The organism is Croceicoccus pelagius (assembly GCF_001661915.1).
GTDB classification, from domain to species: Bacteria; Pseudomonadota; Alphaproteobacteria; order Sphingomonadales; family Sphingomonadaceae; genus Croceicoccus; species Croceicoccus pelagius.
Window position 1 is genome coordinate 111128 of sequence record NZ_LYWY01000037.1, and the last position, 109966, is coordinate 221093.

General features: G+C 63.7%; 117 protein-coding genes and 1 tRNA gene (2 of these 118 cut by a window edge). 53 read left to right on the forward strand and 65 right to left on the reverse strand.

The features are described 5' to 3' along the window. Nucleotides 1-2391: the 3' portion of an ATP-dependent Clp protease ATP-binding subunit ClpA gene (clpA, locus tag A9D15_RS09930; RefSeq protein WP_066764487.1), read on the forward strand. It extends 21 nt beyond the left edge of the window; 2391 of the gene's 2412 nt are visible here — the last part of the coding sequence; the start codon falls outside the window, past its left edge; the stop codon is at nucleotides 2389-2391. Nucleotides 2392-2486: 95 nt separating this feature from the next. Here clpA and coaE read toward each other — a convergent pair whose 3' ends face one another. Genes coaE through A9D15_RS09950 form a run of 4 tightly spaced genes read right to left on the reverse strand, consistent with a single transcriptional unit; the run spans nucleotide 2487 to nucleotide 5390 of the window. Then, nucleotides 2487-3116: a dephospho-CoA kinase gene (gene coaE / locus A9D15_RS09935; RefSeq protein ID WP_066764489.1), complete on the reverse strand. Its 630-nt coding sequence runs from the start codon at nucleotides 3114-3116 to the stop codon at nucleotides 2487-2489. Beyond that, complete coding sequence (aroE, locus tag A9D15_RS09940) at nucleotides 3113-3967, reverse strand: shikimate dehydrogenase (protein WP_066764490.1); 855 nt, start codon at nucleotides 3965-3967, stop codon at nucleotides 3113-3115. The genes coaE and aroE overlap by 4 nt, the downstream gene beginning before the upstream one ends. Further along, the gene (locus A9D15_RS09945; RefSeq protein WP_066764491.1) at nucleotides 3964-4548 is read right to left on the reverse strand and encodes a Maf family protein; all 585 of its coding nucleotides are present in this window, start codon (nucleotides 4546-4548) and stop codon (nucleotides 3964-3966) included. The genes aroE and A9D15_RS09945 overlap by 4 nt, the downstream gene beginning before the upstream one ends. Next, on the reverse strand, nucleotides 4545-5390 hold the full coding sequence (locus A9D15_RS09950) for a pyruvate, water dikinase regulatory protein (protein ID WP_066764493.1): 846 nt from the start codon (nucleotides 5388-5390) through the stop codon (nucleotides 4545-4547). The genes A9D15_RS09945 and A9D15_RS09950 overlap by 4 nt, the downstream gene beginning before the upstream one ends. 316 nt (nucleotides 5391-5706) lie before the next feature. Here A9D15_RS09950 and hemE point away from each other — a divergent pair, with 316 nt between their 5' ends. From hemE to rho, 3 genes are all read left to right on the forward strand, one after another. Then, nucleotides 5707-6732, forward strand: a complete 1026-nt coding sequence (gene hemE / locus A9D15_RS09955) for a uroporphyrinogen decarboxylase (protein ID WP_066764495.1) — start codon at nucleotides 5707-5709, stop codon at nucleotides 6730-6732. Between the two features lie 66 nt (nucleotides 6733-6798). Beyond that, nucleotides 6799-7251 carry a CopD family protein gene (locus A9D15_RS09960; protein ID WP_066764496.1) on the forward strand — a complete coding sequence of 151 codons (453 nt, stop codon included), beginning with the start codon at nucleotides 6799-6801 and terminating at the stop codon, nucleotides 7249-7251. A 217-nt stretch (nucleotides 7252-7468) separates the two neighbouring features. Then, complete coding sequence (rho, locus tag A9D15_RS09965; protein ID WP_066764499.1) at nucleotides 7469-8722, forward strand: transcription termination factor Rho; 1254 nt, start codon at nucleotides 7469-7471, stop codon at nucleotides 8720-8722. A gap of 83 nt (nucleotides 8723-8805) precedes the next feature. Here the strand turns inward: rho and A9D15_RS09970 are convergent, their stop codons facing one another. Further along, complete coding sequence (locus A9D15_RS09970) at nucleotides 8806-9504, reverse strand: dienelactone hydrolase family protein (RefSeq protein WP_066764501.1); 699 nt, start codon at nucleotides 9502-9504, stop codon at nucleotides 8806-8808. A 120-nt stretch (nucleotides 9505-9624) separates the two neighbouring features. Between A9D15_RS09970 and A9D15_RS09975 the strand changes: the two genes are divergently transcribed. From A9D15_RS09975 to A9D15_RS10000, 6 genes are all read left to right on the forward strand, one after another. Further along, nucleotides 9625-9879, forward strand: coding sequence for a DUF6489 family protein (locus A9D15_RS09975; RefSeq protein ID WP_172807511.1), 255 nt, complete (start codon nucleotides 9625-9627; stop codon nucleotides 9877-9879). 30 nt (nucleotides 9880-9909) lie between these two features. Next, entirely contained in the window at nucleotides 9910-11193 is a 1284-nt protein-coding gene (gene mnmE / locus A9D15_RS09980) for a tRNA uridine-5-carboxymethylaminomethyl(34) synthesis GTPase MnmE (protein WP_066764502.1), read from the forward strand. A gap of 61 nt (nucleotides 11194-11254) precedes the next feature. After that, on the forward strand, nucleotides 11255-13105 hold the full coding sequence (mnmG, locus tag A9D15_RS09985) for a tRNA uridine-5-carboxymethylaminomethyl(34) synthesis enzyme MnmG (RefSeq protein ID WP_066764504.1): 1851 nt from the start codon (nucleotides 11255-11257) through the stop codon (nucleotides 13103-13105). Next, complete coding sequence (locus A9D15_RS09990; RefSeq protein ID WP_066764505.1) at nucleotides 13105-13737, forward strand: 16S rRNA (guanine(527)-N(7))-methyltransferase RsmG; 633 nt, start codon at nucleotides 13105-13107, stop codon at nucleotides 13735-13737. The genes mnmG and A9D15_RS09990 overlap by 1 nt, the downstream gene beginning before the upstream one ends. Before the next feature lie 13 nt (nucleotides 13738-13750). Continuing rightward, nucleotides 13751-14524: a ParA family protein gene (locus A9D15_RS09995; protein WP_066764507.1), complete on the forward strand. Its 774-nt coding sequence runs from the start codon at nucleotides 13751-13753 to the stop codon at nucleotides 14522-14524. After that, entirely contained in the window at nucleotides 14521-15471 is a 951-nt protein-coding gene (locus A9D15_RS10000; protein WP_066764509.1) for a ParB/RepB/Spo0J family partition protein, read from the forward strand. Before A9D15_RS09995 ends, A9D15_RS10000 begins: the two co-directional genes overlap by 4 nt. 11 nt (nucleotides 15472-15482) lie before the next feature. On the opposite strand, the gene A9D15_RS10005 is transcribed toward A9D15_RS10000, so the two are convergent. Further along, a complete protein-coding gene (locus A9D15_RS10005; protein WP_066765035.1) occupies nucleotides 15483-15965 on the reverse strand; it encodes a GAF domain-containing protein in 483 nt (160 codons plus the stop codon). A 72-nt stretch (nucleotides 15966-16037) separates the two neighbouring features. Between A9D15_RS10005 and A9D15_RS10010 the strand changes: the two genes are divergently transcribed. Continuing rightward, nucleotides 16038-17375 carry a PQQ-dependent sugar dehydrogenase gene (locus A9D15_RS10010; protein ID WP_066764511.1) on the forward strand — a complete coding sequence of 446 codons (1338 nt, stop codon included), beginning with the start codon at nucleotides 16038-16040 and terminating at the stop codon, nucleotides 17373-17375. Here A9D15_RS10010 and A9D15_RS10015 read toward each other — a convergent pair whose 3' ends face one another. Continuing rightward, entirely contained in the window at nucleotides 17376-18203 is an 828-nt protein-coding gene (locus A9D15_RS10015) for an ATP-binding protein (protein WP_066764513.1), read from the reverse strand. A 54-nt stretch (nucleotides 18204-18257) separates the two neighbouring features. On the opposite strand from A9D15_RS10015, the gene A9D15_RS10020 reads away from it, so the two are divergent. Continuing rightward, nucleotides 18258-19205 carry an L-threonylcarbamoyladenylate synthase gene (locus A9D15_RS10020; RefSeq protein ID WP_066764515.1) on the forward strand — a complete coding sequence of 316 codons (948 nt, stop codon included), beginning with the start codon at nucleotides 18258-18260 and terminating at the stop codon, nucleotides 19203-19205. On the opposite strand, the gene A9D15_RS10025 is transcribed toward A9D15_RS10020, so the two are convergent. From A9D15_RS10025 to A9D15_RS10050, 6 genes are all read right to left on the reverse strand, one after another. Beyond that, nucleotides 19202-19531: a hypothetical protein gene (locus tag A9D15_RS10025; protein ID WP_066764517.1), complete on the reverse strand. Its 330-nt coding sequence runs from the start codon at nucleotides 19529-19531 to the stop codon at nucleotides 19202-19204. The genes A9D15_RS10020 and A9D15_RS10025 overlap by 4 nt on opposite strands. 88 nt (nucleotides 19532-19619) lie before the next feature. Then, a complete protein-coding gene (locus tag A9D15_RS10030) occupies nucleotides 19620-20369 on the reverse strand; it encodes a head GIN domain-containing protein (RefSeq protein WP_082924399.1) in 750 nt (249 codons plus the stop codon). 184 nt (nucleotides 20370-20553) lie between these two features. Next, nucleotides 20554-21081, reverse strand: a complete 528-nt coding sequence (locus A9D15_RS10035) for a CarD family transcriptional regulator (protein ID WP_066764519.1) — start codon at nucleotides 21079-21081, stop codon at nucleotides 20554-20556. A 311-nt stretch (nucleotides 21082-21392) separates the two neighbouring features. Beyond that, nucleotides 21393-21731, reverse strand: a complete 339-nt coding sequence (fdxA, locus tag A9D15_RS10040) for a ferredoxin FdxA (RefSeq protein ID WP_066764521.1) — start codon at nucleotides 21729-21731, stop codon at nucleotides 21393-21395. A 93-nt stretch (nucleotides 21732-21824) separates the two neighbouring features. Then, on the reverse strand, nucleotides 21825-22148 hold the full coding sequence (locus A9D15_RS10045; RefSeq protein WP_066764523.1) for a S4 domain-containing protein: 324 nt from the start codon (nucleotides 22146-22148) through the stop codon (nucleotides 21825-21827). Continuing rightward, nucleotides 22148-24811 carry a helicase-related protein gene (locus A9D15_RS10050; RefSeq protein WP_066764524.1) on the reverse strand — a complete coding sequence of 888 codons (2664 nt, stop codon included), beginning with the start codon at nucleotides 24809-24811 and terminating at the stop codon, nucleotides 22148-22150. Before A9D15_RS10050 ends, A9D15_RS10045 begins: the two co-directional genes overlap by 1 nt. Before the next feature lie 249 nt (nucleotides 24812-25060). Here A9D15_RS10050 and A9D15_RS10055 point away from each other — a divergent pair, with 249 nt between their 5' ends. The 6 genes from A9D15_RS10055 to A9D15_RS10080 all read left to right on the forward strand — a co-directional run bounded on the left by A9D15_RS10055 (nucleotide 25061) and on the right by A9D15_RS10080 (nucleotide 29647). Continuing rightward, complete coding sequence (locus tag A9D15_RS10055; protein WP_066764527.1) at nucleotides 25061-26590, forward strand: M23 family metallopeptidase; 1530 nt, start codon at nucleotides 25061-25063, stop codon at nucleotides 26588-26590. A gap of 51 nt (nucleotides 26591-26641) precedes the next feature. Then, on the forward strand, nucleotides 26642-27634 hold the full coding sequence (gene hemB, locus A9D15_RS10060; protein ID WP_066764529.1) for a porphobilinogen synthase: 993 nt from the start codon (nucleotides 26642-26644) through the stop codon (nucleotides 27632-27634). Continuing rightward, nucleotides 27627-28181, forward strand: a complete 555-nt coding sequence (locus A9D15_RS10065; RefSeq protein ID WP_066764531.1) for a GNAT family N-acetyltransferase — start codon at nucleotides 27627-27629, stop codon at nucleotides 28179-28181. The genes hemB and A9D15_RS10065 overlap by 8 nt, the downstream gene beginning before the upstream one ends. Next, nucleotides 28181-28717, forward strand: a complete 537-nt coding sequence (locus A9D15_RS10070) for a GNAT family N-acetyltransferase (RefSeq protein WP_066764534.1) — start codon at nucleotides 28181-28183, stop codon at nucleotides 28715-28717. The genes A9D15_RS10065 and A9D15_RS10070 overlap by 1 nt, the downstream gene beginning before the upstream one ends. Before the next feature lie 91 nt (nucleotides 28718-28808). After that, the gene (locus A9D15_RS10075) at nucleotides 28809-29366 is read left to right on the forward strand and encodes a gamma carbonic anhydrase family protein (protein WP_066764536.1); all 558 of its coding nucleotides are present in this window, start codon (nucleotides 28809-28811) and stop codon (nucleotides 29364-29366) included. Between the two features lie 2 nt (nucleotides 29367-29368). Then, nucleotides 29369-29647, forward strand: coding sequence for a DUF167 domain-containing protein (locus tag A9D15_RS10080; protein ID WP_066764538.1), 279 nt, complete (start codon nucleotides 29369-29371; stop codon nucleotides 29645-29647). Between the two features lie 4 nt (nucleotides 29648-29651). Here A9D15_RS10080 and A9D15_RS10085 read toward each other — a convergent pair whose 3' ends face one another. Beyond that, a complete protein-coding gene (locus tag A9D15_RS10085) occupies nucleotides 29652-30047 on the reverse strand; it encodes a group II truncated hemoglobin (RefSeq protein WP_066764540.1) in 396 nt (131 codons plus the stop codon). Nucleotides 30048-30215: 168 nt separating this feature from the next. Here A9D15_RS10085 and wecB point away from each other — a divergent pair, with 168 nt between their 5' ends. Continuing rightward, entirely contained in the window at nucleotides 30216-31310 is a 1095-nt protein-coding gene (gene wecB / locus A9D15_RS10090; RefSeq protein WP_066764543.1) for a non-hydrolyzing UDP-N-acetylglucosamine 2-epimerase, read from the forward strand. On the opposite strand, the gene A9D15_RS10095 is transcribed toward wecB, so the two are convergent. Both A9D15_RS10095 and A9D15_RS10100 read right to left on the reverse strand, forming a co-directional pair. Then, complete coding sequence (locus tag A9D15_RS10095; RefSeq protein ID WP_066764544.1) at nucleotides 31307-32917, reverse strand: cisplatin damage response ATP-dependent DNA ligase; 1611 nt, start codon at nucleotides 32915-32917, stop codon at nucleotides 31307-31309. The genes wecB and A9D15_RS10095 overlap by 4 nt on opposite strands. Further along, entirely contained in the window at nucleotides 32917-33933 is a 1017-nt protein-coding gene (locus tag A9D15_RS10100) for a ligase-associated DNA damage response exonuclease (RefSeq protein WP_066764545.1), read from the reverse strand. The genes A9D15_RS10095 and A9D15_RS10100 overlap by 1 nt, the downstream gene beginning before the upstream one ends. Before the next feature lie 77 nt (nucleotides 33934-34010). On the opposite strand from A9D15_RS10100, the gene dnaQ reads away from it, so the two are divergent. From dnaQ to A9D15_RS10130, 6 genes are all read left to right on the forward strand, one after another. Next, entirely contained in the window at nucleotides 34011-34724 is a 714-nt protein-coding gene (gene dnaQ / locus A9D15_RS10105; protein WP_268237074.1) for a DNA polymerase III subunit epsilon, read from the forward strand. Nucleotides 34725-34791: 67 nt separating this feature from the next. Continuing rightward, nucleotides 34792-35370, forward strand: a complete 579-nt coding sequence (gene hpf, locus A9D15_RS10110) for a ribosome hibernation-promoting factor, HPF/YfiA family (protein ID WP_066764549.1) — start codon at nucleotides 34792-34794, stop codon at nucleotides 35368-35370. Between the two features lie 212 nt (nucleotides 35371-35582). Then, a complete protein-coding gene (locus A9D15_RS10115) occupies nucleotides 35583-36044 on the forward strand; it encodes a PTS sugar transporter subunit IIA (RefSeq protein ID WP_066764550.1) in 462 nt (153 codons plus the stop codon). Nucleotides 36045-36085: 41 nt separating this feature from the next. Further along, complete coding sequence (locus tag A9D15_RS10120) at nucleotides 36086-36571, forward strand: PaaI family thioesterase (protein ID WP_066764552.1); 486 nt, start codon at nucleotides 36086-36088, stop codon at nucleotides 36569-36571. A 9-nt stretch (nucleotides 36572-36580) separates the two neighbouring features. After that, nucleotides 36581-36913 carry a DUF1491 family protein gene (locus A9D15_RS10125; RefSeq protein WP_066764553.1) on the forward strand — a complete coding sequence of 111 codons (333 nt, stop codon included), beginning with the start codon at nucleotides 36581-36583 and terminating at the stop codon, nucleotides 36911-36913. A 224-nt stretch (nucleotides 36914-37137) separates the two neighbouring features. After that, the gene (locus A9D15_RS10130) at nucleotides 37138-37824 is read left to right on the forward strand and encodes a cell wall hydrolase (protein ID WP_066764557.1); all 687 of its coding nucleotides are present in this window, start codon (nucleotides 37138-37140) and stop codon (nucleotides 37822-37824) included. Nucleotides 37825-37939: 115 nt separating this feature from the next. Here A9D15_RS10130 and xth read toward each other — a convergent pair whose 3' ends face one another. From xth to A9D15_RS10145, 3 genes are read right to left on the reverse strand one after another with little or no spacing between them, the layout of a single operon-like run. Further along, complete coding sequence (gene xth / locus A9D15_RS10135; RefSeq protein WP_066764558.1) at nucleotides 37940-38716, reverse strand: exodeoxyribonuclease III; 777 nt, start codon at nucleotides 38714-38716, stop codon at nucleotides 37940-37942. A gap of 22 nt (nucleotides 38717-38738) precedes the next feature. After that, a complete protein-coding gene (gene erpA / locus A9D15_RS10140; protein ID WP_066764560.1) occupies nucleotides 38739-39068 on the reverse strand; it encodes an iron-sulfur cluster insertion protein ErpA in 330 nt (109 codons plus the stop codon). A gap of 55 nt (nucleotides 39069-39123) precedes the next feature. Next, the gene (locus tag A9D15_RS10145) at nucleotides 39124-39555 is read right to left on the reverse strand and encodes a CBS domain-containing protein (protein ID WP_066764562.1); all 432 of its coding nucleotides are present in this window, start codon (nucleotides 39553-39555) and stop codon (nucleotides 39124-39126) included. Between the two features lie 114 nt (nucleotides 39556-39669). Between A9D15_RS10145 and A9D15_RS10150 the strand changes: the two genes are divergently transcribed. Further along, nucleotides 39670-39981 (forward strand): hypothetical protein, encoded by a 312-nt coding sequence (locus tag A9D15_RS10150; RefSeq protein WP_066764564.1) that lies wholly within the window; start codon nucleotides 39670-39672, stop codon nucleotides 39979-39981. Nucleotides 39982-39986: 5 nt separating this feature from the next. Here A9D15_RS10150 and A9D15_RS10155 read toward each other — a convergent pair whose 3' ends face one another. The 4 genes from A9D15_RS10155 to A9D15_RS10170 are packed head-to-tail and all read right to left on the reverse strand — an operon-like array spanning nucleotide 39987 to nucleotide 43295. Beyond that, nucleotides 39987-40373 carry a (2Fe-2S) ferredoxin domain-containing protein gene (locus A9D15_RS10155; RefSeq protein WP_373283473.1) on the reverse strand — a complete coding sequence of 129 codons (387 nt, stop codon included), beginning with the start codon at nucleotides 40371-40373 and terminating at the stop codon, nucleotides 39987-39989. A 4-nt stretch (nucleotides 40374-40377) separates the two neighbouring features. Beyond that, nucleotides 40378-41154: a DUF2497 domain-containing protein gene (locus A9D15_RS10160; RefSeq protein ID WP_066764565.1), complete on the reverse strand. Its 777-nt coding sequence runs from the start codon at nucleotides 41152-41154 to the stop codon at nucleotides 40378-40380. Between the two features lie 39 nt (nucleotides 41155-41193). Further along, nucleotides 41194-42633 carry a TolC family outer membrane protein gene (locus A9D15_RS10165; RefSeq protein ID WP_066764566.1) on the reverse strand — a complete coding sequence of 480 codons (1440 nt, stop codon included), beginning with the start codon at nucleotides 42631-42633 and terminating at the stop codon, nucleotides 41194-41196. After that, nucleotides 42633-43295, reverse strand: coding sequence for a protein-L-isoaspartate O-methyltransferase family protein (locus A9D15_RS10170; RefSeq protein ID WP_066764568.1), 663 nt, complete (start codon nucleotides 43293-43295; stop codon nucleotides 42633-42635). Before A9D15_RS10170 ends, A9D15_RS10165 begins: the two co-directional genes overlap by 1 nt. 273 nt (nucleotides 43296-43568) lie before the next feature. Here A9D15_RS10170 and A9D15_RS10175 point away from each other — a divergent pair, with 273 nt between their 5' ends. From A9D15_RS10175 to A9D15_RS10185, 3 genes are all read left to right on the forward strand, one after another. Next, nucleotides 43569-45095 carry a fumarate hydratase gene (locus A9D15_RS10175; protein ID WP_066764570.1) on the forward strand — a complete coding sequence of 509 codons (1527 nt, stop codon included), beginning with the start codon at nucleotides 43569-43571 and terminating at the stop codon, nucleotides 45093-45095. A 114-nt stretch (nucleotides 45096-45209) separates the two neighbouring features. Then, a complete protein-coding gene (locus A9D15_RS10180; RefSeq protein WP_229660283.1) occupies nucleotides 45210-46517 on the forward strand; it encodes a sensor histidine kinase in 1308 nt (435 codons plus the stop codon). Nucleotides 46518-46522: 5 nt separating this feature from the next. Then, a complete protein-coding gene (locus A9D15_RS10185; RefSeq protein WP_066764572.1) occupies nucleotides 46523-47320 on the forward strand; it encodes a LytR/AlgR family response regulator transcription factor in 798 nt (265 codons plus the stop codon). 166 nt (nucleotides 47321-47486) lie between these two features. Here the strand turns inward: A9D15_RS10185 and A9D15_RS16765 are convergent, their stop codons facing one another. Further along, on the reverse strand, nucleotides 47487-47789 hold the full coding sequence (locus A9D15_RS16765; protein WP_066764574.1) for a UrcA family protein: 303 nt from the start codon (nucleotides 47787-47789) through the stop codon (nucleotides 47487-47489). Nucleotides 47790-48045: 256 nt separating this feature from the next. On the opposite strand from A9D15_RS16765, the gene A9D15_RS10195 reads away from it, so the two are divergent. Genes A9D15_RS10195 through A9D15_RS10205 form a run of 3 tightly spaced genes read left to right on the forward strand, consistent with a single transcriptional unit; the run spans nucleotide 48046 to nucleotide 50048 of the window. Next, the gene (locus tag A9D15_RS10195; RefSeq protein WP_066764579.1) at nucleotides 48046-48309 is read left to right on the forward strand and encodes a hypothetical protein; all 264 of its coding nucleotides are present in this window, start codon (nucleotides 48046-48048) and stop codon (nucleotides 48307-48309) included. Between the two features lie 37 nt (nucleotides 48310-48346). After that, nucleotides 48347-49195: a diacylglycerol/lipid kinase family protein gene (locus A9D15_RS10200; RefSeq protein ID WP_066764581.1), complete on the forward strand. Its 849-nt coding sequence runs from the start codon at nucleotides 48347-48349 to the stop codon at nucleotides 49193-49195. Next, a complete protein-coding gene (locus A9D15_RS10205; protein ID WP_066764583.1) occupies nucleotides 49188-50048 on the forward strand; it encodes a metallophosphoesterase family protein in 861 nt (286 codons plus the stop codon). The genes A9D15_RS10200 and A9D15_RS10205 overlap by 8 nt, the downstream gene beginning before the upstream one ends. A gap of 78 nt (nucleotides 50049-50126) precedes the next feature. On the opposite strand, the gene A9D15_RS10210 is transcribed toward A9D15_RS10205, so the two are convergent. After that, a complete protein-coding gene (locus tag A9D15_RS10210) occupies nucleotides 50127-50789 on the reverse strand; it encodes a c-type cytochrome (protein WP_066764584.1) in 663 nt (220 codons plus the stop codon). A 192-nt stretch (nucleotides 50790-50981) separates the two neighbouring features. On the opposite strand from A9D15_RS10210, the gene A9D15_RS10215 reads away from it, so the two are divergent. After that, complete coding sequence (locus tag A9D15_RS10215) at nucleotides 50982-51872, forward strand: prephenate dehydratase (protein WP_066764586.1); 891 nt, start codon at nucleotides 50982-50984, stop codon at nucleotides 51870-51872. A 196-nt stretch (nucleotides 51873-52068) separates the two neighbouring features. On the opposite strand, the gene A9D15_RS10220 is transcribed toward A9D15_RS10215, so the two are convergent. Continuing rightward, nucleotides 52069-53022 (reverse strand): isoaspartyl peptidase/L-asparaginase family protein, encoded by a 954-nt coding sequence (locus tag A9D15_RS10220; protein WP_066765040.1) that lies wholly within the window; start codon nucleotides 53020-53022, stop codon nucleotides 52069-52071. Nucleotides 53023-53199: 177 nt separating this feature from the next. Between A9D15_RS10220 and A9D15_RS10225 the strand changes: the two genes are divergently transcribed. Beyond that, the gene (locus tag A9D15_RS10225; protein ID WP_066764588.1) at nucleotides 53200-53739 is read left to right on the forward strand and encodes a GNAT family N-acetyltransferase; all 540 of its coding nucleotides are present in this window, start codon (nucleotides 53200-53202) and stop codon (nucleotides 53737-53739) included. Here the strand turns inward: A9D15_RS10225 and A9D15_RS10230 are convergent. Further along, a complete protein-coding gene (locus tag A9D15_RS10230; RefSeq protein ID WP_172807512.1) occupies nucleotides 53726-54076 on the reverse strand; it encodes a hypothetical protein in 351 nt (116 codons plus the stop codon). The two genes, A9D15_RS10225 and A9D15_RS10230, sit on opposite strands and share 14 nt — an antisense overlap. Nucleotides 54077-54217: 141 nt before the next feature. Next, nucleotides 54218-55258, reverse strand: a complete 1041-nt coding sequence (locus A9D15_RS10235; RefSeq protein WP_373283474.1) for a zinc transporter ZntB — start codon at nucleotides 55256-55258, stop codon at nucleotides 54218-54220. A gap of 153 nt (nucleotides 55259-55411) precedes the next feature. Here A9D15_RS10235 and ispG point away from each other — a divergent pair, with 153 nt between their 5' ends. From ispG to A9D15_RS10255, 4 genes are all read left to right on the forward strand, one after another. Beyond that, entirely contained in the window at nucleotides 55412-56557 is a 1146-nt protein-coding gene (ispG, locus tag A9D15_RS10240) for a flavodoxin-dependent (E)-4-hydroxy-3-methylbut-2-enyl-diphosphate synthase (RefSeq protein ID WP_066764594.1), read from the forward strand. 111 nt (nucleotides 56558-56668) lie between these two features. Continuing rightward, a complete protein-coding gene (locus tag A9D15_RS10245) occupies nucleotides 56669-57145 on the forward strand; it encodes a retropepsin-like aspartic protease family protein (RefSeq protein ID WP_172807513.1) in 477 nt (158 codons plus the stop codon). A 64-nt stretch (nucleotides 57146-57209) separates the two neighbouring features. Then, complete coding sequence (locus A9D15_RS10250) at nucleotides 57210-57833, forward strand: murein L,D-transpeptidase catalytic domain-containing protein (protein WP_066764598.1); 624 nt, start codon at nucleotides 57210-57212, stop codon at nucleotides 57831-57833. A gap of 326 nt (nucleotides 57834-58159) precedes the next feature. Further along, nucleotides 58160-59266, forward strand: a complete 1107-nt coding sequence (locus A9D15_RS10255) for an HWE histidine kinase domain-containing protein (RefSeq protein ID WP_082924403.1) — start codon at nucleotides 58160-58162, stop codon at nucleotides 59264-59266. Here the strand turns inward: A9D15_RS10255 and A9D15_RS10260 are convergent. Next, nucleotides 59259-59786: a GNAT family N-acetyltransferase gene (locus A9D15_RS10260; RefSeq protein WP_216634389.1), complete on the reverse strand. Its 528-nt coding sequence runs from the start codon at nucleotides 59784-59786 to the stop codon at nucleotides 59259-59261. The genes A9D15_RS10255 and A9D15_RS10260 overlap by 8 nt on opposite strands. Beyond that, nucleotides 59783-61201 (reverse strand): L,D-transpeptidase family protein, encoded by a 1419-nt coding sequence (locus A9D15_RS10265; protein ID WP_066764600.1) that lies wholly within the window; start codon nucleotides 61199-61201, stop codon nucleotides 59783-59785. Before A9D15_RS10265 ends, A9D15_RS10260 begins: the two co-directional genes overlap by 4 nt. 175 nt (nucleotides 61202-61376) lie before the next feature. On the opposite strand from A9D15_RS10265, the gene A9D15_RS10270 reads away from it, so the two are divergent. Next, nucleotides 61377-61859 carry a flavin reductase family protein gene (locus tag A9D15_RS10270; RefSeq protein WP_066764605.1) on the forward strand — a complete coding sequence of 161 codons (483 nt, stop codon included), beginning with the start codon at nucleotides 61377-61379 and terminating at the stop codon, nucleotides 61857-61859. A gap of 5 nt (nucleotides 61860-61864) precedes the next feature. On the opposite strand, the gene A9D15_RS10275 is transcribed toward A9D15_RS10270, so the two are convergent. The 3 genes from A9D15_RS10275 to A9D15_RS10285 are packed head-to-tail and all read right to left on the reverse strand — an operon-like array spanning nucleotide 61865 to nucleotide 64959. Next, nucleotides 61865-63466, reverse strand: coding sequence for a DHA2 family efflux MFS transporter permease subunit (locus tag A9D15_RS10275; RefSeq protein WP_066764607.1), 1602 nt, complete (start codon nucleotides 63464-63466; stop codon nucleotides 61865-61867). Continuing rightward, complete coding sequence (locus A9D15_RS10280) at nucleotides 63459-64520, reverse strand: HlyD family secretion protein (RefSeq protein ID WP_066764608.1); 1062 nt, start codon at nucleotides 64518-64520, stop codon at nucleotides 63459-63461. Before A9D15_RS10280 ends, A9D15_RS10275 begins: the two co-directional genes overlap by 8 nt. Continuing rightward, nucleotides 64513-64959, reverse strand: coding sequence for a MarR family winged helix-turn-helix transcriptional regulator (locus A9D15_RS10285; protein ID WP_066764612.1), 447 nt, complete (start codon nucleotides 64957-64959; stop codon nucleotides 64513-64515). Before A9D15_RS10285 ends, A9D15_RS10280 begins: the two co-directional genes overlap by 8 nt. 282 nt (nucleotides 64960-65241) lie before the next feature. Here A9D15_RS10285 and acnA point away from each other — a divergent pair, with 282 nt between their 5' ends. Continuing rightward, entirely contained in the window at nucleotides 65242-67923 is a 2682-nt protein-coding gene (acnA, locus tag A9D15_RS10290; RefSeq protein WP_066764614.1) for an aconitate hydratase AcnA, read from the forward strand. A 76-nt stretch (nucleotides 67924-67999) separates the two neighbouring features. Here acnA and A9D15_RS10295 read toward each other — a convergent pair whose 3' ends face one another. After that, nucleotides 68000-68446, reverse strand: a complete 447-nt coding sequence (locus A9D15_RS10295) for a globin domain-containing protein (RefSeq protein WP_066764616.1) — start codon at nucleotides 68444-68446, stop codon at nucleotides 68000-68002. 77 nt (nucleotides 68447-68523) lie between these two features. Here A9D15_RS10295 and A9D15_RS10300 point away from each other — a divergent pair, with 77 nt between their 5' ends. Continuing rightward, nucleotides 68524-68928 (forward strand): RrF2 family transcriptional regulator, encoded by a 405-nt coding sequence (locus A9D15_RS10300; RefSeq protein ID WP_066764617.1) that lies wholly within the window; start codon nucleotides 68524-68526, stop codon nucleotides 68926-68928. Here the strand turns inward: A9D15_RS10300 and A9D15_RS10305 are convergent. From A9D15_RS10305 to A9D15_RS10375, 15 genes are all read right to left on the reverse strand, one after another. Next, nucleotides 68925-70358 (reverse strand): helicase HerA domain-containing protein, encoded by a 1434-nt coding sequence (locus tag A9D15_RS10305; RefSeq protein ID WP_066764620.1) that lies wholly within the window; start codon nucleotides 70356-70358, stop codon nucleotides 68925-68927. The genes A9D15_RS10300 and A9D15_RS10305 overlap by 4 nt on opposite strands. Nucleotides 70359-70409: 51 nt before the next feature. Beyond that, nucleotides 70410-70721, reverse strand: coding sequence for a UrcA family protein (locus A9D15_RS10310; RefSeq protein WP_172807514.1), 312 nt, complete (start codon nucleotides 70719-70721; stop codon nucleotides 70410-70412). 162 nt (nucleotides 70722-70883) lie between these two features. Then, on the reverse strand, nucleotides 70884-71915 hold the full coding sequence (ruvB, locus tag A9D15_RS10315) for a Holliday junction branch migration DNA helicase RuvB (RefSeq protein ID WP_066764622.1): 1032 nt from the start codon (nucleotides 71913-71915) through the stop codon (nucleotides 70884-70886). A 46-nt stretch (nucleotides 71916-71961) separates the two neighbouring features. After that, the gene (locus A9D15_RS10320) at nucleotides 71962-72825 is read right to left on the reverse strand and encodes a phosphatase PAP2 family protein (protein WP_156521740.1); all 864 of its coding nucleotides are present in this window, start codon (nucleotides 72823-72825) and stop codon (nucleotides 71962-71964) included. A 306-nt stretch (nucleotides 72826-73131) separates the two neighbouring features. After that, the gene (locus A9D15_RS10325) at nucleotides 73132-73677 is read right to left on the reverse strand and encodes a DsrE family protein (RefSeq protein WP_066764626.1); all 546 of its coding nucleotides are present in this window, start codon (nucleotides 73675-73677) and stop codon (nucleotides 73132-73134) included. Nucleotides 73678-73699: 22 nt separating this feature from the next. Beyond that, the gene (gene ruvA, locus A9D15_RS10330) at nucleotides 73700-74302 is read right to left on the reverse strand and encodes a Holliday junction branch migration protein RuvA (protein WP_066764628.1); all 603 of its coding nucleotides are present in this window, start codon (nucleotides 74300-74302) and stop codon (nucleotides 73700-73702) included. A 77-nt stretch (nucleotides 74303-74379) separates the two neighbouring features. Next, nucleotides 74380-74892, reverse strand: a complete 513-nt coding sequence (locus A9D15_RS10335) for a nucleoside deaminase (RefSeq protein ID WP_066764629.1) — start codon at nucleotides 74890-74892, stop codon at nucleotides 74380-74382. Then, a complete protein-coding gene (locus tag A9D15_RS10340; RefSeq protein WP_066764630.1) occupies nucleotides 74892-75230 on the reverse strand; it encodes a hypothetical protein in 339 nt (112 codons plus the stop codon). Before A9D15_RS10340 ends, A9D15_RS10335 begins: the two co-directional genes overlap by 1 nt. Before the next feature lie 82 nt (nucleotides 75231-75312). Beyond that, complete coding sequence (gene ruvC, locus A9D15_RS10345; protein WP_066764631.1) at nucleotides 75313-75783, reverse strand: crossover junction endodeoxyribonuclease RuvC; 471 nt, start codon at nucleotides 75781-75783, stop codon at nucleotides 75313-75315. Nucleotides 75784-75790: 7 nt separating this feature from the next. Next, entirely contained in the window at nucleotides 75791-76141 is a 351-nt protein-coding gene (locus tag A9D15_RS10350) for a DUF3147 family protein (protein WP_066764632.1), read from the reverse strand. Beyond that, on the reverse strand, nucleotides 76141-76884 hold the full coding sequence (locus A9D15_RS10355; protein WP_066764633.1) for a YebC/PmpR family DNA-binding transcriptional regulator: 744 nt from the start codon (nucleotides 76882-76884) through the stop codon (nucleotides 76141-76143). Before A9D15_RS10355 ends, A9D15_RS10350 begins: the two co-directional genes overlap by 1 nt. A gap of 75 nt (nucleotides 76885-76959) precedes the next feature. Continuing rightward, on the reverse strand, nucleotides 76960-79563 hold the full coding sequence (metH, locus tag A9D15_RS10360) for a methionine synthase (RefSeq protein WP_066764635.1): 2604 nt from the start codon (nucleotides 79561-79563) through the stop codon (nucleotides 76960-76962). Then, nucleotides 79563-80624: a homocysteine S-methyltransferase family protein gene (locus tag A9D15_RS10365; RefSeq protein WP_066764637.1), complete on the reverse strand. Its 1062-nt coding sequence runs from the start codon at nucleotides 80622-80624 to the stop codon at nucleotides 79563-79565. The genes metH and A9D15_RS10365 overlap by 1 nt, the downstream gene beginning before the upstream one ends. Further along, nucleotides 80621-81556: a methylenetetrahydrofolate reductase [NAD(P)H] gene (gene metF, locus A9D15_RS10370; RefSeq protein ID WP_066764639.1), complete on the reverse strand. Its 936-nt coding sequence runs from the start codon at nucleotides 81554-81556 to the stop codon at nucleotides 80621-80623. The genes A9D15_RS10365 and metF overlap by 4 nt, the downstream gene beginning before the upstream one ends. Next, nucleotides 81553-82569 (reverse strand): ArsR/SmtB family transcription factor, encoded by a 1017-nt coding sequence (locus tag A9D15_RS10375; RefSeq protein ID WP_066764641.1) that lies wholly within the window; start codon nucleotides 82567-82569, stop codon nucleotides 81553-81555. The genes metF and A9D15_RS10375 overlap by 4 nt, the downstream gene beginning before the upstream one ends. A 141-nt stretch (nucleotides 82570-82710) precedes the next feature. Here A9D15_RS10375 and A9D15_RS10380 point away from each other — a divergent pair, with 141 nt between their 5' ends. Both A9D15_RS10380 and A9D15_RS16560 read left to right on the forward strand, forming a co-directional pair. Further along, entirely contained in the window at nucleotides 82711-82992 is a 282-nt protein-coding gene (locus A9D15_RS10380) for a hypothetical protein (protein WP_066764643.1), read from the forward strand. A gap of 5 nt (nucleotides 82993-82997) precedes the next feature. After that, nucleotides 82998-83171, forward strand: coding sequence for a hypothetical protein (locus tag A9D15_RS16560; RefSeq protein WP_156521741.1), 174 nt, complete (start codon nucleotides 82998-83000; stop codon nucleotides 83169-83171). Nucleotides 83172-83195: 24 nt separating this feature from the next. Here the strand turns inward: A9D15_RS16560 and arfB are convergent, their stop codons facing one another. From arfB to pabB, 4 genes are read right to left on the reverse strand one after another with little or no spacing between them, the layout of a single operon-like run. Further along, the gene (gene arfB, locus A9D15_RS10385; RefSeq protein ID WP_066764644.1) at nucleotides 83196-83618 is read right to left on the reverse strand and encodes an alternative ribosome rescue aminoacyl-tRNA hydrolase ArfB; all 423 of its coding nucleotides are present in this window, start codon (nucleotides 83616-83618) and stop codon (nucleotides 83196-83198) included. Further along, entirely contained in the window at nucleotides 83611-84279 is a 669-nt protein-coding gene (locus tag A9D15_RS10390; RefSeq protein WP_066764646.1) for an RluA family pseudouridine synthase, read from the reverse strand. The genes arfB and A9D15_RS10390 overlap by 8 nt, the downstream gene beginning before the upstream one ends. Beyond that, entirely contained in the window at nucleotides 84276-85490 is a 1215-nt protein-coding gene (locus A9D15_RS10395) for a pyridoxal phosphate-dependent aminotransferase (protein ID WP_066764647.1), read from the reverse strand. The genes A9D15_RS10390 and A9D15_RS10395 overlap by 4 nt, the downstream gene beginning before the upstream one ends. A 13-nt stretch (nucleotides 85491-85503) precedes the next feature. Then, entirely contained in the window at nucleotides 85504-87288 is a 1785-nt protein-coding gene (pabB, locus tag A9D15_RS10400) for an aminodeoxychorismate synthase component I (protein WP_066764649.1), read from the reverse strand. Between the two features lie 115 nt (nucleotides 87289-87403). On the opposite strand from pabB, the gene A9D15_RS10405 reads away from it, so the two are divergent. After that, nucleotides 87404-88948, forward strand: a complete 1545-nt coding sequence (locus tag A9D15_RS10405) for a helicase HerA-like domain-containing protein (protein ID WP_066764650.1) — start codon at nucleotides 87404-87406, stop codon at nucleotides 88946-88948. A 318-nt stretch (nucleotides 88949-89266) separates the two neighbouring features. On the opposite strand, the gene A9D15_RS10410 is transcribed toward A9D15_RS10405, so the two are convergent. From A9D15_RS10410 to A9D15_RS10425, 4 genes are all read right to left on the reverse strand, one after another. Beyond that, entirely contained in the window at nucleotides 89267-90652 is a 1386-nt protein-coding gene (locus A9D15_RS10410) for a sensor histidine kinase (protein ID WP_066764652.1), read from the reverse strand. After that, nucleotides 90649-91386 (reverse strand): response regulator, encoded by a 738-nt coding sequence (locus A9D15_RS10415; protein WP_066764654.1) that lies wholly within the window; start codon nucleotides 91384-91386, stop codon nucleotides 90649-90651. The genes A9D15_RS10410 and A9D15_RS10415 overlap by 4 nt, the downstream gene beginning before the upstream one ends. A 90-nt stretch (nucleotides 91387-91476) precedes the next feature. Next, nucleotides 91477-92007: an EF-hand domain-containing protein gene (locus A9D15_RS10420; protein ID WP_229660284.1), complete on the reverse strand. Its 531-nt coding sequence runs from the start codon at nucleotides 92005-92007 to the stop codon at nucleotides 91477-91479. A gap of 230 nt (nucleotides 92008-92237) precedes the next feature. Next, on the reverse strand, nucleotides 92238-94034 hold the full coding sequence (locus A9D15_RS10425) for an aminopeptidase P family protein (protein ID WP_066765047.1): 1797 nt from the start codon (nucleotides 94032-94034) through the stop codon (nucleotides 92238-92240). Nucleotides 94035-94238: 204 nt separating this feature from the next. Between A9D15_RS10425 and A9D15_RS10430 the strand changes: the two genes are divergently transcribed. Genes A9D15_RS10430 through A9D15_RS10440 form a run of 3 tightly spaced genes read left to right on the forward strand, consistent with a single transcriptional unit; the run spans nucleotide 94239 to nucleotide 97244 of the window. Further along, the gene (locus tag A9D15_RS10430) at nucleotides 94239-96329 is read left to right on the forward strand and encodes a S9 family peptidase (RefSeq protein ID WP_066765050.1); all 2091 of its coding nucleotides are present in this window, start codon (nucleotides 94239-94241) and stop codon (nucleotides 96327-96329) included. Continuing rightward, complete coding sequence (locus tag A9D15_RS10435) at nucleotides 96326-96823, forward strand: DUF2939 domain-containing protein (RefSeq protein ID WP_066764656.1); 498 nt, start codon at nucleotides 96326-96328, stop codon at nucleotides 96821-96823. The genes A9D15_RS10430 and A9D15_RS10435 overlap by 4 nt, the downstream gene beginning before the upstream one ends. 19 nt (nucleotides 96824-96842) lie before the next feature. Next, nucleotides 96843-97244: an acyl-CoA thioesterase gene (locus A9D15_RS10440; RefSeq protein WP_229660285.1), complete on the forward strand. Its 402-nt coding sequence runs from the start codon at nucleotides 96843-96845 to the stop codon at nucleotides 97242-97244. On the opposite strand, the gene A9D15_RS10445 is transcribed toward A9D15_RS10440, so the two are convergent. From A9D15_RS10445 to A9D15_RS10460, 4 genes are all read right to left on the reverse strand, one after another. After that, nucleotides 97241-98953, reverse strand: a complete 1713-nt coding sequence (locus A9D15_RS10445) for a GGDEF domain-containing protein (RefSeq protein ID WP_066764660.1) — start codon at nucleotides 98951-98953, stop codon at nucleotides 97241-97243. The genes A9D15_RS10440 and A9D15_RS10445 overlap by 4 nt on opposite strands. Nucleotides 98954-99047: 94 nt before the next feature. After that, entirely contained in the window at nucleotides 99048-100172 is a 1125-nt protein-coding gene (gene ald / locus A9D15_RS10450; protein WP_066764661.1) for an alanine dehydrogenase, read from the reverse strand. A 184-nt stretch (nucleotides 100173-100356) separates the two neighbouring features. Then, nucleotides 100357-102711 (reverse strand): FtsK/SpoIIIE family DNA translocase, encoded by a 2355-nt coding sequence (locus A9D15_RS10455; RefSeq protein WP_066764662.1) that lies wholly within the window; start codon nucleotides 102709-102711, stop codon nucleotides 100357-100359. 116 nt (nucleotides 102712-102827) lie between these two features. Beyond that, nucleotides 102828-103394: a thiamine phosphate synthase gene (locus tag A9D15_RS10460; protein ID WP_066764663.1), complete on the reverse strand. Its 567-nt coding sequence runs from the start codon at nucleotides 103392-103394 to the stop codon at nucleotides 102828-102830. Between A9D15_RS10460 and A9D15_RS10465 the strand changes: the two genes are divergently transcribed. The 3 genes from A9D15_RS10465 (at nucleotide 103393) to A9D15_RS10475 (ending at nucleotide 105331) form a co-directional block, all read left to right on the forward strand. Beyond that, the gene (locus tag A9D15_RS10465) at nucleotides 103393-104049 is read left to right on the forward strand and encodes a YggS family pyridoxal phosphate-dependent enzyme (RefSeq protein ID WP_066764664.1); all 657 of its coding nucleotides are present in this window, start codon (nucleotides 103393-103395) and stop codon (nucleotides 104047-104049) included. The genes A9D15_RS10460 and A9D15_RS10465 overlap by 2 nt on opposite strands. A gap of 55 nt (nucleotides 104050-104104) precedes the next feature. After that, complete coding sequence (locus tag A9D15_RS10470) at nucleotides 104105-104401, forward strand: GNAT family N-acetyltransferase (protein WP_066764666.1); 297 nt, start codon at nucleotides 104105-104107, stop codon at nucleotides 104399-104401. Nucleotides 104402-104533: 132 nt separating this feature from the next. Next, on the forward strand, nucleotides 104534-105331 hold the full coding sequence (locus A9D15_RS10475) for a hypothetical protein (RefSeq protein WP_066764667.1): 798 nt from the start codon (nucleotides 104534-104536) through the stop codon (nucleotides 105329-105331). Nucleotides 105332-105473: 142 nt separating this feature from the next. On the opposite strand, the gene A9D15_RS17120 is transcribed toward A9D15_RS10475, so the two are convergent. Together A9D15_RS17120 and A9D15_RS10485 are read right to left on the reverse strand one after the other, a co-directional pair. Beyond that, on the reverse strand, nucleotides 105474-105857 hold the full coding sequence (locus tag A9D15_RS17120; RefSeq protein WP_066764668.1) for a Flp family type IVb pilin: 384 nt from the start codon (nucleotides 105855-105857) through the stop codon (nucleotides 105474-105476). Between the two features lie 243 nt (nucleotides 105858-106100). Then, a tRNA-Thr gene (locus A9D15_RS10485) sits at nucleotides 106101-106175 on the reverse strand. 158 nt (nucleotides 106176-106333) lie between these two features. Between A9D15_RS10485 and A9D15_RS16775 the strand changes: the two genes are divergently transcribed. Together A9D15_RS16775 and A9D15_RS10490 are read left to right on the forward strand one after the other, a co-directional pair. Beyond that, complete coding sequence (locus A9D15_RS16775) at nucleotides 106334-106486, forward strand: hypothetical protein (protein WP_172807515.1); 153 nt, start codon at nucleotides 106334-106336, stop codon at nucleotides 106484-106486. Between the two features lie 106 nt (nucleotides 106487-106592). Then, nucleotides 106593-107630 carry a serine hydrolase gene (locus A9D15_RS10490; protein WP_066764671.1) on the forward strand — a complete coding sequence of 346 codons (1038 nt, stop codon included), beginning with the start codon at nucleotides 106593-106595 and terminating at the stop codon, nucleotides 107628-107630. Nucleotides 107631-107656: 26 nt separating this feature from the next. On the opposite strand, the gene A9D15_RS10495 is transcribed toward A9D15_RS10490, so the two are convergent. Both A9D15_RS10495 and A9D15_RS10500 read right to left on the reverse strand, forming a co-directional pair. Next, nucleotides 107657-109132, reverse strand: a complete 1476-nt coding sequence (locus A9D15_RS10495) for an AMP-binding protein (protein ID WP_066764672.1) — start codon at nucleotides 109130-109132, stop codon at nucleotides 107657-107659. 173 nt (nucleotides 109133-109305) lie between these two features. Then, a complete protein-coding gene (locus A9D15_RS10500; protein WP_066764673.1) occupies nucleotides 109306-109557 on the reverse strand; it encodes a hypothetical protein in 252 nt (83 codons plus the stop codon). Between the two features lie 294 nt (nucleotides 109558-109851). Between A9D15_RS10500 and polA the strand changes: the two genes are divergently transcribed. Further along, nucleotides 109852-109966, forward strand: partial view of a DNA polymerase I gene (gene polA / locus A9D15_RS10505; RefSeq protein ID WP_066764674.1) — the start only. The gene runs 2789 nt beyond the window's last position; only the first 115 of its 2904 coding nucleotides appear in the window; its start codon is at nucleotides 109852-109854; its stop codon lies off the right edge, out of view.

The window sequence follows — 109966 nt, forward strand, 5'->3', positions numbered from 1 at the left end:
CTTGAAAAGACTCTCCACACGGCGCTCGCCAACGCGGCGGAACGCAGCCACGAATACGCGACGCTGGAACACCTCCTGCTCGCTCTCGTGGATGATCCGGATGCGGCGCAAGTCATGGAAGCGTGCGGGGTCGATCTCCCCGAACTGACCAACGTGGTCAAACAGTACCTCGACCAGGAATACCAGTCGCTGAAGACCGCGGAAAAGGCGGACCCTTCGCCTACGGCAGGGTTCCAGCGCGTGATCCAGCGGGCAATCCTCCACGTCCAGTCTTCGGGCAAGGACACGGTGACAGGTGCGAACGTGCTGGTTGCCCTGTTCTCCGAACGCGACAGCTATGCGGTCTACTTCCTGCAGCAGCAGGACATGAGCCGCCTCGACGCCGTCAGCTACATCAGCCACGGCATCGGCAAGTCGGGCCGTTCGGTCGAACAGCGTCCGGCGAAGGGCACGAGCGAGGAAGAAGCCAAGCAGGAAGAGAAGACGGAGAACGCGAAGGGCAAAAAGGACTCCGCGCTCGACCAGTTCACCGTCAATCTCAACGAAAAGGCGCTGGCCGGCAAGGTTGACCCGCTGATCGGCCGCGGCCCCGAAGTGGACCGGACGATCCAGATTCTGTGCCGCCGTTCGAAGAACAACCCGCTTTATGTCGGTGATCCCGGCGTCGGCAAGACGGCGATCGCCGAAGGTCTTGCCCGCAAGATCGTAGAAGGCGACGTGCCCGAAGTCCTGATGGACGCGGTGATCTACTCGCTCGACATGGGCGCGCTGCTGGCGGGCACCCGTTATCGCGGCGATTTCGAGGAACGCCTGAAGCAGGTCGTCAACGAGCTTGAAAAGATGCCCGAGGCGATCCTGTTCATCGACGAGATCCACACCGTCATCGGTGCCGGCGCCACCAGCGGCGGTGCGATGGATGCATCGAACCTGTTGAAGCCCGCGCTTTCCAGCGGCGCGATCCGCTGCGTCGGGTCGACGACTTACAAGGAATTCCGCAACCACTTCGAAAAGGACCGCGCGCTACTGCGCCGGTTCCAGAAGATCGACGTGAACGAACCCACGGTCGAGGATACGATCAAGATCCTAAAGGGCCTGCGCACCGCGTTCGAGGAACACCACCAGGTCAAGTACACGCCCGACGCGATCAAGACGGCGGTGGAGCTTTCGGCCCGTTACATCAACGACCGCAAGCTGCCCGATAAGGCCATCGACGTCATCGACGAAGTCGGCGCGATGCAGATGCTGGTTCCGCCCAGCAAGCGTCGCAAGACCATCACCGCGCGCGAGATCGAGAAGGTCATCTCCACGATGGCCCGCATCCCGCCCAAATCGGTGTCGAAGGACGACAAGAAGGCGCTCGAACACCTCGAACGTGACCTCAAGCAGGTCGTCTTCGGGCAGGACAAGGCCATCGAGGTGCTCTCCACCGCGATGAAGCTGTCCCGTGCGGGTCTGCGCGATGCGGACAAGCCGATCGGCTCGTTCCTATTCTCCGGTCCCACCGGCGTCGGCAAGACCGAGGTTGCGCGCCAGCTGGCCGACATCATGGGCATCCCGCTGCAGCGTTTCGACATGTCGGAATACATGGAACGCCACTCTGTCAGCCGCCTGATCGGTGCCCCTCCGGGCTATGTCGGGTTCGACCAGGGCGGTCTGCTTACCGATGCCATCGACCAGCAGCCGCACTGCGTCCTGCTGCTCGACGAAATCGAGAAGGCACACCCCGACCTGTTCAACATCCTGCTGCAGGTGATGGATAACGGCCGACTGACCGACCACCACGGCAAGACCGTCGATTTCCGCAATGTCGTCCTCATTATGACGACGAACGCGGGCGCGGCGGACATGCAGCGCAGCGGTATCGGGTTCGGCGACGTGTCGAAGGCGGACGCGGGCGACGAGGCAGTGAAAAAGCTCTTCACCCCCGAATTCCGCAACCGTCTCGATGCGATCGTCCCCTTCGCCTACCTCGGCAAGCCGGTCGTGGCGCGCGTGGTCGACAAGTTCATCCTGCAGCTCGAACTGCAGCTAGCCGATCAGAACGTCCACATCCAGTTCGACAGCGATGCCCGCAGCTGGCTGGCCGAACGCGGCTATGACAAGCTCTATGGCGCGCGCCCGATGGGTCGCCTCATCCAGGACAAGGTCAAGCAGCCGCTGGCGGAAGAACTGCTGTTCGGCAAGCTGGCGCAAGGCGGCGAAGTCCACGTTTCCACCAAGGACGACGAGGATGGCAAGCCGATCCTGGCTTTCGAACTGACCCCGGCCGCCCCGAAAGTCGTCAAGCGCCGCAAGCGCAAGGCCAAGAAGGTCGAAGCACCCAAGACGCCCGACAGCAAGGCGGATTCATCGGACGAAGCACCGCAGGGCGGCGATGACGCTGCTGAATGATTTGGGCCGAGTGATTTGGCCAGATAACGACTTTTACAGTCGATGAGCGGGAAGGGCGGTCCATCGGGCCGCCCTTTCTCTATGCGGTCCTTGCTCTAGGTGTCGTGTCGCAGGCGCAGGGCCTCGACCATTTCGCGCACCTGTTCGCGCGTTTCATCCATCGTCTTGCCGGTATCGATCACGAAATCGGCGCGGAGGCGCTTTTCCGCATCGGGCATCTGGCGAGCGAGAATGTCCACGAACTTCGCCTCGGTCATGCCCGGTCGCGCAAGAACGCGGCGGCGCTGGTCTTCTGCCGGGGCGGAGACGACCGCCACCGCGTCGAGACCGGCAGTACCGGTCTTTTCGTAAAGCAAAGGAATGTCGAAACAGACGACGGGCGCATGCCAGTGCTCGTCCATGAAGTCGAACCGCTCGGCAGCGACGGCGGGATGAACGATAGCCTCAAGGCGGGCGAGGGCTTCGCTGTCGCCAAAGACGATCGCGCCCAGTTCCGCGCGTTTGACCCCTTCCGGACCGGTCGATCCGGGAAATTCCGCCTCGATCGCAGGCAAAAGCGCGCCGTCCTGGCCCTGCATCCGGTGTACTTCGGCATCGGCATCGAAAACCGGCACGCCCAGATCGCGCAGCATTCCCGCAACGGTGGATTTGCCCATGCCGATTGAGCCGGTGAGGCCGAGGATGAACGGCCTTGGCCCATCGCGTTCGGGATAGACGCGGCTCATGCCGTCAGCCTGGCGCGCAAAGCCGCGTCGTCATCTCGTGGGGCAGGGGCGGCGAAGAATTTCTCAAACGCTGCGGCGGCCTGCCCGATCAGCATCGAGAGCCCGTCGACCGTGCGGAACCCGCGCGCCCTGGCCTCTTTCAGGAACGGTGTTTCCAGAGGCGCCGTGACAATGTCGTAACAGACGCTGCCCGGCGGGACGTGGCTGAAATCGAAGGCCAGCGGCGGCTGTCCCACCATGCCAAGCGCGCTGGCGTTCACAACGACGTCGAAGCAGCCCTTGCGATCATCGAAAGCAAAGTCGGTCTCGGATCCGAAATGGGCGAGGAGGGCGACGTGATGCTCGCCTTCAGGGTCGAGTTCGTCGAGAAGCGCGCGGGCCTTGTCGACATTGCGGCCCGCGACGACGAGGACATGCCCTGTATCTGCCAGCGCCGCGATTATCGCTCGTGCCGCACCGCCGGTTCCGATGATCCGCGCCATGCGGAAAAGGTGCTGACCCGCCAGATCGTCCTGCAACGGTTCAAGGAAACCGGCGGCATCGGTATTGTAGCCGACAAGCGCGCCATCTTCGGGAACGACAGTGTTCACTGCCCCGATCCGCGCGGCCAGCGGATCGATCCGGTCTAGCAGCGGGATGATCGCCTGCTTGTGCGGCATCGTCACATTGCATCCGCGCCAGTCGGGATCTGCCCGGCGCTGGGCAATGTATTCGGCAAGTCCCTCCGCCGTGACGTGGCAATGCCGGTAGTCAGCGTCGATTCCGGACTTTTCGAGCCAGAACCGGTGGATCGTCGGCGATTTGGACTGCGCTATCGGGTCGCCGATCACTTCGGCATAGGGCTGGTTCATGTCGGCAGCTCGCCCTCTGCGCGCAGTGCGCCCAGCACTTCGAGCAGCGGCATCCCGAGAACCGTGAACTGGTCGCCGTCAATGCTTTCGAAAAGCTGTGGACCCAATGCCTCGATACGGAAAACGCCGACGCAATAGCCGACTTCGGGCCATTCCGCATCGAGGTAGCTCTCGATAAACGCCTCGCTGAGATCTCGGACCTTGAGGCGGGCGAGGCTGACCGTGCGGAACACGATCTCTCCGCCACGCGCAAGAACTGCCGCGCTATAGAGGTACATGACCCGGCCCGAAAAGAAGCGCAGGTGCTGCGCGGCGTTCTCGCGGCTCGCCGGCTTGTCGAACCGCTCGCCATCCACAACGACGAGCGAGTCGCTGCCCAGCACGAGTTCGCGCGGGCGCAAGGCCGATACGCCCAACGCCTTTGCCGCCGCCAGCTTTTCGGCAACATCAGGGGGAAGCGCGTCTTCCAGTTCCGTCTCGAGCGCGCGTTCGTCGAGATCGGCTGGCACCGCCTCGAAAGCGACGCCGGCAGACGTCAGCATCGCCTGGCGCGAAGCACTTTTCGACGCGAGTACGATCATACTGGGTTCGTCCCGGCATTGCGCGGCGACATCTGGGTGCGGCGCTCGTTATAGAGATTGATGACTGCGGCGGCCGTTTCCTCGATGGAGCGGCGCGTCACGTCGATTACCGGCCAATTGTTGTCAGCGGCCATGCGGCGGGCATAGCGGACTTCGTCTTCGACCTGCTCCTTGTCCACATAGGCCGTCTCGGGCGCCTGGTTGAGCGACAGAAGCCGGTTCCGGCGAACCTGGATCAAGCGATCGGGCGAAGTCGTCAGCCCCACGACCATCGGCCGCTTCAACCGGAACAGGTTCGGAGGGGGCGGGGATTCCTTTACGATCGGGATATTGGCAACGCGATACCCGCGATTGGCAAGATAGATCGACGTCGGCGTTTTCGACGTGCGCGATACGCCGGCAAGGACGATGTCGGCCTCTTCCCACTCTTCCCACATCAGCCCGTCGTCGTGAGCGATGGTGAACTGGATCGCTTCGACACGCTTGAAATAGGCTTCGTCCATCTGATGTTGGCGGCCCGGGCGGTGGAGCTGTTCCTGTCCCAGCGCGAGCGACAGGCTCTCCGTCACGGCATCGAGCGCCGAAACGGTCGGCATATTCGCCTCAGCACATGACTCTTCAAGACTCCGGCGAATGTCGGGATTTACCAGCGTGAACACGACAAGGCCCGGAAAATGCGTGATTTCCTGCATGATCCGGTCAAGATGCTGCTGCGAGCGCACCATCGGCCAGAAATGCCGCTCGACCTCGACTGCGTCGAACTGCGACAATGCCGCCTTGGCTATCATTTCAAGTGTCTCTCCGGTCGAATCGGACAGGAGATGGAGGTGAAGCTTGGTCATGCGGCCCCGGATGCCTGTGGACAGGTGGCCGGATAAACCACGGGAGGGAACTGCGGACAAGCGAAAGGGTCGAAACTGCACCCGCTGTCCCTGATTCCATTCAGGGTATTTCTGGACAGGGACAACAATCCCCCACAGGCTGTGGGTAAGGCGAACAAGTTTCGTTTGACCACGGACCGGGCGGGATTCGGGTGGCCGAAATGGGCATGGCCTTTGCCGGATAATTCGGGCAGGGCCGCGCAATCCCCGATATCCACAGGACCAACAGAGTCCATCAACCCTTTTAAAATTTAATTATTTGGAGTTTCTAAGGGGCATGCCCGGTCTTTTGCTCGACACATTGAAGGGAACGAACGGTTCCCGCCGCCCGCTTTGGCTCATGCGCCAGGCAGGTCGCTATCTGCCTGAATATCGCGCGCTTCGTGCGGAAAAAGGCGGTTTCCTTGCACTCGTCTATGACTGCGAGGCCGCGGCCGAAGTCACGCTGCAACCGATCGACAGGTTCGGTTTCGACGGCGCGATCCTGTTCTCCGATATCCTGATCGTCCCTTACGCGATGGGTCAGGATCTGCAGTTCCTTGCCGGCGAAGGTCCGCACCTTTCGCCGCGCCTGGCAGATGCCGCGCTCGCCTCGCTGGAAATGGTGCCCGAGCGGTTGACGCCGATCTACCGGACGGTCCAGCTTTGCGTAGAACGGCTCGACGACACGAAGACGATGCTGGGTTTCGCAGGCTCTCCGTGGACGGTCGCGACCTACATGGTGAACGGCGAGGGGAGCCGCGATCAGCACGCTGCGCGCGAAATGGCCTATGGCGATCCGGCAGCGTTCAAGGCGATCATCGATGGAATCGCCGACGTTACGGTCGAATATCTCGTCGGGCAGGCAAGGGCAGGGGCAGAGGCGGTACAGCTGTTCGATTCGTGGTCGGGCAGCCTTGCACCGGACGAATTCGAACGCTGGGTTATCGCGCCCAATGCCGCGATCACAGCGCGGTTCAAGCAGCAGTGTCCTGGCGTTCCAGTGATCGGATTTCCGAAGGGCGCTGGCGAGAAGCTGGCCGCCTATGCGCGTGAAACCGGCGTCGACGCAGTTGGCGTGGACGAGACTGTCGATCCGGTCTGGGCCGCGCGCGAACTGCCCGCGAACATGCCAGTGCAGGGCAATCTCGATCCGCTGCTCCTGCTTTCGGGCGGTAAACGCATGACCGACCGGGCGAAGTTCGTTCTCGATTGCTTTGCCGACAGGCCGCACGTCTTCAATCTTGGCCACGGGATCGGCAAGGAGACGCCGATCGCCCATGTCGAAGACCTGCTTGCGACCGTAAGAAAGTGGTCCCGCTAACGATTTTCCCGTTCCGGCCGGGCAGGGGGGTTTGCGCCGCGCCTTGCCCGCCCTATCTCATGCCCCATGCAGGAGTATCTTTCCTTGCTCTATCCCTGGCTCAAGGTCGGCCACCTGGTCTTCGTGATCTTCTGGATGGCGGGATTGTTCATGATGCCGCGGTTCTTCGTGTACCATCAGGAAGCACCCGAAGGTTCGGAAGAGGCCGCCCGCTGGGTCGAGCGTGAGGCAAGGCTTCGCAAGATCATCCTCAATCCCTCGATGATCCTCGTCTGGGTATTCGGGCTGGCGCTGGCCTTTACGATCGATGCGTGGAGCCAGGGCTGGTTCCACCTGAAGCTGTTTTTCGTTCTGGGGCTGTCGGGCTATCACGGCTGGATGATGGCCTATGCAAAGAAGCTGGCTCGCGGAGAACGCCCGCTTTCGGGCAAGAAACTGCGTCTTCTCAACGAAGTGCCCGGTATCGCTGCTATCCTGATCGTGACGACGGTGATCGTGGGCAGGCTCTACCTCTCGTAAGGCGCAGCCGGTCGCAGGTCGCCATCGGGGCAGATTGACGATTCGCTGCACAAAACCTATCTAGGAAGCCAGCGGCGTCCTGCCGCCGTTCGAACCCGCAAAGGTGCGAACAAGGTCCGCTTTCACCAAGCCCAAAGACCACGGCCCTGCCAGCCTGCCGAATGATCGGTCCAAGGCCCGACAGGATCCACCAGACTCCACGATGGAATTTCAAGCAATGCATCTCAAGGAACTCAAACAGAAAACTCCCGCCGAACTGGTCGAGATGGCCGAAGAGCTGGGCGTTGAAGGCGCGTCGACGATGCGCCGCCAGGACCTTATGTTCGGCATCCTCAAGGAAGTCGCGGAAGACGAGGAAATCCTCGGCATCGGCACGATCGAGGTTCTGCCTGACGGTTTCGGTTTCCTGCGCAGCCCAGAGGCGAACTACCTTGCCGGGCCCGACGATATCTATGTCTCGCCCAACCAGGTCCGCAAGTTCCAGCTGCGCACCGGCGACACGGTAGAAGGCGAGATCCGCGCCCCGCGTGACGGAGAGCGTTATTTTGCCCTCACGAAGCTGCTGAAGGTCAATTTCGATGATCCCGACGTGGTGCGCCACCGCGTCAATTTCGACAACCTGACGCCGCTCTATCCCGATGAGAAGCTGGTCCTCGACACCGTCGACCCGACGGTGAAGGACAAGTCTGCCCGCGTGATCGACATCATCAGCCCGCAAGGCAAAGGCCAGCGCGCCCTGATCGTCGCACCGCCGCGCACGGGTAAGACCGTGTTGCTGCAGAACATCGCCAAAGCGATCACCGATAACCACCCGGAGGTGTTCCTGCTGGTCCTGCTCGTCGACGAGCGTCCCGAGGAAGTGACCGACATGCAGCGCAGCGTGAAGGGCGAGGTTATCTCCTCGACTTTCGACGAACCCGCGCAGCGCCACGTACAAGTTGCTGAAATGGTTATCGAAAAGGCTAAGCGCCTGGTCGAGCACAAGAAGGATGTGGTCATCCTGCTCGACTCGATCACCCGCCTCGGCCGCGCCTACAACACCGTCGTCCCGTCCTCGGGCAAGGTGTTGACCGGCGGTGTTGACGCCAACGCGCTGCAGCGGCCCAAGCGCTTTTTCGGCGCTGCCCGCAACATCGAGGAGGGCGGCTCGCTCTCCATCATCGCGACCGCGCTGATCGATACCGGCAGCCGCATGGACGAGGTAATCTTCGAAGAATTCAAGGGCACCGGTAACTCGGAAATCGTGCTGGATCGCAAGGTTGCAGACAAGCGTATCTTCCCGGCACTCGACGTCGGCAAGTCCGGTACCCGCAAGGAGGAGTTGTTGGTCGGCAAGGACAACCTGTCGAAGATGTGGGTCCTGCGCCGCATCCTCATGCAGATGGGTACGGTCGATGCGATGGAATTCCTGCTCGACAAAATGAAGGATTCCAAGACCAACGAGGATTTCTTCGCGACTATGAACCAGTAACCGGGTTCACGGGTAATCTTATGCAAAAGGACGGCAGCCCCATCGGATGCCGTCCTTTTTTGTTTTCTTTACAGTGAGGTGAGTTAGGCGAGGTTCGCGGCAAAGAATTCCGCCGTGCGCTTGTCGGCAAGATTTGCGCCTTCCTCGTTACGGCGCTTGCCCATTTCGGTTGCGAAACCGTGATCCAGCCCTTCGTAGTCGTGGAGCGTGACCTTGGGGTGATCGTCCAGCCCCTCGTGCATCTTGGCCTGCGCTTCGGGCGAAACGAAGCCATCTTCCGTCGGGATATGAAGCATCAGCGGATGGGCGATGGCGTGAGATTCGTTGAGCATCTGGTCGATCATCACACCGTAATAACCCACGCTGGCATCGATATCGGTGCGTGTCGCGGTCATGTAGGCAAGCTTGCCACCAAGGCAGTATCCGACGCATCCGACTTTCGCGACGCCTTCCTTCTGGCGAATGAAGTGGATCGTCGCCTCGATGTCGCGCACGTTCTTGTCAGGGTTGTTCTTGCCCATGTAGTCGAGCGCTGTCTGGAATTCTTTTTCGACATCGGGGTCGAGCTCGATGCCGGGTTCGATCCGCCAGAACAGGTCGGGGGCGACGGCGAGATAACCTGCAGCGGCCAGCTTGTCGCATTTTTTCCGGATGCCTTCGTTTACGCCGAAGATTTCCTGGATGACGATGATCGCGGCGCGCGGTGTCCCCTCGGGGCGGGCGACGTAGGCGCCGAAGCTGTCTTCGCCGCTCAGCGTCTGGATTTGTGCATTGAAGGCCATCGGTCGTCTCCTGACATTTTTGCGTTTCCCTGTGGGGATATGGCGCGGTAATGGACTTTGCCAAGGTCGTATGACAGCTTGGCGCTGCAACGGGTGCTGACGGACGAAGGGAAACAGGCGATGAAAGTGAATGTCGAGATCGATTGCACGCCTGAAGAGGCGCGTCGCTTCATGGGTCTGCCCGACGTTTCGCGCGCCAACGATGTCTATGTCGACAGTCTGGTGACCGCGATGAAGGGTGCAGGCAGCCTCGATCAGGTGCAGGATCTTATCAAGGGCTTCGCGCCGATGGGCGAAATGGGCCTGCGCATGTTTCAGCAGATCATGGAAAGCGGCACAAAGGCGGCTTTCGGCGCGCCCACCAAGAAAAGCTGATCTTTTCGCGATTGAAGGACCGGGCCGCAGATGGGCGGCGATACGATCTTTGCCCTTTCCAGCGGTAGTCCGCCCGCAGCAATCGCGGTTGTGCGCCTTAGCGGGCCGGACTGCCGGCTTGCGCTAGAAACTTTGGCAGGTTCGGTGCCGGCGCCGCGCAAGGCGGTCCTGCGATCCTTGCGTGATCCGCTGGACGGGGCTTTGCTCGATCGGGCGCTTGTCCTTTTCATGCCGGGGCCAGCCAGCGCCACGGGTGAGGATTGCGCGGAGCTTCACCTCCACGGCGGGCGTGCGATCGTCTCGGCCATCGAGAAGGCGCTGGATGCTATCGACGGGCTCCGCCATGCCGAGCCGGGCGAATTTACGCGGAGGGCCTTCGCGAACGGACGGATGGACCTTTCAGAGGCCGAGGGGCTGGCAGACCTGCTTTCCGCCGATACCGAGTTACAGCGTCGCAATGCACAGGCGTTGGCGGGTGGGGCGTTGTCCCGGCAAGTGGGGGAGTGGCGTGATGCCGTTCTCTCGCTTGCGGCCGAGGTCGAAAGCAATCTCGATTTTTCCGACGAGGACGACGTGGCGGATCTTTCGCCTGCCTTCTCCCGATCATGCGAAACGTTGGCGTACAGTCTTTCGGCTTGGCTGGATGCACCGAGGGCCGAAGTTTTGAAGGAAGGCTACCGTATCGTGATCGGTGGTCCGCCCAATAGCGGTAAAAGCAGTCTTTTCAATGCTTTGCTGGAAGAGGAGGCCGCAATTGCGACACCGATTGCGGGGACGACCCGTGATGTGCTGAGCCGTTCTGTGGGTCTGGGCGGGGTGCCATTCACTTTCACCGACACCGCCGGGATTCGGAGCACGACCGACGACGAGATCGAGCGGATCGGCATTCAGCGGGCCCGCGATGAGATTGAGCGGGCTGATCTCGTCCTCTGGCTCGGGCCTGAGGGGGAGGGGCCGCGAGGTGCATGGGAGATCGAGACTATGATCGATCAGGCCGACCACATCGCCAAGGCGGCACCGCGCCATCGCATTTCTTCGATTACGCTTGAAGGCGTTGGCGATCTCGTCAAGGATCTTGTCGCTCATGCACGTGATGCGATGCCTAAGCCCGGACAAGTTGCGCTCGCCCGGCACCAGAGAGCACTTTTGGCAGAAGCTCGAGAAGCGATTGAGGGGGCCAGTGGCGAGTCTGACATGCTTATCGTTGCCGAACATCTGCGCCGCGCGCGAATGGCGTTCGACCGCCTGACGGGCCGCGCTGCAACCGAGGATATGCTTGATACGCTGTTCGGACGCTTCTGCATCGGCAAGTGATGTTCCACGTGAAACACCATCTTGCTTTGACCTGATGGCGGGCCGGTTCTAGAGGGCGGCTATGCAAGAATTCGATGTCGTCGTTGTAGGTGGAGGACACGCAGGTTGCGAAGCTGCAGCCGCTGCGGCGCGTGCCGGTGCCCGCACGGCGCTCGTGACGTTCGACTGCTCCAAGACCGGTGCCATGTCGTGCAACCCGGCTATTGGCGGGTTGGGGAAGGGGCACCTCGTGCGCGAGGTTGATGCCTTCGACGGACTAATCGGGCGCGCTGCCGATGCAGCGGCGATTCATTATCGGATGCTCAATCGGTCGAAGGGGAGCGCTGTGCACGGACCCCGTGTTCAAGCCGATCGCAACCTGTTCCGTCGCGCTATCCAGACGATGATCCGGGAGCAGGATGGTCTTGAAGAAATAGAGGGTGAGGTTACGGCGCTACGTCTCTCCGGGGGCCGAGCGAATGGTGTCGTGCTGGGTGATGGGACCGAGATTGCGGCCGGTGCGGTCGTCCTCTGCACAGGGACGTTTCTTGGCGGTCGGCTTTTCCGCGGCGAGGAAGTATTTGAAGGCGGACGGCTCGGAGAGGCTGGGGCCCTACGATTGGCGGCACAGCTGCGCGAAGCCGCGCTTCCGATGCAGCGTCTCAAGACTGGCACGCCTCCGCGTCTGGATGGGCGAACGATTGACTGGGCGAGATTGGAGGAACAGCCGTCCGATCCGGATCAGTGGACGATGTCGCCCATGACGAAGGAACGGGCAAATCCTCAGGTCTTCTGCTCAATCACGCGAACCACCACCGAAACCCACGAGATCATCCGCGGGGGTCTTGATCGGTCGCCCTTGTTCAGCGGGGCGATCGATGCACGTGGGCCACGCTATTGTCCTTCGATCGAAGACAAGATCCACCGTTTCGCCGATCGTGAAAGCCACCAGATCTTCCTGGAGCCGGAGGGTCTCGACACGCACCTGATCTATCCGAACGGGATCAGTACGTCGTTGCCAACCGACATCCAGTTGGCTTTCCTCCGGACTATTAAGGGACTTGAAAGAGTCACGATGGCGGTGCCGGGTTATGCGGTTGAGTATGACCACGTGGATCCGCGATGTCTGCATCGCACGCTTGAGCTACAGGCGATCCCGGGACTCTACTGTGCAGGACAGATCAACGGTACGACGGGGTATGAGGAGGCAGCCGCCCAAGGGTTGATTGCCGGGCTCGAAGCGGCATGTGCTGTGCTTGGCAAACAGGGGCCGGCGATCGATCGCGCCAATAGCTACATGGCAGTTATGATCGACGACCTCACCCTTCATGGTGTGAGCGAGCCTTATCGCATGTTGACGGCAAGGGCAGAGTACCGTCTCCGCCTCCGTGCAAGCAATGCGTCTTCACGGCTGACCCCGGCGGCGCTTGAGGTTGGATGTGTTCGGGCAGAGCGCCGAGAATGGTTTCAGCGTCGGGGTGTTTCACGTGAAACACTAGACGGGCAGTTCGCAAAGACCTGGACCGGATCCCAACTTGTCGCGCTGGGAATCGATGTGCGTCAAGACCTGCCGTCGACCAGTTTGACCGATTGGCTTCGCTTCGATAGCGTTGCTGCTGCTATCTGTGGCCTGATTGAACCTGACTTCGACGATCACGATCTTCTTGAGGAGATGGTCGAGGACGCGCGTTATGCGCCCTATCTTGCGCGTCAAGAGGCCGAACTACGTGATCTCCGGGCCGGCGAAGCACTCCGTCTTGCACCCGACTTTCCATACGGCGACATACCCGGCCTTTCACGTGAAATGGTCGAACGGCTTACCAACGCAAGACCCGACAGCCTCGCCGCAGCAGCTCGCATTGCCGGGATCACGCCTGCCGCCCTCTCGGCGCTTCTGGTTCATGCCCGTCGACGTGCGAACGAGGTTGCCTGATGTTCGACAATCAGGACGAGAGCTGGTCGCGCGAGTGGTTACGATCCGAGTTGAATGTAGAGAATGATGGTTTCCAGCGGCTTGAGACGCTACTGGCGATGCTTGTCACTGAGGCCGGAACTCAGAACCTGATTGCGAAAGGGACGGTGCCTTTCGCATGGTCTCGACACATCGTCGACAGCGCGCAGTTGCTCACTCATGTTTCACGTGAAACAGCTACTTGGCTTGATCTGGGCACTGGTGCTGGGTTCCCTGGCCTTGTCTGTGCAGCACTCTTACCGGGCTGCAATTTCACTTTGGCGGAGCAGAGACCGCTCCGCACCGATTGGCTGGAAAGGGCCGCAGAAGGGATGCGACTCGAGAATGTGTATATCGTGACAGCCAACGTCTCGCAGCTTCCCGAGATGAAATACGATGCGATCAGCGCCCGCGCCTTCGCGCCTTTGCCCCGTTTGCTCAGGCTATCCGCCGCCTTTTCCACAAAGGCTACCGAATGGCTCTTGCCCAAGGGGCGCTCGGCAAAGCAGGAATTGGAAGACTTGAAGGGGTGGCGGCATGCGTTCCACGTGGAACAGTCGGTAACCGATCCGCAATCGGGCATTATTATCGGGAATTTGCTCGGTCCAAAATAAAGCGAGGGTTCGCATGATCACGATAGCGGTTGCCAATCAAAAGGGCGGGGTTGGCAAGACCACCAGCGCCGTGAATCTCGCAACCGCGTTTGCCGCGATCGGTTGGCGGACGCTTCTTGTCGATCTCGATCCGCAGGGCAACGCGTCAACCGGCCTTGGCATCGAACGCGAAGATCGCGTGAAGTCTAGCTATGACCTGTTGGTCGATGGCATTCCGATTGATGACTGCATCGTGAGAACGCAGATTCCCGACCTCGATCTGCTCCCCGCGACGGTTGACCTGTCAGGTGCTGAAATCGAACTCGTCGAGATGCATGATCGCACTGGCCGACTGCGCGCAGGACTTGCCGAAGCCCATCACGACATCTGCTTCGTCGATTGCCCACCTTCGCTGGGACTGCTCACGCTCAATGCGCTGACGGCAGCAGATCGTCTTCTCGTTCCGCTGCAGTGCGAGTTCTATGCGCTTGAGGGACTCAGCCAGCTGCTCATTACGGTCGAGCAGGTACAGCAGCGCTTCAATCCCGAACTCGCAATTGTCGGCATCGCACTCACCATGTACGATCGCCGTAATCGCCTGACCGATCAGGTTTCGGACGATGTACGCAATGTTCTTGGCAAGCTGGTCTTCGAAGCCGTGGTGCCGCGAAACGTCCGTTTGTCCGAGGCGCCGAGCCACGGACTTCCCGCCATCGTTTATGACCACAACTGCACCGGATCGCGCGCCTATATGGATCTTGCGCGCGAACTGATCGGTCGCTTGCCCGAAAAGAGGAAAGCCGCATGAGCCAGGACACCAGGACCAAGCCGTCGCCGAAGGGTCGCGCAGCACTCGGTCGCGGACTTGGCGCGCTGCTGGGTGATACGCGCCGCGAGGAGCCAGTCGCTCCCGCTGGCGCTAAGCCCGCTGCGAAGAACGCTCCTGCCCCCATCGGGGAAGGGCTGGCCATGCTTTCGGTATCGAGCATTGCGCCGCATCCCGAAAACCCGCGCGTGCACTTCGAGGAAGGCGCGCTTGAAGATCTCGCCAAGTCGATTTCGGCACGCGGTGTGATCCAGCCGGTGATCGTTCGTCCTGCCAAGGACGGCACGTACCAGCTTGTCGCCGGTGAACGCCGCTGGAGAGCTGCACAGAAGGCACAAGTGCATGAAATTCCAGCAATTGTTCGCGATCTTAATGACCGGGATGTCACTGCGCTTGCCCTGATCGAGAATATCCAGCGCGAAGATCTCAATCCGGTCGAGGAAGCGCGCGCCTATCATCGCCTGTCGGATCGGGACGGTATGTCGCAGGGCGATATCGCCGAGTTGGTCGACAAGTCACGTAGCCATGTCGCCAACCTGATGCGCCTGCTCAGCCTGCCCGAAGGCGTGCTGACGATGGTGGAAAAGGGCGAACTTTCAATGGGCCATGCCCGCGCGCTGATCAATTGCGACGCTGCCGAACAGATCGCCAAGGAAGCAGCGGGCGGGGCGCTATCCGTACGCGAGGTCGAAAAGCGCGTCCGCAAGGCGTCCGCCGGTACCGAAGCTCCGCGCCGCCGCGCCGCGCGTCCGCCGCGCGAGGACAATGCCGATATCGTTGCGGTCGAAAAGCACCTCGAGGATTTCCTCGGCCTTCCGGTTCAGATCAAGGCTGACGAGGATCCGACGAGCGGTGTCGTGATCGTGCGTTACAAGTCGCTCGACCAGCTCGATCTCGTTTGTCAGCGCCTCTCGGGCGGCGAAATATAGAAGCTTCCGGCTTAGAACCGTTCTGCAAGGATCGCGGCCACTGCCTCGATCCCGGCTTGGTCCTCTGCGTCGAAGCGCGCGGGCGAAGGACTGTCGAGATCGATGATCGCCACGACTTCACCGTCCTTCATGATCGGGACGACCAGTTCGGACCGGCTTGCCGAGTCACAGGCGATGTGGCCGGGGAAGGCGTGGACGTCGTCGACCAGCATGGTCCGCTTTTCGGAAACCGATGTGCCGCACACGCCCTTGCCGAAAGGAATGCGGATGCAGGCGGGGCGTCCCACGAAGGGCCCGAGCACCAGTTCGCCATCAACGACACGGTAAAAGCCCGACCAGTTCAGGTCACCGACAAAAGCGTCGATGAGCGCTGCGCAATTCGCCATGTTGGCGATTCGATCGCTCTCGCCCGTGGTGATGGCGGATACCGCTTCGGCCAGTTCGGCGTAAGTCGCGGCCTTGTCGGACGGATTTGTGGGGAGGAAGTCGAACATGGCCCCGCCCATAGCCGCCTCTGCACGCCAATGCCATTGCCCGCGTAACGGCCTCGCCCTATCTAAGCCCGCATGACTTCAGCAAAACGCAATGTCGTCGTCTTCTTCGGACTGATCCTCGCCATCGTCATCGGGTTCCTGATCTATCTCTGGATCGGCAATCCTGCCGACATGACGGTCGATGAAGTTTCGGGCACCGATCCGGTCATCGCTCCGGCCGAGATGGAGCGCTTTCCGACCGTGAAGCTGCTGGAACCCAGCGGTTGGGCCGATGGTGCTGCACCTGTCGCCGCCGAAGGTCTCAGGGTCACGCGCTTTGCCGAGGGTCTGTCTCATCCGCGCTCGATGCTGACGCTGCCGAATGGCGACGTACTGGTGGCCGAAACCAATTCGCAGCAGCGATCGGCCAAGGGCGTCGAAGACATGGTCATGAACTTCTTCATGAAGAGGGTCGGGGCAGGGGTGAAGTCGCCAGACCGGATCAAGCTGCTTCGCGATGCCGACAAGGACGGCGTGGCCGAACAGGCAAGCGTACTGGTCGAAGAGCTGACTTCGCCGTTCGGTATGGTCTGGCACGAAGGCACACTCTACGTCGCGAATACCGATGCGCTCGTCTCCTTCCCCTATCAACCGGGGCAGGCGAAGATCGAGGCAGCGCCGACCAAGCTGATGGACTTGCCGGGCGGCGGGAATCACTGGGCGCGCAACCTGGCGCTCTCGCCCGATGGCAAGCAGATCTACGTCAGCGTCGGATCGGCGAGCAATATCGGCGAAGATGGCATGGACCAGGAAAAGGGTCGTGCCGCGATCTACGAATTCGACATCGCGAGCGGCAAGGCGCGCATCTTCGGTGAAGGTATTCGCAACCCTACCGGCCTCGCCTTCAATCCGCAGTCGGGCGAGCTCTGGACCACGGTGAACGAGCGCGACATGCTGGGCAGTGACGGTCCGCCCGATTACCTCACCAACGTCCCCATCGGCGTGAATTACGGCTGGCCGTGGATCTACTGGCGTTTCGAATACGATCCGCGGGTCGAGGCCCCGATGCCGCAGTACCTGCAGGAATATGTCCGCTGGCCCGAATATGCGCTGGGCGCACACGTAGCGCCGTTGGGATTGAAGTTCGCGCAGGAGAAGGCGCTGGGCTCGCGCTTTGCGAGCGGCGCTTTCGTTGCGCGCCACGGTTCGTGGAACCGCAAGCCTGCGGCAGGTTATGACGTGGTCTTCGTCGGCTTCGACGCGCGCGGCAATCCCCTGGACGAGCTTCCCGTCCCTGTGTTGACCGGGTTCATGGACGATGGCGGCGACAAGGCGCACGGGCGTCCGACGATGCTGGAATGGGACCAGACCGGTGCCCTGCTGGTTAGCGACGATACCGGCGGCATCATCTGGCGTGTGACCGGCTCCTGATCAGTCGAGCGCGCGTCCGGCGCGGCCTGCCAGTTCAGTGACGTAGTGACGGGCCACGCGGCCCGATCGCGCCCCGCGCCGTTTCGACCATTCGAGCGCGTCCGACTGCTCCCATGCCAAACCGTAGTGATCGGCATAGGCGGCGATGATCGCGAGATAGTCGTCCTGCGTGCAATTGTGAAAACCGATCGACAGGCCGAACCGGTCTGCCAGCGCCAATGTATCGTCAACCGCATCGCGCGGATTTACCGGATCGTCCTGTTCGGCCATGTGCCGCGATACAATGGCGCGGCGGTTCGATGTCACCGCGATCCTTACGTTGGCGGGGCGCGGGGTAACTCCGCCTTCAAGCAGTGAGCGCAGGGTGCGAGCCTCGTTTTCCTGGCCCGCTCCGAAGCCGATGTCGTCGATGAACAGCAGGAAGCGCCGGTCAGCGTCCCTCAGGACGCTCATCAGCGCCGGAAGCGTGCCAAGGGCGTCTCCTGCCGCCTGAACCAGCGCAATGCGCTCTGAGGAGCCTGCAGCAGCCTTTACGGAGGCGCGTACAAGAGCTGACTTGCCCATCCCGCGTGCTCCCCACAACAACATGTCGTGCGCATCGGCGCCTGCCGCATGACGCGCGACGTTTTCGGCCACGGTATCGCGCTGGCGGTCGATGCCGCGCAGGAGATCGAGCGGGGGCGCATCGATCGCGGGAATCGACGTCAGGGCCTTGCCGTCCCAACCATAGGCGGGGGCGGAAAGCAGGTCCTCAGCCGCTGCCGGGGCAGGGGCGATCCGCTCCAGCGCGGCGGCGATGCGGGCAAAGGTCTGGTCGTTGTAGGTCACGCGCGAAATTCTTTCCTTCCGGCCCACGATGCATCCCGCCTATAGCGAGGCACGATGACCGACGCCAATCCCTCCATGCCGCGCGTTCTGCCTGCCGATGAGGCGGGCCTTGCCGAAGCCGTGCGGCTGTTGGGCGAAGGCGCGTGCGTCGCCCTGCCGACCGAGACGGTCTACGGTCTTGCCGCAAGGGCGGACAGGGCTGAGGCTGTCGCGGGCATCTACAAGGCGAAGGGCAGGCCCGACTTCAATCCGCTGATCGTCCATGTGCCGGATCTTCAGGCGGCGGAACGGCTGGCGCAGCTCGACGATCGCGCGAGGATGCTGGCCGAGCATTTCTGGCCCGGTTCGCTGACGATGGTGTTGCCGCTGCGGGACGATTCCGGTCTGGCGCCGGCAGTCACGGCAGGATTGCCGACAGTTGCGTTGAGGATGCCGAACCATCCTGTCATGCGGCAGGTCCTGCTGGATGCGCCTGCACCGCTGGCCGCGCCGTCCGCCAATCGCAGCGGGGCGGTCAGTCCGACCAGCGCCGCCCATGTCGCGAGTTCGCTTGCGGGACGCATCCCGCTGGTGGTCGACGGAGGAGAGACCGAGCGGGGTCTGGAATCGACAATCGTCGCGCTCCGCGAGAACGGCTGGCAAGTCTTGCGACCCGGACCCGTCACCCAGGCGGAGATCGCATCTGTGCTCGGGCCGGCGTTGGCGGGTGACACGAAGGGCATCGAGGCTCCGGGCCAGCTCGCCAGTCACTATGCGCCGGGTAAACCGGTGCGTCTGGAAGCCCAGCATTCGCAGGAAGATGAATTCCGCATCGGCTTTGGTGCGGACGGTGGCGATTTCAACCTTTCGTCATCGGCCGATCTCGCCGAGGCCGCATCGCGGCTTTACGCAGCGCTCCACGCGGCGAGCGCTGCAGCTCAGGCGCGAATCGCCGTCGTGCCAATCCCGCATGAAGGGATCGGAGTCGCGATCAATGACAGGCTGGCACGCGCCGCGGCCTAGTCGGGTTCGACCGGTACTGTCGGCAGGATTTCCTGAATCTCGGCATAAGTCGCGCGCGCCTCGGCGCAGGCCTTCGCATCGCCGTCCTCGCAGCCGGCCATTTCCTTGCCGTACTGCCGCTCCAGCTTGCCCAGCCGTTCCTCGCGCTTGCGAATCTCGCGCCCGCGCTTCTCGTCCGCTTCGGACTGGCTGGTCGTCGCGACGTCGACGGCCTTGCTGGCGACGCGCACTGGTGCGGTGGCGACGTCGAGCGCGGTCTTGGCGATACAGCCCGACAGGGCCGGGACGGATAACAACAGGATTGGAACGGCCAGCTTCAGGCGCATACGAAAATTCCCCACGACAGTGATCCCGCCATGGGGAATATCCGATCTTCGATGGCGCTATGATGAACTGCGCCAGGGCGTGCGGTTATCAGGCTTCTTCGCAGATCAGCTTGCCCGAACCCATCGAGGAAACCTCGCAGTTGGCGCGGCCCTTCACCTTGACCGTGCCCGAACCCATGATCGAGGCATCGACCTTTCCGTCCGAACGGAACGCGCCTCGGCCCGACCCCGCGATCGAGATATCGGCCTTCTCGACCATCAGTTCGTCAAGATCTGCATCACCGCTGCCCGCGATGTTGAGGTCGAGCGACCCGGCCGTGCCGCTGGCGCGGTAGCTGCCCGAACCGACAATGTTCACGTCGAGAGCGTTGACCGCGATGCCCTTGGTCTCGGCCGAGCCGGCACCGGCGATAGTAACGTCCGCCTTCTCGGCCAGCTTCTCGGCATGAACGGTGCCCGACCCAGCAATGACCAGCGATTTCGGCGCGGGCATCGTGACCAGCACGGTCGCGCGTTCGCCGTCGGGGGCGTCCTTGCTGCGCATGATCGCGAGCGTCTTGCCTTCGAGGTGAAAACGCATGGCGTCTTTCATCGCCTGCGAACCTTCGACTTCGATCAGAAGCTCTTGGCCCTCGCTTAGCCTGACCGTGTCTGGCCCAGCGAGCGCGATCGATTCGGGGGCTTCGCCGGTCATGTCCAATTCGGACAAAGGCACACCCTGCTTGCCGCCAAAGGAGATATTCTCGGCGTTGCAAGCCGAAAGGCTGGCACCCAGTGCGAGCCCGGCGACCGCGCCAATGGCCTTGCCGATGGTGTCGAAGGGAAACTTGCGGGACATCGTCTACTCCTGAACTGTATTAACACGGTAATACAGAACTGGAGGTTAAGCGGCAAGGGTGGGGCTGAGGCGCGCTCGACCAGCGGGCGATTTGCTCCGACGAACGGCATCAGGACGGCCCCACGAAAAAGGCCGCCGGTATTCCGGCGGCCTCTTCACACAATCAGATCGCTTGATCGAAGGATCAGGCGGTCTGTTCGTAGTACTTGGGCGCATACTCGTTCAGGATCTCGAGGATCTTCACGAGAGCGGCCGGTTCGTCAGTCTTTTCCATCGCGGCCAGTTCGCGTGCAAGGCGGCTGGAAGCGGCTTCGAAGATCTGGCGTTCCGAATAGGACTGTTCCGGCTGATCGTCGGCACGGAACAGGTCGCGGGTCACTTCGGCGATCGACACGAGGTCGCCCGAGTTGATCTTCGCTTCGTATTCCTGGGCGCGGCGCGACCACATGGTGCGCTTTACCTTCGGCTTCGACTTCAAAACGTCCATCGCCTCACGCAGGGTCTTGTCCGACGACAGCTTGCGCATGCCGATCGATTCGACCTTGTTGACGGGCACGCGGAGCGTCATGCGCTCCTTCTCGAACCGCAGAACATAGAGTTCGAGCTGCATGCCTGCGATTTCCTGGCTTTGAAGCTCGATCACACGGCCAACACCGTGCTTGGGGTAAACGACATAGTCTCCGACGTCGAAGGCAGGAGCCTTGGCAGTCATGCATTGTCCTTTCTATGGCGGGATCGTCCCGCGTTTCGCAGCGTCCCCCGGGGGGCGGGGCACAAGCGATGGAGTGCAATGTCCCTCGCGCCGAAAAACACGGCCCGAATTGTGCACACCTCGCGGGAATTTCGCCTTTCCTGACGGCAGCAGGCGGCACTACGCCACCAGCTTGGGTGGTGTTTTACCATAATCTGACGGAAAATGCGAATCCTGTTGCGAACGCTCGCAACAAGCGATCACAGGGACTTATTTCATGTCGCCGGAGCGGCGGGTGGTGGCGGAACGACTCGCGCCCCGCCAGAGGCTTATCAATCGCCTTCGCCGGGCTCTGCCGAGAAGTACTTCTCGAACTTGCCTTCCTCGCCCTTGTGCTCGTCGGCATCGGCGGGGGCTTCCTTGGCGGCAGTGATGTTCGGCCACTCGGCGGAAAACTTGGTATTCAGCTCAAGCCACTTTTCGAGACCGTTCTCGGTATCGGGCAGGATGGCTTCGGCCGGGCATTCGGGTTCGCAAACGCCGCAGTCAATGCATTCGCTGGGGTTGATGACGAGCATGTTCTCGCCCTCGTAGAAACAGTCGACCGGGCAGACTTCCACGCAGTCCATGTATTTGCATTTGATGCAGGCATCGGTGACGACGTAAGTCATTTCGCGTGGCTTCCCCGTGTTATCGCGACCCGCCGGGCGGCAGGCATTAGCTAGAGCCGTTAACGTCGCTGCTATGCAGGGTGTTCCGGTTCGTCAAGACGCCTCGCCTTCTTGCGAAACGCTTGCATTTGCGCCGGGCGTATGGTCGCGGAACATCGCAAGCGCTTCGACAGGCGGTCCGCGGCGGCTGGGCAGGTCGAGGATCTCGATGATCCGCACCGCTTCGTTATGTGGCATGGTGACGATGTCGCCGACCGCGATCGCCTGCGAACAGCGCAGCACGCGCCGCCCGTTGACCCGGACATGACCTTCGCAGACGAGATCCTGCGCCGCTCCGCGTGTGCGTGTAAGGCGCAGCATCCATAACAATCGGTCGATCCGCCGCGTCTCGCGCACCGGAACGACCTGCCTCGACATCAGCGGATAAGCTCCGCGAGCGAGGCGAAGGGGTTGCCTTCGGCCACCTTCGGTTCGGGCTCGCGGCGACCGCCCGGTCCGCGTCCGCCCTTGCTTCCGCGCCCGCCCTTGCGGTTATCGTTCCGTCCGCGTCCCCGCTCGTTGCCGCGCGGCGCACCGTCCCGGCGCGGACGCCAGCGCCACAGCGGCGGTTCCGGCGGGCCGAACGCGCCTTCGGCAAGTTCAGCAGGCGGCTGGGCAGTGAAGCCTGCCTGACGCAGCAGTTCGGTATAAGTCTGCGTGCTCAGCCCCATCGAAAGCGCCATCGACGGGTCGAGCGCGAAGCGCACCGGTGGTTCTGCCGGCTTTTCGCCTTCCTTGCCCTTGCGACGACGCTGCGGTGCCTCACCGGCCCAGCGCGCGCGGCGCTGGTGTGCGGCGTGGACAAGTCTTTCTGCCAGGTCGACACGCACGTTCTGCTGGCCGACGCGGCGGTAGAACAGCGGCGGCGCGCCCTTTATTGGCAGAATCGCCTGCATCTCCGGTGCGACGGGGCGCACTTTCATGCCACTGAGTTCGGCCAGAGCGCGCCACGCTTCTAGCGTCGAGGCTTTGGCCATCGCAGGCACGAAGACGTCGAGAGCGCCGACCTGTACGCCCAGACGGCGCAAGCGCGAGCGCTTGTCGGTGTCGAGCTTGCCGACCCCGCTGTCTATACGCGCAACCGCACCGCCTGCATCGTGCAGAGCGATAGCGAGAGCGCGAAGTTCGGTTCCGGCCTCGGCTTCTTCTGCCGCCTTCGATAGCTTGAACAGAGGTTTCAGCCGAACCGTGATCTCGCCATCAAGCCAGCCCTGGACCGCCTTTTCGATCTTGGCGCGAAGCGGTGCATCGAGCGCGTTGAGGCCCGGTGCCAGCTTGACCTGCGGTTCGAGCAGGCGGCGGCCCGCAGTCAGCTTTGCGACCGGCTGGCCAAGCCAAGTAACCGTATCACCCGACCAGGCGAGATCCTCGCCGCGATTCTCGCAATCCGCCATCAGCGCGTCGGCGCGTTCGTTCAACAGACCGGGCAAGTGCTTTTCAGCTGCGGCCAGAAGCAGCCGCCGCGTTTCAAGCCGTGCCTGGGGATCGACATCGAAGCGGAAGCCTTCGAGTTTCCCGATTTCCTCGCCGTCGACCATTACGGCTCCTCCTTCTCCAAGCGTCACCGGCAAAAGGCCGCTGTCGCCCAGTTTCTTCATCAATACGGCGGTGCGACGGTTCACGAACCGCTCGGTCAACCGCTGGTGCAGGGCATCCGAAAGCTTTGCTTCGACCGCGCGGGCCCGATCGGCCATGTCCTCGCGGTCGCGGACCCAGTCCGGACGCTGCGCGATGTAGGCCCATGAACGGATTGCGGCAATCCGTCCCTGCAAGGTGTCGATATCGCCGCGCGCATCGTCAAGGTGCGCGATCATTCCTGCGACGTAATCGTGACCCAGTCGGCCCGTGCCTTCGGACAGGTCGTCCCACAGCCTTGCAACGAAGCGGGCGTGGTTTTCCGCGCCCAGAGATCGGAAATCAGGCAGCGAGCAGGCATCCCAGAACCGCGCGACCATCGCCTTGCCCTTCGCACGCTGCCGCACTTTCGGACTCTCTGACAATATCCGCGCAACGGCGAGATCGATGGCTTCAGGTGCCGGGGCGAGGGCCGGTTCGCCGGGTGGAGCGGAAAGATCGTCGATCAGCACGTCGACTGAATCGAGGCGGGGTCGCGCATCGCGCCACATCATCTTCTCGATCGGCGGGAAGATATGCTCCTCGATCGCGTGGACTTCCTCTTCGGAAAACTCCGCGCCGCGTTCACCTGCCAGCGTGCCGAATGTACCATCCTTCTGGTGACGACCGGCCCGGCCCGCGATCTGGGCCATTTCGGCGATCGTCAGCCGGCGGCGGCGCTGGCCGTCGAACTTGGCAAGCCCTGCGAACGCGACATGGGCAACATCGAGGTTGAGTCCCATTCCGATGGCGTCTGTGGCGACGATGTAGTCGACCTCGCCCGACTGGAACATCTCGACCTGCTTGTTACGGGTATGCGGCGAAAGCGCGCCCATGACGACGGCGGCCCCGCCGCGGAACCGGCGCAGCATTTCGGCGACGGTGTAGACTTCCTCGGCGCTGAACGCGACGACCGCGCTGCGCGGAGGCAGGCGGGAAAGCTTGAGGCTTCCCGCGTGAGTCAGCGTCGAAAAGCGCGGGCGGGTGATGATCTCGGCCTCGGGCACGAGTTGCTTGACCATCGGGGTCAGAGCGGTGGAGCCGAGGATCATCGTCTCCTCGCGGCCCCGCGCATTCAGCATCCGGTCGGTAAAGACATGGCCGCGTTCGCGGTCCGCGCCCAGTTGCGCCTCGTCCACTGCGACGAAGGCGACATCGGCATCGCGGTCCATCGCCTCTACCGTGCAGAGCTTCCACCGCGCGTTGGGCGGATCGATCCGTTCCTCTCCGGTGATCAGCGCGACGCGGTCCGGTCCCTTGATCGCGACGACGCGGTCGTAGATCTCGCGCGCCAGAAGACGCAGCGGAAAGCCGATCTGCCCGCTCGAATGCGCGCAGAGCCGTTCGACGGCGAGGTGGGTCTTGCCGGTATTGGTCGGGCCGAGCACGGCCTTGACGGTGCGGCTGTCGGGGGCAGCGCGGTTCATTACGATCCCAACTTGGCAGTCGCAGGGCGGGGCGACAAGGCATGGAGCCACGATCATCACCCGCATTGCGCGTGCCTGGGGGTGCCATTCGTCGCAGGCCAGCGGCGCTTCGTCGCGCAGCCATGTGGAAGCAGCACTTCTTCAACTTTGCGTAAGGCACGATTTGCGCCAACGCGTTAACCAGTCCTGTGCGCGGGGGAGGGATCGCCTCTGTGCAAAGGATGCGGACCCACGACGAGGAGGTGCGCGGTGCAGGCACCGCATATCGGAAAACCGGACGACGGAAAAACCGAAGAGGTCGAGAAGCGCGACCTCGGCACCGTGCTGCGCCAGTTCGGCCTGAAGGACGGCGAGGAGGAGCCCTGGGTTTCCGATCTCGGTTCCGGCATCGGATCGCCGCGCTGGTACCGCAGCCTTGCGTTCATGCTGGTCCTCATCGCGCTTGCGCTCGCGCTCTGGCCCGATTTCAACGCCGTCCAGGCCGCCCCCGACGTCGACCTGACCGAGGAAGAGCGCGACGAATATCGCAGCCAGATGATCACCCCGCTCGCGCTGGGGGCAGACACGGGCCGCCGCATGGGGCCATCGCGGCTCGTCGTGCCTTTGGCCAGTGCGCCGGAACGCCCGGTGGTGGAACTAACTGCGACACTGGGTTCGGGCGATACGCTTGCCGCCATGTTGCGCCGTGCCGGCGTCGGCGCGGGCGATGCTTCGCGGGCAGAAGAGCTGATTGCCGACGCCTTTCCGGTGAAGGATATTGAAGGCGGCACCGGTTTCCAGATGACGCTTGGCCGCCGCACTTCGCCCAGCGAGCCGCGTCCGCTCGAAAATCTGACATTCCGTGCCCGGTTCGATCTGCAACTGACGGTCAACCGTGAAGGCGGGCCACTCGCGCTAGAAAAGCGGGTCATCCGCGTCGACGACACGCCGCTTCGCATTACGGGCAAGGTGGGGTCAGGGCTCTATCGTTCGGCCCGTGCTGCCGGCGCTCCGGCCCGTGCGGTGCAGCAGTACCTGAAGGCTCTCGACGAGGCGATCGACCTCGATCGCGAGGTTGGGGCCGACGACGAATTCGACATCATCATCGCCTACAAGCGCGCCGAAACCGGCGAAGTCGAAGTGGGCGACGTCCAGTTCGCAGGCCTTTCGCGCCGCGGCACGGCCAAGGCGCAGATGCTGCGCTGGGGCAAGGACGGCAAGTTCTATGATGCGAACGGTCAGGGCGAACTGCGGACCGGCCTCGTATCGCCCACCAACGGCGCGATCACATCACGTTACGGCATGAGGCGCCACCCGATCCTGCGCTACAAGCGCATGCACGCAGGCGTCGATTTCCGCGCCCGCACCGGCCAGCCGATCTATGCCGTGACCGACGGTACGGTTTCCTTCGCGGGCCGCAACGGCGGTTTCGGCAATTTCGTGAAGCTCAACCACGGTGGCGGGCTGCAGTCTGGCTATGCCCACATGTCACGCTTTGCCGTCTCGCGCGGACAGCGGGTGAAGCGCGGGCAGGTGATCGGTTATGCCGGTTCGACCGGCCTTTCGACAGGGCCGCACCTCCATTACGAGCTTTATCGCAACGGCAAGCATATCGATCCGCTATCGGTCCAGTTCGTCGTGCGCGCCCAGCTTTCGCCCGGGGAGCTGCAGCAGTTTCGTGCCCACCTTCGCGAGTTGAAGACCGTGAAGCCGGGTGCCGCGCTCGAGGCGCTTGCGCCCCGGAACGAGGAGCCGGCGGAACCCGTGCGCGAGATCGATCGCCTTTCCAACGCGGCATGACGTGACAAGCCACTTGCGCTGGGTAGGGGCGAAGGGGCAGGAGACTGCGCGATGAGCACCTACCCCAACCTTCGCATGCGCCGCACCCGCGCTACCGCGTGGAGCCGCGCTATGCTGCGCGAGACCGTCCTCACTCCGGCAGATCTGATCTGGCCGCTTTTCGTCACCGAAGGCAGCGACGTCGAAGATCCCGTCGGCTCGCTACCGGGCGTATCGCGCTGGTCGGTCGACGGCATCGTGGCGCGGGCCAGGGAAGCGGTCTCGCTGGGCATTCCTTGCGTTGCGCTGTTCCCGAACACGCCGAGCGCGCTTCGCAACGACACCGGGACCGAGGCCCACAATCCGCAGAACCTGATGTGCCGCGCGATTTCGGCCATCAAGGACGCGGTGGGCGACGATCTCGGTGTGCTGACCGACGTCGCGCTCGATCCCTATACCAGTCACGGGCAGGACGGATTGCTCGACGACAACGGCTATGTCGCGAATGATGCGACGGTTGATGCGCTGGTCGGGCAGGCGCTGGTGCAGGCCGCGGCGGGGGCGGATATCGTTGCCCCGTCGGACATGATGGACGGGCGCATCGGCGTGATCCGCGAGGCACTGGAAGATCAGGGCCACCACAATGTCCAGATCATGGCTTATGCCGCCAAGTATGCGAGCGCGTTCTACGGCCCTTTCCGCGATGCCGTGGGATCGAGCGGCCTGCTGAAAGGGGACAAGAAGACCTACCAGATGGACCCTGCCAACGGGCGCGAGGCGCTGCGCGAAGTGGAACTCGATATCGAGGAAGGTGCGGACAGCGTCATGGTGAAGCCGGGGCTGCCCTATCTCGACATCGTGCGCCGCGTGCACGAGGCTTTCGAAGTGCCGGTCTATGCCTACCAGGTCAGCGGCGAATACGCGATGATCGAGGCCGCGGTCGCCGCCGGAGCGGGCGAGCGCGAGGCGCTGGTCCTCGAAACTCTGATGTCGTTCAAGCGCGCGGGCGCGAGCGGGGTGCTGACCTATCACGCGCCGCTGGCGGCTCGTCTTCTCAATGGCTGACGCGATCTGCCGGACCGAAAGGCTTGTCCTGCGCAAGTGGCGGGAGGACGACCTTACGGACTGGCAGGCGCATCTCAACACCCACGCTGTTCGCAAGCATCTCGGCGGCAAGCTGCCCCCCGATCGCGAGCGGGAGACTTTCGCGAGACTGCTGGAAACATGGGATCGTGAGGGCCAAGGGTTCCTTGCTATCGAGCGCGTGTCGGACGGGGCGTTGCTCGGTTCATGCGGCACCGGCCCCGTCATGGCCGAAACCGCGCCCGATGAACTGCGCGGGTCTTTCGAGGTCGGCTACCAGCTTCGCAGCGATGCGCGCGGGCAAGGCTATGCGACCGAAGCGGCGGCGGCGGTCGTTGCCATCATCTTCGACCGGTTCGATCAGCCGGTGGCGTACGCGCAGACCTCGCAGGTCAATCGCGGGTCGTGGCGCGTGATGCAGCGGCTGGGCATGGTGCGGCGCGAGGACCTCGACTACGACGATCCCGACTATCCGCCACAGGAAAACCCGACGATGGTGTGGTCGATGCAAAGGCCGGGGAGAGGGTGATGGAAATCGAGACGGAGCGCCTGCGACTGCGCGACTGGATGGTCGGCGACGATGGCGACATCGACGCGATGCACGTGCTCGGCACCGATCCCAAGGTGATGGCGACGCTGGGCACCCTGATGACTCGCGAGCAGACGGCGGGCCTGATCGAACGGCTGGACAAGGTTGCGCAGGAACAGGGCCACACGTTCTGGGCCTGCGAGCGCAAGAGCGACGGGCGCGTCATCGGTTTCGTCGGCATGTACCGCACCTCGGTCGGCCCAATTGCAGGCGAGGTCGAGATCGGCTGGCGGCTGGCATGGGACACCTGGGGGAAGGGCTATGCGACCGAGGCCGCGTTTGCGACGATAGACCATGCGCGCAAGATCTATCCCGGCACGCCGATCTACGCGATCACGTCCGTCCTCAACAATCGCAGCCAGGCGGTGATGCGGCGGTTGGGGATGGAGCGGGTGGAGAGCATGGACTTCAACCATCCAAACATTCCGGCAGGCTCGCCGCTGGAAGCGCACGTAACCTTCCGCCTCGACCCCTGAACGTCGTCGCCCTGAACTTTGTTGGCGTGGACGCGGGCGCGTGTCTGTCCCATAGGGCTTTGCGAAACAGTAAAGCGCAAGGAAGCCCGACATGACCGCACCCGAAGGTGTCTCGATCATCCCGTTCGGCGGCAAGACCCCGAAGATCCACGACAGCGCCTTTATCGCGCCCGGTTGCCGGATCATCGGCGATGTCGAGATCGGCCCCGACGTCAGCGTCTGGTACAACTGCGTAATCCGCGCCGACGTGAACCACATCCGCATCGGCGCGCGCACCAATATCCAGGACGGCTCGGTCGTCCATTGCGACAGCCCGGACGAGGCGAATCCCGCTGGCTGGCCCACGATCATCGGCGAAGACGTGCTCATCGGCCACCTGGCGATGGTCCACGGCTGCGACCTGAAGGACCGCGCTTTCGTCGGCCTTGGCGCCATTGTCATGAGCGGGGCGGTGATAGAAAGCGACGGGATGCTGGCCGCAGGTGCCATGCTGACCGGCGGCAAAACCATCGGCTCGCGCCAGCTTTGGGCGGGGCGTCCGGCGAAGTTCATGCGGGATCTGGGCGATGTGCAGATCGAAGATATGCAGGAAGGCGTCGCGCACTACGTAAAGAACGGAAAGGCGCACAAGACCGCCATAGCAGGCTGATCTTGGCGCGGCCCAAACCGTCCCTGCCGCCGGCTGAGGCGATCCGCGCCCTGGCCGATGCGGACGGCCTCCTGCCGGTTCGCGTCACGCCGAACGCAAGCCATGAAGCACTGACGGTCGAGGACGGTCAGCTTCGCGCCCGCGTCACTGTCGTTCCCGAGGACGGGAAGGCCAACAAGGCGGTCATCAAGTTGGTTGCCAAGGCACTGGGCATTGCGCCGGGCACCGTCGAACTGGTGCGCGGTGCGACTTCGCGGGAAAAAGTGCTGAAGGTCGGCTGACCCTTCAGGCGGGGACTTTTGCCATGCCCCGTGCCATCGTGGTCAGGCGCTCGGACAACTGTGCGGCAAGGTCGGCGTTTTCGATGTCCTCTTCGGCAATCGCGCGTTCCATCGCGTCGGCCCACTGCCCTGCGGTGTCCGCCGAAATGGGGAAATCGCCGTGAACGGAGAACATGCAGCGGCCCGGATTGGCGTCGAACCATTCGCGCGGTCCGCCAGCCCATCCGCCCAGAAAGCTTGCAAGCGCGCCGCGCATCGGGGTCAGGTCAGGCGCGTGCATGGCGCGAAGCTCTGCGAATTCCGGCTCGCTTTCCATCAGGTCGTAGAACCGGTCGGTAATGCGGCGGAAAGTCTCTGCCCCGCCAAGCGCTTGGTAAGGTGTGCGCGGTGTGGTCGTCATTCCTTGGGCCCTTGCGGATCGAACTGCTACGAGCCTTGTCATCCAGCATGTAGGGCCAAGCGTCTTTGATACCTGTCAAAAAACGCAAGCTAACGCTTGAAGACCAATGAATTCAGAGAGTAACGCCAGTCTGGGTCGTAGAAGAAGGGTCGCAGTTCCTTGTCAGTCATGGCGATTGCCGGCACGCGCCCGGAGATCATCAAGCTCGTGCCCGTGATGCGGGCGCTGGAGGACGAGCCTGTCCTGCGGCCAAGCTTCTGCCATTCGGGGCAGCACGCCGACTTGGGGCGGGACCTGCTCAACATTGCGGGGATCACTCCGGACGAGATGCTGGAAAGGCCAAGCGGTGAGGGCGTCGACCGGCTGCTGGCGGGAATGATCGAGACCATCGGTGCCGCGCTCGACCGTCATCGCCCACGGGCCGTGATCGTGCAGGGCGATACCGCGACGACGCTGGCTGGTGCGATGGCAGCATTCCATCGGCGGATTCCGGTCGCCCATGTCGAGGCGGGTCTGCGCTCTGCCGACATGACGCAACCCTTTCCCGAAGAGGCGTACCGGCGGCTCGTCACGCCCTTGGCTCGCTGGCATTTCGCCCCGACCAAGGCGGCGCGCAACGCGCTGATCGGCGAGAATATCGCGAAGGACAGCATCAAGGTCGTCGGCAACACGGTCGTCGACGCACTGCACTGGGCCTGCTCGCGGCTCGATGCCGATCCTTCGCTCGGTGCGGAGGCGCATCGGTATATTGCGGCGGCGGGCGGTCATGCGCTCGTCCTCGCGACCGTGCACCGCCGCGAGCATGATACTTCGGCGCTGAAGGCGATCGCCTATGGCCTGTCATCGCTGGCCGAACGGCGCGACGTGCGGATCGTGCTGCCGCTGCATCCCCGAGCCGAAAGCGCGATCCTGCGCGAACTTCTGGCCGACATGCCGCGGATCGAGCTGATCCCGGCAGTCGACTATTTCACGTTCCTGCGCCTGATGCGCGCCTCTCGGCTGGTCGTGTCGGACAGCGGCGGCGTGCAGGAAGAGGCAACCGCCATGGGCCGCCCGCTGCTTGTGCTGCGCAAGGTGACGGAGCGGATGGAGGCCGTCGGTGCAGGCGCGGCGCGGCTGATCGGGCATGATCGTGACCTGATCGCCGCAGCGGCGAACGAAGTGCTGTCGCAGCCGATGCCAGAGCCTAGCGATGTCTTCGGAGATGGCCGCGCCTCGGAGCGTATCGCCCGCACGCTGCGCGGCGATCTCTACCCGCGTTAATCGCGCACAAGCGCCTTCAGCGCCTCGATCCGATCCGCCTCGTGCGCGGGCTTGTCCTGCCGGATGCGGTTGATGCGCGGAAAGCGCATGGCAAGACCGGACTTGTGGCGCTTGCTCTCGTGCACGGAATCGAACGCGACTTCGAGCACGAGCGACTTATCGGTTTCCCGCACCGGGCCGAACCGATTGACGGTGTTCTGCCGGACGTGCCTATCGAGCCACTTCAACTCGTCGTCGGTGAAGCCGAAATAGGCCTTGCCCACGGGAAGCAGGTCGGCGCCCTCATCCGGGTCTCCGTCCCAGCAGCCGAAGGTGAAATCGGAATAGAAGCTGGATCGCTTGCCCGACCCGCGCTGCGCATACATCAGCACACAGTCGATCAGCAGCGGATCGCGCTTCCACTTGTACCACAGTCCGACCTTGCGCCCCGCGATGTAGGGGGAATCGCGGCGCTTCAGCATCACCCCCTCGATCGCATCGTCGCGCGCTCCTTCGCGGATCGCGGCGAGATCCTCGAAACTCTTTGCCTCGATCAGGCGGGACAGGTCGAAACGTTCCGGATTAAGCCTGTCCATCAACAGTTCGAGATGTTCGCGCCGCTCGGCCCAGCCGAGTCCGCGCAAATCCTCGCCATCGCGGATCAGCACGTCGTAGAGCCGGATGAAGGCCGGCGCCTCGCGCAGCATCTTCTTCGACACGGTCTTGCGGCCCAGACGTTGTTGCAGCGCGTTGAAGCTCGCAGCGCCGCCTTCTTCACCGCCTTGATGCGCGCCGCGCACGAGCAGTTCGCCGTCCAGCACGACGGGAAAGTCCAAAGCCTCGGCCAGCTCGGGGAAAGTCGCGGAAATGTCGTCGCCGCTGCGCGAATAGACGCGCGTTTCGCCGTTCACATGGACCAGCTGCACACGAATGCCGTCCCATTTCCATTCTGCCGCGTAGTCGTCCATCGACACTACTGTCTCTTCGAGCGGATGGGCGAGCATGAAGGGTCGGAAGAGCGGGACCAGATCGGTGCGCGGCGGCTCCGCACAGTCCGCCGCCCATGCGAACAGCGTAGGGTAGGGCGGTTCGACCCCGTGCCAGTATTCCTCGACCTCATCGACCGGCACATCGAACGCCTGCGCAAAGGCGACGCGGGCAAGGCGCGCCGAAACGCCGATCCGCATCGCGCCCGTCGCGAACTTCAGCAGGGCATAGCGCCCATTGGCGTCGAGCCTGTCGAGCAATCCAGGCAATTCTTTCATTACCGAACTGCGCGTCATGGCGCGCAGCAGGTCGACGACTTCCGCCAAAGACGGTTCAAGCATGGGTTCGTCAACGGGACTTGCGCCCTCCGGCGCGGGCCAGAGCAGGCTGGCGGTTTCCGCCGTATCGCCGACGTAGTCGCGCGACAGGGCGTAAAGCACCGGATCGACCCGCTCGGTCAGTAGGGTACGGATCGTGCTTGACTTGACCGCAGGGAAATCGAGCGCGCCGGTCAGCGCCGCCAGGGCCCAACCGCGATCCGGATCGGGGGTGGTGCGCAGGTAGTCGGCGATCAGGTCCAGTTTGGCATTGCGGCTGCGCGTATAAGTCAGCCGATCGACGAGGTTGGCGAAGGCGCGCATCAGTCGTCCTCATCCTCGTAACCGACCATGGCGAGCGCGCGGGCGCGGCGCTGGTTCAGCTGGCACCAGCGCAGCAGGGCTTCTTCGCGCCCATGGGTCACCCATGTCTCGGCGGGATCGACGTCGCGAATGGTCTGGGTAAGTTCGTCCCAATCGCAGTGATCGGAAATGACCAGCGGCAGTTCGACGTTCCGTTGCCGCGCACGCTGGCGTACGCGCATCCAGCCCGATGCCATGGCGGTGACGGGATCGGGCAGGCGCCTGCTCCACCTGTCGTTGAGGGCGGATGGCGGGCACAGGACGATCTGGCCCTTCAATTCTTCTTTCTTTATACCGGTCGCGCTGCGCAGTTCGCCCAGCGGCACGCCCAGTTCCTCATAAAGCGCGCACATCTTTTCCAGCGCGCCGTGCAGGTAGATCGGTTCGTGATAGCCCGCACGCCGCAACTCGCAGATCACCCGCTGCGCCTTGCCCAGCGCGTACGCTCCCACTGCGACGCAGCCTTCGGGACGCTGTGCACGCGCGTCGAGCAGTTTCTGCATTTCCCCCACAATCGGCGGGTGCTTGAAGACGGGAAGCCCGAAAGTCGCCTCGGTTATGAAAATGTCGCAAGGGACGACTTCGAACGGCTCGCAAGTCGGGTCAGGGCGGCGCTTGTAGTCGCCCGTCACGATGACCCGCTCGCCCGCGTGCTCCAGCAGGATCTGCGCGCTGCCCAGAACATGGCCGGCCGGGAAATAGGTTGCGGTGACGCCGCAGCCCAGTTCCACCGGCTCGCGCATCGACACCGTGACTTCTCGGCCCGCGCCGCCATAGCGCAGATTCATGATCGCCAGAGTTTCCCGAGTCGCGAAGACCGCACCGTGCCCGCCGCGTGCGTGATCGGCATGGCCGTGGGTGACAAGTGCGGTCTCGACCGGCTTCGACGGGTCGATCCAGGCATTGCACGGCCCAACGAAAATCCCGTGGGGATCGGGCTTTATCCATGAAAAGTCGGGGGCGGTCTTGATCGGCATGTGCCTTTCAGAACCAGCGGCGCACAAGGTTCGTTCCGCGCGCCGATCTCCCCTTGCCACCGGGACGGGCGAAGCGCATAGTTTTGCAAATGCGCGAAATCGTGTTCGATACCGAAACCACTGGCCTTGATCCCCGCACCGGGGACCGTCTCGTCGAAATCGGCTGCATCGAAATGGTCAACCGGGTCGCCACCGGCCGGGTCTATCACGAATACTTCAATCCGGACCGCGACATGCCGGCAGAGGCCGAGGCCGTGCACGGGTTGTCGTCCGCGTTCCTGTCGGACAAGCCGCGTTTTGCCGAAAAGGTGGCAGAGTTCCTCGAATTCATCGGCGATTCGCCTCTCGTCGCGCACAATGCGGGCTTTGACTTCGGCTTCATCAATGCAGAGCTTGGCATGTGCGGGCACGACGTGGTGTGCACCTCGCGCATGGTCGACACCGTGCAGATCGCCAAAAAGAAGCACCCCGGCGCAAAGCTGTCGCTCGACGCGCTGTGTACCCGTTACGGCATCGACCGCAGCCACCGTACCAAGCACGGCGCACTGCTCGACGCGGACCTGCTCGCCCAGCTTTACGTCGAATTGACCGGCGGACGGCAGATCGGGCTCGAGCTCGCGGTCGAGACTGCGGTCCAACAAGTTTCAACCGAAGTGGAAACGGTCGTCGTCCGGCGCGAAATGAGACCGGCTCGTCCCCATGCGGCGAGCGCGGATGAAATCGCACGGCACCAGGCCTTTATCGCGACGTTGAAAGACCCCATCTGGAATGAAGGAGCGGTCGCGGGCTGAACCACAATCGGCGCCACGCTCCTTCCCTCCATGGGGACCAGAAGAAGACTAATAATAGGAGTTGTCGATGGATATTCGCGTTTCCGGTCACCAGGTCGAGACGGGTGCAGCGCTTCAGGAACACGCCTCCGACAGACTCAACGGAATCGTAGAAAAGTACTTCAACCGGGCGATCTCGTCACAGGTCACGCTGGGCAAGGGCCCGCATGACAGCTTTACCGTCGATATCGTCACTCACGTCATGCAGGGCCTCATCCTCAAGGGCCATGCCGAGGCGCAGGACGCGCATCAGGCCGTCGACAAGGCCGCCGAGAAGATCGACAAGCAGCTGCGCCGCTACAAGCGCCGGTTGAAAGATCGCCACGAACAGGCCGAACACGCTCTCAGGGAAGAAGAAGCGGCCTATACCGTGTTCGGTGCAGCGCCTGAATTCGAAGACGACGGCGAAGAACTCGTCGAAACCGATGCCCCGCCGATCATTGCCGAGACTCGCACCGACATTCCCGAAACTTCGGTTTCGGACGCGGTGATGATGCTCGATTTGCGCGATACTCCGGCGCTGTTTTTCAAAAATGCTGGCACCGGACGGCATAATATGGTCTATCGCCGCTCCGACGGAACGATCGGCTGGGTCGAACCGTCATAATTCTGTCCGCTGGCGCCCTTAGGCGCAAGGAGCCTTCCACCCGATGGAAGGGGCGGACGTAAATCGGTTTGCGAATCAGGGAGAAGAGTTCGCAAGAGCCGGACAGGCGCGGGGTATGCCCTCGCGCCTAGCCGCGCTTTGCCGATGCCCGGCTGTACCTGCTCGGAATAAGTGGGGCGGCCATAGTAAGGCTGGAAGAAACTGAAAACGTTATGAGTGCGCTGTATCTGCTCGATCCCGCTGCTGTCGGGACGTCGAATGCCATGTCGAAAGGTGAAGTGCTACAGGCGCTCGCCGATCGCTTTGCCGCCGTCTACGATCTCGACGCCGTTTCCGTTCTGGAAGCGCTGGAAGAACGCGAACGACTTGGAAGCACAGGCTTCGGTCGCGGCGTTGCGATCCCGCACGCCCGCATCCCGGGTCTGCGCCGCCCGGTATGCGCGGTCCTGCGCCTGTCGACCGCAGTAACCTTCGATTCTGCCGACGGATTGCCGGTCGAGGTCGCCTTTGGCCTGCTTTCGCCGGACAATTCAGGTGCGACGCATCTTCACGCGCTGGCCGCAATTTCGCGCATGATGCGTGACGAGCGCTTGCGCGACCGCCTTGCCGAAGCGCAGAACGACGAGGCTGCTTACGCCCTGCTGACGAACGAGTCGACGCGCGACGCGGCCTGACCGTTCCTGGCGGCAGGGGCGAACGGAGTAGAAGGCAGACGATGGGCGACAGCGATACGAGCGACGGAGCAGCAACCGGTGCGCAGATGCACTGGCGCGCGCTGGAAGCGCTATATGCCTCCGCGCCGGTAAACTCGCTCTTCAAGTCGAAGCTCGAAATCGTAGGTGAAGGCCTGTCGCGCATCACGTTCGATGTCGACGAAAGCGTTTTCCATGCCGCCGGCGCTGCGCACGGGACGATCTACTTCAAGATGCTGGACGATGCGTCGTTCTATGCGGCGAACACGATGGTGTCCGACCGGTTCCTTCTCACGACCTCGTTCAACCTCCACTTCGCGCGGCCGATCAATGGTGGCCGTGTGATTGCCGAAGGCAAATGGATATCGGGCCGCCGCCGTGTTCTGATCGGCGAAGCGCGCCTCGTGGACGAAGAGGGTGAGGAAGTGGGCCGCGGTACCGGCACTTTCATGCGATCGCAGATCAAGCTTTCGGGCCTTGGGGGCTATCGCGTCCCGGACGGCAAATAAGGCACCGGGATGGACGCGCGGCTGCCGACTCGGCTTGAAGTGACGGCCATGATTCGCGCCGTAGAGGTCGCCGGAGGCTTTGCGACAGTACTCAAAAAGGGTGAATCCGATTCTGGTTCCCTGCTTGTCGTTATTTGCGAAAGAGGCGGGGATTCAATACTTTACGAACGTATGCCCGACCTGTCGGGCGGCCGGAAATGGGCCGAAAGCAGACGCTCGGAACCGGAAAAACCGTTTGATTTCAATGACTACGTCGAAAGGCGCGGCGCGCAGGATCCCGATTGCTGGGTCGTTGAACTGGATGTCGCAAATGCGCAACAGTTCATCCCGGGAATGGATTAACCTCTTGGTTACCGGTGTTGACACTTTTCCGCCACAATCGCACATGGCGCGCCATAGACGGGCGTAGGCAGATCGCGCGTGCATTAAGGCACGCCTGATCGAGCGCGCAGACGGGGAATGGCCGGCAGCGCCATTTCAAGGAACACACAACAGGTTGTCGGGATCGACCGCCGTTCCTTCGAAAGCGCTGCGACTGGACGTTAACCGCACTCGATAGATTATCGATGAGCCGCAAGGTTAAGGGCGCCAGCTTCCTTTCGCTGGTCGCGACCCTCGGGGTCATACTGCTGGGAACGGACGGGTCCAGCGCATTTGCAGACAGCGATGTGGCAGTGCCGGTCGAAGTCTCCGTCCAAGAAGATGCACGGGTGGAATCCGCCGTCGATACGCAGGTCGAAGACGCTGCCGAATCCGGGGAAGCCGCGCCTGCTTTCATTTCACAACCTGTCGTGCAGCCGCTTCCCGCAACGCCGGACGCCGCGCCGACTTCTGCATCGTCGCTTCGTGAACTGGTGGCAGCATCACCGGTTCCCGACACTCTCGACGAACAGATGCGCTGCCTTGCCGGGGCGATCTACTTTGAATCGAAGGGCGAACCGCTGGCCGGTCAGCTCGCCGTTGGCCGCGTCATCATTGCGCGCGGCCAATCCAGCCGCTTCCCGTCGAGCTATTGCGGCGTCGTCTATCAGCGGTCACAGTTCTCGTTCGTGCGCGGTGGCCGCATGCCCGCGATCAACACCGGCAGCCGCGCCTGGCAGCGTGCCAAGAAGCTGGCCGTGATCGCCCGTGACAATGCTTGGGAAAGCCCGGCCGAGGGTGCGCTCTTCTTCCACGCGAACTACGTTTCGCCCCGCTGGAAGAACAAGCTGACCCGGCTGGCCCAGATCGATAATCACATTTTTTACCGTTGATACGATAACATCAGATCGCTGACGCGCGTCCCCCCCAAACGCGCGCGGAAGCGGAAAGGCCGCCGGATCCCCCCATCCGGCGGCCTTTCGTTATTTCAGAGCCATTGGAAACCGGTCAGTCGGTGACTTCGACCCAGACGGGGACGTGGTCGCTGGCTTTTTCCCGCCCGCGATATTCGCGGTCGATGCCGGTCGCGATCAGCCTGTCGGCAAGCGCGGGCGACAGCAGGGCATGATCGATGCGGAAGCCATGGTCACGCTGCCACGCACCGGCCTGATAGTCCCAGAACGTCCACATCCCGCCGCGCGGGTGATGCAGGTCGATCGCGTCGGTCCACCCATCGTTGATCAGGCGGAAATAGGCATCGCGCGATTCCGGCTGCATCAGGGCATCCGATGCCATCGCCTTGGGCGACCAGACATCCTTGTCTTCGGGGATCACGTTGTAGTCGCCGATGACGACGGCAGGGATTTCGTCCGCCAGAAGTTGCGACATGCGTGTACGCAGCCGCTTCATCCAGTTCAGTTTGTAGTCGAACTTGGGCCCCGGCACCGGATTGCCGTTGGGCAGGTAGATGCACACCACCCGCACGCCATTCACGTCCGCCTCGATATAGCGGGAGTGCGTGTCTTCATCGTCGCCGGGCAGGCCCCGCAACACTTCGTGTGCAGGCTCTTCGCCGCGGCGTAGGATGGCAACGCCGTTAAAGCCCTTTTGTCCGTGCCAGATCGCGCGATAGCCGACCTCGTGGAAGGCATCACCGGGAAACGTTTCGTCGCTCGACTTGATTTCCTGCAGGCAGGCGACGTCGGGCTTCGTTTCGTCCAGCCATTCGATCAGGCGCGGCAGGCGCGCTTTCACACCGTTGATGTTGAAGCTCGCGATGCGCATTCCCGCCCCCTCGAACCGAAGATCAGATCGAGAAGCTGGAGCCGCAGCCGCAACCTGAGGCGGCGTTGGGGTTGGTCACCTGAAACGACGCACCGCCCAGCGATTCCACGAAATCCACTACGCTGCCGCGCACGAGATCAAGACTAACCGAATCGACGACGAGCTTGACCCCGTCGCGTTCGACGACGATGTCATCGCCCTCGATCTCGCCGGCAAGGTCGAAGCGGTACTGGAAACCGGAACAGCCGCCACCCTCGACGGCAAGACGCAGCGCGGGGTCGCGCCCCTGCTTGGCGGCAATCGTCGCAACGCGGTTGGCGGCGGACGGGCTCAGGTCGATGGGCTGTTCCATACCTACCGAGATAGGACGCGCAAAGCGTCGGGGCAAGGCGGCGCGGACGGCCCTGTCAGACGCTGTGGATGTATTCGCGCATCGCCTGCGCTTCGGACTCGATCGAATCGATGCGCGATTTGACGAGGTCGCCGATCGAGACGAAATCGACCATCCGGCCGTTGTCGACCACGGGCAGATGACGGATACGGCGGCGGGTCATCAAGGCCAGCGCCTGGTTTTCCGATGTGTCGGAGGTGACCGTGACGGCGGGCGAAGTCATGACCTGCTCCATGTCGAGGTCGAGAGCCTTGCCGCCATGGACCTTCAGGCAGCGGATGACGTCGCGTTCGGAAAATACACCGATCACGCGACCTTCCTCGTCTGTCACTGGCATCGCGCCGATCCGGCGTTCGGTGAGCAGTTCGACCGCCTCGCTGACTGTGGTTGCGGCCTTGCAGGTGACAATCTCGAAGTCTCGTCCGGCGATGATCTTCGCAATGCTCATGGTCCGTCTCTCCCGCGCTGGCCGCCGCCCCTCGCAGCGGCATTGCACCCTGCATGGTGCCACAAGAGCCGCCGACTTGCCAGCGGACCGCATCAGGTCCATGTGAGGCCCGTCATGGCCCCCAGATCACCCCTCGACGACCCGGAAAACGCTGCCTTTGCATGGGCGCGATATCGCTGGCTGATGAAGCTGATGTTCGGCATCACCAGCGTTGCCGTCGTGCTTTCGTTGGGCTTTCTGTACTGGCGCAACGGGATGGTCTCGATCCATCTCTACATCGCGACCGCACTTGGCGTAACGGCGGCGATGATGCTGATGGCAGCGCTCATGGGTCTGGTCTTCCTGTCGAGCGGGACAGGGCACGACGAGGCGATCGATGACAGGCTGGGCGACCAGGCGAAGGATGCCTGGGATGAGATCGACTAGGGCTGTTAGGCGCCTTCCGGCACGGTCAGGCGATACTCTTCCACCGGCTCTCCGCCGATCAGGTGCTTCTGGATGATTTCGTCCAGCACTTCGGGGCTGCAGGAATGGTACCAGACGCCTTCGGGATAGACGACCGCCAGCGGCCCCGCGACGCAGAGGCGCAGGCAGTTGGCCTTCGTCCGCATGACCCCGCCCGCACGGTCGAGCCCCAGTTCGGCAAGGCGCGTCTTCAGGTAGTCCCACGATTCCAGCCCTGCCTTTTTCGGGCAGCACTTGGGTTTGGTCTGATCGGCGCAGAGGAAGATGTGGCGGGAAAATGTCTCACCCCCGCCCATGACGTCCAGTTCCGCGCGCGCACGTGCGACGAGGTCCGGACCGGCAATTCGTGCCATCGGTTCAGCGGCGTCCGGTGATGCGGGCGATCTCGTCCTGGACCATGCGTTCGATGATGCCTTGCAGGTTGGCGTCAAGCCACTCCTTCAGCATCGGACGAAGCATTTCGCGGACCATGTCCTCAAGCGGGTTGGCGGCAGGCGCAGCCTTGGGCGCATTGGCCGAAAGGCTGTCGAGCGCGGAAAGCTGGGCCCGCACGGCAGCGGCGGCTGCCCCTGCCAAAAGGCCTTCGCCCGCCGCGGCCTGTGGTTCGGCGACGGGCTCGGGCTTTACCTGCTGTTCGGCAGGAACTTCGTGCTCCGCAGCGATCGGCGTTTGCCCGATATCGGGTTCCGGATCGAATTCGATCTCGACTTCCGGATCGCCCTCATCTTCTTCCGAGACGATCAACGAGGACAGCGTCAGCGGCACGTCTTCGGCATCGTCGCCCTGGTCGAAGGTCGGCGCTTCGTAACGGTGGACCTGGAATCCTGCGGGCAGAGAGACGGTTTCTTCGGGCGCAACCGCTTCGGGTTCTGCCGGAGCTTCGCCAGCCGGCATCGCGCCGAGGTCGTAGATGTCCTCCTCGTCTGTATTGAGAGGCGCATCTTCGGGCGCATTGGCCGGAGTAGGAACGGCAGTCGGGCGGGTGAAGCTGTCCCGTCGTGCAAACGGATTGTTGCCGAAACCGGGCGCGGAATTCGAATGGCTGGCCTGCTGCGCGCCTTCATCCTCGCGCGAAATCACCTGCTTGATCGACCGAAGGATATCCTCGACCGACGGTTCGCCATCCTTGTTCACTCGTCGCTCCTGTTCGAGAGCCGAACTACGACCCGACCCTTACAGGCTGGGAATGTCTGCGTCTTGCGCCGGTGTGTCAACGGTGCGGGTAGAGACCGGCTCGGGGTCCGGTTCGAAGCGCCAGTCGAAGATCGCGCCCTTCACGCTGTCGTAGTGGACGACAGGATCGTAGAGCGGGCCGACGTCGAGATTGAGATCCTCGGCCTCGGCCATGCCCATCGCGGCCAGCAGGCTGAACCCTGCGACATAGGCATTGCGCTGCGCCGTCACGAGCTGGACCTGTGCCGACAGCAGTTCACGCTCGGCATCGAGGATGTCGAGGATCGTGCGGTTGCCGACCGTGTTTTCCGCGCGCACGCCCTCAAGGCTGAGCGAGGCGGCGGAAACGGCGGTGGTCGTGGCCTGGATCACCTCGTTCGCGGCCAGCCATGCCGAATAGGCGGCGCGGGTCTGCGCGATCACGTCGCGCTCGATCGCGATCTCGGTTTCCATGGTCGACTGCGCGCGGGCCTGCGCCTGGCGTTCAAGCGCGGCGGGAAAGCCGCCTTGGAAGATTGGCACCGTGAGGCGGGCACCGGCTTGGGCGGTCGTTTCCGACTGGTCCACGCCGACAGCATTGCCGCCGAGCGTGCCGAAATAATCGGTATAGCCGCCGCTGGTGAACAGCTCGACACGCGGCAGGCGGGTGGAACCGGCGACCTCGATGTCGTAGCGCGCCGCTTCGCTGCGTTCGCGCGCGGCGATGAGGTCGGGATTGTTGGCCAGCGCGACGTCGACAGCGTCTTCCGGGCTTGCCGGAAGGCCCGGAAGCTGCGGAGGCGGCTGAAGGTTCACCGGAGCCTTGCCGACCAGCTGGATATAGCGTTCGCGGCTGCCGATAAGGTTCGACTGCGCGGTCAGGTAATCGCTTTGCGCCAGCGCCAGCCGCGAATCGGACTGGGCAACATCGGTGCGGGTGAGGTCACCGATCTCGAACCGGTCGCGGGTCGCCTGCAGGTTAACACCGAGCGTGTCGACGTTCTGCTTGTTGAGCTGGACCACCGCGGAATCGCGGATGACGTCCATGTAGGCGGCGACAACGCGGGCAAAGACGCCTGATTCGGTTGCTTTCAGGTCTGCACGGCCCGCCTCGACCCGCTGTTTCGCGGCGCGGATGGAATTCTTCACGCCGCCGCCCGAATAGACGGGCACCGACAGGTCGATACCGGCATTGAGATAACGGCTGGGCGAATTGAAGCTGTTGTCGCTCTGCTTCAGGACTTCGGTGTACTGCGCGCTGCCGCCGATGCTGGGCAGACCCTCCGACTTCTCGATCGGCACATTCTCGTCCGTGGCGCGCAGGTCCGCGCGAGCGGCCTGGATCGTCGGGTTCGTCTGATAGGCAAGCGCCAGCGCCTCTTCGAGCGTATCGGCCATCGCCGATGCGGGTACGAGAAGGGCAGCGCCAGCCAGAAGCGCCGCACCGGTGCGGGCCTTCATCAGAAGCTCCAGCCCTTCGGCGCGGCGAATTCGGCAAGGACGGGCATCGAGATGTCGGCAACGTCGTCGAGCACGACCGAGTTGTCGACGCGGCGGCCAACGGCAATGCGGGTCACGCCGCGCGTGACGGTGCCGGTGACCATGCGACCGTCTTCGGCCATCTGCTTCGCAATCGCGGGGGGGACCTGTTCGGCCGCGCCGTCGATGATCACAAGATCGTAGGGTGCGCCCTTCTTCCAGCCGCCAGCAAGATCGCCGCTGTGCCAGTCGCCGGCCTTGACCGGAGCCATCGCGGCCAGCGCATCGTCGCTTTCCACCACGTCGAGCGAGGCGACGAGCGGGGCGAGAACGGCGGCAAGATAACCCGACCCGCCGCCGATCAGCAGAACCTTGTCGGTCAGCGCAGGCTTCGCTTCGAGCAGGAGACGCGCCTGGCTGAGCGGGGCGGTCATCACGCGGCCTCCGCCAAGCGGGATCTGGCGATCGTTGTAGGCGACGGCGCGGGCCGATGCGGGGACGAAATCTTCGCGCGGCACGCGGGCGATGGCATCGAGCAGGTAAGGCTCGTTGATGCCGCTGGTCCTCAGCTGGCTGTCGATCATCGCGCGGCGGGCGCGGGCAAAATCACCGGTCTGGGCGGTCGGAGCGGCAGCACTGGCCATCGCGTCATGCACTCTCTTGTTGCAGCAGCCCGAAGCGGACTGTCCTAGTCAGGTAATACACTTGCCCCGAAACGACGGCTGCCGTCAAGGTGCGAGTCCGCTTGGCGCCCTACGCCATCGAAGCCGCCCCGCCAAGAGGCAGGACCTTCGCCCCTGCGAAGCCTGTGCCTGTACCCCTCCTTTTGTCTGGGTCGAACGGCATTGCCACTGCCGCGCATCGCTCCTAAGTCGCCTTTCGTAACGACAGGCACGCAAGCAAAGGGTGGGTTTTACATGTCCGACATGGTGGTGATCGAGGAACAGGATCTCATCGACAGCGTCGCCGACGCCTTGCAGTACATCAGTTTCTATCACCCGATGGACTACATCCAGGCGCTGGGCGAGGCTTACGAGGCCGAAATGAACCCCGCGGCCAAGGACGCCATTGCGCAGATCCTCACCAACAGCCGCATGTGCGCAGAAGGGCACCGGCCGATCTGCCAGGACACCGGCATCGTCAACGTCTTCGTGAAGTGGGGCCAGAACTGCCGCCTCGGCTCCAAGCTGTCGCTGCAGGAAGTCGTCGATGAAGGCGTACGCAAGGGTTATAACAACCCCGACAACAAGCTGCGTGCCTCGGTTCTTGCCGATCCCGCCTTTACCCGCCGCAATACCCGCGACAACACGCCTTGTGTCCTGAACGTCGAGATGGTGCCCGGCGACACGGTGTCGATCGACGTCGCGGCCAAGGGCGGCGGCAGCGAGGCCAAGTCCAAGTTCAAGATGATGAACCCGTCCGACAACATCGTCGACTGGGTGCTGGAAATGATCCCGCAGATGGGCGCCGGCTGGTGCCCGCCGGGCATGCTGGGTATCGGCATCGGCGGCACTGCGGAAGAGTGCGTGAAGCTTGCGAAAAAGAGCCTCATGGACCCGATCGACATGGGCCAGCTGAAGCAGCGCGGTCCGCAGAACGATCTTGAAAAGATGCGTATCGAGATCTTCGACAAGGTCAACGCGATGGGCGTCGGCGCGCAGGGCCTTGGCGGCCTTGCCACCGTCCTCGACGTGAAGATCTACGACTGGCCGTGCCACGCGGCGAACAAGCCGGTCGCCATGATCCCGAACTGCGCCGCCACGCGCCACGCGCACTTCACGCTGGATGGCAGCGGCCCGACTTTCCTGCCGCTTCCCGATCTGGATGCATGGCCCAAGGTTCACTGGGAACCCGATGCCTCGGCGAAGAAGGTCGATCTCGATAACCTGACGCCCGAGGAAGTGCAGAGCTGGAAGCACGGCGATCGCCTGCTGCTTTCGGGCCACATGCTGACCGGCCGCGACGCCGCGCACAAGCGCATCGCGGACATGCTGGCCAAGGGCGAGGACCTGCCGGTCGAATTCAAGGGCCGTGCGATCTACTACGTCGGTCCGGTCGATCCGGTCGTCGGCGAAGTCGTCGGCCCGGCCGGCCCGACCACCGCGACGCGCATGGACAAGTTCACCGACCAGATGCTCGAGCTTGGCCTGCTCGCCATGATCGGCAAGGCTGAACGCGGGCAGGGCGCGACCGAGGTCATCGCCAAGCACAAGGTTGCATACCTGATGGCGGTCGGGGGCGCAGCCTATCTCGTCGCGCGCGCGATCAAGGAAGCCAGGGTCGTCGCATTTGAAGACCTGGGCATGGAAGCGATCTACGAATTCAAGGTCGAGGACATGCCGGTCACCGTCGCGGTCGATAGCGAGGGCAAGAACGTCCATACGCTGGCCCCTGCGGTCTGGCGCGAGAAGATCGCCAGGGAACACCTGCTTCCTTCAACCTGACGGCGTGAACGGGCCTGACGGGCCTGTGAACGTTCGACAAACGGCCGACTCGCCTCGACGGGGGCGAGTCGGGCCTACTGGCGCGCAGCACTTGCGCCGCGTATCACGGTCAATGTGAAACCTTACGAAGACTATGGGCCCGAGCCGCATCCCCATGCGGCTGTCGGGCTTCCGACCGTACTGATCTCGATGGTCATCCTGTGGACCGTCTACTTCGCGCTGGCGACGGCGCGCGGTGTCGTCCTGGGCTTCGACATGCAGATGGAAATGCTGTCGCGCCGCGTGATCGTCAGCGTTGCTGGCGTTGCCGTGACCGTCCTGCTCTGGCTCCTGCTGCGCGGGTTCGACCGGGGGCGGCTGGGCCTGCGCATCGTGATCGCCATCGTTGCGGCGGCCCCGGCCTCGCTCCTGTTAGCTTTCATCAATCAGCAGGCCTTTGCCGACATCGAGGAACGTAACGTCAAGCGGATTGGGGATGAGCAGGGCATCTCTATCCGCCGTGACGAGGCAGGCAACCTGCTGGTCGACGTGCCCGAAATTCCAGCGCCGCCCGAAGCACCGGTGCCGCCAATGCCCGACGATAGCGAGATGCCGGATCCCGCGCCGGTGCCCGCCGTGCCGGAACCACCCGCAGAACACGCCGAGTCGCAGACCGTCATCGCTTCGGCGGGACCGCAAAAGCTGTTGTGGCAGCAACTGACCGACATCGCGCTGGGCCGCTATTACCTGCTGCTGTCGTGGTGCGCGATCTACATCGCGCTGGGACAGGCGGTGCAGGCCCGCGTGGCGGAACGGCGCGCGGGCGAACATCGCCGCGCCGCCAAGGCGGCGGAGCTGAAATCGCTGCGCTATCAGGTCAATCCGCACTTCCTGTTCAACACACTCAACTCTCTTTCCGCACTGGTCATGACCAACCGGAACGATCAGGCCGAGACCATGATCCAGATGATCAGCCGGTTCTATCGCCGATCATTGTCCGGCGATCCGACGCATGATGTGCCGCTGGAAGAAGAGATCGAATTGCAGCGCACCTACCTGCAGATCGAAGCGGTCCGCTTTCCCGAGCGTCTGGTTGTGGACATCGACGTGCCGCCCGAACTTGCCAAGGCGCGGATTCCCGGCATGATCCTGCAGCCGCTGATCGAGAACTCGGTCCGCTATGCCGTCGCGCCGGTTAATCGTCCCGTCACGATCCGGCTGGCAGCTTCGGAAGAGTACGAGCGGCTGGTTGTCACGGTTACCGACGACGGCCCCGGCGCTTCTAGCGACGAGCACGGCGGCTTCGGCATCGGTCTTGCCAATGTGCGGGACAGGCTTAGGGCCCGGTTCGGCAAGGAGGCGAGCGTGGCCAGCGGCCCCGGGGAACAGGGGTGGCGTACCGTGATCAGGATGCCGCTGAAGTTCAGTGGGGAGGAGGACTGAACGACATGTCCGGGGGGACCCATGGCCACAATGTTGCAGAGCAACAGGAAACCCGCACGCTATCGACGCTGATCGTCGATGACGAGCCCTTGGCGGTGGAGCGTATGCAGGTCATCTGCTCGCGCATCCCCGCCTTGCGTATTGTCGGCACTGCCGGCGACGGCGCAGCCGCACTTCGCATGATCGAGGCACTGACGCCCGATCTCGTCCTGCTCGACATGACGATGCCGCAAGTCGACGGTTTGTCGGTTGCGCGCCGCATTGCCGAGATCCTGCCCGAAATGGCGCAGCGGCCCGCGGTCGTCTTCGTCACCGCGCACGACAGTTTCGCGGTCGAGGCGTTCGATCTCGATGCCGTGGACTACGTCCTCAAGCCCGTTGCGACCGACCGGCTCGAACGCGCAATCGACCGCGCCTTTAACCGGCGTGCGGTCGCGAATGCCCCGGCCTCGGCCGAAACCGCGCCCAGCCCGTGGATCGAGGAATTCTGGGTCCCGCACCGCTCCGAACTGCTGCGTATCGCCGTGGACGACGTCTGCCGCATCGATGCCGAGCGTGATTACGTGCGTCTTCACGTGGGCGAGACGAGCCATTTGCTGCTGGAGACGATCGGTTCGCTGGAAGAGCGGCTGGACCCTCAACGCTTCATCCGCGTCCATCGCTCCACCATCCTGGCGCGTGAGTTCATCACCGGCCTGCGCCACGAAGGGTTGGGCGTATGGTCCGCCGAGATCGCGCGGGGCGAACCGGTGCGGATCGGGCGTACCCACCTGAAATCGGTGAAGGCGATGGCGGGGCGCTGAGCGCCGCAAGCCCCCGGACAGTCCAGACACAAAAAATGCCGCAGGAAGGGGGACTGGATCCTTCCTGCGGCAGGTTGACCTCGAAGGGACTACATTTCCTAACGAGGGGATTTTTAGTCCCCGGACCGGGGGACTGGGACCGGCCCGGGGTGGGACGGCTGCGGGATCAGCCGCCGTAACGGATGTCTTCGGCGCGCTTGGCCATTTCGATGCGGCCCTGCTTCATCGCGGCGGCGTAGCAGTCGCTGGCGGCACGGCGGTGGGCGAAGCTCTTGGTGGTCTCGACCTTGCAGACGTTGCGGGCGGCGCGGGCGATCCGGCTGTCCATCTCGGCCTGGCCTTCCTGCGTCGTCAGGTCGACGTCGTGGAACGACACTTCGGTGCTCTTGGTCACGACCTCGTTCGCGAATGCCGCATTCGAAGCGGCAAGCATGGCGAGGGCGGCGGTTGCGGTCAGAACGGTCTTCATCTCTCGTCTCCTCCTTGTGTTGCGGCTTCGGCTGAAGTGCCGCGATGTCATTCTGTCTAGGCAGGAAAGGGCCTTCAGGCATTCGCTCCTCTGCCAGCGCGGCCTGCAGGTCGATAAACTCCGTTTCTGAGGGACGAACGGCATACGCCGGCGGGACGAACGACTTCGTGACATTCGCAAGACTCGTGCGTCGGAGTGGTCGGACACGTAAAAAAGTGCCGACGAATCGCACTTTCATGCCTAGAATGTTCGCCTGATGCTTTTGCTTGCCTTCATCCTCGGCGTCGGGAACTTCGCGATGCACAAGGCCGTGCTGGAAAGCGGCCACCCCCTGCTGGGCCGGATGCCGTGGTTCGTGCACATGCTGTCGGGGCGTTTTTCGATCGCCGTCGAATTCGTGATGCTGCTGGCGGCGATGCTTCTGGGCACGAACGGCTATCCGCAGGCGATCTGGGCCTACTTTGCCTATACTCTCGCGAACGGCGTTGCGGCCTGGCTGATCATCTCGCGCAAGGTGTGATACGGGAACCGCGCGGGGTTTCGCGCTTTTCTGGCACATGGCCCACGCGCGCAAGACCTGGCTGGTCATCAATCCCGATAGCGGAAGCTATGACGACAAGGCGTTCGAGGCGCTGCAGGACTGCTGCGGCCGGAACGGCATCGACGTGGACCGGGTGATCCGCTTTCCCAAAGACGATCTGCCCACTCCGCAAGAACTGGACGCCGCAGGCATCGAATTCGTCACGATCTACACCGGAGACGGCACGATCAACGCCCTTGTCATCGGCCTTTACGGCTGGGAAGGCGCGGTGTTGATCCTGCCGGGCGGGACGATGAACCTGCTCTCGATCCGCCTTCATGGTGATGCCGAGCCGGACGAGATCGTCCAGCGGTTCTGTTCGGGACATGCCCGGAATGAGCGCCCCTTTGTCATCCGCTGCGATGCGGGCGATGCGCTGGCCGGAATGATGGCCGGCCCCGCTTGCGCGTGGAGCGAAGTGCGCGAGGCGATGCGCCATTTCGATGTCGTCGGCATGGCGGGAAGTGCGGCCGAAGCGGTCAGGGAATCGACCGACGGGCCGATGGTTCGCGTCATCGATCCGCCGCTGGGCAGGGCCGATGGTTATCCGCTGGTCCTGATGTCTCCCGAAGGGGGCAAGATGTCGGTCGACGGTTATCATGCCGAGACGCTAGGAGAATACGCGCAGCAGAGCCTGGCTCTGATAAAGCGCGATTTCCGCGAGGGACCGCATGACGAACTGGGAAGACTGGACAAAATGACCATCACGGCCCGCGAAGGCGAAAGGCTCGATATTCTCGTCGACGGCGAACCGCGCGATCTCGATTGCGAGGCGACTTTCCGTGTCGTCCCCTGCGAAGTCGACCTCGTGGTGACGCGTGGCTGATAACGAACGCCTGCTTTTCCACCTCAGCGACATTCATTTCGGGCTGGAGGATCAGCGCGCTCTCGACTGGGTCGTGTCAGAGATAGAGAAGCTGCGCCCCGACGCGGTGGCGATCACCGGCGATCTCACCATGCGGGCGCGGCACCACGAGTTTGCCGCGGCGTGCAAGTGGATCAGCGATCTGGACGTGCCGGTAACGGTAGAGATCGGCAATCACGACTTGCCCTACTTCAACCCGATCGAACGGTTCCTCGACCCTTATCGCCGGTTCCGGTCGATCGAGGACGTCGTCGAAAAGGAAATCGACCTGCCGGGCGCGGCGATCGTGCCGTTGAAAACGGCGGCGCGGGCGCAGTGGCGGCTGAACTGGTCGAAAGGCTGGATCACGGGGGCCGCGCTTCGGGAATGCCTCGACATGATCGATGCGCTTCCCGTCGGTACGCGGCCTATCGTGGCCTGTCATCACCCGCTGGTCGAAGTTGGTACGCACGGCACCGCGTTGACCCGCGGGGGCAACAACGCGCTGGCCGAACTGGCGAAGCGCAATGTGCTTGCCGTGCTGTCGGGCCATGTCCACGATGCCTTCGATCTGGTGCAGGACACGCCGAACGGCAAAGTCCGCATGATTGGCGCAGGCACGCTGTCGCAGCGCCTGCGTTCGTCGCCGCCCAGTTTCAACGAGCTGCACTTGTCGAACGAAGGGCTGAAAGTCGTGGTCCGCAACCTCGAACACGTGCCGAGCGAGGACATGATGATCCCCGAGGTGCCCGAAGACGCATTGCCGCCGCGCAAACCCGGCGAGCCGGTTGCCCCCGTCGGACGCATCCCGGCAGAGGATCCGCCGGTTTACTGATCCGCCATATCGTTCAGGCATAGAAAAAGGCCCGCCGGACAATCCCGGCGGGCCTTTTCGTGTGCGCTCATTCGCCGATCACTCGGCGACGGCGGCGCCTTCTTCGGCGACCGGGGTCTGCGTCGTGGCGTCCGCCGCGTCCGCACCCTCGGGCGTTTCCGAAACCGCGGGCTGTTCACCCGTTTCGACGCCTGCTTCGGTCTCGCCCTCGGCAGCCGGAGCTTCCGGCGTGGGCAGCGGCAGGTTCGAGCCCTGCGCGTTGATGTAGGCGAGGATGTTGGCGCGGTCTTCCGGCTTGGAAAGACCGGCGAAGCTCATCTTCGTACCCGGGGCGAAAGCCTTGGGGCTGGCGAGCCAGTGGTCCATGTTGTCCCAGTCCCAGGTGCCGCCGTGATCCGACAGCGCGCTGGAATAGGCGAAGCCAGCCGCGTGCTGACCGACGGCCTTGCCCATCACGCCATAAAGGTTCGGACCGATTCCGTCCGCGCCGCCCTGGTTGATAGTGTGGCACGCGGTGCACTTGGCGAAGACCTTTTCGCCCGCAGCGGGATCGGCCGAAGCGAGCAGGGTCGCAAGGCTCGGACCCTCGTCCCCGCCTTCTTCCTCGGCTGCCACGATAGTGTAGCCTTCGGTTTCGGGCGCATGCGAAGTGATGACGCGGTGGCTGATACTGGAAAGGCCGAGTGCGACGACTCCGCCGAAAAGGGTCCAGCCGGCAATGGTGTTGAACTTGTCGCTCATGCAGAAAAACCCGTCGAACGTGTCCCTGATCGTCCCCCGGACGGGGGTTTGGGCGCCGCTCTAGTTACATGGGCAGGTTAGCGCAAGTCTCATTTCGGCCCGAATTGCTGCCATGCGGCAAGAGAGGCGGCCCGCGTGCGCGTACGCACGGGCTTGGCAGGAGCGCTGCGCGCGCCTAACGCGCTTGCCGCAATGCACAGCTATCCCGCACCAGCCCTCGCCCTTACCGAGGAACTCAACCGCACCGCGCTTGCGGACCGCACCCGTGCCATGTCCTTTCAGGGGGCACCGGGCGCCAATTCGCATATCGCCGCGCTGCGCTACGACCCAGACTGCCTGCCGATGCCGTGCTGGTCCTTTGCCGACGCGATCGACGCAGTGCGCGAGGGGCGGGTAGACCGCGCGATCATCCCGATCGAGAACAGCCACAACGGGCGCGTGGCCGACATTCACTTCCTGCTGCCCGAATCGGGCCTTTCGATCACAGGCGAGCATTTCATGCCGATCCGCCACACGCTGATGGCGACGGGGCCGGGGCCGTTCAAGGCGGCGGTCAGCCACCCGCAGGCGCTGGGCCAGTGCCGCCACTGGCTGCGCGCCAATGGCATAATGCCGATGGAATACGCCGATACCGCCGCTGCCGCCGCCAAAGTGGCGGAAGATCAGGATGCCTCGCTTGCCGCGATTGCGCCGCCGCTGGCCGCCGAGCTCTATGATCTGCAGGTCATAAAGGAATCGATCGAGGACAATTCGGACAACACGACCCGCTTCGTCGTGCTGGCCCGCGCGCCGCTCGATCCGGCAGAGATCGAGGGGCCGGCAATGACGACTTTCGTCTTCGAAGTCCGCAACATTCCCGCGGCGCTCTACAAGGCGATGGGCGGTTTCGCGACGAACGGTGTCAACATGACGAAGCTGGAATCCTATCAGGACGGCGCCAGCTTTGCCGCCACGCGCTTCTATTGCGACATCGTGGGCAAGCCGGGCGATCCGGCGATCGACCTAGCGCTGGAGGAGCTGGGCTTTTATTCGAAGAACCTGCGCTTGCTGGGTTGCTATCCGCAGGGCCTGATCCGCAGCTGACGGGTCAGTTCACCACTTGGCCGATACGATCCCCGATCCCGCAATTCGGTGATACCTTGCTCGCCGACAATCGCGACCTGTCGAGGACCGAGGCCGGATTGCGGGCGCACATGACAAAACTGATCCCGCCTGTGGCGATCGAAAACCTCGTCATGCCGCTGATCCGCCAGCGCGTTGTGATGGGGGCAACCAAGCGCTAGTCGGCGGCGTAAATCGCCACTTCATTTACTCCGTTGCTGTCGGCGCGTCCGCGAAACATGCCGGGCGTATTGAAGCTGAACCCGCTTTCGCCATCACGGCTCACGAAGATTACCCCGCCGTCGCCGCCCATTTCGCCGATTTCGGCCATGACCGCGTCTGATGCCTGCTGCGTATCAATGCCGGTCAGGCGCACGCGGGCGCAGATCTCGTGCGCGGCGGCTTCGCGAATGAAGTATTCGCCCGTCCCCGTCGCCGAAACCGCGCAGGACCGGTCGTCGGCATAAGTGCCAGCCCCCACGACAGGGCTGTCCCCGATGCGGCCCCAACGCTTGCCGGTCAGCCCGCCGGTACTGGTCGCGGCCGCAAGATGCCCGCCTTTATCGCGGGCGACCGCACCGACGGTGCCGTATTTCAGGTCCGTGTCGAACCAGCCGACCTGCCTGGCGCGGAATTCCTCCCACTGGCGGCGGCGTGAAGGGGTGGCGAACCATTCGGGCGGGGCCTGTTCGATCCCCGCTTCCTCGCTGAACCGGTCCGCGCCTTCGTGCGAGAGGAAGACGTGCGGCGTCCGCTCCATCACTGCGCGGGCGGCAAGGACCGGGTTCTTCGTCGCCGTCAGGCCTGTCACGGCCCCCGCCGCGCGGGTCGTGCCGTCCATCACGGCTGCGTCCATTTCGTTGCGGCCTTCGTAGCTGAATACCGAACCGCGGCCCGCGTTGAATCCGGGATCGTCCTCCATCAACATGACCGCGGCTTCGACCGCGTCCATCGCGCTCCCGCCGTTTTTGAGGATGTCCGATCCCGCCTTCAAAGCTTTTGCCAGCGCATCGCGGTATTCCTGTTCGCGTTCGGGCTTAAACTGTCCCGGCTCCATCGACCCCGCGCCGCCGTGGATCGCGATGCTCCATTCGGCCTTGGAAGGGTTATCGGGCGCTGCATTACCGGACATGGCGGATCCCTGCGCCGTCACGCATCCGGCCAGTGCCAGCGTCGCGGCGATTATCGACATTCGTGTCCACATCAGGTGCCCTTCGAGATTGCGCCCGCCAGCCGTTACGTCCATGGGGCCTTCGGTGGGTGTACAGACACGACGGATTGTTACCAATGGACAAACGGGCCTGACCGGATGACCGCGATTACCTACCGCGATGCCTTGCCCGAAGACCGCGACGCGCTTGTCGCGCTGGGCCGTGCCAGTTTCGACGCGGCTTTCGGCCATCTCTACAAGCCGGAAGATCTCGCCACGTTCCTTCATTCCGCGCACTCGCCGGAAAAGGTCGCAAAACAGATCGCGGACCGCCGCGTCGCCTATCGCCTGGCGGTGAAGGGCGAAAAGCTGATCGGATACTGCAAGCTGGTCGAAGGCGCGCAGTTCGGGGACCATGGCGATGCGAAGCGCCCGATCGCGCTGTCGCAGCTCTATACCGACCCTCGCTATACGGGGCGGGGCATCGGTGCGGACCTGATGGACTGGGCGCTGGAAGAGGCACGCAGCCGCCGTGCCGACGCGATTCAGCTTTCGGTGTGGGCCGAAAACGAAGGGGCGCAGCGGTTCTACGCGCGTTTCGGGTTCGAGAAGATCGCCGACATCGACTTCTGGGTCGGCAATCACCGCGATGACGAACTGCTTTACGAACTGAAGCTCAAGAAAGCTAAAGCCGCCTGATCGCGAAATGCGTACAGGTCGCGTCCTGCGGCCTGATTTCAGGGGCGTAGCAGACCTCGGCCTCGCGCAGTTCGCCGGGGCGCAGGGCCTGAAACACGAGCAGCACACGCCGGTTCTCGCCCCCGTTGAGTTCGGGCGCATTGTCGGGAAGCACGCGCACGCCATCGACCGGCGCATCGCTGCCCGGTGCGGCCACGCGCACACTAAACCGGCGCGCGACGGTGTCGGTGTTCTCGATGTCGACCCACAGCGATTCCATCGAACTTGTCGTTTCGCGGCTGACGATCCCCCCGTCTTCGCCGGAAAAGTCGATTGTCGGAATCACCGCGATCGCCATCACCACCATCGGAATGGCGAGCAGTTCCTTGATTTGGCCAAATTCCTTCTACCCCACATTGGGCAGGAGGATGGCATTGCCCCGGTGAATCCGGCGGGCGGGCGGCGCTAGGTATTGGCCCCTATGCGCGGCAGAAAGGCATCAGAACCACTTCCAGCGCCAGAACAGCAAGAACTGCATGACGAGGATCCCGCCGCACAGTGCGACCACTTCCCAGAATGCGTCGGGATTGCTGGCCCCCGGCATACCGCCGACATTGATGCCGAGCAGGCCGGTGAGAAATCCCAGCGGCAGGAAGACTGCGGCAACGATGGTGAGCAGGTAACTTGTCCGTTCGGACCGGGCCACGGCGCGGGCGCGGATGTCGTCCTGCAGCACGACGGCGCTTTCCTTCGAAATGTCGATGTCGTCGAGATAGCGCGACAATCGCTCGATGGTCTCGGCGATCTCGCGCCGGTCGTGGTCTTCGAACCATGCAGGCGCTTCGCGGCTGATCCGCTCGAACGCTTCGTGCTGCGGGCTCATGTGGCGTTTCAGCGCCAGGCAGTTGCGCCGGATCGTCGCGATTTTCTCCAGCAGCGGTTCGGTGTCGCCGTCGAGGTCGGCCTCTTCCAATTCGTCGATATGATCGTTCATGTCGATGATGGACCGGCTCATCCGCGCGATCATCTGTTCGGTCAGCGACGTGATCAGCGATCCCGCGTCGGTCGGCCCGCGACCCATGTCGATCTGGGCCAGCGTGTCGCGCGGCGTCTGCAGCGGGTGGCGGCGCAGCGTGATGACCCGCCTCCCGTCGCTCCACAACTGCATCGACACCATGTCTTCCGGCTCTGCATTGGGGTTGAAGTTGATGCCGCGCAGCGTGGCGACCAGGGTTTCGCCCTCTCGGAAGGCGCGCGGCCTGGTCTGATCCGATACCAGCAGTTCGGCCGTGGGTTCGGGAATGCCGAAAGCCGCCTCTAGCCATTCCTGGATGCCCGCCCGGTTGCGGCAGATATGCATCCAGATTATCTCACCGTTGTCGCCGGGCGACCAGGCGCGCGCCTCCGCCCATGTGACAGGCCTGCCGCCGCCTTTTCCGTCCAGCACGCGTCCGAACAACAGGGCTTCGTCCCCGGCGACATCGTCGGTCATCAGGATGTCGGTGTGCTCGGGATGGTTTTCGTGTCGCGGCGCTGTCATGGCGTGTATCTATGCAGATTGTCGGGGCGATTTCATACTGCCCTGAAAAACTGCTAGGGGAATCCCCATCTGGCAATCTGCACACCGAAACCGACGGCCCGGTCCGTTCGTTCCGGTTGTTCAGGCACGAAATTCAGGAAGACGATCAATCATATGAACGCGATCCGCCCCTGGCGCACGATCGAGCGACGCAAGAGCCGGCAGATCATGGTCGGCAAGGTTCCCGTGGGCGGCGATGCCCCGATCACCGTGCAGACGATGACCAATACGCCGACAGAGGACGTGGCCGCGACGATCGACCAGATCCGCCGCTGCGAGGATGCGGGCGCGGATATCATCCGCGTATCCTGCCCCACCGAGGAATCGACCGCGAACTTCGACCAGATCACGAAGGCGTCGAATATCCCGGTCGTTGCCGACATCCACTTCCACTACAAGCGTGCACTCGAAGCGGCCGACAAGGGCGCGGCGTGCCTGCGTATCAATCCCGGCAACATCGGGTCGAGCGAGCGGGTCGCCGAAGTGGTCCGCGCCGCCAAGGCCAATGGCTGCGCGATCCGCATCGGCGTGAACGCGGGCAGCCTTGAAAAGGACCTGCTCGAAAAATACGGCGAGCCTTGCCCCGAGGCGCTGGTCGAATCCGCGCTCGATCACATCAAGTTGCTGCAGGACCACGATTTTCACGAATACAAGGTCGCGGTGAAGGCCAGCGACGTGTTCCTTGCCGTCGCGGCCTATCAGGGCCTTGCAGAAGCGGTCGATTGCCCGCTGCATCTCGGCATCACCGAGGCTGGCGGGTTGATCGGCGGCACGGTCAAAAGCTCGATCGGCATCGGCAACCTGCTCTGGGCCGGCATCGGTGACACGATCCGCGTCTCGCTGTCGGCAGAGCCCGAGCAGGAAGTGCGCGTCGGGTTCGAGATCCTGAAGTCGCTGGGCCTGCGCACCCGCGGCGTTCGCGTCGTGTCGTGCCCGTCATGCGCGCGGCAGGGGTTCGACGTGATCCGCACGGTGCAGACGCTGGAAGAGCGGTTGCAGCACATCAAGGTGCCGCTCTCGCTCTCGGTCCTTGGCTGCGTTGTCAACGGCCCGGGCGAAGCGCGCGAGACCGACATCGGCATCACCGGCGGCGGCAACGGCAAGCACATGGTCTACCTCTCGGGCGTGACCGATCATCATGTCCAGTCGGGCGACATGCTCGATCACATCGTCAATCTCGTCGAGGCGAAAGCCGCCGAGATCGAGGCGGACATGAGCGACGCGGGTCAGGCCGACCCCAGCCCGCAACCTGCGGAATAAGCCGGTAACTTGCGAAAATTTACCTGATCTTCAGCACTCCAACCCAATGTGGAGTGCATGAAGATCGGCGGCATTCTTGCACTCGGCGCCTCCTTATGTGCCCTTGGCGCGATGATGCCTGAGAGCATGGGCGGTCCGGCGGACGGCGGCGATTCCGAAAAAGCTTCTCTTGCCAGTGACATGCAGCAGTCCCAGCCGGGCAGCGGCGATTACCTTTCGGGCGAGATGGTGCTTCAACGCGAGCCCGACGGGCACTTCTATGCGACTCCATCGATCAACGGGGTGCAGGTCAATTCGCTGGTCGATACCGGCGCCAGCGTCATTGCGCTGACTGCCGACGATGCCGACGCCATCGGCATAACGTGGCACCCATCCGAACTGTCGGTCATCGGCCGCGGGGCGAGCGGGGACGTCGTGGGCGTTGCCGTCCATCTCGACCGGGTGGAACTGGGCGGGTTCGACGTTCGCGACGTCGATGCCGTGGTAATTCCCGAAGGGTTGCACATCACGCTGCTGGGCCAAAGCTTCCTTTCGCGCATCCCCAATGTCGCTATTGCGGACGAAAGAATGAGCCTGTCCGACTACTAGGCGCGGTGAGTGCGTCTTTTGATTAAGTGCATGGCAAGCTGATTCGTGCTAAATATCGATCGTTATGACGGACAGGACGAGCAGGCGGACACTTCTTAAAGGCGCAATTGCGGCGGGCGCTGGCCTTGCGCTGCCCACCCGCGTTTTTGCGAGTGCCAGTCCGCTTACCCCGCGTGACCGTGCCATTCTGGACATCGCTAAGCGCGAGATGGACCGGGCCGGCAATGCCATCTGGCGCAAGGACATCGCCGGGATCGCCGATTTCGGGGTCCATTCGGCCATTCCCCGTTTTCACTTCGCCAATGTCGAAACCGGCAAGGTGCAAAGTTTCCTCGTCAGCCACGGGCAGGGTTCGGACCCCGAGCATGACGGTTGGCTCAACGAGTTTTCGAATACCCCCGGCTCCAACGCGACGAGCAAGGGGTCCTACGTCACGTACGAGTGGTACAAGGGCAAATACGGCACCTCGGTCCGCCTTGGCGGGCTGGACAATACCAATTCCAATGCCCTGCCGCGCTATATCGTGATGCACGCCGCCGAATATGCCCGGGCCACCCACATCGACAAGTGGGGCAAGCTGGGCCGGTCGAACGGTTGTTTCGCGATGAGCCCGGAAGACTTCAACCAGGCGCTCTGGCACCTGTCGGGCGGGCGTCTGCTCTATGCGGACAAGCTCGGCCTCGGCTGAAGCCCATTTCCAACAGGGTGACAAAGGTGACACCCTGTAACCCACATCCAACAAGTCGAATCCCGCACGATCCGGACGTTTTTGCACATCCGGTCCGGGTGACAGGTGTGCTGGCGATACCGACAATCTGAAAGAACGGCAGCGACCATGACGGGCTGACCGCATGTAGGACAGCGTTTTCAGCCGGTTAGCACCAAAAAGCAATCCGAAACCCGTCTATTAACCCGATTAGTGCTGTGTTAAGTTGGTTGCATCCTCCGCGCTGAAAATTGGCTAGCGGATTACGAAGGCTCGGCAGGCTTTCGCCACGATGGAGCCGTTATGAAATGGAAATCTTCGAAGGACTGCGCAACAATGCGCTGAGCAGGATTGCTCACGGCGATCCGTCGGGCGAGATACTTGCCGACATCGCCATGCACTTCATGGATCGTTTTCCCAGGACTACCGCGGGCGTGACTTCGCTCGACCGGACGACGCTGGCTTTCGCATCCGGCATCTTCCCCACGGTCAGTCCCGCTTTCGGTGACGCGCTGGCCGGTATCAGGGTTGCGGACGAGCCCGGAAGCTGCGCCAGGTCCGTGGCCCGGGGCGAAACCGTCGACGTCCCCGATGTCCCTTCGGACGAACGTTTTGCACCGGAATGGCGCGACCTTTGCGTCGGGTTCGACATGACGGCCATGACGTCGTTCCCGGCCGCGCAGCGCGACGGGACGGTATTGGGCACGTTCGTCGTCGTCTACGATCCGCAAACTCCGCTCGATTATCAGACCCGCCGCCTCGCCGAACAATATGCCCAGCTTTGCGGCTTCATTCTTGCCTATCGCCGCCGCGAGGACGGGCATGAACTGATCGTGGGCGAACTGGAGCACCGCACGCGCAACCTGATCAATACGATCGGCGCATTGGTCTATTCGACGCTGAAGGCGAACCCCGAGATGGAGCGATTCCGCAAAGTGCTCGACGGGCGGCTTTCAGCGATGGCGCGCGCGCATTCGCTGGCGCTGTCTCCGGGGAATACCGATCTTCGGCAATTGCTGGTCGATACGCTGGCGCCCTATTCGATCGATCATCACCTGAACATCGAAGGGCCGAAACTGCTCCTGTCCGAACAGTCGGCTGTCGCGTTCTGCCTTGCGACCCACGAACTGGCGACGAATGCGGTGAAGTACGGCTCGCTTTCGCGGTCCGGTGGCCGGATCGATGTCACCTGGGATTATGATCCTGATGCCGAGGCCGGTTTCCGGTTCGACTGGGTGGAAAGCGGCGGGCCGCAAGTCGTGACGCCAACGCGGCAAGGGTTCGGCCAGCGGACCATTCACGCAGGGCTGGCCTCGGCCTTCGATGCCAAGGTCGAAGTCGACTATCCCGCAGAGGGTTTCCGCCTGTCGCTGACCGCGCCGCGCAGCCTGCGACTGGGCTCCATGGTCAACTAGTCGCGGCAGAATGCGCTTGGTAAAAGGCAGGCGCATAGCGCGTCTCGCCCTCGGGCACGCGGCCCGCCATCGGCAGGGCCATAAAGAAATCGTCCGGCGCGCCGGGGAAGGTGGGGCCGAGCCCTGCCCGAAACCCGAAGCGCCGGTAGTATTCCGGATCGCCCAGCACGACGCAGCCATAAGCGCCCCTGGCGGCAACGGTTTCGAGTGCGAGGTCGATCAGCATCGCGCCGATGCCCTCTTTTTGCCGGATCGGCAGGACGCTGACGGGGCCGAGCCCGAACCAGTGCCCGAACCGGCGGTCCTTTCCGTCGATGACGACCCGCGACACCGCGACGTGCCCGACAATCTCGCGCCCCTCGATGGCGACGAGCGAGACGGACAAGTCGCCATCGGCGCGAAGCCGCTCGACGATCTGCGCCTCGTTACCGCCCGAATGTTCGGCTTCGGCAAAGGCTGCAGTGATGACGGCGGCAATTGCGCCCCGGTCGCTTTCGCATTCGGGGCGCAGGTTGATCAAAGGCCGGGGTCTTCGATCGCGACGACTTCCTCGTTCGTCACGCGGCGGCCATCCTTGGCGACGCGCGGGGCCTTGAAGCTGGCCAGCACAGGTTCGTCACGGCCGTAGATGTCGGCAAAGCTCCGCATCTCGCCGTCGATGTCCTGCGCCATCGTGAAATAGGTGATGTAGACAGGGATTTCCTTCTTCAGCGGGACCTTGGTGTATTTGCCCGACTTGGAAATCTCGACCGCCTCTTCCTTGGGCACTTCGCCCAGCACCATCGCCAGCGTCAGTGCCAGTTCCAGCGCCCGTTCGGTGCGGATGCAGCCGTGCGAATAGGCGCGGTTTTCGGTGTCGAAAAGGTTCTTGGCCGGCGTGTCATGCAGGAAGATCGCGTGCGGATTGGGCATGTCTAGCTTCATCATGCCCAGCGAATTGTCGGGCCCCGGCTGCTGCACCACGGTGATCAGGCCGTTGTCGTTCTTCCACGCCTTGTAGTTCTTCGCCTTGGCGTAGGACGGATTGTTCAGGACCTTCGCGCCAAGCCCTTCGCCGACCACGATCGACTGCGGCACCGTCCACGTCGGGTTGAAGATCACGCCTTCGACCGTTTCGGCAAGCTGCGGCGTGCTGGTCCGGCCGGGCTTGCCGACAATGGTGCGATAGGACCGCACGATCTTGTCGTTCACCGTCAGGCGAAGCTGGTATTCGGGCACGTTGGTCAACAGGTAGCTGCGCCCCAGATCCCGCGCCAGCCAGCGCCAGCGGTCCATGTTGACGCGGATCTTGGCGCGCTTTTCGGTCTCGCCTTCGGGCGTTTCCATCAGCATCTGCTTCAGCACCGCATAGTCGGGGTGCACGGGGTTCAGCGAATCGAGCGCCGAAACGATGTCGCCGGTGGCGAGTGCATCTTCCAGAAGCGGCTTGATCGGCAGGCGTTCGGCATCGGGATCGCGCACGAACCACTGGCGGCGCGCGTCCATTTCGGTCCGGCCGTCGCGCAGGTCCAACGCGACCATCGTGAAGATGCGGGTGGCAACCTCGTTCAACTGCTCGCCGTCACCGGCGGAGATCGCGGCTTCGAGTTCGGCGGGCCTGTAATCGGCGGGGAATAGTCCCTCGTTGCCGAGGTTCGCGATATAGCCCAGCAGCGCTTCGGCCTGTCCTTGCGTCCATGCGGGCGCGGTCGCGAAATAGTCGGTTGGCACGGTCTGGACCGTGGGGCTCGCCTGAAAAACGGGTGCGCCGGGCGTGGTTTTCGGGGCCGGAGCGGGCGCCTGGGCCGGTTTCGGCTGGGGCAGCTGACCCTCGCCGACATAGACGGTCCCGTCCTGCGCCATCGTGGCGGGGACTTTCTGCTGGGCGAGTGCGGGCGAGGCCGCGAGTGCGATCGCGGCGAGGCTGGTGGTCGTCAGGCGGATATGGGGCAACACGGGTGCAAAGGCTCCTGCCGGTGGTTGAGCGCCCGAACAGGCGCGCGTTTCACCGGAATAACGCGCCGAAGCGCATAGGGGTTTCCATCGCCTTGCGCCAGCATCCCTTTCCTCAGACTGAACTGTGCGTACAGCGTGTTTGACCTTGTGCCCCGCGCTCGGCAAAAGGCCGGACATGATTGATCCCGACCATTTTCGGAATGTCCTTGGCGCCTATCCCACGGGCGTGTGCCTCATTACCTCGGTGGACGACGACGGCGTCCGTACGGGCATGGTCGTCGGCTCGTTCACGTCGATCTCGCTCGATCCGCCGCTGGTCGGGTTCTTTCCGGACAAGTCGTCGGGCAGCTACAAGGGCATCGCCAGGGCAGGGCGCTTCTGCGTCAACGTGCTGGGATCGGACCAGCTTGCCCTGTGCCAGCGGTTCGCATCGCGCGCGCCGGACAAGTTCCTTGACCTTGCGCACGGCGAAAGCCCGTCGGGCCAGCCGGTCTTCGACGAGGCGCTGGCATGGATAGACTGCACGATCGAGCGGACCGAGGATATCGGCGATCACTGGCTGGTCGTGGGCCGGGTCGAGGCGCTCGACATCTGCGGGGGCGACACGCCGCTGCTGTTCCATCGCGGCGGCTATCACTCCTCGGTCGCGATCGATTGACGGGTTTAATGCGGGATATCGCCTGACGGCGGTGCCGCGGCGGGTTTCGGCTTGCGAGTGAACACGATCAGCGGGATCGCGGCCCAGCAGATGATCGCCATGAACCAGAAATCGTTGAGGTAGGAAATCATCGCTGCCTGTTTGGTGACGATGCCGTTGACCACGCTCAGCGCGCCTTGCGAGATCTGGCCCGTTGACGACAGCCGCTCGACATCCACGGGGAACGAGTACTGCGTGATTCGCGCGCCCAGTTCGGCATGGTTCACCTGTATGTTCCGCGACAAAAGCACGGTGCAGACGGCAAGCCCGATCGACTGGCCGATGTTGCGGATGAGGTTCAGCAGGCTAGTCGCGTGGGTGCGAAGGTGCCCCGGCAACGTCGCGAAGGCGAGGATGTTGAGCGGCATGAACAGGAAGCTGAAGCCCACGCCCTGGACCAGCCCGGCCAGGAAGATATCGGTCGCGGGCATGTCGATGGTCCACCCCGTCATCATCCACATCGACCCGCCGGAAATGCCAAGCCCGATGGCGAGTGCCAGACGTGCGTCGAGCTTTGCGATCAGCGAACCGATGAAAGTCATCGAGAGCAGCATCCCCAGCCCGCGCGGGATCAGCAGCCAGCCGGCATCGATCGCCGGGTAGCCATAGATCTGCTGCAACAGGCCCGGCAGCAGCGCCATGACCGACATCGTCACGGTGCCGAAGATGAAGGTGAAGAATACGCAGAGAACGAGGTTCATGTCCGTGAACAGCTCGCGCGGGAAGATCGAATCCTTCTTCATGAACAGGTGGACGCCCGCCATCCAGAACGCGGCCAGCGCCATGACAGCATAGATCACGATCTCCGCTGACGAAAACCAGTCTTCCCCCTGGCCGCGATCGAGCATCAGCTGCAACGCAGCGACCGCCACGCCAAGCAGCGCCCAGCCACGGAAATCGAACTGCTGACGCGCGCCTTGCAGGTTGGGAAGCATCGTGAAAAGTACGAGCCCGGTGATGATCCCGACCGGCAGGTTGATCAGGAAGACCCAGTGCCAGCTGAAATTTTCGGTGATGTAACCGCCAAGGACCGGCCCGATGATCGGACCCAGCAGCACGCCCTGGCTGTAGATGATCATCATCCGGGGTCGCTCTTCCTCGCTGCTCGCGTCGAGCAGGACCGTTTGCGCGAGGGGGGCAAGAAATGCGCCTGCCAATCCCTGCAGCACGCGGAATCCGACGATCTGCGGCATGTTCTGCGCGAGGCCGCACAGGACCGAGGCGAAAGTGAAGGCCGCCACGGAGAACACGAATACCGTGCGCAGGCCCAGCCGGTTCACCAGCCAGCCCGTCGCCGGGAGCGCGATGGCCGAGGCAAGGACGTAGCTGGTCAGCACCCATGTGATCGTGTCGGTCGTCGCGCCTAATGAGGCCTGCATGTGGGGCAGGGCGACATTGGCGATCGTGGTGTCGAGAACCTGCATGATCATCGCCGCCATCGCACCGCCGATCAGCAGCGGGCGATTGGAAACGACGAGCCGCGCCGCGCCCGGTGCCGGACGCGGGGCGGGCGGCGGGGAGGACTGCGATGGGGCACCGCGATCAGGCAGGGCGGCGGCGTCACTCATCGCCGGTGTAGACCGTCACCTCTGTCGATAGACCCGAAATCAGCGGGCGGCTGGACTTTTGGTCGATGGCGATGCGCACCGGCACGCGCTGCGTGATCTTCACCCAGTTGCCCGTCGCGTTCTGGGCCGGAAGGACGGAAAACTCCGAACCCGTGCCCGCGCCGATCGAATCGACATGGCCGGTGAGTTCCAGATCGGGATAGGCATCGAAGGTAATCCGCGCCTTCTGGCCCGGACGCATCTGTGTAAGGTCCGTTTCCTTGAAGTTCGCTTCGACCCGCGCACCTTCGTCCCGCACGATCGACAGCATGGGAAGGGCGGCCATCGCCGACTGGCCCACGTTCAGGCGCGAAACTTGCGTGACGCGCCCGTCGACAGGTGCGCGGACAACGGTGCGGTCAAGGTTGAGGCGGGCCTGGCTGAGCGCGGCGCGGCCAGCCGCGACTTCGGGATTGACGCCGGGAACCTGCGATCCGGTGGCAAGCTGGGCTTTCGCCTTGGCGACATCGGCCTGCAGTGCCTGAAGCTGGTCACGCGCGCTGGCGACCGCGTGGGTCGCCGCGTCCATGCGGGCACGGGTGTTGAAGCCGCGGTCCATCAGTTCCTTTTCGCGCCGGTAGTTCGCCTGCGCGAGGGCAAGATCGTCGCGTGCCCCTGCAAGGTCGGCCGCCGTCGCATCGACGTCGGCTCCCAGTGCGGTCACGCGCGCCTGCGCCGCCGCGATCTGGGCATTGGCCTGGCTGACCGCGTTTTCGTATTCGCTGGGGTCTATCTCGAACAAAATATCGCCCGCCTTCACGATCTGGTTCTCTTTCACGTGAACTTTCGTGATCTTACCCGGCACTTCGCTGGCGACAGAGACGATGTCGAGCTTCAGATAGGCATTGTCGGTCGCGACTTCGCCGGGGTGGCCGAACCAGTAGTAGAGCCCGCACGCCACGATCAGCACAGGTACGCCGAGCATCAGCAGAGCCTTGCGCCAGCGCGGGACCGGTTTCTTTGCAGGAGCAGCGGTATCCGCCAGCGGCATGGTCTGGGGATCGGCCTCAGCCATTGACGGCTTCCTCCCTGTCGCAGTCGAATACGAGATTGTCGCGCACGCGGCCAAGCAGCGTTTCGAGCGCCGAGCGTTCCTCGGGGGTCAGCCCTTCGAGCGCGGTTTCCAGCATGTCGGTGATCGGCGCGTCGATCCGGTGAAGCAGGCGTTGGCCTTCGTCGGTAACGTGGATGCGCCATGCGCGGCGGTCGTTCGGGTCGGCGCGACGCTCGACAAGGTCGGCGGCGACCATGCGGTCGATCATACGGCCTGCGGTGATCGGTTCGACTTCGAGCAGGCTGGCCAGCGTCGACTGGTTGATACCCGGATGGCGCCGGATATTGAGAAGGACGCGCACCTGCGCGCCGGTAATGCCCGCCGGGCGGCTGAAAACGTCGATCCGCTTGCGGAAAAGCCGCCCGATGTCGTTGGCGAGATAGCCGATATTCGTGTCCATGGCGGCAAAACTAATAGCACTGCTTATATTATGCAAGTTTGCCATAACTGTTGAGGGGTAAATTAGCCCCTCTAACATTGCAATTGCGTTGCAGCAGCATCTGCGGGAACGAAATGCCGCAGGTCGGGCGGAATCGGCGCTTATCCGACAATAGGCTGCCTTGACGTAGCGCCAATCTGCGCGCATCGCGCCCACGCACGTTAGCAATCGCAACACGGTAAACGCGGGCGAATCGGCATACTGCCTCCCGCCCGCGACCGGTAAGCCAAGGGGAAGCACCGCATGACCGCAGTCGGCAAGGACACGCTCGGCACCCGTTCGACGATGACCGTCGGGGGCAAGGAATATGCCTACTACTCGCTCAAGAAGGCAGGGGAAAAGCTCGGCGACGTCAGCCGGCTTCCGTTCTCGCTCAAGGTCCTTCTCGAAAACATGCTCCGGTTCGAGGATGACGGCTTCACCGTCTCCGAAGGCGACGCCAAGGCGATCGTCGACTGGATGAACGACCCCACCGGTCCGCACCCGGAAATCCAGTATCGCCCGGCCCGCGTCCTGCTTCAGGACTTCACCGGCGTTCCCTGCGTGGTCGACCTTGCCGCCATGCGCGACGCGATCGCCAAGCTTGGCGGCGACACGCAGAAGATCAACCCGCAGGTTCCCGTGAACCTCGTGATCGACCACTCGGTCATGGTCGACGAATTCGGCCACCCCAAGGCGTTCGAAAAGAACGTCGAGCTTGAGTACCAGCGCAACGCGGAACGGTACGACTTCCTCAAGTGGGGCGCGAAGAGCCTCGACAACTTCTACGCCGTGCCCCCGGGCACCGGCATCTGCCACCAGGTGAACCTTGAACACATCGGCAAGGGCGTCTGGACGTCCAACGACGAAAGCGGCGCGGTCGTGGCATACCCCGACACTTGCGTCGGTACCGATTCGCACACCACGATGATCAATGGCCTGGGCGTTCTGGGCTGGGGCGTTGGCGGGATCGAGGCGGAAGCCGCGATGCTCGGCCAGCCGGTCTCGATGCTGATCCCCGAAGTCGTAGGCTTCAAGCTGACGGGCGAGATGGCCGAAGGCATCACCGCCACCGACCTCGTGCTGACCTGCGTTCAGATGCTGCGCGAAAAGGGCGTCGTCGGCCGCTTCGTCGAATTCTACGGCGAAGGTACCGCGAAGCTTTCCCTCGCCGACCGTGCGACGATCGCCAACATGGCGCCCGAATATGGCGCGACCTGCGGCTTCTTCGGCGTCGACGACAAGACGCTCGAATACATGCGCCTTACCGGTCGTCCGGAAGAAGAAATCGCACTGGTCGAGGCTTACTCGAAGGAACAGGGCCTCTGGTTCTCGCCCTCGAACCCCGACCCGGTCTTCACGGATACGCTGCAGCTCGACATGGGCAGCGTCGTCCCCTCGCTTGCCGGCCCCAAACGCCCGCAGGACAAGGTCGCGCTCGACCGCGTGGACGAACTGTTCAATGGCGACCTCGAAAAAATCTACAAGAAGGCATCGGCCCAGCGCGTCGGCGTTGACGGCAAGGATCACGACATCGGTGACGGCGACGTCGTCATCGCCGCGATCACCAGCTGCACCAACACCTCGAACCCCAGCGTTCTGGTCGCCGCCGGTCTCGTCGCCAAGAAGGCCCATGAAAAGGGCCTGACGCCCAAGCCGTGGGTGAAGACCTCGCTGGCTCCTGGCTCGCAGGTCGTAACCGACTACCTCGTAAAGGCTGGCCTGCAGGACCACCTCGACGCGATCGGGTTCGATCTCGTCGGTTATGGCTGCACCACCTGCATCGGCAACTCCGGCCCGCTGGCAGAGCCGATCTCGAAGGCGATCAACGGCAACGACATCGTCGCCGCCTCGGTTCTTTCGGGTAACCGCAATTTCGAAGGCCGCGTGTCGCCCGACGTTCGCGCCAACTTCCTCGCATCGCCGCCGCTCGTCGTCGCCTATGCGCTGAAGGGCACGGTGACGGAAGACATCACCACGACCCCGATCGGCACCGGCAGCGACGGCACCGACGTCTATCTCAAGGACATCTGGCCCACGAACCAGGAAGTCGCCGACCTCATGGCCGGCTCGATCAGCCGCGAGATGTTCCAGGCACGCTATGCCGACGTCTACAAGGGCGACGAGCATTGGCAGGCGATCAACGTCGAAGGTTCGGAAACCTACAGCTGGAACCCGACCTCGACCTATGTCGCCAACCCGCCGTACTTCGACGGCATGACGATGACGCCTGAGCCGGTCTCCGACATCATCGAAGCCAAGCCGCTGGCGATCCTGGGCGATTCGGTCACGACCGACCACATCAGCCCCGCCGGTTCGATCAAGGAAGACAGCCCCGCGGGCCGTTACCTGCGTGACCACCAGGTCGCGAAGGCGGACTTCAACTCCTACGGCTCACGCCGCGGCAACCACGAAGTCATGATGCGCGGCACGTTCGCCAACATCCGCATCAAGAACGAGATGGTCCCCGGCGTCGAAGGCGGCGAAACCGTCTATAACGGCGAGCAGATGGCGATCTACGACGCCGCTATGAAGCACAAGGAAGACGGCACTCCGCTGATCGTCGTCGCCGGCAAGGAATACGGCACCGGTTCGTCGCGCGACTGGGCGGCGAAGGGCACGATCCTTCTGGGCGTTCGCGCGGTCCTCGTCGAAAGCTTCGAGCGTATCCACCGCTCGAACCTCGTCGGCATGGGCGTGCTTCCGCTGCAGTTCAAGAACGGCGATACGCGCCAGAGCCTTGGCCTGACGGGTGACGATGCCTTCACGATCCGCGGCGTCGCGGGCATCAAGCCGCAGCAGGACGTGACGGTCGAAGTCACTCGCAAGGACGGTTCGACGTTCTCGTTCGACGTTCTCTGCCGCATTGATACGGCGAACGAGCTCGAATACTACAACAACGGCGGCATCCTGCACTACGTGCTGCGCAAGCTCGCCGCCGACTGATCGGCGCATAAAGCGACAAGAAAAGGGCTCGGTCCTTCGCTGGACCGGGCCCTTTTTCTTTGTGCAGCGGGTGCGATCAGGCCGCGGCGTTCTCCGCGTAGGCCTGCGCTTCGGCGGCGATCAGGATATCGGCGAGCATCCAGTACGCCTCGCCCCAGGCGCCCAGCACTTCGTCAGTCGCTGCATCGCCCAGGACGTCGCGGATCGCGGGCAGCAGGGCTTCGGCGACGAGCGGATAGTGCTCTGCCTTCACGCCGGTATCGACATGGCGTGCGACCATGCGCTGCACGGCGGGGCCAAGCGCCTGAAGCTTGTCGATGTTCTTGGCGTAAGCAAGGATCGCGCCTGCCAGCCGCTTGGGCTGTTCGCCGCTTCTCTGGGCGGCCTGGTCGAACATGGCCTTGACCTCGGCATTCTCGAACAGGCGCTCGTACATGCGGGTGGTGATGGCAACGCCGTGCTTTTCAAGCGCGGGCGCGGTGCTTTTGACGATCTCGATAGTCTGCTGTGAAACGGTACGCATAGTCACCCCTATAAGTGGTACTCATAATACCGGTATTATGGTTGCAGGATTTGTGCAAGCCCATTATAATTGAGGCCATGCAGCTGACGCTTCACACCGATCTTGCTCTACGCCTGCTTATCGCCGCGACGCGAAGCGGGGATACGCCGGTTTCGCTTCCCGCGTTTTCGGAAATGCACCGCGTCTCCTACAACCACGTCGCCAAAGTGGCGCAGGCACTGGTGCAGGCGGACTACCTCAAGTCGCAGCGCGGGCGCGGCGGCGGGATGCTGATGGCGAAAGACCCGCAGGACGTGACGATCGGTGCCGTCGTGCGGCGGATGGAGCCATCGATGCAGCTTGCCGATTGTCCCAATTGCGCGATCAATCGCGATTGTGCGCTGATCGATCCGCTGGACCAGGCGAAGCAGGCGTTTCTCGATGTGCTCGACCGGCAGACGCTCAAGGACATGGCGCGATCGATGCGCGCCGAACCGGCCTAGGCTGCCGCTTCCAGCGCAGGCACGGTGATCTTGCGCGCGCCGCCGAAGATCTCGCGCACCGCGATCAGGCCCTCCCTTTCGAAATGTTCGAGCAGGCGCCTTACGCGGCCCGGTGAACTGGTGCCATAAGCGCGGGCCAATTCTTCCTCATCCGGCGCGTCGCGGCCTTCCATTGCGCTGCGGGCGATGACGAGGAAAGGGGAAAGGACATCGTCGGGAATGTCGCTGGCGATGGAAAGCAGGCGCATGCGGCTTTCCTCGTCCACGCGGTCCAATCCGGCAAGCGCGCAGGCAAATTCGCGGCGAAACCCGATAAGGTCGAGCGGCGGAATGTGAATGCCCTTGGACCGGCAACCGGCCAGAAACGCCTGGTAAAGCGCGCTTGCGGGCTGGAACGGGCTTTTCGGATCGGATGCCAGCGCGGCGAGGATAGCGGCCACGGCCTCGGTCCGGTCCACCGGCTCTGCCGCCTGCCGCGCAGGGCTTTGCGACATGTCGGCCATCGTTTCGGCCAGGTCCTTTACCGGAGGCGCGGTGCGAACCGGCGCGGGCGGCGGGGCCTTGGCAGCGGCTTCCTCGACCAGCGATTCGGTCAAAAGTGCGGCCATGTCGGCTTTCGGAGCCTCGGGAAGCGGCATCAGGCCCGAAACCGCCGCCTTGTTGCCGGTGCGTACGGGCCCGATCTTCACCGTCACGGGACGGCGGCTGACCGCAGGGCCAAGGCCGACGAAGCTGCCACGCTGCAAGTCGCGGATACGCTCTGCCTGACGGCGTTCCATGCCGAGCAGGTCGGCGGCGCGAACCATGTCGATGTCGAGGAAGGTGCGGCCCATCAGGAAGTTGGACGCTTCGGCCGCGACATTCTTGGCCAGTTTCGCCAGACGCTGGGTCGCGACGATGCCCGCCAGCCCGCGCTTGCGGCCGCGGCACATCAGGTTCGTCATCGCCGAAAGCGTCAGGCGGCGGGTGTCTTCGGCCATTTCGCCCGCGGCGGCAGGCGCGAACATCTGCGCCTCGTCCACGACGACCAGCGCGGGATACCAGTGTTCGCGCGGCGCATCGAACAGCGCGTTCAGGAATATCGCGCAGGCCTTGATCTGCTGCTCGACCTCCAGCCCTTCGAGCGCGAGGACGACCGAGGCGCGGTGTTCGCGAACGCGCGAGCCGAGCGCCTCAAGCTCGCCTTGCGAATAGGAGGCGGCATCGACGACGACATGGCTGAATTCGTCGGCAAGGCTGACGAAGTCGCCTTCGGGGTCGATGACGATCTGCTGCACCATCCCGGCGCTTTCTTCCAAAAGCCTTCGCAGAAGGTGCGACTTGCCGGAGCCGGAATTGCCCTGCACCAAAAGGCGCGTGGCAAGCAGCTCTTCCATGTCGATGTGGACGGGGCGACCCGCCTCCTCGCCTATGACGATTTCGGCATTCACGCCCCCGCAGATACCCTGTCCGGGGGCGTGGCTGAAAGCTCCGGAACGCGGCTATCCCCCGTAGAGGACGCGTGCCTGTTCGGTTTGCTTCTTCTCAAGCTGCCGCATCGCGTCTTCAAGCGCGAGCTTGCGGCAGCCGTCCTCTTCGTCGAGCACGGCAGGGACGTTGGTATGGCGGTTGGAACAGACCTTGCGCATCGCCGACCGGATCGACTTCTTCACGCGCTCCATCTGCACCGGATCGGTAAGATCCACGCCGTCGAGCTCGATCTCGACGGTCCGCCCGTTGGGCTCGGCCGCCATGGCAGACCCCGATGCCAGCATCATCGAAAGGGCTGCAAGGGCACAGGTGATTGCTTTCATGTGTCTTCTCCTTGCGTTGAACCGGGGCGGTGCGGCACCCGGCATGACAAGAAGAGCAAAAGGGAACGCCTACCGTCGCGCGCGCATCGACGGCGGCCGCAGGGCTATCGACAATCGGCGTGACGATCCGACGAGCGACCGACAGCGCCCGTTCGGCGGCGATCAGTCCTCGAACAGCCCACCCTGCGGCATGGCGGAGCGGGGTGGGGTCAGGCCGAGGTGGGCCCAGCCGCGATCGTTGAGGCAGCGGCCGCGTGCGGTGCGGGCGACGAGGCCGAGCTGGATCAGGTAAGGCTCGATCACTTCCTCGATCGTGTCGCGCGGTTCGGACAGGCCCGCCGCCAGCGTTTCGACGCCCACCGGGCCGCCCTTGTAGATGTCGGCGATCATGTGGAGATAGCGCCGGTCCATCGCGTCGAGGCCGAGGCTGTCGACCTCAAGCCGGGTCAGCGCATCGTCGGCTAGTCTGCGTGTCACGGTATCGCTGCGTGCCACATCGGCGAAATCGCGCACGCGGCGCAGCAGGCGGCCTGCGACACGCGGGGTGCCGCGCGCGCGGCGGGCGATTTCTGTCGCGCCGTCGGGATCGATCTTGAGGCCGAGCAGAGTTGCCGCGCGGGTCACGACCTTTTCCAGTTCCTCGACCGTGTAGAAATTCAGCCGAACCGGAATGCCAAAACGATCGCGCAGCGGCGTCGTCAACAGGCCCTGCCGCGTCGTCGCGCCGACCAGCGTGAAAGGCGGCAGGTCGATCCGCACCGAACGCGCCGCCGGTCCTTCGCCGATGATGAGGTCGAGCGCGCGGTCCTCCATCGCGGGGTAGAGCACTTCTTCCACCACGGGGTTCAGCCGGTGAATCTCGTCGATGAACAGGACGTCGCCCGATTCAAGGTTCGTCAAAAGCGCGGCAAGATCGCCCGCCTTGGCGATGACGGGGCCGGAGGTGGCGCGAAAACCCACGCCCAGTTCCTTGGCCACGATCTGCGCCAGCGTCGTCTTGCCAAGGCCGGGAGGGCCGAAGAACAGGACATGGTCCATCGCCTCTGATCGGCCACGCGCAGCCTCGATAAAGACGCGCAGGTTTTCGCGCGCCGCTTCCTGCCCGACGAATTCGCGCAGCGATTTCGGGCGCAGCGCGGCGTCCGGGTCCTCCGGCTGGCGGTCGGGGGTCAGAAGGGGCGAAGGCTCCGCCATGTCTTGCGCGTGTCCACCTGTGCTGGCCGCGCTGGGCATGCGCGGGCTATTGAGGAAACAGTACCGGGGTATAGTCCGCTTGGGGGCGCAAGTCGTCCCTTGCCCACAGGTAATCCACGAACCGCCCGATGAAGTGCCACGCGACGCTGATCAGCACGATCGAGACGAACCCGTCGAGCATGTAGTGCCAAGCAAGGTGGACCGATCCGATCCACGTCACCGTCACGAAAGCCAGCGCGCACCAGCTGATCCAGTGCTTCCACCCCATTCGATATCGCAGGACGAGATAGAGCAGGAACGCCTGTCCGACATGGATCGAAGGCATGGCCGACACGCCCGAACCGAACTCGCCCTTGCCCATGCTCTCGATCAGCCAGTTCGCGATTTCGGGTGCCATCAGGTGCCGCTCGGCCGAAATCGCGTTCAGCCGGTCGAGCAGGGGCATGAAGTCGGTCCGGCCATAGTGATATTCGTAGAACACCGGGCCCGAGGACGAGAGCAGCGTGGCGAGGCCATAGCCGAGCACGACCCAGACGAAGACGCACCCCAACAGACCGCGCAGTTGCAGGCGCGTGTCCCACGACGCGATCATCCAGATGTAGAACGCAGCCGAGATCGGGAAGAACAGCGTGTAGATCCGGTCGATCACCTCGGTCGCGAAGGCAGAGCCGAAGACCGCATGGGTATAGACCCAGGCATCGTTACCGCCGAGCAACGTGCGTTCGAGGTCGACCAGCGCCGGATCGGCATAGAAATTGAGCGTCAGCGGGATCGTACCCTTCAACAGCGAGAAGCACTTGCCCGCCATGAGCACGAAGACCAGCAGCACGACCATGCGGACCAGCCACCACTTGTCGCGGCGCAGCAGGCGCTTGATCGTGGCGGCGGGATGCTTCGAGCCCTTCCGCATCAGCCGGAAGAGCACGACGAACAGCCAGCCGTAGATCGGGAAAGCTGAGGAAAAACAGGAAACGCGGGTCGGCCCAAAGGTTCGGCACGATGTCGAGCACCGGCGTGCCCGACTGGCGCGCGGCCCACAGGACCGTCAGCATGATGACGGCCAAGAGCAGGTAGTACCCGGGCTTCAGCCGCCCGAAGAGTTTGTCGCCAAGGTCCATCGCGGCCGGTCCGCTACCCTTTGATAACCATCACGGGGACCGGTCTAGCGGCGATTCCTCAACAAATGCCTACGCGGGCGGCGGCATTTGCGAAGGCGTCAGAACGGGTTGGCGGTGAACCCTTCGTGTTGCAGCAGGGCATGCGCGGTCATGGCCGAGAGCGCCATTTCGACTCCTTCCATCAGTTCGGCCTTGTCGATCCCGCTGGCCGTCGCGGACTGGCCGCAGACGATGAAGCGCACGTTGTGGGCGAGAAGCTGGCGGACGAGGTCGGCATTGGCGTTGGCCGCGCCGTCGTGGCGCTTGCCATAGGCCTCTTCCGACAGGACATCCTGCACCGCGCCGCCGTGAAGCACGATGGCAAGGTGGATGTTCTTTTCGGGCACGCCGTTTGCGACGTGCATGTTGATGAAGCGGGCAAGGCTTTCGAACTTGCGGTTGATCTTGCCATGATCTGCCGCGTCCGATGCGTCGAAGGCGACCTTGAAGAAGCTGCCCTGCGGGATCGGCATGTCGCTTTCGACGGCGGCATGGGGGCCGTATTCGGTGAAGACGGGGCCTTTTTCGAACTTGCTCATGTCCTGCCCCGCTGCCGGTGTTGCCGCGACCAGCATGGCCGCGATGCCCAAGGTCCAGATCTTCATTGCATGCTCTCCGTCGGTCGGATCAGCCCGCCGCTTTCTTGAGGGCCACACGGACAAGATCGTTGAGCCCGGCTTCCGTTCCCAATTCGGCTTGCGCATGGGCGACCGCTTCTGCGGCCAGCGCAGGCTTGAAGCCGAGGTTTTCGAGCGCCGACACCGCGTCCGCGCTCGACCCGCCGGCCGGGCTGATCATGCCGCCGCCAACGGAGGGCGCGCTTGGCAGGCCGCCAGCCTTGTCTTTCAGTTCGTTGACGATGCGCGCGGCCAATTTCGGGCCGACGCCGTTGGCGCGCGCGACCTGTTTCGCATCGCCATTGGCGCAGGCGCGCTGCAATTCCTCGGTGCTGAGGGCCGAGAGGATAGCGAGCGCGACCTTGCTGCCGACGCCTTGCACCAGTGTCAGCATGCGGAACCAGTCGCGCTCTCCTCCGCTGGCAAAGCCGATCAGGCGCATGTCGTTCTCGCTGACCTGCAGGTCGGTATAGACGGTGCAGGCCTCGCCCTTTTCGCCAAGCGCGGTCAGCGTGCGGGCGCTGCAATGGACGAGATAGCCGACGCCGCCGACATCGATCACGGCCCAGTCGAGCCCGCTTTCGTCCAGCCTTCCCGATAATTTCGCGATCATGGGGCCAACGCTAGCGCATGGCCGCAAGCGCGAAAACCGGAGGCCCGCGCCTATCCCCTGAGATCAATTCCTGATGGCTAGTCGTTGCCCTGCAAATCCTCGGGCACGTCGTCCCACGGGTGGAAATAGAGCGGGGCGCATTCGTCGGCGCGGACCCCGCCGGTCAGCGTCAGGTCGTCCTTGTAGGCATCGGCAATGAAGTCGAGCGTGGAGAGGTGCCGGTCTTCGAAATACATTTCGTGAACGTCATCGCGCCCCGCGCCGTACACCACCCGTGAAACACCCGCCCAGATCGAGGCCATCGTGCACATGCCGCAGGGCTGGAGCGTGGAATAGAGCGTTGCGCCCTCTACCCGCATTTCGCCTGCCGCCTGCCCCGCGGCGCGCAGGGCGACGATTTCGGCATGGGCAGTCGCGTCGCAGCACTCGGCGGTCCGGTTCACGCCGCTTGCCACAAGCTTGCCATCCATGACGACAAGCGCGGCGATCGGGGTGTCGGCAGGGTTGGTGCCCTTGGCCTCAACCGCGAGTTCGATGGCTTTCGCCATCCACGCACTGTCGTCAGATGCGTTCTGATCGGTTGAAGGCATCAAAGGCCGGGGATCGGAATGTCGGCAACGATACCGCAGGCAGCGGCAGACCCGGCGACTTTCAGCAGGACTTGTGGATCATCGAGGCTGGTCGCGACCGCGAAGAGCGAGCCGAACGTCAGCGGGCCGTCGGAATTGTAGTATCGCGCCGCATCGCTAAGCCGGTTGACCTGCCGCGTGCTCAGTTCACCGCGTAGGAATTCGGCCGCGCAGCCCGCCTCGCTGGACGACAGGCCATAACGCTGCAGCGCGTCGGAAATCTGGTAGCGGCTGGCCGTGCAGCCGGAGACGAGAGCGGCACCGATGACGGTGGCGGCGATGACGGGCACTTTGCGCATGCGGAGGGACCTTTTTCTGCGACACGGATGGAGATTGCTTTTCCAACGCGCAGGGGCCGTCAATGTTTCAAGCGGGCGGGGCTCAGTGCTTGCCCAGGTGCGCATGCGCGATGGCCACGGCCAGCGCATCGGCGGCGTCCGCGCCCTCGACTTTCGCCGTGGGCAGCAGAACCCGCAGCATCGCCTGAACCTGCGTCTTGTCGGCCGCACCCGTGCCCACGACCGATTTCTTCACCAGCCGCGCCGCGTGTTCGAATACCGGGATCGACCCGCGCCCGCAGGCGGCCAGCACGCTGCCGCGCGCCTGCGCCAGTTTCAGCGTGGAGTGCGGGTTCTTGTTGACGAAGACTTCCTCCACCGCCGCGACATCGGGGGCATAGGTCCCGATTACGGCATAGACCGCGTCGTGCAGGTGATGCAGCCGTGCGGCCATGTTCGCTTTTGCATCGGTCGCGATCTGGCCGTTGGCTACGTGAGACAGGCGCGGCCCGTCGACCCGGATGACGCCCCAGCCCGTGCAAGTGAGTGAAGGATCGAGGCCGAGGACCAGCAAGCGCGCGTCAGATCGGCAGGCCGAGCCGCGGGGCGGCAAGGCGCATGAGGCCGTAGAGCGCGACGGTCAGCACGCACCCGAGCGCCAGCGCGAGCCAGAAAGGCACCGCGTGGCGCAGCAGGAACGGAATGACCAGGAACATCGGCAGCGAGGGTAGCACGTACCAGAACGTAGCCGCGCTGTGACGCGCCATGTTTTCCGCATCGGGCTGGGCGTGCCACAGGAACATCATGCCCAGCACCGATACCAGCGGCAGCGACGCGACGAGGGCGGCCACCGTGGGCAGCCGCCGTCCAAGTTCGGCAATCGCCGCGATCATGACGCCGGCAAGCAGCGCCTTCGCGGCGAAAGTCCACATCAGTCGAGCTTTTCCATGACTTCGTCGGAAATTTCGTAATTCCCCCAGACGGTCTGGACATCGTCGTCGTCGTCAAGCGCGTCGACCAGCTTCAGCAGGGTCTGCGCAGTGCCTTCGTCGCAATCGACGGTGATGTTGGGCTTCCACGCCAGCTTGACGTTCTCCGCCTCGCCCAGCGCCTTTTCCAGCGCGCTCGACACTTCGTGCAGCGCTTCCATCTGGGTCCAGATGACGTGGCCGTCCTCGCTCGATTCGACGTCGTCGGCACCGGCTTCGATCGCAGCTTCGAGGACCTTTTCCTCGTCACCGATACTGGCCGGATACTCGATCATGCCGAGGCGCTCGAAACCGTGGGCAACTGCGCCCGATGCACCAAGGTTGCCGCCGTTCTTTGAAAACGCGGTGCGCACGTTGGTGGCGGTGCGGTTGCGGTTGTCGGTCAACGCCTCGACGATCAGCGCGACGCCGCCCGGGCCGTAACCTTCGTAGCGGACTTCTTCGTAGTCATCGCCTTCGTTTGCCGATGCCTTGTCGATCGCGCGCTGGATGTTGTCCTTGGGCATCGATTGGGCCTTGGCGTTGTTCACGGCCAGGCGCAGACGCGGGTTCATGTCGGGATCGGGCGCGCCCATCTTGGCGGCCACGGTGATCTCGCGCGAAAGCTTGGAGAACATGGCAGAGCGCTTTTTGTCCTGCGCGCCCTTGCGATGCATGATGTTCTTGAATTTGGAATGGCCGGCCATTGCCGCTGATCCTCGATTGTTCAGGTGTTCGTGCTTTGCCGCGCCCTTACACCGAGGGCGCGGCGTTGGGCAACATCAGTCTAGATTGGGCCTCAGCCAGCGTTCGGCCAACGCCACGTCGACCCCGCGCCGCGCGGCATAGTCTGCGACCTGGTCGGGCCCGATGCGCGCGACGCCGAAATACTGGCTGTCCGGATGCGCGAAGTAGAACCCGCTGACCGCTGCGGTGGGCAACATGGCGAAGCTTTCGGTCAGCGCGACGCCGGTATTGTCCTGCGCGGAAAGCAGGTCGAACAGCACGGGCTTCAGCGAGTGATCGGGGCAGGCCGGATAGCCGGGGGCAGGGCGAATGCCGCGATACTCTTCCTTGACAAGCGCTTCGTTGGTTAGCTGCTCGCCCTCCGCATAACCCCACAGGTTCGTGCGGACATGCTGGTGCAGGCGTTCGGCAAAGGCCTCGGCAAAACGGTCAGCGAGGGCCTTCAGCAGGATGTCCGAATAGTCGTCGTGCGCGGCGCGAAACGCCTCGATATGCGGGTCGATGCCGTGGATCGAGACGGCGAAGCCGCCGATCCAGTCACCATCGGAATCGATGAAGTCGGAGAGGCAGAAATTGGCGCGGTCGCGGCTCTTCTTCACTTGCTGGCGAAGGAAGGGGAGGCGCGTTCCGTCGTCCAGTATCACGTCGTCGCCATCGCGCCGACATGGCCAGAAGCCCGCGACGCCCTTGGCCGTCAGCCACTTCTCGCTGACGATCTTGTCCAGCATCGCCTTGGCATCGGCGTAAAGGTTGCGCGCGCTTTCGCCCACGATCTCGTCATCCAGAATGGCGGGATAAGTGCCCGCCAGTTCCCATGCGCGGAAGAACGGGGTCCAGTCGAAACATTCGACCAGATCGGCAAGGTCCCAGTCCTCGAACACGTGGACGCCGGGCTGTGCGGGGGCAGATGCCTTCAGCGCCATGTCCGCCACGAACCCGTTGTCGCGTGCCTCGGAAAGGGGGAGCAGCGCGCTTTGCCCCTTGTTGGCGCGTGCGACGCGGACCTTTTCGTATTCGTCCGCCGTCGCCTCGACGAAACCGTCACGCTGCGTGTCGGACAGGAGCTGCGATGCGACGCCGACCGCGCGGCTGGCGTCGAGAACGTGGATTACCGGGCCTTCATAGGCCGGATCGATCTTCAATGCGGTGTGCACCTTGCTCGTCGTCGCGCCGCCGATCAGCAGCGGGATGGTCATCCCGGCGCGCTGCATTTCCTCAGACACGGTCACCATCTCGTCCAGCGAAGGGGTGATGAGGCCCGAGAGGCCGATGATGTCGGCATCGTTTTCGTTCGCGGCCTGAAGAATAGTCGACCATGGCACCATGACGCCAAGATCGATCACTTCGTATCCGTTGCACTGCAGGACCACGCCGACGATGTTCTTGCCGATGTCGTGAACGTCGCCCTTTACGGTCGCCATGATGATGCGGCCCTTGGCCTTGGCGCCGGCTTCCTTCTCCGCCTCGATGAAGGGGATGAGGTGGGCGACGGCCTTCTTCATGACGCGGGCGGATTTGACGACCTGGGGCAGGAACATCTTGCCGCTGCCGAACAAGTCGCCGACGACGTTCATGCCGTCCATCAGCGGGCCTTCGATAACCTCGATCGGGCGGCCACCCGCATCGGAAATCGCGGCGCGCATTTCCTCGGTATCGTCGACGATATGCGCGTCGATGCCCTTGACCAGCGCATGCTCCAGCCGCTTTTCGACCGGATAGGACCGCCATTCGGCAGCCTGTTTCTCGGCCTCGACCGACTTGCCCTTGTAGCTTTCGGCAAGTTCGATCAGCCGTTCCGTCGCATCGGGGCGGCGCATGAGGATCACGTCCTCGCAAGCCTCGCGCAGCCTGGGTTCGATCTGGTCATAGACGTCGAGCTGGCCCGCGTTGACGATGGCCATGTCGAGGCCAGCGGGAATCGCGTGGTAGAGGAAGACCGAGTGCATTGCGCGGCGCACCGTCTCGTTCCCGCGGAAGGAGAACGAGAGGTTGGAAAGCCCGCCCGAATAGTGCGCGTGGGGGCACAGTTCGCGCAGTTCGGCCACCGCCTCGATGAAGTCGAGCGCATAGCGGTCATGTTCCTCGATCCCTGTCGCCACCGCAAAAACGTTGGGGTCGAAGATGATGTCCTCTGCCTGAAAGCCGATGCCGGTGAGCAGGTCGTAGGCGCGTTTGCAGATCTCGACCTTGCGCTGTTTCGTATCGGCCTGGCCCGTTTCGTCGAAGGCCATGACCACGACAGCCGCGCCGTAATCCATGCATTTGCGCGCTTGCTCAAGGAACGGCTCTTCGCCTTCCTTCATCGAGATCGAGTTCACGATGGGCTTGCCCGAAACGCACTTCAGGCCCGCTTCGATCACGTCCCATTTGGAACTGTCGATCATCACCGGCACCCGCGCAATGTCGGGTTCGGCGGCGATCAGTTTCAGGAAGGTGGTCATGGCGTGCTCTGCATCGAGCAGGCCTTCGTCCATGTTGACGTCGATCACCTGCGCACCGTTCTCGACCTGGCTGCGCGCGACTTCGACTGCGGCGGGATAGTCGTCCGCCATGATCAGCTTCTTGAACTTCGCAGAGCCGGTGACGTTGGTGCGTTCGCCGATATTGACGAAACGTGAGCTGTTCTGGGGTTCGGTCATCAGGCGGCCATGATAAAGGGTTCGAGGCCCGCAAGGCGGGTCTTGGTTTCAAGCGTCGGCAGCTTGCGCGGGGGCACGTCCGCGACCGCCTTCGCCATCGCGGCGATGTGTTCGGGCGAAGAGCCGCAGCAGCCCCCCAGCACGTTGACCTGCCCCGCGATCGCCCATTCGTGGACGAAGCCCGCGGTCGTGTCGGGCATCTCGTCATATTCGCCCAGTTCGTTGGGCAGGCCCGCATTGGGATAGATCATGATGTAGGTATCGGCGATCTGCGAAAGCGACTTCACGTGCGGGCGAAGCTGCGTCGCGCCGAAGCTGCAGTTGAGGCCGACGGTCAGCGGTTTCGCATGGCGCACCGCGTACCAGAACGCCTCGACCGTGTGGCCCGACAGGTTGCGGCCCGACAGGTCGGTCAGCGTCATCGACAACATGATCGGCACTTCGCGGCCCAGCTCTTTCTCGAGCTGTTTCACCGCCATGATTCCGGCCTTTGCGTTCAGCGTGTCGAACACGGTCTCGATCAGGATGAAATCTGCTCCGCCTTCGACCAGCGCGGCGGCCTGTTCGCGGTAAACTTGCGTCAGGTAGTCGAAATCGATCTCGCGGTAGCCCGGGTCGTTCACGTCGGGCGACAGCGAGAGCGTCTTGTTGGTCGGGCCAATGGCACCGGCGACAAAGCGGGGGCGCCCGTCCTTTGCCTCGAACTCGTCAGCGACCTTGCGGGCAAGGGCCGCGCTTTCGCGGTTGATCGCCTCGACCAGTGCTTCCGCGCCGTAATCGGCCTGGCTGATCTTGTTCGCCGAAAACGTGTTGGTCTCGGCAATGTCGGCACCGGCCTCGAAATAGGCGCGGTGGATCGCCTCCGGCACATCGGGACGCGTCAGGGCGAGAATGTCGTTGTTGCCCTTCTGCTCGTGAGAAAGGCCGAGATCGCCTGCGTAATCGGCCTCGACCAGACCCTTCGTCTGGATCTGCGTGCCGAACGCGCCGTCGGTGATGAGGATGCGGCTGGCTGCTTCTGCCTCGAAAAGGGCGCGGGCCTTGGATGGGGTGAGGGTCACTTGGCTTCTCCGGCCAGATTCGAAACAACAGGCCGCATGCCCAGTAGATGGCAGATCGCGTAGGACAGGTCCGCGCGGTTCAGCGTGTAGAAGTGGAAGTCGCGCACACCGCCTGCGTAGAGCGAGCGGCAGAATTCCGCCGCGATCGTCGCCGCGACCAGCTTGCGCGCGCCGGGGCGTTCGTCCAGCCCTTCGAACAGGCGGTCCATCCAGTCGGGGATCGCAGCCCCGCACATCGCCGCCATCTTGCGCGTCTGCGCGACGTTCGACACCGGCAGAATACCGGGGAGAACTGGCGCGGTGATGCCGTTGGCGAGAAGCTTTTCCCTGAATTCAAGGAAGCACTCCGGCGAGAAGAAGAACTGCGTGATCGCCCGGTCCGCGCCTGCGTCGATCTTGCGCTTCAGGTTGTCGATGTCCGCCTGCGGGCAACTGGCTTCGGGGTGGGTTTCGGGATAGGCCGCAACGCTGATCTCGAACGGGGCGATTTCCTTCAGGCCTGCGACCAGTTCGGCGGCGCTGGCATAGCCGTCGGGGTGGGGTTCGAACTTGCCGCCCGGCGTCGTGGGATCACCGCGTAGCGCGACGATGTGGCGCACGCCTTCTTCCCAGTACTGTTCGGCCACGGCGCGGATCTCGGCCTTGCTCGCCTCAACACACGTCAGGTGCGCGGCTGCGGGCAGTTTCGCTTGCCTAATGATGCGCGACACGGTGGCATGCGTGCGTTCGCGGGTCGAACCACCCGCGCCGTACGTGACCGATACGAAGGCGGGGTTCAGCGGGGCCAGCTTTTCGACCGCGTCCCAAAGCTGGGCTTCCATCTTTTCCGTTTTGGGAGGGAAGAATTCGAAGCTGACGTTCACGTCGCCGGGAAGATCGGCGAACAGGGGCAGGCCTGAAAGGCCCGCTTGGCTGGTCTCGGACTGGGTCATTTGCTGGCTTTTCTTCTGGTGTCGGTGCGCGCGGAAAGGCGGTGGAGCGACGAGGTCCGCCTGCCCGTCCAGATGCGGACGGTCAACTCGGAACCGGAAAGGGCGCTGTCCTCGATCGGTGCGAAACCTGCACCCTCTAGCAGCGTCTGCATCTGTGTGTCGGTGAAGCCCAGACGGGCATGGGCCTGTTCGGTGCGCAGGTCTTCACGTGCATGGGCGGCAAAATCGACGATGGCGATGCGGCCACCCGGCTTCGTGACGCGCGCGGCTTCGGCCAGCACGCGTTCGGGCGCCTGTGCATAGTGCAGGACCTGATGGAACAGGACCGTGTCGAAGCTTTCCGCCTCGAAAGGCAGTTCGAGGAAATCGCCCTGCAGCAGCGACAGGCGCGCAGGCGGCAGGTGCTGCAGCCGTGCGCGGGCGATGCGCAGCATTTCGGGGCACTTGTCGATGGCGGCGACGTGCTGCGCGCTGGGCGCATAAAGTTCGGCCATGCGTCCCGTGCCGGTGCCGATGTCGAGCAGGCGCCCCAAGGGAGCCGGTTCGTCATGCGCGTCGGCGACACCAAGCAGGCGGGTCAATTCGGCCTCCACCGCACCGTCGGGACTGTGCAGCGAACGCAACCGGTCCCACTCATCGGCATGACGGGCGAAGTATTTCTCTGCCGTTTCCTCGCGCGCGGAGCGGATGGCGGCAAGGCGCGCACGGTCGGCGGCGCAGACGTCGGCAAAGACCGCGTCTTCGTCCTCGGCCGCGGCAAGCAGGTCGTCTGCCCGCGCTGTCATGCCGTCGTCGTCATGGCCCGTGGCGCGCAGGAAGACCCAGCTGCCTTCCTTGCGCTTTTCGATCAGGCCCGCTTCGGTCAGGATGCGGACGTGGCGCGAAATGCGCGGCTGACTCTGTTCCAGCACGTCGGCCAGTTCGCCCACGGCCAGTTCCATGCGCGCAAGCAGGCGCAGCAGGCGCAGCCGCGTGGGGTCGTCGAGGGCGCTGATGAGGTCGAGCACGGTCATCGTGAGGCGGGCATATAAAGAAATCTTTATATGTTTGCAATGGTGCGCCGAAGCGCCCTTTCGCACGGCCCGGTTGCGATTGCAGGCGGGGCGGCGTTGCCCTAGAGAGGTCGCCTTATTTCCGCCACATGGAGGGAACCCATGAAAAAGATTGCACTCGTCGCGGCCTCGCTGGCCTTTGCCCTGTCCGCTTGCGGCTCGACCGACGATCCGGACGCACCGGCCGAGGCCGATACCGTCGAAATGCCCGCCGACGAAGTGATGACGCAGCCCGGCATGGACGAAGATCCCGCCGTCGATGCAGAAATGGCTGACGAAATGGGCGATGCTCCGGTGGTCGAGGAAACGACCGCTCCGGCCGATGACGCTGCCGATGCGGCGGCTGATGCTGCTGCCGATCTCGAAGCCGCGATGGCCGAGTAACACTGATGCGTTTCGCGCTTCCCGCCCTGAGCCTGCTGCTTCTTGCAGCTTGCGGCGGGGAGCCGGAACCTTCGGTTGCCCCCGCTGCGGATGAGGAACAGGTCCTGTCCGAAGCGGCGGAAATGCTGCCCGCCGAAACGCCGGCAGCGACGGAGAGCGAGATCGCTCCTCAAAATTGAGTTTGCAGGCCGCTATGGACCGAACTAATCCCAGCGGGTGACTTTGCCGCGACCGGCCTTCACCTCGCCGCGAGACTTTTTCCGTTTCAGGCGCTGCACTTTTCCAACGCGGTTCACGCGTGACTTTGCACGCTTTTTCGGTTCGACCTGCGCTTCGATCAGCAGTTCTGCTATCCGCTCTCGCGCGTCGGATCGGTTCTGTTCCTGCGTGCGGAAGCGGCGGGCATCGATGATGAGGTCGCCGCTGGCCGAAACCTTGCTTCCTGCCAGCGCCTTCAGACGGTGAAAGACCGTCGGCGTCAGGCCAAGCTTGTAGATGTTGACGCGCAGCTGCACTGCCGTCGCCACTTTGTTGACGTTCTGCCCGCCGGGGCCTGACGCGGCGATGAAACGTTCTTCGGCGAGGGCATGGGCCCGCGCCACCAAGGCGTCCTGTTCCTCAGACACCTGCCGCGTCGGGAATGGCGAAGCCGAGTCGCGCGAAATCGGCGGGCAGCGGCGCGCTCGCTTCGATCGGGGTCTTGCCTTCGCGGTGGACGATGAGCCCGCTGGCGTGGAGCATCGTGTGCGGCGCGCCCTTTCCAGTCCCGTAGATCGGATCGCCGAGCAGAGAGGCACCAAGGCCCGCCAGCGCGTGGATGCGGATCTGGTGCGTGCGGCCGGTCTCGGGCCGGAACTCGATCAGCGTCGTCCCGTCCTTTTCATCGAGCTTGCGCCAGTGGGTCAGCGAGGGCTTGCCCTTCTTCGCAGCGATCATGCGCCAGCCTGCGTCCTTGCTGCTGATCTTCGACAGCGACAGCGCGATCTCGCCTTCATCATCAGCCACGGTCCCGGCCAGCACGCCGAGATAGACCTTTTCGACTTGCCGGTCCTCGAACGCCTTGTTGAAGCGCTTCAAGGCCTTCGGATTGCGCGCCAGCAGCAGGCAGCCCGATGTATCGGTGTCGAGCCGGTGGACCGGCATGGGCGGGCGCTGGAAGCCCAGTTTCAGATCCTCGAGATGGTCTTCAAGGCTGCGTCCGCCTGCGCGGGGGCGTTCGATCGGCAGGCCTGCAGGCTTGTCGATGACGAGCGCTTCGCCGTCTTCGTAGAGAATGGGGATGGTCATAAGGCGGCTACGGCTTTCTCGATGCGGTCCATCGCTTCGGTCAATTGCGCTTCGCTGGCGGCGAAGCTGATACGGAAACCTGTCAGATCGCCCGTTTGTTCGCTTACACAATGCGTGCCCCCGAAGGCAGAGGCGGCGACGACGGCGACCCCGTGTTCGAGCAGGTGCAGCGCCAGTGCACCATCGTCGGCGACCTTATCGCCTATCAGCGGCGATGCGTCGATGAAGCAATAGAACGCGCCCTGCGGCACCGGCGTCGACAGGCCGGGAATGGCGTTGATGCGCGCGACAACAAGCTCGCGGCGGCGGCGGAATGTCTCGCGCCAGTCGGCCAGGAAATCCTGCGGCCCCTCGAAGGCGGCAACTGCGCCCGCCTGGCTGATCGAGCAGGGGTTGCCGCTTGAATGTGATTGCAGCTTCTCCATCGCGCGGATCAGCCATGCAGGGCCCGTCGCGACACCGATGCGTAAGCCGGTCATCGCGTGGCTTTTCGATACGCCCGATACGGTCAGCACGCGGTCCGCCAGGTCGGGGCGCAGCGCGGCCAGCGTTGCATGAGGCGCGCCGGTGTAGGTGAGCGGCGCATAGATATCGTCGCTCATCACCAGGACCTGCGGGTGACGATCCAGAACTTCGGCAATTGCGGTCAGGTCTTCTGCCGTGAACACCGCGCCGGTCGGGTTGGCCGGGCTGTTCATCAACAGCCAGCGGGTTCTCGGCGTGATAACTGCCTCAAGCTCTGCGGCGGAAAAGCGGAAGCCGTTCTCGGGCCGCGTCGGCAAGGGAACCACGGTCCCGCCTGCAAAGCGCACGATTTCAGGGTAGGACACCCACCACGGCGCGGGGATCACGACTTCGTCGCCCGGATCGATCGTCGCCATAAGAGCGTGGAAGATCGCCTGCTTGCCGCCCGCGCTGATCGTGACGTGCGACGGGTCGGTGTCGATGCCCAGATCGCGTTCGAAATGGAGCGCCGCGGCCCGTTTCATCGCGGCGGTGCCGCCGACGGGGGTATACCGCGTCTGTCCAGCGTCGAGCGCGGCCTTCATCGCCTCGACCACGTGGGCGGGCGTGTCGAAGTCCGGCTCGCCCACCGAGAGCGAGATGATGTCGCGGCCTTGCGCCCGCAATTCGGTCGCGCGATCGGTCATCGCGGTGGTCTGCGAAGGGGCTATCCGCTGCAGGGCGGCGGACAGGCGGGGTTCGGTCATGGCAAGAAGCCCGTTAGATAAGCCGGGCCGGCATCAGCCCGCGCAGCGCATTGCCGATAAAGAAGCCTTCCGCAAGGTCATCAGCGGTCAGGTCCGCTTCTTGCGCCTTCCCATCCTCGATCAACGAGGCGCGCAATACGCCCGGCAGCAGGCCGGCGGACAGCGCGGGGGTCAGGTATTTGCCGTCCCGCTCGACGAACACGCTGGTGAAGCTGCCCTCGGTCAGAAGTCCGTCTTCGCGCACGAAAACCACTTCGCGCGCGCCGTCCGCTTCGGCCGCCTTGCGGGCATCGTCGTAGAAATCGCGGTCGGTCGTCTTGTGACGCAGCCGCCAGTCACCTTGCGGCACGGGAAGCGGGCTGAGCGCCACCGGAACCGGCCCGTCCATCGCATCGGGCATGTCGCTGCCTTCGATGTCCCATGTGCCGTTCTGCGCGACGAGCACGCGCAGCTTCTTCGGTTCGGTATTGAGGAAGCAGAAGGCCTGGATATGGTTGCGCAGCGCATGACGGTCGAGATCGAAGCCCAGCGCCAGTGCGCTGTCCTTCAATCGCTGAAGGTGAAACTCGATCAAGGGCACCCCGATCTTCGGATCGAAGGCCATCGTCTCGATCAGGTGCACGTCACGGCTGGCGGCTGCCACGAATTCTCCCTTTACCAGGCACTCGGCCCATTCATCGTCCAGCCGCGAGTCCACGACGATGCCCGAACCGACGCCCATGTGGGCCTGTCCGCACACGCGGCCTTCCAGCGACAAGGTGCGGATGGCGACATTGAAAGCGGCATCGCCGCTCGCGTCAACCCGTCCGACCGCGCCGCAGTACAACTTTCGGGGGGACTTCTCGATCTCGTCAATGATCTCCATCGCGCGGATCTTGGGCGCGCCGGTGATCGAACCGCAGGGAAAGACGGTGCGCAGGAGGTCGACCGCGCCTTCGCCGTCGCGCAGGCGGGCCCGCACGGTCGAAGTCATCTGGTGGAGCGTGGGATAAGTCTCCACCGCAAAGGCATCGCGCACTTGGACCGATCCCGGCACGGCCAGGCGCGAAACGTCGTTGCGCATGAGATCGGTGATCATCAGGTTCTCGGCGCGGTCCTTCTCGCTCGCGCCCAGTTCAGCCACCAGTGCCGCGTCCGCTTGTGCATCGGCGCCGCGCGGACGGGTGCCTTTCATGGGTTTCAGCATCGCGGCCCCGTCCTTCAGCGCGAAGAACAGTTCGGGCGAGAGGCTGAGGTGGTGCCGTTCCCCGTCGAAGACGAAGGCCCCGTATCCCGCCGCCGCGCGTGTGCGCAGCTTCGCATAGATCGCCAGCGGATCGCCTGCCCATGCGGCGTGGAGCGGGAACGTGAGGTTCGCCTGGTAGATGTCGCCTGCCCGGATCGCCTGCTGCACGCGTTCGAAGGCGGCGTCGTATTCCTCGCGCTCGATCGCCGGGCGCGCGGGCGAGAGGTGGGGCGGGCCGTGTTCGTCGTGGACTTGCGACGCGATCCAGCCCGCGACTTCATCGGCGGGAATGGTCTCGTAGTGCTCGAACGCGCAGAGCCAGACGAGCGGGCCAGTGTCCTTGCCCGCAAGGCGCGGGGTCAGCCGTTCTTCCAGCGCCAGTCCCGCTTCGTAGGCGAGATAGCCTGCAAGGTGCAGTCCGCCGCGGCGCGCTTGCTCCGCCTCGGCCAGCACGGGTGCGACCTTGTCGGCGCCATCGGCACGGAAAACCGCCACGGGATCGCGGTAGAGGCGGGCGGGCGCCGCGCCGGACGTTTCGCGGGCATCGTCCAGCAGGATGAAGGGCTTGCGCATTGCTGAGCCTAGATGGCGTTCCTTGTGGGGTGCGGCAAGCCGTACTTGACCGCGCCCCACAGGCGGGGCCAGATCGGCGCATCAATGGGGTCGCACGAAGGAATGGGCGCAAGGCATGTCGGATAACGCGATTTTTCTCGGGCTCGCCGCGAATGGAGAGCGCCAGTACCTCGAACTGTCGCGCGCGAACCGGCACGGCCTGATCGCGGGCGCGACCGGCACCGGCAAGACGGTGACGCTGCAGGGCCTGGCGGAGAGTTTTTCGGCAAACGGCGTTCCGGTCTTCGTTGCCGACGTGAAAGGCGACCTGTCGGGTATTTCGATGCCCGGTTCGCCCACGTTCAAGCATGCCGACAAGCTGGAGGGGCGGGCGAAGGAACTGGGCATGGACGACTATGCCTATTCCGACAATCCGGCGGTTTTCTGGGATCTATACGGTGAACAGGGCCACCCGATCCGCACGACGGTGTCCGAAATGGGGCCGCTGCTGCTGTCGCGGCTGATGGATCTGAACGAGACGCAGGAAGGCGTGCTGAACATCGCGTTCCATTACGCCGACGCGCAAGGGTTGCTGCTGCTCGATCTCGACGATCTTCAGGCGATGCTGGCGCATACGGCGGAAAACGCGAAGGCGCTGTCGACCACTTACGGCAACGTGACGAAGGCCAGCGTCGGCGCGATTCAGCGTTCTCTGCTTTCGCTGCGCTCGCAAGGCGGGGACCAGTTCTTCGGCGAGCCTGCGCTGGAAATCGACGACTTTATTAAGTGCGACGAAAACGGGCGCGGATTTATCAACGTGCTCGCCGCCGACAAGCTGATGCGCAGCCCCAAGCTCTACGCGACGTTCCTGCTCTGGCTGCTGTCCGAACTGTTCGAAATGCTGCCCGAAGTGGGCGACCCGGAAAAGCCGAAGCTGGTCTTCTTCTTTGACGAGGCACACCTGCTGTTCGACGACGCGCCAAAGGCGCTGGAGGAAAAGATCGAGCAGGTCGTGCGCCTGATCCGTTCCAAGGGCGTGGGCGTGTTCTTCGTGACGCAGAACCCGATCGACATCCCTGAGGACGTTGCAGGACAGCTTGGCAACCGCGTCCAGCACGCCCTTCGTGCCTTTACTCCGCGCGACCAGAAGGCGATCAAGGCGGCGGCGGATACCTTCCGCATCAACCCCGAACTCGACGTGGCCGAGGCGATTACCCAGCTGAAAACGGGTGAGGCGCTGGTATCGACGCTGATGGAGGACGGCGCGCCTTCGATCGTCCAGCGCACCCTGATCAAGCCGCCGCGCTCGCGCCTCGGTCCGGTCAATGCAAAGGAGCGCGCGATCATCCGCTCGGTCAGTCCGGTGGAGGGGAAATACGACACCACCGTCGACCGCGAGAGCGCTGAGGAAGTGCTGGCGCAAAAGGCTGCCGACGCCGTCGCGACTGCCGCCGAAGTGGCGGAAAAGGGCCGCGAGGAAGTGGGCAAGCGCGAACGCAAGTCGACCAGCCTGTGGGGCATGGACATCGGCAAGGCCGGCAAGAGCGCGATCAAGGCCGCGGCTGGTTCTGCCGTGTCGATCGGCGTGGCCGCTGCGCTGGGAAAGAAGTCGAGCGCCGACCCGCTACGGACGGGGCTGAACGCGTTCGTGCGGAATATCGTCGGTGGGTTGATGAGGTGATTTGTGAAGGTTGGTGGGATTTTTTTGTTTTAGCCCCTCAGACGCCGGGCGCCGGATTGTTTGTTTAGCCTCAAGCGCCGGCGGGGCCATACGGCCTTTTGGCTATCCTCGCATAAGCTCGGGCGCGCGTTCGCGCTTGCCGGTGTCGCTTCGCGCCCGGAATTTCGCCAGACCTAGAGGTAGGCACTTAATCGGGGCGCCGAAGGCGACTCCCGCAAGGCCGAACGGCCGCCGCCGCTTATGCGGCGAAGCCAAGCGGGCCGTATGGCCCGCGCCCGGCGTCTGAGGGGCTAAAACAAAAAACTGCGGAGCCACTACCTAGCCAATGGGCAAACGCAATTCCGCGTTCAGCCCGCCTTCGGCGCGGTTTCTCAATACCAGCGAGCCGCCGTGCTGTTCAGCGATCGCGCGGGCCAGCGCAAGGCCGATGCCGGCGCCGCCGGTTCCGCGATTGCGGCTGGGGTCGCCGCGTTCGAACGGCTCCATCATGCGGCCGAGCTCGTCCTCGGGAATGCCGGGGCCGTTGTCGGCGACGCTGATGACCGCCAGGTTGCCGCGTTTTTCTACCGTCACACAGGCCCCGCCCGCATAGCGCAAAGCGTTGGAGGCAAGGTTGCGGATGGCGCGGCGCAGCCATGTCGCGCGCACGGGCAGGACGATGCGCGTGGTATCGCCCAGCTCGACTGCCTGTCCCATGTCCTCGAACTCCTCTACCACCGAGGCGGTAAGGGCGGAAATCTCAGTCGGCTCGACAGGGTCCGATGGGCGGCCCACGCGGGCCAACGAAAGGATGTCGTCGAGCGTGCGTGTGATATCCTCGATCGTGCCGGCCATCTTGGCGCGCTCGTGGTCGTCGTCGACCGATTCGATCCGTACGCGCAGCGCGGCCAGCGGCGTCTTCAGGTCGTGCCCGATCGCGCCCAGCATCACGTCCTTTTCGTCGAGCAGCGCGCCGATTCGCGCCTCCATCGCGTTGTGCGCGGCGATCAGGCTACGGGTGTCGAGCGGTCCCTGCGGCTCCACCCGGCCATCGGGGGACAGCGCGGGATTGGCGGCGAAATCCTCCACCCGCCGGGTCAGCGCGGCCAGCGGCTTGGTGATCCGGCGCAGGATGAGCGCGATCACGCCGATCAGAACGACATAGATCAGTAGCGTCTGACCGATGAGATTGCGTAGGAAACGCGGTTCGCGCTCGTCGCGCAAGGTGCGGGCGACCAGCCACTGGTCGCTACCCTGTTCGCGCACGGATGCGATAATGACCGATTCGGGCTCCGGCCTGCCGTCGCGGCCCCGCAGTTCGCGGCGGCGTTCGAAAAAGCGGCCCAAGGGCGTATCGTCGATATCGCGTTCGAAAACCTGGATCTCTGCTGTCTCCAACCCTTGCGCGGACAGGATGTCGCCCAGCTTTGCCTCGAAAGCGCGTTTGCGTTTGTCGCTTTCAAGAAGCGGGGTCGCGTCCATGCGCAAAAGCCGGCCCATACGCGGCGGGCGGCCACGGGGCGGACGCATTTCGCTGCCGTCGGCCTGACGCAGGACGCGCCCGCCGATCATGCGAAAGGCGAGCGAGTGGATGATGCCGTTTTCCTCGCGCTCGAGCTGGGCGCGATACGCGATGCCTGCACCGATCCCTTGCGCGACAAGCAATGCCAGCGCGACGGCCAGCAGCATCTGTCCCTGAAGAGATTTGGGCAGGAACCGCCTCATGCAGCGACCGAATCGACCCGCGAAACGTCTGCGGCCAGCATGTAACCGCCGCCGCGCACGGTCAGGATCAGGTGCGGGTCGGTGCGGTCCTCTTCGACCTTGCGGCGAAGGCGGCTGATCGCGTTGTCGATGCTGCGGTCGAACAGGTGCGCCTCGCGGCCCTGCACCATGTCGAGCAGGCGGTCACGGTCCAATACCTGTCGCGGATGGTCGAGAAACGCGCGCAGCAGGCGGAATTCGGCCGAGGATATGGCGACAACGGCACCTTCGGGGTCGGTCAGGCGGCGCTTCAGCGGGTCGAGTCGCCAGCCTTCGAACATGTAGTCCTGCTCCATCGACGGCATGGCCTCTGCGCGGGTGGCGCGGCGCAGGACGGAGCGGATGCGGGCGACGAGTTCGCGCGGCTCGAAAGGCTTCACGACATAGTCGTCCGCCCCGATTTCCAGCCCGACGATCCGGTCGGTCGCCTCTCCGCGCGCGGTCAGCAGGATGACCGGGGTCTTCTGCGTCTCGACGAGATGGCGGCACAGCGACAGCCCGTCTTCGCCCGGCATCATGATGTCGAGCAGCACCAGATCGGCCGGTTCGTCGCGCAGCATCGTGCGCGCAATCGCCGCGCTTGCGGCCTGCCGCACGGCAAAGCCCTGCTTCGACAGGTAGGAAGCGAGCGGATCGCGCAGGGCTTCTTCGTCATCGACGAGGAGGATGCGGTCGGGAACCTGCCTGTCGGCCATCAGGGTGCCTTTCAATGGTTCGGGGCGCACCGGCAGATACGGGCGCGCCCCTTGATATTGCCGTCTATGGCGCCGGGATCAACGATCCGCTCAATTCGCCTGACGTGCCTCACGGCGTTCCTTCCAGGCCTCGCGCATCTGTTCGCGGGCAGCCTGACGTTCCTCGACGGTCACAGTGCCGTCGCCGTTTGCGTCCATCTTGGCGAAGTGAGCCTGGACACCGGCGTCGAATTCGGCGCGGGTGATCGTGCCGTCGTTGTTGGTGTCGGCCATCTTGCCCATCATGTGCATGCCTTGGCCGCGCTTGCCGTGGTGGTCGCGCATGCCTTCGCCGCGTTTGCCGCGCATTTCGCGACCCTCGGTGAACTCTTCAAGGCTGAGTGAGCCGTTGCCATCGGTGTCGAGCCTGGTGAAGCGTTCCTTCACGCGGGCTTCACGGTCTGCGGCGTCGATCTTGCCGTCGGAATTGACGTCCATCCTGTCGAACATGGCGGCCGACTTGGTCTGGGCTTCGGCCAGAGTGACCGGGCCCTTTTCGGCCATCATGCCGGGGGCTGCATATGCCACGGTGCCCATGGCCAGAACGGCGGCGCCAGCGGCAAGGATAGTCTTCTTCATCATGAGTATCGTCCTCTCTCAACGATCCTGAGTGAATGGGTGAAGCCGCGGAAGCGCCGCCAAGGGCTTGGGGGAGGGGACATCAGGGGAAACCCGAGATCGTCGCCCCGCGACTTCTGGGGACCGTTCTACATGTCCAGTGTCGCAGCTTTATGCCGGGCGAGAGGAGAATTGTCGCACTGTGTATCAGGGTGAGGGGGCGGTTAATGCCCCCTCAAGCTGATGAACCCGATTCAGGCCGAAAGCGGCGCGCACTGCGCCTTCAGCCATTCGAGGCGTTCGCCTTCGAGCTGCGGGCCGACGACTTCGAGAACCTTGGCGTGATAGGCGTTCAGCCATTCCAGTTCCGCCGCGGTCAACATCGCGACATCGGTCAACCGGCGGTCGATCGGGGCGAACGTCAGCGTCTCGAAACCCATCGATTCCAGTTCCGCGCCCGCGATCTCGACATTGTGGACCAGCACGAGGTTCTCGATCCGGATGCCGTATTCGCCGGCCTTGTAGTAACCCGGCTCGTTCGACAGGATCATGCCCGGAAGCAGCGCCTGTTCCTTCGTACCCCGGCTCTTGCCGACGTTCTGCGGCCCTTCGTGTACGCCAAGATATGCGCCGACGCCGTGGCCGGTGCCATGGGCATAGTCGATGCCCGCCTGCCACAGGAACTGGCGCGCCAGCGTGTCCAATTGGCTGCCGACGGTGCCCTTGGGAAAGATCGCCATGGCCAGCGCGATGTGGCCCTTCAGAACGCGGGTGAAGCGGTCCTTCACTTCCGCGCCGGGCGCGTCGGGGCCGACCCAGACGGTGCGGGTGATGTCGGTGGTGCCGTCATAATACTGGCCGCCCGAATCGACGAGATAGACGCTGTTGGGTTCCAGCGTGCGGTTGGTCTCCTCGCTCACGCGGTAGTGGACGACCGCGCCGTTGGGCCCTGCGCCCGAAATCGTGTCGAACGACAGGTCGGTCAGCTTGTCGCTTTCGGCGCGGAAGGCTTCCAGACGGTCCGATGCGGCAAGCTCGGTCAGTTCGCCCTTCGGGCCTTCGGTTTCGACGAAGTGCAGGAACTTGGCGATGGCCGCGCCGTCGCGGGCCTGTGCGGCGCGGTGGCCGGCCTGTTCCGCATCGGTCTTGATCGCCTTGGGCAGGACGACTGGGTCACGCTCTTCCTTCACGGTGGCCCCTGCATCGTCGAGCGCGCGGAAGATCGCGGCGACCGAACGGTCGGGGTCGACGGCAACGGTCGTGCCGCCCATTGCGGCCAGTTCATCCTCGAAAGCGTCGCGATCACGCACCGACACGGCATTGCCGAGGTGGGCGATGAGTTCGGGCGTCACTTTATCGGGCGCGATGAACAGGTCCGCCGTTCCGTCGCTGCGTACGATGGCAAACGACAGGGCGACCGGCGTGCGCGAAACGTCGGAGCCGCGGATGTTGAACAGCCACGCGATCGAATCGAGCGCGGTGATCACGGCCGCGTCGTATTCGTTTTCCTTCAGCCACTCCGCGATCGCGCCGCGCTTGTCCGCGCTCGAACGGCCGGTGTACGCCTCGTCGTGCGGGCGGGCGGGCGCGCAGCTGGGGGCAGGCTGGTCTTCCCAGACGGAATCGACGGGGTTGGTATCCACCGCGACAAGTTCGCCGCCCTTCTTTTCCAGCGCCGCGGCCATGCCCTTGGCCCAGCCGCGCGAATGGAGCCACGGGTCGAACCCGATGCGGGCGTCGGCGGTGGCATTCTTGCGCAGCCAGTCGGCGGGGCTGGTGTCGGGGATGCTTTCGTAGTCCCAGAACTTGCCATCGACCTGATCGCGCACCTGCAGGGTGTAGCGGCCGTCGACGAACATCACCGCCCGGTCCAGCGTGACGAGCGCGATGCCCGCCGAGCCGCCGAACCCCGTCAGCCAGGCAAGGCGCTTGGCATATTCGCCAACATATTCGCTCATGTGTTCGTCGCTGATCGGGATGACGAACCCGGTAAGGTCGCGGCGTTTGAGTTCCTCTCGCAGGGCGTGGAGGCGGGCTTCGTGGGTCTGCATCAGCATCGTGTTGTCTCTCGTATCCGGTAATGCCATCAGGCCCTGTCTCGAAGGGCCTTGTAAGGCTCATGCGCGCAACATAGGCCCCATGAACCGGCCTTTCCAGCGAAGTTCCCCTTTGCGAGGGGATGGGCCGTCCCCATTTCAGGGTCCCCCGACCTTTCGAATACTGATGCCGAGGACCAGATTCCCTTGAACGACAGCTTGCCATCAACCGCTCCCATCGCCCCCCCTGTTGCCGAAAAGCGCGCCCACAGCTTCAGCCACCACGGAATCACCGTGGAAGATCCCTATGCGTGGCTGCGCGATGCCGGCTATCCGAACGTGGCGGACCAGGAGATCCTCGATCACCTGAAGGCCGAGAATGCGTGGTTCGAGGCGCGGATGAAGCCGTTCGAGCCGCTTATCGACACGCTGTTTGCCGAAATGCGAGGGCGCATCAAGGAAGACGACAGCTCGGTCCCGACCAAGGACGGCGACTGGTACTACTGGGTCGAATACGAAGCAGGCGCGCAGTACAAGCAGTGGTGGCGCAAGCCTGCTGCGGGCGGCCGCGACGGGACCGAAGGCAAGCAGCTCATGCTGGATGAGAGCGTGCTGGCCGAGGGGCACGAGTATTTCAAGCTCGGCTCCTTCTCGGTCAGCCAGGACGGGACGAAGCTTGCCTATTCCGTCGATACCAACGGTTCCGAACGGTTCGAGGCGAAGTTCAAGGATCTGACCACCGGCGAAATCCTGCCCGACACGATTCCCGGCACGTTGGGCACGCTGGTCTGGGTCGCGGGCGATACGGGCGTGGTCTATTCGCTCGCGAACGAAAACTGGCGCACCGACAATGCGCGGCTCCACTGGCTGGGCAAGCCGCTGTCGGACGATGTCGAATTGTACCACGAGGATGACGAAGGCTTCCGCGTCGGGTCCAGCCTGTCGTCGGATGAAAAATGGCTGCTGATCGGCACGTCGGATCACGAAACCAGCGAAGTCCGCATGGTCCCCGCCGCCGACCCGCTGGCAGAACCCATCCTGGTCAAACCGCGCAAGACGGGCGTCGAGTACGACATCGATGTCGCGGGTGATGACATCTACGTCCACGCCAATGACGATCACATCAACTTCCGCCTTGCCCGCGCAAAGCTGTCCGCGCCGGGTGGCTGGGAAACGGTGATCGCGGGGTCGGACGAGTTTTACCTGACCGGATTCGAGCTGTTCAAGAACTTCTTCGTTACCGAAGGCCGCCTTCAGGGCCTCGACCAGGTGCAGTTGCGGTCCTACGACACGCCGACCGAGTTCGAGGCGATCGAATTTCCCGAGGCAAGCTATACCGCCAGCCTTGGCAACAATCCCGAATACGACACGCAGCTGTTGCAGCTCGGCTATTTCTCGATGGTCACGCCCAGCACGGTCTTCGAATACGATCCGAAGGCCAAGACGCTCGAAACGCTGAAAGTGCAGGAAATCCCGTCTGGTTACGACGCGTCGCAGTACCGGACCGAGCGCGTCATGATCACTGCGCGTGACGGGACCGAAGTGCCCGTATCGCTGATGATGCGGGCCGACACGCCGATGGACGGCAGCGCGCCGCTGCATCTTTACGCCTATGGCGCATACGGCATCGCCATGACCCCCTATTTCTCGACCGGGCGACTGAGCCTTGTCGATCGCGGCTTCATCTATGCCGTTGCGCAGATCCGCGGCGGCGACGATCTGGGCCGCCGGTGGTATCTGGACGGCAAGCTGACCAAGCGGACCAACACGTTCAACGATTTCGTGGACGTGGCCAAGGGCCTGATCGCCAAGGGTTACACCTCCAGGGGGCGGATCACCGCATCGGGGGGTTCGGCGGGCGGCGAACTGATGGGCGCGATCGTCAATTCCGATCCGGACCTGTGGGGCGCGGTCGTCGCGCAAGTGCCGTTCGTCGACGTGCTCAACACGATGCTCGACGCGTCGCTACCGTTGACACCGGGCGAATGGCCCGAATGGGGCAACCCGATCGAGGACAAGGCGGCGTTCGAACTGATCCGAAGCTACAGCCCCTACGACCAGGTCGCGGCGAGGGACTATCCGCCGATGCTGGTGACGGGCGGCCTCAACGACCCGCGCGTGACTTACTGGGAGCCGACCAAGTGGGTCGCGCGTCTTCGCGAGCTAAAGACCGACGACAACGAACTGCTTTTGAAGATGAACATGGGCGCAGGCCACGGCGGCAAGTCGGGCCGTTTCGATGGCTTGCGCGAAGTGGCCGAGGAATATGCCTTCCTGCTGTGGCAACTGGGCATGGCTGAACGCGCATGAAGAAGTTTTTCGGTGGGCTGTTCCTTGCCGCCATCGTCTTCGGCATCTGGTTCTTCGGATCGCAGTTCTATGCCGCGCACGACTTGCGGCAGGCCGCGCGTGACGGCGATGTCGCGCGGCTGGAAGGGCGGGTCGATTTCCCTGCGTTTCGCGATTCGCTGAAAAGCCAGATCGAAAACCGGATCGAGGCCGAGGCCGCGCAGCGCGGCGGGCCGTTGGGTTCGCTCGGCTCTAAATTGGCCAAGGCCGGCACCGACGTCGTTGTCGATACCGTCGTCACGCCCGAAACGGTCGCGCAGATGATCCGCACGGGCCAAGCGGCGGGCCTCGTCATCTCGCGCCGGGAAAGCGAGCGCGAGCAGGTCGCATGGCGGTTCGAGCGCGGGGGGTTCGACACTTTCCGTCTGGCCGCTGAGGAAGGCAGTGGCGCGCTGGTTTTCCGGCGCGACGGGCTTGGCTGGAAACTCGTGGGGGTCGATCTCGACAATGCCTGATCCGGTTTCGTCATATCGCATGAAGTTCACCGCAGGCGCAGACGTGATCGACTTCATGGGGCACGTGAACAATGCCAATTGGCTCAACTGGGCGCAGGACATCGCGATCGAACACTGGGAAAAGGTCGCTGACCCCGCCCATGTCGATGCGTACCTGTGGGTCGTGACCCGTCACGAGATCGATTACCGCGGCAACGTGGGTGAGGGCGAAAGCGTGATCGCCGAGACCCGAATCGAGAAGCCGCCAACGGGCGCGCGGTTCGAACGCCTGATCGACTTTTTCCGCGAAGAAGACGGCGAACCCAATGGCAGGCCGATCGTGTCGGTGCGGTCCAACTGGGCGATGATCCAGAAGGATACGGGCCGTCTTGCCCGTGTGCCTGCAGAAGTTGCGCGGGCCTTCATCCGGATCGGGGACTAACCCTCGGCGCGGCGGTCGGCGTCGCGACGGTCCTTCATGCGGCGTTCGCGCGAAGGCGGCTCGAAGATCTGGATACGCTCGCTGATCAGGCGGTTCCGGCCCGAATACTTCGCTTCGTAAAGCAGGCGGTCGGCGTGGCTGTAGAGTTGGCGCATCGACGACGCGCCGCCGGGCGGGCTTTCGACCAGGCCCATCGAGGCCGTGACAGGCCCGTCGATGCCCTCGACCTCGTTGGCGATGCGGATCGTGATCGCGCGGCGCAATTGTTCGGCGCGCTGCTGGATCTGGCTGCCGCGCATCATCACGACGAATTCCTCGCCCCCCATGCGGAAGCCGATGGCGTCCTTGTCGCCGGCGAGCACCGAGGCGACTTCCTGCAGCACGCGGTCGCCGGTCGAGTGGCCGAACTTGTCGTTGATCCGCTTGAAGTGGTCCAGATCGACGACGGCCAGCGCGTGGAAGCCGTCAGAACGCAATTCCACGAAACGCTGCTCGAACGCGCGGCGGTTGAAGATGCCGGTTAGCGGGTCGAGGTCGATGAGGTTGGTAAGCGCGTCGAGGCGCGCGTTCACGCGCTCGCGTTCCTTGCGCATGATGTCGACGCGGTAGAGCACGGCGAAGACGCCGACCGCGACATGCAGCGTGATGGCGCCGAAGAAACCGATGTCGACCAGGCCGTCACTGGTGGCAAAGCCGAAACCGCGCAGGGCATTGAAGGTATAGGCCATCGAAAGCGCAGCCCAGCTGAGCAGTTGCGCCCATGCGATCCGGCGCCCCGAACGGATCGCCATGCCTGCCGATGCCATGGCGGCCGCCGCCAGCGGAATCGGAATCAGCAGGAAGGCAGCCGCAGTCAGCGGGCGCAGGAACGCGAACGGCAAGGCGATGAATGTCAGCGTCAGGGCCGAGGCGATGACCAGGGTCTTCAGCAGCTTGCACAAGCCATCGGGAATTGCCTCGGCTTCCAGGTAACTCAGCAGGAAGCCGCTGGCGAAGACCATCGGAACAAGCAGGGCCATCATCGACAATTGGACCGTCGTTTCCATGCCAAGCGATACGATGTGGTGGACGAGCCCGCTATGGATCGTGATGAGCGCGACGACGCTGGTCGCCGAGGCAATCTGCCAAAGGACGTACCCTTCGCGCAGGATGCGGTGGAACACCCCGTGGTAGAGCAGCGGCGTCAGCATCATGCCCAGCAGAAGCGCGATGACCAGCATGGCATCCTCGCTCCACCCCAGGGCATCGGTCGGCTTTTCCTGCACTTGCAGCGACGCGCGCGAGGCGATGACGGGGGCCCAGGGCCTTTCGACCGCGACGACCAGCCCGGTCGAGCCCTGCATGTCGGGCAGTGGCAGGGCGAATTTCGGTCCGTTCACGAAATGGCTGACGTCGTCCATCGAATAGCTGCGCGACCGCAGCGGTCCGCTGGCATCCATGACGATCAGGCTGATCCGGTCGAACCGCGCGATGTCGGTGACGAAATGGCTGGGTTTCAGACCCTTGCTGGCGAAATCGTCGGGCGTGAAGAACACCCAGCTGACCGGCGGCGTGCCCCTGGGGCCGAGCCCGTCGCAGATCCAGTCACCGCGGGCGGGAAGGCGCGGGTGATCGACGGCCGACACCAGCCCGGTGGCCGCAAAACAGCTTGCCCGTACGGCCGGGGCTGCCGACGCCGTTTGCGGCACCAGCATAGCGCCCAGCAGCATCAAGGCTGCCAGAAATCTGTAAGGCCATCCCACCATTGCCCTGCACGATGGCAGGGATGGCTTGATGTCTGGTTAACGACGGTGAAACGTTTTCCTAGGCGGATTTGCCCAGTACGTCGGGCACCGGGCGGTAGTCGTAACCCAGTTCCCGAGCAACCGCTTCATACGTCACTTCGCCCTTGTGGACATTCAGCCCCTCGGCAAGGTGCGGGTTGTCGCGCATCGCCTGTTCCCAGCCCTTGTCGGCAATGGCCAGAGCATGGGGCAGGGTGACGTTGTTGAGTGCATAAGTGCTGGTGCGCGCCACCGCGCCGGGCATGTTCGCGACACAGTAATGGACGATGCCGTCGACCACGAAAGTCGGGTCGTCGTGCGTCGTCGGGTGGCTGGTTTCGAAGCAGCCGCCCTGGTCGATCGCCACGTCGACAAGGACCGCGCCCTTCTTCATGTCGCCCAGCATCTCGCGGCTGACCAGCTTGGGTGCGGCGGCGCCGGGGATCAGCACGGCGCCGATGACGAGGTCCGCTTCGCAAACGGCCTCGTGCAGGTTCGCCTTGTTGGAAAAGCGCGTCTTGGCGCGGCTTTCGAAATACATGCCTAGCCGTTCGAGCTGTTCGGGGCTGCGGTCGAGGATGGTGACGTCAGCGCCAAGGCCGACGGCCATCTGCGCCGCGTTCCAGCCGACAACGCCGCCGCCGATGACGGTGACCTTGCCCGGCATCACACCCGGCACGCCGCCCAGCAGCACGCCGCGCCCGCCATGCGCCTTTTCAAGCGCCGTTGCGCCTGCCTGCACGCTCATCCGGCCGGCGACCTGGCTCATCGGTTTGAGCAGCGGCAGCGTGCCGCCCGAGCCGGTCACGGTCTCATAGGCGATGGCGGTGACGCCCGATTTGACGAGATCGGCGGTCTGTTCCGGATCAGGGGCGAGGTGGAGATAGGTGTAGAGCACCTGCCCCTCACGCAGTTTCGCGCGTTCGACGGCCTGCGGTTCCTTGACCTTCACGACCATCTCGCACTCGGCAAAGATCGGATCGGGGCCTTCGACGATCTTCGCGCCCGCGTCGACATAGTCGGCGTCCTTGGCGTCGATGCCAAGGCCAGCGCCGCTTTCGATCCAGACCTCGTGCCCGTGAGCGACCAGTTCGTTCACGCTCTCGGGCGTGAGGCCGACGCGGTATTCGTGGTTCTTGATTTCCCTGGGACAGCCAATGCGCATTGTCGCTCCTTCGCGCGAAGACCGGGCCCCTCGGCCCGCCATACGATTTCGCAGGTTCGTTACAATTGTAACCGGTTCGGGGCAATCGCCCACATGCCGGATCGCCATTATAATAACGCACCGCGTGCACAGGTGTGCCCGGCAATGCGGGCCCATCGGCACCATGTTCCGATTTTGCCAGGCGTTACAGGGGATTTCCGTCGCGGTCGCGGTAGATCTCACGCCGCCCGACATGGTTGGCCGGGCCGACGAGGCCGTCCTTCTCCATCCGCTCGATCCACTTGGAAGCGGTGTTGTACCCGACTCCCATCTGCCGCTGGATCCAGCTGGCCGAGGCCTTCTGGTTTTCGAACACCATCTGGCACACCTGCATGTACTTGCGCTGTTCGGGATCGTCGGACGCGCCGTCCAGATCGTCGAAGCCGAAGCCGCCGTCCTCCGGCTCCTCGGTGACGGAATCGACATATTCGGGCGAACCCTGGCCGCGCCAGAAGTTCGCCACTTCCTCCACTTCCTCGTCCGACACGAAAGGCCCGTGGACGCGGGTGAGCGGCTTGGAGCTTGCCTTGTAAAGCATGTCGCCCTTGCCCAGCAGCTGTTCCGCGCCCTGTTCGCCAAGGATCGTGCGGCTGTCGATGCGGCTGGTGACATGGAAGGAAATGCGGGTCGGCATGTTCGCCTTGATGACGCCGGTGATGACGTCGACCGAAGGACGCTGCGTCGCCATGATGAGATGGATGCCCGCTGCGCGCGATTTCTGGGACAGGCGCTGGATCAGGACCTCGATCTCCTTGCCTACGGTAATCATGAGGTCGGCCAGTTCGTCGACGATCAGAACGATCTGGGGCAGGACTTCGTAGTCGAGCTGCTCTTCCTCGAATATTTCCTCGCCCGTTTCGGGGTCGAACCCGGTCTGGACGCGGCGGCCCAGCGGCTTGCCCTTCGCCTTGGCGAGCTTCACCTTCTCGTTGAAACCGGCCAGATTGCGCGAGCCGATCGAGCTCATCATCCGGTAACGCCGCTCCATCTCCTCGACCGCCCATTTCAGTGCGCGGACCGACTTCTGCGGTTCCGTCACCACGGGCGAGAGCAGGTGCGGGATGTCGTCGTAGGTCTTGAGTTCCAGCACCTTGGGATCGATCAGGATCAACCGGCACTCGGCAGGGGTCAGGCGGTAGAGCAGCGACAACAGGATCGCGTTCAGACCGACCGACTTGCCCGAACCCGTCGTACCCGCGACCAGCAGGTGGGGCATGGCGGCAAGATCAGCGACGATCGGTTCGCCCGCGATATCCTTGCCCAGGATGATCGGCAGCATGCCCTTGTGATCGCCGAACGCTGCCGATTCAATCAGTTCGCGGAAGGACACCATCTGGCGGTCGGCATTGGGCAGTTCGATGCCCATCACGGTCTTGCCCGGAATGGCAGAGACGCGGGCGGAAATCGCGCTCATGTTGCGGGCGATGTCGTCGGCAAGGCCCATGACGCGTGCGGCCTTGATGCCGGGCGCGGGTTCCAGTTCGTACATGGTGACGACCGGCCCGGTGCGAACGGCGGTGATTTCGCCCTTTACGTTGAAGTCTTCCAGCACGTTTTCGAGCAGGCGGGCGTTGCGTTCCAGCGCCAGCTTGTCGAGCTTCTGCCCGCTTTGATCCGGTACTTCTTCCAGCAGTTCGGGGCTGGGCAGGGTGTAGTCGGCGTTGAAGAAATCGCCCTGCTTCGGCTTGGCCGTTGCCTTTGCGGCGGGTTTGGGCGGGGCGGTCGGGTCGCTGATTTCGGGCGCGCGGCGCGGGGCGGCGGTCTCGACCATCTCCGGCTCGTCGTCGACGATCGTCTCGCGCTTGGCTTTCTTCGCCTTCTTGGCGGTGCGCGGGGTTTCGACCACATCGTAGGCATCGTCGTCTGCACGGTCACGGCGCAGGGCGAGGGGGAGCGTCAGCAGGCCCGCCCAGTCGATCGCGAAGACGCGGCCCGCGATATAGGCGCCGCCCAGCAGGAACATGACGGCAAGGCCCAGAATGACCCAGCCCGAATAGGCCGCGGGCGCGAAGTTCGACAGCGAATAGATCAGCTTCGATCCGGCAAGACCCGCAACCCCGCCCATGCCGGCAGGAAGGCCCCAGACCGGCCCTTCGACCAGCAGCGCCATGACTGTGGCGAGCAGGATCATGGCAAGCGCCAGCAAGGCAAGTGGCCGCCACCAGTGCGGGCGGGCCTCGACCTGCTCCTCGTCGGCCAATTGCCACAACCGGCGGGCAAAGACCCACAGCATCGGCAGGATCAGGACGGCGACGGGGCCGAACGCCAGAAACAGCGCGTCGGCGGCATAGGCACCGGGCGCGCCCATCCAGTTGGCCGGACCGCCGCCCGCCGCGGTTGAGAACGACGCGTCGGTCTGCTCATAGCTGACCATGGCAAGCGCGAGAAACAGCGCAAACAACAGCAGGGCACCCGCGCCCAGCAATTCGCCGGTGCGGTTCACGCTGCGCTTCAGCGCGGCACGCCAGTCGGGCGCGCCTCTTGCGGCTCGTGTCGCCATTGCCTCAAAGTCCCTGTTCGAACAGCCGCGAATTATGCTCCGCGCGGGCGAAGGGGGTCAATCTGCGCGAGGGAGCCTGTGGGTATCGTCAATGTGTACGTCACAAGCGCCTGATTTCAGGCAAACCCGTCGATGGCCGCCCAGCCATGCGGCTCGACCTGAAGCGCGCGGTCAACGTTCATCCCGCCGAGCATGACGACAGGCACCAAGGCGTGCCGTGCCAGCAGCCTTGCCCGCACCACGCCCAGCACGTCCGCCCCGGGGTGCGAACGGGTAGGAAAGACCGGAGAGATCATGACCAGATCGGCCTCTGCCCGGTGCGCTTGGGCCAGTTCCCGCAGCGAATGGACTGTCGCAATACGCAGCAACCCGTGACCGCCCGACACGGCGGCAGGCGCGCCGTAAACTGCATCCGCACCCCAGTTCCGCGCCCTCGCAGGCGTATCGGCCAGCGCGACGACATGCCCGCGTCGTCGCGCCACGCGCCTCACCTGCTCGAACCGCTTGCGGCGGTCGGCGGCATCGAGGTGATAGTGACGGAAGACGAACCCACTCCCCATCGGCAGGCGCATCAGCGCATCGTTCAGCGAAGCATCGTTGCGCTCGTCGCTGATCAGCCAGATTGCAGGAAGGCAAGGTTGGGTATGGATTGGTGGCACGCACTCGCTATAGCAGCGCGCCATGGCCGGAACAGCACTGAACCAGATCGCAGACGATATCGCTCGCAACACAGGGATTGCCCGCCGCAAACCCGAAGACGTGACCCTGATCGCCATTTCCAAGACCAGGACGGCCGAGGAAATCGAACCGCTTCTGGAAGAAGGTCACCGCGTCTTTGGCGAAAACCGCGTGCAGGAAGCGCAGGGCAAGTGGCCCGAGTTGAAAGCGCGCTATCCCGACGTAAAGCTGCACCTTGTCGGTCAGCTCCAGTCGAACAAGGCCGATGATGCGGTCGAACTTTTCGACGCGATCCACTCGCTCGACCGGTCGAGCCTTGTGAAGGCGCTGGCAAAGGCGTTCGAGAAGGCGGGGCGGACCGTGCCGTGCTTCGTGCAGGTCAACATCGGGGACGAAGACCAGAAGGGCGGCTGCGCGATTGCCGACTTGCCCGCGCTTCTGGCCGAGGCGCGCGAGGCGGGCATTCCGGTCGAAGGTCTGATGTGCGTGCCGCCCGCCGACGTCGAGGCCGCGCCCTATTTCGCGCTGCTGGCCAAGCTGGCGGCGGAAAACGGGCTGTCGGGCCTTTCGATGGGGATGAGCGGCGATTTCGAGACCGCGATCATGCTGGGCGCGACGCACGTCCGCATCGGCACAGCGCTGTTCGGCGCGCGCGACTGACGCCATGGGGGAACTGCCTGCCGCCCCTGCCGGTTGAAGGGGCAAAGGAGTTTTCATGAGCAATGTCACGATCACGCGTAACGATGGCGATAGCCGCGGCGCCTATCACGCAGCCGTCGATGGTCAGCAGACGCAGGCCGAACTGACCTATCGCAAGGACGATGGCGGCAAGGTCCTCGTCGCCGACCACACTTTCGTGCCGGGCAATCTTCGCGGCAAGGGGATCGCGGGCAAGCTGGTCGACGCTCTCGTGTCCGACGCGCGCGAGGAAGGCATCAAGATAAGGCCGGTGTGCAGCTATGTCGTCGCGGCGTTCCGGCGCCATCCCGAGTGGAACGACGTCGAGGCCTGAGAGGCCTATAAAACGCCCAAACAATTGACAATTGTCATATTTGGCCCTGAAATCCGGCCTAAGCCTGCGGGCTACCGGGCCGGCGAATCGTGCCGGTCCGCCTTGAACTGTCCGGATGTGGGAGACGGGTAAATGGCAATTGTACGTACTTCGGGGTCGATTCTGACCATGGTCGCGGTAATCGGCATGGCGGCAACGCCGGCCATGGCGCGCAAGGCAAGCACGCTGACCGACATCAACGGCATGCGCGCATCCAGCGCGGAAGGTGAACTGCAGGATCGCGGCTTCAAATATATCGACGGACACAAGGGCGGATATGGCTCGGCCTATTCGAACTGGTGGCACGCGGGCGACCGCGACTGCGTGACGGTCGAAGTGATGGACGGCAAGGTCATGACGATCAACGACGTTGACGCGCAGGACTGCGGCCACACCGAAAAGGGGCATTCCGGCGCGGGAACGGCGGTTGCCGCTGTTGCGGGCGCGGCACTGATCGGTGCGCTACTTTCGCACAAGTCGAAGCATCACGACGATGGTGAGCACTACGACGACCATTCGGCGGAACAGCAGTATGAACGCGGCTATAACGACGGTGTGCACAACGTCGCTTATCACAACTACGACAAGACCGACGCCTACTCGTCAGGCTATTCGGCAGGTGTCGAGCAGCGCAGGCACAACACGAGCTACCACCACGGCAGTGGCGGCTATCGCGAAAAGGTGCAGTTCAGCGACCTTTCGGGTGCGCGCGCGGCAGGGGCGGACAGCACGCTGACGCAGCGCGGGTTCGTCAATGTCGATGGCTTCAAGTCGGGCAGCACGGCCTACACGATCTGGGCACGCCCGGCTTCACGCCAGTGCCTGCAGATGACGGTGGCTGATGGCCGCGTCTACGACATCCGCGACATCGGCCAGCATCCCAAGTGCTGACTTGACGGGGCGGGCTTTCGGGCTCGCCCTCTCAAAACCAATCGCGGCCCAAAACGAAGCGGGGCGAGGTGTTCGCTGCCACCTCGCCCCTTTTTCGTGCGCGGTGTTTGGGGACGCGCGCGAAAATGCTGTTCCGGCTAGATTAGCCGCATTTCTTGGCCTTGGGATTGCACGACTGCCCGCCCGGATTTGTCGGTGGGTTCCCGCCCGTGTTCGTGCCGCCGCCGGTATCGGTGACGCCGCCGGTATCGGTGCCGCCGCCCGTGGTGGTGCTGCCGCCGGTCGTTGTGCCGCCACCTGTCGTGGTGCTGCCCGAATTGACCTTTCCCCCACCATTGTTCGAGGGCGATGCCGCGGCATAGGCGTTCGTCGCGTCGAGGTCGCTTTCCAGCGAGCTGCCCGATTGTCCCACGTTCGCGCCAAGAACCAGCGCGGCTGCGCCAAGTCCCGGGCCGACGACGGCCAGTATCAGCGCATATTCGGCCGCCGATGCACCGTTTTCGTCTTTCCAGAACCGCTTCAACATCGTCCGTAATCCTTGATGTACGAACGTCCCGCAGCGCAGATTGGGGGGAAGCACTGCGGAACGCCCGATATCCCTGAGATACGCGTGCCCGGACCGGGGAAGAAGATCGGTCATTTCCATGACAGAACTCTTCATCGACTTAACGGACACGCACGTGCGCGCCGTGAAGACTAGGGGTCAAAGGTTAAGAGGCCGCAAACCAAGCTTGCGGGCCGTTCCGGTAACGATTTCAGGGTGGGCGAATGGTGCTGCTGGGGAGGATTGAACTCCCGACCTCACCCTTACCAAGGGTGCGCTCTACCACTGAGCTACAGCAGCAAGACCATCGCAAGGCGATTCGCGGGGAAATGCCCGCCGGTCTGATGGGACCGCATCGCAGGGGCGCGCTATTGGCGGGGGCATGGCACGTTGTCAAGCGCAGCGTGAGCCTGACGCGGCGACTTGCGGATTGGAGGCAGCGGTGCCATCGCGTGGCGATGAGCGAAAAGCAGGATAACTCCGGGGCAAGACCCGCAGAATCGCGTGAACAAAGGCTGGCGCGGCAGCTGCGCGAGAACCTGAGGCGGCGCAAGGCCCAGGCGCGCGCGATGAAGCCTGCCGACGAAAAAAGCCTGCGCCAGGACGACTGAAAAACGCGTCGCGCCCCGCTTTTGCACACCCCGTCGCGGAACGCTTTTGCGTCAAGGGCGAATCGGTTAATTCTGTGACAATCCGATCCATGCTATACGCGGGAACATGATGGGACTGGCTACACGCAAACTTCGCCGCGCGGCGGTGGCGGCCTTTTCGGCCTCCGCGCTGCTTTTCTCTGCCAATCCGGCTGCCGCAGACAATGCGCCTGCGCAGACGTTCGACCAGTTCATCAACGGTCCGAACGGAGCGGTGCTCGATGGACGAGAGGCTGATCCGGTCGGCACCGGCCTTCGGCAGAACCTCTTCGCCGTCGCCCGCCCCGACAAGGGCCGCATCGGCGTTGCCGCCATGGACCTGTCGACGGGACAGACCGTCTCGATCCTCGGTGATCAGGCGTTCCCGATGGCCAGCACGTCGAAGATCGCGATCGCCGCGACTTTCCTCGCAGGCGTGGACGCGGGGCGCTACCGCCTCGACGACAAGTATCCGCTGATGATCCCGGTCGCTTCGCGTCCGTTCTCGACCAGCGTGGCACCGGTGAAGCCGGGCATGGAACTTACCGCTCGCAGCCTCATCGAACTGATGATCACGCGCAGCGACAATACCGCGACCGACGCGATGCTGAAGGCCGTTGGCGGCCCGGCGGAAGTCACCAAGTGGATGCGCAGCAAGGGATTCGAACGGTTCCGCATCGATCGCGACATCGCGACGCTGGTGCGTGACGACGGCGAATTCGATCCGGCCACGGGTGCGGACCAGCGCGATTCAACTCCGCCGAACGAGATGGTTCGCCTGATCGCGGGTCTTTACAAGGGCGAATGGCTTTCGGGTGAGAGCACCGACGTCGTGATCGGGGCAATGACCCGCACCGTCACCGGCAGTCGCCGCATCAAGGCCGGCCTGCCCAGCGGTGTCGACTTTGGCCACAAGACCGGCACGCTGAACAACACGGCAAGCGACGTCGGCTTTGTCGAAATGCCTGATGGCCGCGTCGTCGTAATGGCAATCTACGTGACCGGCCAGGGCGGCCGCCCGCAGCGCGATGCGCGGATCGCGGAGATCACCCGCACGCTCTATGCAGGGTTTGCCAACCCGCGCTTTGCGACCAACGCGTCGAACGACAATTCGCGGGTGCGCTAAGAGTTATTCGAAGAAAGAGGCCCAGGTTACTCGAAGAAAGAGGCGTAGCGTTCGCGCAGCGCCTTTTTCTGTATCTTGCCCATCGTGTTGCGCGGCATCTCGTCGATGACGATGACCGCCTTTGGCACCTTGAAGCCTGCAAGATCGCGCTTCATCTCCTCGCGCACCGCGTCTGCGTCGATTGCGCCATTGGCGCGCAGCACCGCGACGACCGCTTCGCCGAAATCGGGATGCGGCACACCGATGACTGCGGCTTCTGCCACGTCTTCGCGGTCGTCCAGCAACGCTTCGACCTCTGCCGGATAGACGTTCAGTCCGCCGGTTATGATGAGATCTTTCTCGCGTCCCACCAGTTGCACATAGCCGTCCGTATCGATCAGCCCCATGTCGCCGGTGATAAAGAACCAGTCTGCGCGGAATTCCGACGCGGTCTTTTCGGGCATCTGCCAGTATCCGGCAAAGACGTTGGGGCCTTTGACCTCCACGATGCCGACTTCGCCCTGCGGCAGCGCCTGACCTTCGCCATCGGCAATGCGTAAGTCCACGCCCGGCAGCGGCGGGCCGACAAATCCCGCCTTGCGCTCGCCATGATAGGGGTTGGAGCAGAGCATGCCCGTTTCGGTCATGCCGTAACGTTCCAGCACGCGGTGCCCGCATCGCGCCTCGAAAGCGCGGTGGATGTCGGCTGACAGCGGGGCGGAGCCGGAGATGAAGAGCCGCATGTTCCGCGCGACCTGTGCGGTAAAGCCGTCTTCGGCCAGCAGGCGGATATAGAACGTGGGCACGCCCATCATGACCGTCGCATCGGGCATGGCGGCAAGTGCGGCCTTGGCGTCGAACTTCGGCTGGAAAATCACTGTCGCGCCTGAAAAAAGGGCGCAGTGCAGCGCCACGAACAGTCCGTGGACGTGGAAGATGGGCAGGGCGTGGATCAGCCGGTCGGCAGGCGTGAACTGCCAGAAATCGACCAGCGTCTCTCCGTTCGAGGCGAGATTGCGGTGCGTCAGCATCGCGCCCTTGGGCTTGCCCGTCGTGCCAGAGGTATAGAGGATCGCCGCAACGTCGTCCCCTGCGCGCGGGACCGGTGGACTCGCGTCGGCGGGCAGATCCTCGAACAGGTCTTGCAGCGTCGTCACCGCCAGATCGCTGCCGCCGATGCGGGCGAACAACTCGCGCGAGGTATCGCGGCAGACCGCGATTACCGGCGTCGCATCGCCGACGAAATAAGCGAGCTCGCTTTCGGTATAATCGTTGTTGAGCGGCAGGTAGATCGCGCCGCAACGCAAGGTGGCGAGGTAGAGCACCAAGGTTTCGACCGACTTGTCGGTCTGGACTAGCACGCGTTCGCCCACGCGCACGCCGCGCGCCTGCAGCCTGCTGGCAAGCCGCCCCGCGGCGCTTTCCAGCTGGGCGTAAGTCCAGTTCCGCGTAGCCGTCTCGATCGCGGTCCTGTCGCTGTGTTCGGCAAAGCTGCGGGCGAAACGGTTGTAAAGGCTGGCCATCGGCGGCGGTCTCCTCGCGTTGACTTACGCAGATGCCTGTCCGGCCACCGCTATTCAAGCTCGGGCTGGTCAGGTTCGGGAGGGGCCGTTTCCTTCACCCGAACCGCAGGCAACAAAAAAGGCGCGGGAACCGAAGTTCCCACGCCCTTTTCGTAAAGCTTGAAAGCTTAGGCTCAGTCAGCCTGTGCTTCTGCTTCGGTTTCGCCCTGAACGTCGGCTTCGACTTCAGCAGCGGCTTCGTCAGCAGCAGCAGCAGCATCGTCAGCAGCTTCTTCAACTGCTTCGCCAGCTGCGTCCATGTTTTCTGCGGTGTCTTCAGCAGCCGCGTCGACGGTGGCTTCAGCCGATTCTTCGGTGCCTTCCGAGCAAGCCGAGAGCGAGAGAGCAGCGCCAGCAACGGCAGCGGCGAGAATGATCTTGCGCATGAATATGCATCCTTCTTTCGAATACTATGTGCCGAGACCCCTCAGACACATGCGATCCGATCCTCATGGACCGAACCATGGAGGCGTAAATAAACACTTCCGAATCTGGATGCAAGCGTTCTCGCACAAAACGCCACGTTCCGTATGACAGCGCATCTAGGCAATAATGCGGCGTATTGAGGCGGAATTGGGGCAATTGTCACTTTTTTGGACCCCGACCCGGCCCGATTTGCCGACATCTTTCGCCAAATCAGCGGCTGACCTTGCTGCGGCCCCCTGCTAATCCCCTTGGCCATGAGCGATGCCGACACGAAAACTTCCGCCGAAAAACCCGCCGATTCTGCGAATCGCAAACCGCATCTCTACCTTGTCGACGGGTCGGCCTATATCTTTCGCGCCTATCACCGCC

Bases quoted from the DNA above. Each gene is read 5' to 3' on its own strand.
- coaE (WP_066764489.1), bottom strand. From the start codon at position 3,116: ATGAGCCGCGTCTATCCCGAACGCGATGGGCCAAGGCCGTTCATCCTC.
- aroE (WP_066764490.1), bottom strand. From the start codon at position 3,967: ATGAACCAGCCCTATGCCGAAGTGATCGGCGACCCGATAGCGCAGTCC.
- A9D15_RS09945 (WP_066764491.1), bottom strand. From the start codon at position 4,548: ATGATCGTACTCGCGTCGAAAAGTGCTTCGCGCCAGGCGATGCTGACG.
- A9D15_RS09950 (WP_066764493.1), bottom strand. From the start codon at position 5,390: ATGACCAAGCTTCACCTCCATCTCCTGTCCGATTCGACCGGAGAGACA.
- hemE (WP_066764495.1), top strand. From the start codon at position 5,707: ATGCCCGGTCTTTTGCTCGACACATTGAAGGGAACGAACGGTTCCCGC.
- A9D15_RS09960 (WP_066764496.1), top strand. From the start codon at position 6,799: ATGCAGGAGTATCTTTCCTTGCTCTATCCCTGGCTCAAGGTCGGCCAC.
- rho (WP_066764499.1), top strand. From the start codon at position 7,469: ATGCATCTCAAGGAACTCAAACAGAAAACTCCCGCCGAACTGGTCGAG.
- A9D15_RS09970 (WP_066764501.1), bottom strand. From the start codon at position 9,504: ATGGCCTTCAATGCACAAATCCAGACGCTGAGCGGCGAAGACAGCTTC.
- A9D15_RS09975 (WP_172807511.1), top strand. From the start codon at position 9,625: ATGAAAGTGAATGTCGAGATCGATTGCACGCCTGAAGAGGCGCGTCGC.
- mnmE (WP_066764502.1), top strand. From the start codon at position 9,910: ATGGGCGGCGATACGATCTTTGCCCTTTCCAGCGGTAGTCCGCCCGCA.
- mnmG (WP_066764504.1), top strand. From the start codon at position 11,255: ATGCAAGAATTCGATGTCGTCGTTGTAGGTGGAGGACACGCAGGTTGC.
- A9D15_RS09990 (WP_066764505.1), top strand. From the start codon at position 13,105: ATGTTCGACAATCAGGACGAGAGCTGGTCGCGCGAGTGGTTACGATCC.
- A9D15_RS09995 (WP_066764507.1), top strand. From the start codon at position 13,751: ATGATCACGATAGCGGTTGCCAATCAAAAGGGCGGGGTTGGCAAGACC.
- A9D15_RS10000 (WP_066764509.1), top strand. From the start codon at position 14,521: ATGAGCCAGGACACCAGGACCAAGCCGTCGCCGAAGGGTCGCGCAGCA.
- A9D15_RS10005 (WP_066765035.1), bottom strand. From the start codon at position 15,965: ATGTTCGACTTCCTCCCCACAAATCCGTCCGACAAGGCCGCGACTTAC.
- A9D15_RS10010 (WP_066764511.1), top strand. From the start codon at position 16,038: ATGACTTCAGCAAAACGCAATGTCGTCGTCTTCTTCGGACTGATCCTC.
- A9D15_RS10020 (WP_066764515.1), top strand. From the start codon at position 18,258: ATGACCGACGCCAATCCCTCCATGCCGCGCGTTCTGCCTGCCGATGAG.
- A9D15_RS10025 (WP_066764517.1), bottom strand. From the start codon at position 19,531: ATGCGCCTGAAGCTGGCCGTTCCAATCCTGTTGTTATCCGTCCCGGCC.
- A9D15_RS10030 (WP_082924399.1), bottom strand. From the start codon at position 20,369: ATGTCCCGCAAGTTTCCCTTCGACACCATCGGCAAGGCCATTGGCGCG.
- A9D15_RS10035 (WP_066764519.1), bottom strand. From the start codon at position 21,081: ATGACTGCCAAGGCTCCTGCCTTCGACGTCGGAGACTATGTCGTTTAC.
- fdxA (WP_066764521.1), bottom strand. From the start codon at position 21,731: ATGACTTACGTCGTCACCGATGCCTGCATCAAATGCAAATACATGGAC.
- A9D15_RS10045 (WP_066764523.1), bottom strand. From the start codon at position 22,148: ATGTCGAGGCAGGTCGTTCCGGTGCGCGAGACGCGGCGGATCGACCGA.
- A9D15_RS10050 (WP_066764524.1), bottom strand. From the start codon at position 24,811: ATGAACCGCGCTGCCCCCGACAGCCGCACCGTCAAGGCCGTGCTCGGC.
- hemB (WP_066764529.1), top strand. From the start codon at position 26,642: ATGAGCACCTACCCCAACCTTCGCATGCGCCGCACCCGCGCTACCGCG.
- A9D15_RS10065 (WP_066764531.1), top strand. From the start codon at position 27,627: ATGGCTGACGCGATCTGCCGGACCGAAAGGCTTGTCCTGCGCAAGTGG.
- A9D15_RS10070 (WP_066764534.1), top strand. From the start codon at position 28,181: ATGGAAATCGAGACGGAGCGCCTGCGACTGCGCGACTGGATGGTCGGC.
- A9D15_RS10075 (WP_066764536.1), top strand. From the start codon at position 28,809: ATGACCGCACCCGAAGGTGTCTCGATCATCCCGTTCGGCGGCAAGACC.
- A9D15_RS10085 (WP_066764540.1), bottom strand. From the start codon at position 30,047: ATGACGACCACACCGCGCACACCTTACCAAGCGCTTGGCGGGGCAGAG.
- wecB (WP_066764543.1), top strand. From the start codon at position 30,216: ATGGCGATTGCCGGCACGCGCCCGGAGATCATCAAGCTCGTGCCCGTG.
- A9D15_RS10095 (WP_066764544.1), bottom strand. From the start codon at position 32,917: ATGCGCGCCTTCGCCAACCTCGTCGATCGGCTGACTTATACGCGCAGC.
- A9D15_RS10100 (WP_066764545.1), bottom strand. From the start codon at position 33,933: ATGCCGATCAAGACCGCCCCCGACTTTTCATGGATAAAGCCCGATCCC.
- hpf (WP_066764549.1), top strand. From the start codon at position 34,792: ATGGATATTCGCGTTTCCGGTCACCAGGTCGAGACGGGTGCAGCGCTT.
- A9D15_RS10115 (WP_066764550.1), top strand. From the start codon at position 35,583: ATGAGTGCGCTGTATCTGCTCGATCCCGCTGCTGTCGGGACGTCGAAT.
- A9D15_RS10120 (WP_066764552.1), top strand. From the start codon at position 36,086: ATGGGCGACAGCGATACGAGCGACGGAGCAGCAACCGGTGCGCAGATG.
- A9D15_RS10125 (WP_066764553.1), top strand. From the start codon at position 36,581: ATGGACGCGCGGCTGCCGACTCGGCTTGAAGTGACGGCCATGATTCGC.
- A9D15_RS10130 (WP_066764557.1), top strand. From the start codon at position 37,138: ATGAGCCGCAAGGTTAAGGGCGCCAGCTTCCTTTCGCTGGTCGCGACC.
- xth (WP_066764558.1), bottom strand. From the start codon at position 38,716: ATGCGCATCGCGAGCTTCAACATCAACGGTGTGAAAGCGCGCCTGCCG.
- erpA (WP_066764560.1), bottom strand. From the start codon at position 39,068: ATGGAACAGCCCATCGACCTGAGCCCGTCCGCCGCCAACCGCGTTGCG.
- A9D15_RS10145 (WP_066764562.1), bottom strand. From the start codon at position 39,555: ATGAGCATTGCGAAGATCATCGCCGGACGAGACTTCGAGATTGTCACC.
- A9D15_RS10150 (WP_066764564.1), top strand. From the start codon at position 39,670: ATGGCCCCCAGATCACCCCTCGACGACCCGGAAAACGCTGCCTTTGCA.
- A9D15_RS10155 (WP_373283473.1), bottom strand. From the start codon at position 40,373: ATGGCACGAATTGCCGGTCCGGACCTCGTCGCACGTGCGCGCGCGGAA.
- A9D15_RS10165 (WP_066764566.1), bottom strand. From the start codon at position 42,633: ATGAAGGCCCGCACCGGTGCGGCGCTTCTGGCTGGCGCTGCCCTTCTC.
- A9D15_RS10170 (WP_066764568.1), bottom strand. From the start codon at position 43,295: ATGGCCAGTGCTGCCGCTCCGACCGCCCAGACCGGTGATTTTGCCCGC.
- A9D15_RS10175 (WP_066764570.1), top strand. From the start codon at position 43,569: ATGTCCGACATGGTGGTGATCGAGGAACAGGATCTCATCGACAGCGTC.
- A9D15_RS10185 (WP_066764572.1), top strand. From the start codon at position 46,523: ATGTCCGGGGGGACCCATGGCCACAATGTTGCAGAGCAACAGGAAACC.
- A9D15_RS16765 (WP_066764574.1), bottom strand. From the start codon at position 47,789: ATGAAGACCGTTCTGACCGCAACCGCCGCCCTCGCCATGCTTGCCGCT.
- A9D15_RS10195 (WP_066764579.1), top strand. From the start codon at position 48,046: ATGCTTTTGCTTGCCTTCATCCTCGGCGTCGGGAACTTCGCGATGCAC.
- A9D15_RS10200 (WP_066764581.1), top strand. From the start codon at position 48,347: ATGGCCCACGCGCGCAAGACCTGGCTGGTCATCAATCCCGATAGCGGA.
- A9D15_RS10210 (WP_066764584.1), bottom strand. From the start codon at position 50,789: ATGAGCGACAAGTTCAACACCATTGCCGGCTGGACCCTTTTCGGCGGA.
- A9D15_RS10215 (WP_066764586.1), top strand. From the start codon at position 50,982: ATGCACAGCTATCCCGCACCAGCCCTCGCCCTTACCGAGGAACTCAAC.
- A9D15_RS10220 (WP_066765040.1), bottom strand. From the start codon at position 53,022: ATGTCCGGTAATGCAGCGCCCGATAACCCTTCCAAGGCCGAATGGAGC.
- A9D15_RS10225 (WP_066764588.1), top strand. From the start codon at position 53,200: ATGACCGCGATTACCTACCGCGATGCCTTGCCCGAAGACCGCGACGCG.
- A9D15_RS10230 (WP_172807512.1), bottom strand. From the start codon at position 54,076: ATGGCGATCGCGGTGATTCCGACAATCGACTTTTCCGGCGAAGACGGG.
- A9D15_RS10235 (WP_373283474.1), bottom strand. From the start codon at position 55,258: ATGACAGCGCCGCGACACGAAAACCATCCCGAGCACACCGACATCCTG.
- ispG (WP_066764594.1), top strand. From the start codon at position 55,412: ATGAACGCGATCCGCCCCTGGCGCACGATCGAGCGACGCAAGAGCCGG.
- A9D15_RS10245 (WP_172807513.1), top strand. From the start codon at position 56,669: ATGATGCCTGAGAGCATGGGCGGTCCGGCGGACGGCGGCGATTCCGAA.
- A9D15_RS10250 (WP_066764598.1), top strand. From the start codon at position 57,210: ATGACGGACAGGACGAGCAGGCGGACACTTCTTAAAGGCGCAATTGCG.
- A9D15_RS10255 (WP_082924403.1), top strand. From the start codon at position 58,160: ATGGAAATCTTCGAAGGACTGCGCAACAATGCGCTGAGCAGGATTGCT.
- A9D15_RS10270 (WP_066764605.1), top strand. From the start codon at position 61,377: ATGATTGATCCCGACCATTTTCGGAATGTCCTTGGCGCCTATCCCACG.
- A9D15_RS10275 (WP_066764607.1), bottom strand. From the start codon at position 63,466: ATGAGTGACGCCGCCGCCCTGCCTGATCGCGGTGCCCCATCGCAGTCC.
- A9D15_RS10280 (WP_066764608.1), bottom strand. From the start codon at position 64,520: ATGGCTGAGGCCGATCCCCAGACCATGCCGCTGGCGGATACCGCTGCT.
- A9D15_RS10285 (WP_066764612.1), bottom strand. From the start codon at position 64,959: ATGGACACGAATATCGGCTATCTCGCCAACGACATCGGGCGGCTTTTC.
- acnA (WP_066764614.1), top strand. From the start codon at position 65,242: ATGACCGCAGTCGGCAAGGACACGCTCGGCACCCGTTCGACGATGACC.
- A9D15_RS10295 (WP_066764616.1), bottom strand. From the start codon at position 68,446: ATGCGTACCGTTTCACAGCAGACTATCGAGATCGTCAAAAGCACCGCG.
- A9D15_RS10300 (WP_066764617.1), top strand. From the start codon at position 68,524: ATGCAGCTGACGCTTCACACCGATCTTGCTCTACGCCTGCTTATCGCC.
- A9D15_RS10310 (WP_172807514.1), bottom strand. From the start codon at position 70,721: ATGAAAGCAATCACCTGTGCCCTTGCAGCCCTTTCGATGATGCTGGCA.
- ruvB (WP_066764622.1), bottom strand. From the start codon at position 71,915: ATGGCGGAGCCTTCGCCCCTTCTGACCCCCGACCGCCAGCCGGAGGAC.
- A9D15_RS10320 (WP_156521740.1), bottom strand. From the start codon at position 72,825: ATGCGGAAGGGCTCGAAGCATCCCGCCGCCACGATCAAGCGCCTGCTG.
- A9D15_RS10325 (WP_066764626.1), bottom strand. From the start codon at position 73,677: ATGAAGATCTGGACCTTGGGCATCGCGGCCATGCTGGTCGCGGCAACA.
- ruvA (WP_066764628.1), bottom strand. From the start codon at position 74,302: ATGATCGCGAAATTATCGGGAAGGCTGGACGAAAGCGGGCTCGACTGG.
- A9D15_RS10335 (WP_066764629.1), bottom strand. From the start codon at position 74,892: ATGCCTTCAACCGATCAGAACGCATCTGACGACAGTGCGTGGATGGCG.
- A9D15_RS10340 (WP_066764630.1), bottom strand. From the start codon at position 75,230: ATGCGCAAAGTGCCCGTCATCGCCGCCACCGTCATCGGTGCCGCTCTC.
- A9D15_RS10350 (WP_066764632.1), bottom strand. From the start codon at position 76,141: ATGTGGACTTTCGCCGCGAAGGCGCTGCTTGCCGGCGTCATGATCGCG.
- A9D15_RS10355 (WP_066764633.1), bottom strand. From the start codon at position 76,884: ATGGCCGGCCATTCCAAATTCAAGAACATCATGCATCGCAAGGGCGCG.
- metH (WP_066764635.1), bottom strand. From the start codon at position 79,563: ATGACCGAACCCCAGAACAGCTCACGTTTCGTCAATATCGGCGAACGC.
- metF (WP_066764639.1), bottom strand. From the start codon at position 81,556: ATGACCCAGTCCGAGACCAGCCAAGCGGGCCTTTCAGGCCTGCCCCTG.
- A9D15_RS10375 (WP_066764641.1), bottom strand. From the start codon at position 82,569: ATGACCGTGCTCGACCTCATCAGCGCCCTCGACGACCCCACGCGGCTG.
- A9D15_RS10380 (WP_066764643.1), top strand. From the start codon at position 82,711: ATGAAAAAGATTGCACTCGTCGCGGCCTCGCTGGCCTTTGCCCTGTCC.
- A9D15_RS16560 (WP_156521741.1), top strand. From the start codon at position 82,998: ATGCGTTTCGCGCTTCCCGCCCTGAGCCTGCTGCTTCTTGCAGCTTGC.
- A9D15_RS10390 (WP_066764646.1), bottom strand. From the start codon at position 84,279: ATGACCATCCCCATTCTCTACGAAGACGGCGAAGCGCTCGTCATCGAC.
- A9D15_RS10395 (WP_066764647.1), bottom strand. From the start codon at position 85,490: ATGACCGAACCCCGCCTGTCCGCCGCCCTGCAGCGGATAGCCCCTTCG.
- pabB (WP_066764649.1), bottom strand. From the start codon at position 87,288: ATGCGCAAGCCCTTCATCCTGCTGGACGATGCCCGCGAAACGTCCGGC.
- A9D15_RS10405 (WP_066764650.1), top strand. From the start codon at position 87,404: ATGTCGGATAACGCGATTTTTCTCGGGCTCGCCGCGAATGGAGAGCGC.
- A9D15_RS10410 (WP_066764652.1), bottom strand. From the start codon at position 90,652: ATGAGGCGGTTCCTGCCCAAATCTCTTCAGGGACAGATGCTGCTGGCC.
- A9D15_RS10415 (WP_066764654.1), bottom strand. From the start codon at position 91,386: ATGGCCGACAGGCAGGTTCCCGACCGCATCCTCCTCGTCGATGACGAA.
- A9D15_RS10420 (WP_229660284.1), bottom strand. From the start codon at position 92,007: ATGATGAAGAAGACTATCCTTGCCGCTGGCGCCGCCGTTCTGGCCATG.
- A9D15_RS10425 (WP_066765047.1), bottom strand. From the start codon at position 94,034: ATGCAGACCCACGAAGCCCGCCTCCACGCCCTGCGAGAGGAACTCAAA.
- A9D15_RS10435 (WP_066764656.1), top strand. From the start codon at position 96,326: ATGAAGAAGTTTTTCGGTGGGCTGTTCCTTGCCGCCATCGTCTTCGGC.
- A9D15_RS10440 (WP_229660285.1), top strand. From the start codon at position 96,843: ATGAAGTTCACCGCAGGCGCAGACGTGATCGACTTCATGGGGCACGTG.
- A9D15_RS10445 (WP_066764660.1), bottom strand. From the start codon at position 98,953: ATGCTGCTGGGCGCTATGCTGGTGCCGCAAACGGCGTCGGCAGCCCCG.
- ald (WP_066764661.1), bottom strand. From the start codon at position 100,172: ATGCGCATTGGCTGTCCCAGGGAAATCAAGAACCACGAATACCGCGTC.
- A9D15_RS10455 (WP_066764662.1), bottom strand. From the start codon at position 102,711: ATGGCGACACGAGCCGCAAGAGGCGCGCCCGACTGGCGTGCCGCGCTG.
- A9D15_RS10465 (WP_066764664.1), top strand. From the start codon at position 103,393: ATGGCCGGAACAGCACTGAACCAGATCGCAGACGATATCGCTCGCAAC.
- A9D15_RS10460 (WP_066764663.1), bottom strand. From the start codon at position 103,394: ATGGCGCGCTGCTATAGCGAGTGCGTGCCACCAATCCATACCCAACCT.
- A9D15_RS10470 (WP_066764666.1), top strand. From the start codon at position 104,105: ATGAGCAATGTCACGATCACGCGTAACGATGGCGATAGCCGCGGCGCC.
- A9D15_RS10475 (WP_066764667.1), top strand. From the start codon at position 104,534: ATGGCAATTGTACGTACTTCGGGGTCGATTCTGACCATGGTCGCGGTA.
- A9D15_RS17120 (WP_066764668.1), bottom strand. From the start codon at position 105,857: ATGTTGAAGCGGTTCTGGAAAGACGAAAACGGTGCATCGGCGGCCGAA.
- A9D15_RS16775 (WP_172807515.1), top strand. From the start codon at position 106,334: ATGAGCGAAAAGCAGGATAACTCCGGGGCAAGACCCGCAGAATCGCGT.
- A9D15_RS10490 (WP_066764671.1), top strand. From the start codon at position 106,593: ATGATGGGACTGGCTACACGCAAACTTCGCCGCGCGGCGGTGGCGGCC.
- A9D15_RS10495 (WP_066764672.1), bottom strand. From the start codon at position 109,132: ATGGCCAGCCTTTACAACCGTTTCGCCCGCAGCTTTGCCGAACACAGC.
- A9D15_RS10500 (WP_066764673.1), bottom strand. From the start codon at position 109,557: ATGCGCAAGATCATTCTCGCCGCTGCCGTTGCTGGCGCTGCTCTCTCG.